At 61.6% G+C, this 112159-nt stretch carries 121 protein-coding genes and 1 tRNA gene (1 of these 122 cut by a window edge); 45 read left to right on the top strand and 77 right to left on the bottom strand.

Going from position 1 to position 112159, the window contains the following annotated elements:
- A protein-coding gene (locus PHAMO_RS12740; RefSeq protein WP_002729905.1) for an acetate/propionate family kinase crosses the window boundary here: on the bottom strand, positions 1–315 show its start. It extends 894 nt beyond the left edge of the window; only the first 315 of its 1209 coding nucleotides appear in the window; the start codon lies at positions 313–315; the stop codon falls past the left edge of the window.
- Between the two features lie 33 nt (positions 316–348).
- Positions 349–1761 (bottom strand): bifunctional enoyl-CoA hydratase/phosphate acetyltransferase, encoded by a 1413-nt coding sequence (locus tag PHAMO_RS12735; protein WP_002729904.1) that lies wholly within the window; start codon positions 1759–1761, stop codon positions 349–351.
- Positions 1762–1955: 194 nt separating this feature from the next.
- Between PHAMO_RS12735 and PHAMO_RS12730 the strand changes: the two genes are divergently transcribed.
- Entirely contained in the window at positions 1956–4667 is a 2712-nt protein-coding gene (locus PHAMO_RS12730) for a bifunctional acetate--CoA ligase family protein/GNAT family N-acetyltransferase (RefSeq protein ID WP_002729903.1), read from the top strand.
- A gap of 43 nt (positions 4668–4710) precedes the next feature.
- On the opposite strand, the gene PHAMO_RS12725 is transcribed toward PHAMO_RS12730, so the two are convergent.
- From PHAMO_RS12725 to cobB, 3 genes are all read right to left on the bottom strand, one after another.
- Entirely contained in the window at positions 4711–6618 is a 1908-nt protein-coding gene (locus tag PHAMO_RS12725) for a potassium transporter Kup (protein WP_002729902.1), read from the bottom strand.
- A 17-nt stretch (positions 6619–6635) separates the two neighbouring features.
- Positions 6636–8525 carry a potassium transporter Kup gene (locus PHAMO_RS12720; RefSeq protein ID WP_002729901.1) on the bottom strand — a complete coding sequence of 630 codons (1890 nt, stop codon included), beginning with the start codon at positions 8523–8525 and terminating at the stop codon, positions 6636–6638.
- Positions 8526–8700: 175 nt separating this feature from the next.
- Positions 8701–9441, bottom strand: coding sequence for a Sir2 family NAD+-dependent deacetylase (cobB, locus tag PHAMO_RS12715; RefSeq protein ID WP_002729900.1), 741 nt, complete (start codon positions 9439–9441; stop codon positions 8701–8703).
- A 59-nt stretch (positions 9442–9500) separates the two neighbouring features.
- Between cobB and PHAMO_RS12710 the strand changes: the two genes are divergently transcribed.
- Entirely contained in the window at positions 9501–9974 is a 474-nt protein-coding gene (locus PHAMO_RS12710) for a low molecular weight protein-tyrosine-phosphatase (RefSeq protein WP_002729899.1), read from the top strand.
- 14 nt (positions 9975–9988) lie between these two features.
- Here the strand turns inward: PHAMO_RS12710 and PHAMO_RS12705 are convergent, their stop codons facing one another.
- The 3 genes from PHAMO_RS12705 to PHAMO_RS19510 all read right to left on the bottom strand — a co-directional run bounded on the left by PHAMO_RS12705 (position 9989) and on the right by PHAMO_RS19510 (position 17055).
- Positions 9989–11152 (bottom strand): sensor histidine kinase, encoded by a 1164-nt coding sequence (locus PHAMO_RS12705; RefSeq protein ID WP_002729898.1) that lies wholly within the window; start codon positions 11150–11152, stop codon positions 9989–9991.
- Complete coding sequence (locus PHAMO_RS18585) at positions 11152–16749, bottom strand: PAS domain S-box protein (protein WP_002729897.1); 5598 nt, start codon at positions 16747–16749, stop codon at positions 11152–11154. The genes PHAMO_RS12705 and PHAMO_RS18585 overlap by 1 nt, the downstream gene beginning before the upstream one ends.
- 147 nt (positions 16750–16896) lie before the next feature.
- Positions 16897–17055, bottom strand: coding sequence for a hypothetical protein (locus PHAMO_RS19510; RefSeq protein WP_155801787.1), 159 nt, complete (start codon positions 17053–17055; stop codon positions 16897–16899).
- A 175-nt stretch (positions 17056–17230) separates the two neighbouring features.
- On the opposite strand from PHAMO_RS19510, the gene PHAMO_RS12695 reads away from it, so the two are divergent.
- The 16 genes from PHAMO_RS12695 to PHAMO_RS12620 all read left to right on the top strand — a co-directional run bounded on the left by PHAMO_RS12695 (position 17231) and on the right by PHAMO_RS12620 (position 34018).
- A complete protein-coding gene (locus tag PHAMO_RS12695) occupies positions 17231–18859 on the top strand; it encodes an alpha-D-glucose phosphate-specific phosphoglucomutase (RefSeq protein ID WP_002729896.1) in 1629 nt (542 codons plus the stop codon).
- A 185-nt stretch (positions 18860–19044) separates the two neighbouring features.
- Entirely contained in the window at positions 19045–19752 is a 708-nt protein-coding gene (locus PHAMO_RS12690) for a 4'-phosphopantetheinyl transferase family protein (RefSeq protein ID WP_051002424.1), read from the top strand.
- A gap of 77 nt (positions 19753–19829) precedes the next feature.
- Positions 19830–21473 carry a cyclic peptide export ABC transporter gene (locus PHAMO_RS12685; RefSeq protein WP_002729893.1) on the top strand — a complete coding sequence of 548 codons (1644 nt, stop codon included), beginning with the start codon at positions 19830–19832 and terminating at the stop codon, positions 21471–21473.
- Positions 21474–21477: 4 nt separating this feature from the next.
- Complete coding sequence (locus PHAMO_RS12680) at positions 21478–23097, top strand: cyclic peptide export ABC transporter (RefSeq protein ID WP_002729891.1); 1620 nt, start codon at positions 21478–21480, stop codon at positions 23095–23097.
- Complete coding sequence (locus PHAMO_RS12675) at positions 23094–23873, top strand: thioesterase II family protein (RefSeq protein ID WP_002729890.1); 780 nt, start codon at positions 23094–23096, stop codon at positions 23871–23873. Before PHAMO_RS12680 ends, PHAMO_RS12675 begins: the two co-directional genes overlap by 4 nt.
- The gene (locus PHAMO_RS12670; protein ID WP_002729888.1) at positions 23870–24964 is read left to right on the top strand and encodes a TAXI family TRAP transporter solute-binding subunit; all 1095 of its coding nucleotides are present in this window, start codon (positions 23870–23872) and stop codon (positions 24962–24964) included. Before PHAMO_RS12675 ends, PHAMO_RS12670 begins: the two co-directional genes overlap by 4 nt.
- A gap of 233 nt (positions 24965–25197) precedes the next feature.
- Complete coding sequence (locus PHAMO_RS12665) at positions 25198–25764, top strand: YcjF family protein (protein ID WP_002729885.1); 567 nt, start codon at positions 25198–25200, stop codon at positions 25762–25764.
- A 102-nt stretch (positions 25765–25866) separates the two neighbouring features.
- Positions 25867–26064: a hypothetical protein gene (locus PHAMO_RS12660; protein ID WP_002729884.1), complete on the top strand. Its 198-nt coding sequence runs from the start codon at positions 25867–25869 to the stop codon at positions 26062–26064.
- A gap of 105 nt (positions 26065–26169) precedes the next feature.
- Positions 26170–27381 (top strand): prohibitin family protein, encoded by a 1212-nt coding sequence (locus PHAMO_RS12655; protein ID WP_002729882.1) that lies wholly within the window; start codon positions 26170–26172, stop codon positions 27379–27381.
- A 111-nt stretch (positions 27382–27492) separates the two neighbouring features.
- Positions 27493–29553 carry a carbon starvation CstA family protein gene (locus tag PHAMO_RS12650; protein ID WP_002729881.1) on the top strand — a complete coding sequence of 687 codons (2061 nt, stop codon included), beginning with the start codon at positions 27493–27495 and terminating at the stop codon, positions 29551–29553.
- Complete coding sequence (locus tag PHAMO_RS12645; RefSeq protein WP_002729880.1) at positions 29546–29740, top strand: YbdD/YjiX family protein; 195 nt, start codon at positions 29546–29548, stop codon at positions 29738–29740. The genes PHAMO_RS12650 and PHAMO_RS12645 overlap by 8 nt, the downstream gene beginning before the upstream one ends.
- 134 nt (positions 29741–29874) lie before the next feature.
- A complete protein-coding gene (gene slyA / locus PHAMO_RS12640) occupies positions 29875–30336 on the top strand; it encodes a transcriptional regulator SlyA (protein ID WP_002729879.1) in 462 nt (153 codons plus the stop codon).
- Positions 30333–31475 carry an HlyD family secretion protein gene (locus PHAMO_RS12635; RefSeq protein WP_002729877.1) on the top strand — a complete coding sequence of 381 codons (1143 nt, stop codon included), beginning with the start codon at positions 30333–30335 and terminating at the stop codon, positions 31473–31475. The genes slyA and PHAMO_RS12635 overlap by 4 nt, the downstream gene beginning before the upstream one ends.
- Complete coding sequence (locus tag PHAMO_RS12630; protein ID WP_002729875.1) at positions 31456–33012, top strand: DHA2 family efflux MFS transporter permease subunit; 1557 nt, start codon at positions 31456–31458, stop codon at positions 33010–33012. The genes PHAMO_RS12635 and PHAMO_RS12630 overlap by 20 nt, the downstream gene beginning before the upstream one ends.
- A gap of 17 nt (positions 33013–33029) precedes the next feature.
- The gene (locus PHAMO_RS12625) at positions 33030–33479 is read left to right on the top strand and encodes a universal stress protein (protein WP_040567145.1); all 450 of its coding nucleotides are present in this window, start codon (positions 33030–33032) and stop codon (positions 33477–33479) included.
- 98 nt (positions 33480–33577) lie between these two features.
- Positions 33578–34018 (top strand): response regulator, encoded by a 441-nt coding sequence (locus tag PHAMO_RS12620; RefSeq protein WP_002729873.1) that lies wholly within the window; start codon positions 33578–33580, stop codon positions 34016–34018.
- Positions 34019–34021: 3 nt separating this feature from the next.
- Here the strand turns inward: PHAMO_RS12620 and PHAMO_RS12615 are convergent, their stop codons facing one another.
- Positions 34022–34957 carry a DnaJ C-terminal domain-containing protein gene (locus PHAMO_RS12615; protein WP_002729872.1) on the bottom strand — a complete coding sequence of 312 codons (936 nt, stop codon included), beginning with the start codon at positions 34955–34957 and terminating at the stop codon, positions 34022–34024.
- 284 nt (positions 34958–35241) lie between these two features.
- On the opposite strand from PHAMO_RS12615, the gene pdxH reads away from it, so the two are divergent.
- Both pdxH and PHAMO_RS12605 read left to right on the top strand, forming a co-directional pair.
- On the top strand, positions 35242–35844 hold the full coding sequence (gene pdxH, locus PHAMO_RS12610) for a pyridoxamine 5'-phosphate oxidase (RefSeq protein ID WP_002729871.1): 603 nt from the start codon (positions 35242–35244) through the stop codon (positions 35842–35844).
- Positions 35817–36761, top strand: a complete 945-nt coding sequence (locus PHAMO_RS12605; RefSeq protein ID WP_002729870.1) for a cation diffusion facilitator family transporter — start codon at positions 35817–35819, stop codon at positions 36759–36761. The genes pdxH and PHAMO_RS12605 overlap by 28 nt, the downstream gene beginning before the upstream one ends.
- Here the strand turns inward: PHAMO_RS12605 and PHAMO_RS12600 are convergent.
- From PHAMO_RS12600 to PHAMO_RS12590, 3 genes are all read right to left on the bottom strand, one after another.
- Complete coding sequence (locus PHAMO_RS12600; protein ID WP_002729869.1) at positions 36709–37233, bottom strand: helix-turn-helix domain-containing protein; 525 nt, start codon at positions 37231–37233, stop codon at positions 36709–36711. The genes PHAMO_RS12605 and PHAMO_RS12600 overlap by 53 nt on opposite strands.
- A gap of 165 nt (positions 37234–37398) precedes the next feature.
- Positions 37399–39132: an assimilatory sulfite reductase (NADPH) hemoprotein subunit gene (gene cysI / locus PHAMO_RS12595; protein WP_002729868.1), complete on the bottom strand. Its 1734-nt coding sequence runs from the start codon at positions 39130–39132 to the stop codon at positions 37399–37401.
- A gap of 2 nt (positions 39133–39134) precedes the next feature.
- Positions 39135–40934 carry an assimilatory sulfite reductase (NADPH) flavoprotein subunit gene (locus PHAMO_RS12590; RefSeq protein WP_002729867.1) on the bottom strand — a complete coding sequence of 600 codons (1800 nt, stop codon included), beginning with the start codon at positions 40932–40934 and terminating at the stop codon, positions 39135–39137.
- Positions 40935–41089: 155 nt separating this feature from the next.
- Between PHAMO_RS12590 and PHAMO_RS12585 the strand changes: the two genes are divergently transcribed.
- The 3 genes from PHAMO_RS12585 to cowN all read left to right on the top strand — a co-directional run bounded on the left by PHAMO_RS12585 (position 41090) and on the right by cowN (position 42885).
- Positions 41090–41632: an FUSC family protein gene (locus PHAMO_RS12585; protein WP_162136959.1), complete on the top strand. Its 543-nt coding sequence runs from the start codon at positions 41090–41092 to the stop codon at positions 41630–41632.
- Positions 41629–42411: a LytTR family DNA-binding domain-containing protein gene (locus PHAMO_RS12580; protein WP_002729863.1), complete on the top strand. Its 783-nt coding sequence runs from the start codon at positions 41629–41631 to the stop codon at positions 42409–42411. The genes PHAMO_RS12585 and PHAMO_RS12580 overlap by 4 nt, the downstream gene beginning before the upstream one ends.
- 141 nt (positions 42412–42552) lie before the next feature.
- Positions 42553–42885 carry a N(2)-fixation sustaining protein CowN gene (cowN, locus tag PHAMO_RS12575; protein ID WP_002729862.1) on the top strand — a complete coding sequence of 111 codons (333 nt, stop codon included), beginning with the start codon at positions 42553–42555 and terminating at the stop codon, positions 42883–42885.
- A gap of 7 nt (positions 42886–42892) precedes the next feature.
- On the opposite strand, the gene PHAMO_RS18580 is transcribed toward cowN, so the two are convergent.
- Entirely contained in the window at positions 42893–44857 is a 1965-nt protein-coding gene (locus PHAMO_RS18580; protein ID WP_002729860.1) for a sensor histidine kinase, read from the bottom strand.
- A 128-nt stretch (positions 44858–44985) separates the two neighbouring features.
- A complete protein-coding gene (locus PHAMO_RS12565) occupies positions 44986–45768 on the bottom strand; it encodes an ABC transporter substrate-binding protein (protein WP_155801785.1) in 783 nt (260 codons plus the stop codon).
- Positions 45769–45990: 222 nt separating this feature from the next.
- On the opposite strand from PHAMO_RS12565, the gene PHAMO_RS12560 reads away from it, so the two are divergent.
- Positions 45991–47244, top strand: a complete 1254-nt coding sequence (locus PHAMO_RS12560; protein ID WP_002729858.1) for an MFS transporter — start codon at positions 45991–45993, stop codon at positions 47242–47244.
- Positions 47245–47256: 12 nt separating this feature from the next.
- Here PHAMO_RS12560 and PHAMO_RS12555 read toward each other — a convergent pair whose 3' ends face one another.
- Genes PHAMO_RS12555 through PHAMO_RS12545 form a run of 3 tightly spaced genes read right to left on the bottom strand, consistent with a single transcriptional unit; the run spans position 47257 to position 49491 of the window.
- Positions 47257–47868: an SCO family protein gene (locus PHAMO_RS12555; RefSeq protein ID WP_002729857.1), complete on the bottom strand. Its 612-nt coding sequence runs from the start codon at positions 47866–47868 to the stop codon at positions 47257–47259.
- Positions 47858–48325 (bottom strand): copper chaperone PCu(A)C, encoded by a 468-nt coding sequence (locus PHAMO_RS12550; RefSeq protein WP_002729856.1) that lies wholly within the window; start codon positions 48323–48325, stop codon positions 47858–47860. Before PHAMO_RS12550 ends, PHAMO_RS12555 begins: the two co-directional genes overlap by 11 nt.
- The gene (locus tag PHAMO_RS12545; protein ID WP_002729855.1) at positions 48322–49491 is read right to left on the bottom strand and encodes an aminotransferase; all 1170 of its coding nucleotides are present in this window, start codon (positions 49489–49491) and stop codon (positions 48322–48324) included. Before PHAMO_RS12545 ends, PHAMO_RS12550 begins: the two co-directional genes overlap by 4 nt.
- Positions 49492–49764: 273 nt before the next feature.
- Here PHAMO_RS12545 and PHAMO_RS12540 point away from each other — a divergent pair, with 273 nt between their 5' ends.
- From PHAMO_RS12540 to PHAMO_RS12510, 8 genes are all read left to right on the top strand, one after another.
- Positions 49765–50370 (top strand): TetR/AcrR family transcriptional regulator, encoded by a 606-nt coding sequence (locus PHAMO_RS12540; RefSeq protein WP_002729853.1) that lies wholly within the window; start codon positions 49765–49767, stop codon positions 50368–50370.
- Positions 50371–50458: 88 nt separating this feature from the next.
- The gene (locus PHAMO_RS12535; RefSeq protein WP_081504517.1) at positions 50459–52150 is read left to right on the top strand and encodes a methyl-accepting chemotaxis protein; all 1692 of its coding nucleotides are present in this window, start codon (positions 50459–50461) and stop codon (positions 52148–52150) included.
- 129 nt (positions 52151–52279) lie between these two features.
- Entirely contained in the window at positions 52280–53686 is a 1407-nt protein-coding gene (hydG, locus tag PHAMO_RS12530; protein WP_002729851.1) for a [FeFe] hydrogenase H-cluster radical SAM maturase HydG, read from the top strand.
- Positions 53687–53688: 2 nt separating this feature from the next.
- Positions 53689–54003 carry a lyase family protein gene (locus tag PHAMO_RS20075; RefSeq protein WP_235720840.1) on the top strand — a complete coding sequence of 105 codons (315 nt, stop codon included), beginning with the start codon at positions 53689–53691 and terminating at the stop codon, positions 54001–54003.
- Complete coding sequence (locus PHAMO_RS12525) at positions 53993–55081, top strand: lyase family protein (RefSeq protein WP_235720839.1); 1089 nt, start codon at positions 53993–53995, stop codon at positions 55079–55081. Before PHAMO_RS20075 ends, PHAMO_RS12525 begins: the two co-directional genes overlap by 11 nt.
- A 16-nt stretch (positions 55082–55097) precedes the next feature.
- The gene (gene hydF, locus PHAMO_RS12520; RefSeq protein ID WP_002729850.1) at positions 55098–56336 is read left to right on the top strand and encodes a [FeFe] hydrogenase H-cluster maturation GTPase HydF; all 1239 of its coding nucleotides are present in this window, start codon (positions 55098–55100) and stop codon (positions 56334–56336) included.
- A complete protein-coding gene (gene hydE, locus PHAMO_RS12515; protein ID WP_002729849.1) occupies positions 56333–57415 on the top strand; it encodes a [FeFe] hydrogenase H-cluster radical SAM maturase HydE in 1083 nt (360 codons plus the stop codon). Before hydF ends, hydE begins: the two co-directional genes overlap by 4 nt.
- Positions 57416–58133: 718 nt before the next feature.
- The gene (locus PHAMO_RS12510; RefSeq protein ID WP_002729847.1) at positions 58134–58592 is read left to right on the top strand and encodes a hypothetical protein; all 459 of its coding nucleotides are present in this window, start codon (positions 58134–58136) and stop codon (positions 58590–58592) included.
- A gap of 247 nt (positions 58593–58839) precedes the next feature.
- Here PHAMO_RS12510 and PHAMO_RS12505 read toward each other — a convergent pair whose 3' ends face one another.
- Entirely contained in the window at positions 58840–59589 is a 750-nt protein-coding gene (locus tag PHAMO_RS12505; protein ID WP_002729843.1) for a hypothetical protein, read from the bottom strand.
- A gap of 162 nt (positions 59590–59751) precedes the next feature.
- Here PHAMO_RS12505 and PHAMO_RS20410 point away from each other — a divergent pair, with 162 nt between their 5' ends.
- Positions 59752–60264 (top strand): DUF2441 domain-containing protein, encoded by a 513-nt coding sequence (locus PHAMO_RS20410; protein WP_002729842.1) that lies wholly within the window; start codon positions 59752–59754, stop codon positions 60262–60264.
- Positions 60265–60322: 58 nt separating this feature from the next.
- Here the strand turns inward: PHAMO_RS20410 and PHAMO_RS12500 are convergent, their stop codons facing one another.
- From PHAMO_RS12500 to PHAMO_RS19865, 30 genes are all read right to left on the bottom strand, one after another.
- Positions 60323–60739 (bottom strand): glycoside hydrolase family protein, encoded by a 417-nt coding sequence (locus PHAMO_RS12500; protein ID WP_002729841.1) that lies wholly within the window; start codon positions 60737–60739, stop codon positions 60323–60325.
- Positions 60726–60914, bottom strand: a complete 189-nt coding sequence (locus PHAMO_RS12495; protein ID WP_002729840.1) for a hypothetical protein — start codon at positions 60912–60914, stop codon at positions 60726–60728. Before PHAMO_RS12495 ends, PHAMO_RS12500 begins: the two co-directional genes overlap by 14 nt.
- Entirely contained in the window at positions 60911–61264 is a 354-nt protein-coding gene (locus PHAMO_RS18575; RefSeq protein WP_002729839.1) for a phage holin family protein, read from the bottom strand. The genes PHAMO_RS12495 and PHAMO_RS18575 overlap by 4 nt, the downstream gene beginning before the upstream one ends.
- On the bottom strand, positions 61264–63684 hold the full coding sequence (locus PHAMO_RS20070) for a phage tail protein (RefSeq protein ID WP_002729838.1): 2421 nt from the start codon (positions 63682–63684) through the stop codon (positions 61264–61266). The genes PHAMO_RS18575 and PHAMO_RS20070 overlap by 1 nt, the downstream gene beginning before the upstream one ends.
- Before the next feature lie 2 nt (positions 63685–63686).
- Positions 63687–64286, bottom strand: coding sequence for a YmfQ family protein (locus tag PHAMO_RS12480; RefSeq protein WP_002729837.1), 600 nt, complete (start codon positions 64284–64286; stop codon positions 63687–63689).
- Positions 64274–65332: a baseplate J/gp47 family protein gene (locus PHAMO_RS12475; protein ID WP_002729836.1), complete on the bottom strand. Its 1059-nt coding sequence runs from the start codon at positions 65330–65332 to the stop codon at positions 64274–64276. The genes PHAMO_RS12480 and PHAMO_RS12475 overlap by 13 nt, the downstream gene beginning before the upstream one ends.
- Entirely contained in the window at positions 65325–65768 is a 444-nt protein-coding gene (locus PHAMO_RS12470) for a phage GP46 family protein (protein WP_002729835.1), read from the bottom strand. Before PHAMO_RS12470 ends, PHAMO_RS12475 begins: the two co-directional genes overlap by 8 nt.
- Positions 65768–66292 (bottom strand): phage baseplate assembly protein, encoded by a 525-nt coding sequence (locus PHAMO_RS18570; protein WP_002729834.1) that lies wholly within the window; start codon positions 66290–66292, stop codon positions 65768–65770. The genes PHAMO_RS12470 and PHAMO_RS18570 overlap by 1 nt, the downstream gene beginning before the upstream one ends.
- Before the next feature lie 9 nt (positions 66293–66301).
- Positions 66302–67447: a phage baseplate assembly protein gene (locus PHAMO_RS12460; protein ID WP_002729833.1), complete on the bottom strand. Its 1146-nt coding sequence runs from the start codon at positions 67445–67447 to the stop codon at positions 66302–66304.
- A gap of 12 nt (positions 67448–67459) precedes the next feature.
- Positions 67460–68650: a DNA circularization protein gene (locus PHAMO_RS12455; protein ID WP_002729832.1), complete on the bottom strand. Its 1191-nt coding sequence runs from the start codon at positions 68648–68650 to the stop codon at positions 67460–67462.
- Positions 68650–70476, bottom strand: coding sequence for a tape measure protein (locus PHAMO_RS12450; RefSeq protein WP_002729831.1), 1827 nt, complete (start codon positions 70474–70476; stop codon positions 68650–68652). Before PHAMO_RS12450 ends, PHAMO_RS12455 begins: the two co-directional genes overlap by 1 nt.
- A 142-nt stretch (positions 70477–70618) precedes the next feature.
- The gene (locus PHAMO_RS12445) at positions 70619–70924 is read right to left on the bottom strand and encodes a phage tail assembly protein (protein WP_002729829.1); all 306 of its coding nucleotides are present in this window, start codon (positions 70922–70924) and stop codon (positions 70619–70621) included.
- Positions 70921–71274, bottom strand: a complete 354-nt coding sequence (locus PHAMO_RS12440; protein WP_002729828.1) for a phage tail tube protein — start codon at positions 71272–71274, stop codon at positions 70921–70923. Before PHAMO_RS12440 ends, PHAMO_RS12445 begins: the two co-directional genes overlap by 4 nt.
- A 14-nt stretch (positions 71275–71288) precedes the next feature.
- Complete coding sequence (locus PHAMO_RS12435) at positions 71289–72770, bottom strand: phage tail sheath subtilisin-like domain-containing protein (protein WP_002729827.1); 1482 nt, start codon at positions 72768–72770, stop codon at positions 71289–71291.
- Positions 72770–72955 (bottom strand): DUF2635 domain-containing protein, encoded by a 186-nt coding sequence (locus PHAMO_RS12430; RefSeq protein WP_002729826.1) that lies wholly within the window; start codon positions 72953–72955, stop codon positions 72770–72772. The genes PHAMO_RS12435 and PHAMO_RS12430 overlap by 1 nt, the downstream gene beginning before the upstream one ends.
- 12 nt (positions 72956–72967) lie before the next feature.
- Entirely contained in the window at positions 72968–73543 is a 576-nt protein-coding gene (locus PHAMO_RS12425; RefSeq protein ID WP_002729825.1) for a phage tail terminator protein, read from the bottom strand.
- Positions 73540–73986 carry an HK97-gp10 family putative phage morphogenesis protein gene (locus PHAMO_RS12420; protein ID WP_002729824.1) on the bottom strand — a complete coding sequence of 149 codons (447 nt, stop codon included), beginning with the start codon at positions 73984–73986 and terminating at the stop codon, positions 73540–73542. The genes PHAMO_RS12425 and PHAMO_RS12420 overlap by 4 nt, the downstream gene beginning before the upstream one ends.
- The gene (locus tag PHAMO_RS12415; RefSeq protein WP_002729823.1) at positions 73983–74321 is read right to left on the bottom strand and encodes a head-tail adaptor protein; all 339 of its coding nucleotides are present in this window, start codon (positions 74319–74321) and stop codon (positions 73983–73985) included. The genes PHAMO_RS12420 and PHAMO_RS12415 overlap by 4 nt, the downstream gene beginning before the upstream one ends.
- A complete protein-coding gene (locus PHAMO_RS12410; protein WP_002729822.1) occupies positions 74318–74902 on the bottom strand; it encodes a head-tail connector protein in 585 nt (194 codons plus the stop codon). The genes PHAMO_RS12415 and PHAMO_RS12410 overlap by 4 nt, the downstream gene beginning before the upstream one ends.
- A 27-nt stretch (positions 74903–74929) precedes the next feature.
- On the bottom strand, positions 74930–75400 hold the full coding sequence (locus PHAMO_RS12405; RefSeq protein WP_002729821.1) for a hypothetical protein: 471 nt from the start codon (positions 75398–75400) through the stop codon (positions 74930–74932).
- A 36-nt stretch (positions 75401–75436) separates the two neighbouring features.
- Positions 75437–76753, bottom strand: coding sequence for a phage major capsid protein (locus PHAMO_RS12400; protein WP_002729820.1), 1317 nt, complete (start codon positions 76751–76753; stop codon positions 75437–75439).
- 1 nt (position 76754) lies between these two features.
- The gene (locus PHAMO_RS12395) at positions 76755–77786 is read right to left on the bottom strand and encodes a S49 family peptidase (protein ID WP_002729814.1); all 1032 of its coding nucleotides are present in this window, start codon (positions 77784–77786) and stop codon (positions 76755–76757) included.
- A complete protein-coding gene (locus PHAMO_RS12390; protein WP_002729813.1) occupies positions 77786–79054 on the bottom strand; it encodes a phage portal protein in 1269 nt (422 codons plus the stop codon). The genes PHAMO_RS12395 and PHAMO_RS12390 overlap by 1 nt, the downstream gene beginning before the upstream one ends.
- A gap of 2 nt (positions 79055–79056) precedes the next feature.
- A complete protein-coding gene (locus PHAMO_RS12385; RefSeq protein WP_081504516.1) occupies positions 79057–80766 on the bottom strand; it encodes a terminase large subunit in 1710 nt (569 codons plus the stop codon).
- Positions 80687–81244, bottom strand: a complete 558-nt coding sequence (locus PHAMO_RS18565; RefSeq protein WP_002729809.1) for a phage terminase small subunit P27 family — start codon at positions 81242–81244, stop codon at positions 80687–80689. The genes PHAMO_RS12385 and PHAMO_RS18565 overlap by 80 nt, the downstream gene beginning before the upstream one ends.
- A gap of 114 nt (positions 81245–81358) precedes the next feature.
- Positions 81359–81730: an HNH endonuclease gene (locus tag PHAMO_RS19045; protein WP_002729808.1), complete on the bottom strand. Its 372-nt coding sequence runs from the start codon at positions 81728–81730 to the stop codon at positions 81359–81361.
- A 4-nt stretch (positions 81731–81734) separates the two neighbouring features.
- Positions 81735–82256: a hypothetical protein gene (locus PHAMO_RS12370; RefSeq protein WP_002729807.1), complete on the bottom strand. Its 522-nt coding sequence runs from the start codon at positions 82254–82256 to the stop codon at positions 81735–81737.
- 248 nt (positions 82257–82504) lie between these two features.
- Positions 82505–84073, bottom strand: a complete 1569-nt coding sequence (locus tag PHAMO_RS12365; protein WP_002729806.1) for a hypothetical protein — start codon at positions 84071–84073, stop codon at positions 82505–82507.
- Positions 84073–84228 carry a hypothetical protein gene (locus PHAMO_RS19500; protein ID WP_002729805.1) on the bottom strand — a complete coding sequence of 52 codons (156 nt, stop codon included), beginning with the start codon at positions 84226–84228 and terminating at the stop codon, positions 84073–84075. The genes PHAMO_RS12365 and PHAMO_RS19500 overlap by 1 nt, the downstream gene beginning before the upstream one ends.
- Positions 84215–85402 carry a CHC2 zinc finger domain-containing protein gene (locus tag PHAMO_RS19865; protein ID WP_002729804.1) on the bottom strand — a complete coding sequence of 396 codons (1188 nt, stop codon included), beginning with the start codon at positions 85400–85402 and terminating at the stop codon, positions 84215–84217. The genes PHAMO_RS19500 and PHAMO_RS19865 overlap by 14 nt, the downstream gene beginning before the upstream one ends.
- 170 nt (positions 85403–85572) lie before the next feature.
- Here PHAMO_RS19865 and PHAMO_RS12355 point away from each other — a divergent pair, with 170 nt between their 5' ends.
- A complete protein-coding gene (locus tag PHAMO_RS12355) occupies positions 85573–85968 on the top strand; it encodes a type II toxin-antitoxin system HicB family antitoxin (RefSeq protein WP_002729803.1) in 396 nt (131 codons plus the stop codon).
- Between the two features lie 44 nt (positions 85969–86012).
- Here the strand turns inward: PHAMO_RS12355 and PHAMO_RS12350 are convergent, their stop codons facing one another.
- The 3 genes from PHAMO_RS12350 to PHAMO_RS12345 form a co-directional block, all read right to left on the bottom strand.
- The gene (locus tag PHAMO_RS12350; protein ID WP_002729802.1) at positions 86013–86243 is read right to left on the bottom strand and encodes a hypothetical protein; all 231 of its coding nucleotides are present in this window, start codon (positions 86241–86243) and stop codon (positions 86013–86015) included.
- Positions 86244–86364: 121 nt separating this feature from the next.
- Positions 86365–86496, bottom strand: a complete 132-nt coding sequence (locus tag PHAMO_RS20205) for a hypothetical protein (protein ID WP_268869801.1) — start codon at positions 86494–86496, stop codon at positions 86365–86367.
- Positions 86496–86966: a hypothetical protein gene (locus PHAMO_RS12345; protein ID WP_002729800.1), complete on the bottom strand. Its 471-nt coding sequence runs from the start codon at positions 86964–86966 to the stop codon at positions 86496–86498. Before PHAMO_RS12345 ends, PHAMO_RS20205 begins: the two co-directional genes overlap by 1 nt.
- Before the next feature lie 55 nt (positions 86967–87021).
- On the opposite strand from PHAMO_RS12345, the gene PHAMO_RS12340 reads away from it, so the two are divergent.
- A complete protein-coding gene (locus PHAMO_RS12340) occupies positions 87022–87255 on the top strand; it encodes a hypothetical protein (protein ID WP_002729798.1) in 234 nt (77 codons plus the stop codon).
- A gap of 14 nt (positions 87256–87269) precedes the next feature.
- Here PHAMO_RS12340 and PHAMO_RS19730 read toward each other — a convergent pair whose 3' ends face one another.
- A complete protein-coding gene (locus PHAMO_RS19730; protein WP_002729796.1) occupies positions 87270–87506 on the bottom strand; it encodes a hypothetical protein in 237 nt (78 codons plus the stop codon).
- 84 nt (positions 87507–87590) lie between these two features.
- On the opposite strand from PHAMO_RS19730, the gene PHAMO_RS19725 reads away from it, so the two are divergent.
- Positions 87591–88181: an XRE family transcriptional regulator gene (locus PHAMO_RS19725; RefSeq protein ID WP_051002423.1), complete on the top strand. Its 591-nt coding sequence runs from the start codon at positions 87591–87593 to the stop codon at positions 88179–88181.
- A gap of 145 nt (positions 88182–88326) precedes the next feature.
- Here PHAMO_RS19725 and PHAMO_RS19490 read toward each other — a convergent pair whose 3' ends face one another.
- The 4 genes from PHAMO_RS19490 to PHAMO_RS12315 form a co-directional block, all read right to left on the bottom strand.
- Positions 88327–88620 carry a hypothetical protein gene (locus tag PHAMO_RS19490; RefSeq protein WP_155801782.1) on the bottom strand — a complete coding sequence of 98 codons (294 nt, stop codon included), beginning with the start codon at positions 88618–88620 and terminating at the stop codon, positions 88327–88329.
- A gap of 129 nt (positions 88621–88749) precedes the next feature.
- A complete protein-coding gene (locus PHAMO_RS12325; RefSeq protein ID WP_155801780.1) occupies positions 88750–89136 on the bottom strand; it encodes a hypothetical protein in 387 nt (128 codons plus the stop codon).
- Between the two features lie 38 nt (positions 89137–89174).
- Complete coding sequence (locus PHAMO_RS12320; protein WP_002729790.1) at positions 89175–90020, bottom strand: hypothetical protein; 846 nt, start codon at positions 90018–90020, stop codon at positions 89175–89177.
- Entirely contained in the window at positions 90017–90487 is a 471-nt protein-coding gene (locus PHAMO_RS12315) for a hypothetical protein (RefSeq protein WP_155801778.1), read from the bottom strand. The genes PHAMO_RS12320 and PHAMO_RS12315 overlap by 4 nt, the downstream gene beginning before the upstream one ends.
- 146 nt (positions 90488–90633) lie before the next feature.
- On the opposite strand from PHAMO_RS12315, the gene PHAMO_RS12310 reads away from it, so the two are divergent.
- Genes PHAMO_RS12310 through PHAMO_RS20400 form a run of 6 tightly spaced genes read left to right on the top strand, consistent with a single transcriptional unit; the run spans position 90634 to position 93789 of the window.
- Positions 90634–90843: a hypothetical protein gene (locus tag PHAMO_RS12310; protein ID WP_002729786.1), complete on the top strand. Its 210-nt coding sequence runs from the start codon at positions 90634–90636 to the stop codon at positions 90841–90843.
- 1 nt (position 90844) lies between these two features.
- Complete coding sequence (locus PHAMO_RS12305) at positions 90845–91150, top strand: hypothetical protein (protein WP_002729785.1); 306 nt, start codon at positions 90845–90847, stop codon at positions 91148–91150.
- Between the two features lies 1 nt (position 91151).
- The gene (locus PHAMO_RS18555) at positions 91152–91877 is read left to right on the top strand and encodes a hypothetical protein (RefSeq protein ID WP_002729784.1); all 726 of its coding nucleotides are present in this window, start codon (positions 91152–91154) and stop codon (positions 91875–91877) included.
- 13 nt (positions 91878–91890) lie between these two features.
- Positions 91891–92019 (top strand): hypothetical protein, encoded by a 129-nt coding sequence (locus tag PHAMO_RS20200; RefSeq protein WP_268869800.1) that lies wholly within the window; start codon positions 91891–91893, stop codon positions 92017–92019.
- Between the two features lie 5 nt (positions 92020–92024).
- Positions 92025–92381: a helix-turn-helix domain-containing protein gene (locus PHAMO_RS20405; RefSeq protein WP_081504514.1), complete on the top strand. Its 357-nt coding sequence runs from the start codon at positions 92025–92027 to the stop codon at positions 92379–92381.
- Positions 92382–92406: 25 nt separating this feature from the next.
- Positions 92407–93789: a tyrosine-type recombinase/integrase gene (locus tag PHAMO_RS20400; RefSeq protein WP_002729781.1), complete on the top strand. Its 1383-nt coding sequence runs from the start codon at positions 92407–92409 to the stop codon at positions 93787–93789.
- Here the strand turns inward: PHAMO_RS20400 and PHAMO_RS12290 are convergent.
- From PHAMO_RS12290 to PHAMO_RS12255, 8 genes are all read right to left on the bottom strand, one after another.
- Positions 93740–93816: transfer RNA gene (locus PHAMO_RS12290), tRNA-Pro, on the bottom strand. The two genes, PHAMO_RS20400 and PHAMO_RS12290, sit on opposite strands and share 50 nt — an antisense overlap.
- A gap of 163 nt (positions 93817–93979) precedes the next feature.
- Positions 93980–94603 (bottom strand): MerR family transcriptional regulator, encoded by a 624-nt coding sequence (locus tag PHAMO_RS12285; RefSeq protein ID WP_002729780.1) that lies wholly within the window; start codon positions 94601–94603, stop codon positions 93980–93982.
- Positions 94603–94920 carry an integration host factor subunit alpha gene (locus PHAMO_RS12280; RefSeq protein WP_002729778.1) on the bottom strand — a complete coding sequence of 106 codons (318 nt, stop codon included), beginning with the start codon at positions 94918–94920 and terminating at the stop codon, positions 94603–94605. Before PHAMO_RS12280 ends, PHAMO_RS12285 begins: the two co-directional genes overlap by 1 nt.
- 123 nt (positions 94921–95043) lie before the next feature.
- Positions 95044–96015 carry a beta-ketoacyl-ACP synthase III gene (locus PHAMO_RS12275; protein ID WP_193372222.1) on the bottom strand — a complete coding sequence of 324 codons (972 nt, stop codon included), beginning with the start codon at positions 96013–96015 and terminating at the stop codon, positions 95044–95046.
- 7 nt (positions 96016–96022) lie between these two features.
- Positions 96023–97078, bottom strand: coding sequence for a phosphate acyltransferase PlsX (gene plsX, locus PHAMO_RS12270; RefSeq protein ID WP_002729774.1), 1056 nt, complete (start codon positions 97076–97078; stop codon positions 96023–96025).
- A gap of 36 nt (positions 97079–97114) precedes the next feature.
- Positions 97115–97297, bottom strand: a complete 183-nt coding sequence (rpmF, locus tag PHAMO_RS12265) for a 50S ribosomal protein L32 (RefSeq protein ID WP_002729772.1) — start codon at positions 97295–97297, stop codon at positions 97115–97117.
- Between the two features lie 83 nt (positions 97298–97380).
- Positions 97381–97920 carry a YceD family protein gene (locus PHAMO_RS12260; protein WP_002729771.1) on the bottom strand — a complete coding sequence of 180 codons (540 nt, stop codon included), beginning with the start codon at positions 97918–97920 and terminating at the stop codon, positions 97381–97383.
- On the bottom strand, positions 97917–98477 hold the full coding sequence (locus PHAMO_RS12255; protein ID WP_002729769.1) for a ubiquinol-cytochrome C chaperone family protein: 561 nt from the start codon (positions 98475–98477) through the stop codon (positions 97917–97919). Before PHAMO_RS12255 ends, PHAMO_RS12260 begins: the two co-directional genes overlap by 4 nt.
- A gap of 123 nt (positions 98478–98600) precedes the next feature.
- Here PHAMO_RS12255 and PHAMO_RS12250 point away from each other — a divergent pair, with 123 nt between their 5' ends.
- A complete protein-coding gene (locus PHAMO_RS12250; RefSeq protein WP_002729768.1) occupies positions 98601–99077 on the top strand; it encodes an outer membrane protein assembly factor BamE in 477 nt (158 codons plus the stop codon).
- Between the two features lie 101 nt (positions 99078–99178).
- Here the strand turns inward: PHAMO_RS12250 and PHAMO_RS12245 are convergent, their stop codons facing one another.
- From PHAMO_RS12245 to rpiB, 11 genes are all read right to left on the bottom strand, one after another.
- On the bottom strand, positions 99179–101263 hold the full coding sequence (locus PHAMO_RS12245; RefSeq protein ID WP_002729767.1) for a sodium-translocating pyrophosphatase: 2085 nt from the start codon (positions 101261–101263) through the stop codon (positions 99179–99181).
- Between the two features lie 161 nt (positions 101264–101424).
- Positions 101425–101892, bottom strand: coding sequence for a hypothetical protein (locus tag PHAMO_RS12240; protein ID WP_002729765.1), 468 nt, complete (start codon positions 101890–101892; stop codon positions 101425–101427).
- A 30-nt stretch (positions 101893–101922) separates the two neighbouring features.
- A complete protein-coding gene (gene thiL, locus PHAMO_RS12235; protein WP_002729764.1) occupies positions 101923–102984 on the bottom strand; it encodes a thiamine-phosphate kinase in 1062 nt (353 codons plus the stop codon).
- Positions 102985–103071: 87 nt separating this feature from the next.
- The gene (gene nusB / locus PHAMO_RS12230) at positions 103072–103539 is read right to left on the bottom strand and encodes a transcription antitermination factor NusB (RefSeq protein ID WP_002729762.1); all 468 of its coding nucleotides are present in this window, start codon (positions 103537–103539) and stop codon (positions 103072–103074) included.
- Positions 103536–103988, bottom strand: a complete 453-nt coding sequence (ribH, locus tag PHAMO_RS12225; RefSeq protein ID WP_002729761.1) for a 6,7-dimethyl-8-ribityllumazine synthase — start codon at positions 103986–103988, stop codon at positions 103536–103538. The genes nusB and ribH overlap by 4 nt, the downstream gene beginning before the upstream one ends.
- 36 nt (positions 103989–104024) lie before the next feature.
- Positions 104025–105173 (bottom strand): 3,4-dihydroxy-2-butanone-4-phosphate synthase, encoded by a 1149-nt coding sequence (ribB, locus tag PHAMO_RS12220; protein WP_002729760.1) that lies wholly within the window; start codon positions 105171–105173, stop codon positions 104025–104027.
- Positions 105145–105738: a riboflavin synthase gene (locus PHAMO_RS12215; RefSeq protein WP_002729759.1), complete on the bottom strand. Its 594-nt coding sequence runs from the start codon at positions 105736–105738 to the stop codon at positions 105145–105147. The genes ribB and PHAMO_RS12215 overlap by 29 nt, the downstream gene beginning before the upstream one ends.
- A gap of 14 nt (positions 105739–105752) precedes the next feature.
- Entirely contained in the window at positions 105753–106883 is a 1131-nt protein-coding gene (ribD, locus tag PHAMO_RS12210; protein WP_002729753.1) for a bifunctional diaminohydroxyphosphoribosylaminopyrimidine deaminase/5-amino-6-(5-phosphoribosylamino)uracil reductase RibD, read from the bottom strand.
- Positions 106864–107325 carry a transcriptional regulator NrdR gene (nrdR, locus tag PHAMO_RS12205; RefSeq protein WP_002729752.1) on the bottom strand — a complete coding sequence of 154 codons (462 nt, stop codon included), beginning with the start codon at positions 107323–107325 and terminating at the stop codon, positions 106864–106866. The genes ribD and nrdR overlap by 20 nt, the downstream gene beginning before the upstream one ends.
- Before the next feature lie 60 nt (positions 107326–107385).
- Positions 107386–108669: a serine hydroxymethyltransferase gene (gene glyA, locus PHAMO_RS12200; protein WP_002729750.1), complete on the bottom strand. Its 1284-nt coding sequence runs from the start codon at positions 108667–108669 to the stop codon at positions 107386–107388.
- Between the two features lie 56 nt (positions 108670–108725).
- Positions 108726–109175, bottom strand: a complete 450-nt coding sequence (rpiB, locus tag PHAMO_RS12195; protein ID WP_002729749.1) for a ribose 5-phosphate isomerase B — start codon at positions 109173–109175, stop codon at positions 108726–108728.
- Between the two features lie 333 nt (positions 109176–109508).
- On the opposite strand from rpiB, the gene PHAMO_RS12190 reads away from it, so the two are divergent.
- Positions 109509–109970 carry a MucR family transcriptional regulator gene (locus PHAMO_RS12190; RefSeq protein WP_002729746.1) on the top strand — a complete coding sequence of 154 codons (462 nt, stop codon included), beginning with the start codon at positions 109509–109511 and terminating at the stop codon, positions 109968–109970.
- A 56-nt stretch (positions 109971–110026) separates the two neighbouring features.
- Here PHAMO_RS12190 and PHAMO_RS12185 read toward each other — a convergent pair whose 3' ends face one another.
- Together PHAMO_RS12185 and PHAMO_RS19485 are read right to left on the bottom strand one after the other, a co-directional pair.
- On the bottom strand, positions 110027–110221 hold the full coding sequence (locus tag PHAMO_RS12185; RefSeq protein WP_002729745.1) for a DUF6898 family protein: 195 nt from the start codon (positions 110219–110221) through the stop codon (positions 110027–110029).
- Between the two features lie 100 nt (positions 110222–110321).
- Positions 110322–110951 carry a hypothetical protein gene (locus PHAMO_RS19485; RefSeq protein WP_155801776.1) on the bottom strand — a complete coding sequence of 210 codons (630 nt, stop codon included), beginning with the start codon at positions 110949–110951 and terminating at the stop codon, positions 110322–110324.
- Between the two features lie 7 nt (positions 110952–110958).
- Here PHAMO_RS19485 and tnpC point away from each other — a divergent pair.
- Positions 110959–112159 (top strand): IS66 family transposase (tnpC, locus tag PHAMO_RS12170; protein WP_040567069.1); only part of this gene is annotated, 1201 nt, incomplete at its 3' end.

Below are 112159 nucleotides of genomic sequence, written 5' to 3'. Positions count from 1 at the left end.
CGGCTGCGAATAGAGGGCACCACCATGCACCACTCGATGACCGGCAGCGCGCAGATGAACATCACCCAGATGGTCTTCAACCCACTCGATCAGATGCTTGAACAGCTCCTCGTGCCTCATGTCGGGCTGATCGCTCCACCGCCGCTCGTTTAAAACTAACCCAAGTGGCGATTTGACGACAAAATGCGGCGCGGTATCGATCCCCTCGACCAGTCCTTTACAGGATAGAGTCGGCTTTATTCCTTCCTGCGACAGAAACAGGGAAAACTTGATACTGGAAGAGCCTGCATTGATGACCAGGATGCCGTCTTGCATGACAAAGACCCTTCAACTATTTCGTTGTTTGGCTTATTCGGCGGCAATAGCTTTGTTTTTTACACGGCGGGCATGGGCGAAGCGTACCGCTACCGCGCACGAAGCCAGACGAGCCTTCGCGCTGTCGGCTCGGCTGGTCAACACGATCGGTACCCGTGCGCCCAGAACAATCCCGGCGGCTTCGGCATCGGCCAGATAGGATAATTGCTTGGCCAGCATGTTCCCGGCTTCGAGATCAGGCACGATCAGGATGTCGGCACGACCCGCCACTGGCGACACGATTTTCTTAATCTTCGCCGCCTCGATATTGATGGCGTTGTCGAACGCCAGCGGCCCGTCGAGCAGCGCACCCGTGATCTGGCCGCGATCCGCCATTTTGCACAGCGCTGCCGCCTCGATGGTCGAGGTAATTTTGGGATAAACGGTCTCGACCGCCGATAGAATCGCCACTTTGGGCTGCTCGATCCCCAGGACATGCGCCAGCGAGATTGCGTTCTGGACGATATCGACCTTGTCCTCCAGCGACGGGTAAATGTTGATCGCCGCATCCGAGATCATCAGAGTGCGGGGATAGGTCGGCACGTCCATGATGAAAACGTGACTGATCCTCCGCGACGTGCGCAGTCCTTTCTCGCGCGAAGCGACTTCGTGCATCATCTCGTCGGTATGAAGCGAGCCTTTCATCAGCGCCTCGGCTTCGCCCGACCGGCACAGAGCTACCGCTTTTTCCGCAGAATCATGGCTATGAGCGGAATCGACGATCCGCAGACCAGAGATATCGATCGAAAAATCAGCGGCGATTTGGCGGATTTTAGCTTCAGGTCCGACCAGAATCGGTTCGATCAATCCCAGTCGGGCTGCCTCGACCGGACCTTCCAGCGAAACCTGATCGCAAGGGTGGCAAACCGCCACCGAAACCGGCGTCAGCCCGCTGCAACTGGTGATGATATCCTCGAAGACATGATGGCGCCGCCGCAGACTGGCTTCCTGCAACTGTATCCTCGGCTGTACCGACTTGACCGTCGGCGCGGCAACGCGGGCACGCCCGGTGTAAACCCTCTCGCCGGTCTGTTTCGTCGCCAGGCAATCGAACACCACATCGTGGGGCGGAAGAGTTTCGACCACCGTCACCGTCACCGTCACTGTGTCACCGACGTCAATCGGCGCGGTAAAGGTAATATCCTGGCTGCGATACGACGTTCCTGGCCCAGGTAGTTCGTTACCGAACAGCGCGGAAAGCAACGAGCATCCCCACATGCTGTGAGCCTTGATCTTGCCCCCACGGGTAAAAATCTCTGCGCTTTCAAGACTGTAATGGGTGGGGTTCAGTCCCCCGATGGCAACGCCGAACAGTTCAACGTCGTCCATTGAGCAGGTCCGCGTCAGAGTGGCGCTGTCGCCAATCCGAATCTCGTCGAACGTCTTGTTTTCCATCATTTCGGGCATGGTTAGCTCCGGGCGTGGCGTTCGTGGATTTTTTATTTTGCAGCGCACAATATAATCTAACCGCTGGCCGAGGCACAATGACCGGATCACGACAGCAAGCGGCCCGGACACTCCGCTCGGAGATTGCGGTGCAGCAGGATCGAAGGCTATCCTAATTTGTTTATTTCAAAGGTTCGCACTTGGGGGGGGGAACGATGAGCATCCGCAACCTGAAGCCGTTGTTCAGACCACAATCGATCGCGGTCGTAGGCGCTTCGAACAAGCCCAAGAGCATCGGCTGGGTGGTCATGCGCAATCTTTTACAAGAGGAATTCGCTGGCCCCGTGATGCCAGTTACTCCCGATCACCCCTCAGTCGCCGGAGTGCTGGCTTATCCCGACGTCGCTTGCCTTCCCCAAGCGCCCGATCTGGCCCTGATCTGTACTCCACCTGAAACCATTCCAGGCATTCTCGAAACCCTGGGACAGCGAGGAACCCGCGCCGCCTGTATTATGACTCACGGCCTGCATCACGCCGTCACCCCTGACGGAGCCAGCGTGATCGAACGGACCCTGGCGGTGACCCGTGCCCACGACATGAGAATTCTTGGCCCTAGCAGCATGGGGATTCTGGTGCCGGGGATCGGACTGAACGCCAGCTTCGCCCATCGCGGCGCGAGACCGGGCAAGCTGGCCTTCGTATCGCAATCGGGCGCGCTCTGTACGGCGGTGCTGGATTGGGCCCGCCCGCGCGAGATCGGCTTTTCCCACTTCATCCATCTGGGCGACACGGAGGGGGTCGATTTCGGCGACGTGCTGGATTATCTCGGCAGCGATCCTTCGACTCGCGCGATCCTGCTCTATATCGAAACAATTCAGCAGAGGCGGAACTTTATGTCGGCAGCGCGCGCCGCCGCCCGCAACAAACCAATTCTCGCCATCAAGGCCGGGCGCAGCATGGAGGGCGCTCGTGCCGCCGCGTCGCATACCGGGGTTCTGGCCGGGTCTGATCTGGTTTTCGACGCCGCGATGCGACGCGCCGGTATGTTGCGGGTGCGCGATATCGATGAAATCTTCGGCGCGGTCGAGACGCTGGCCCGCTCGCGTCCGGTCAAGGGCCGCCGCCTTGCGATCCTCACCAATGGCGGCGGAATTGGCGTACTGGCCGCTGACGATCTGGCCGAGCGAAATGGCGAACTGGCGTCGCTGCCCGATGACGTGATTGCCAAGCTTGATGCTGTGCTACCGCCGAACTGGTCGCGTGGCAATCCAGTTGATATCGCAGGCGATGCCGACGGCGACCGCTATGTCAAGGCGCTGATGATCCTGACCGAGTGCAAAGCCGTGGATGCCGTTCTGGTCATGCACGCCCCCAGTGCGATTTCGGACCCGACCGAGGTGGCTACGGCGGTGATCCGCAGCAGCAAGGACCGCCCCCGCGCCAACATCATGACATGCTGGGTCGGCAACGAAGCCGTTGCCCATGCTCGCCACATGTTCAGTGGGGCCGGAATCCCGGCCTATGACACCCCGCGCGCGGCGATCCAGGCGTTCATGCATCTGATCGAATACCGTCGCAATCAAACCCTGCTGATGGAAGTCCCGGCCTCGGCCCCACTCGATTACCGCCCCGACACCGCCCGCGCCCGCGCTCTGATCGACACCGCCCTGGCCCATGGTGGCGGCACTCTGAACGAGCCAGAGGCCAAGGCGGTTCTCGAAGCCTATGGCATTCCAGCCGTCGAAACCCATGTCGCCGACTCTCCGTCCGAGGCTGGACGAATCGCCGCGAGAATGACCGGACGGATCGCACTAAAAATCCTATCCCCCGATATCGTCCACAAATCCGATGTCGGTGGCGTGGTGCTGAACCTCACTGGTGCCGCCGAAGTCGAAAAAGCCGCCAGGGATATGCTGGACCGCGTTGTTCAGTTCTATCCCGAAGCGCGGATCAACGGCTTTACCGTCCAGACCATGGCGCGCCGCGCCGGAGCACAGGAATTAATTGTCGGTGTTGCCACCGATCCAGTGTTCGGTCCCGTCATCATGTTCGGCCAGGGCGGCATCGCCGTCGAAGTAATCGCCGACCGCGCGATGGCTCTGCCTCCGCTCAACACCACGCTGGCCTACGAACTGATCTCGCGCACACGAGTCTCCCGCCTGCTCGAAGGCTATCGCGGACGCCCGCCCGCCGACCGCGAAGCGATCGCCCGCACTCTGGTACACCTCTCCCAGCTTGTGGTCGATTTCCCCGAAATCGTCGAACTGGACATCAATCCGCTATTCGCCGATTCGAAAGGAGTCCTGGCTCTGGACGCCCATATCACGGTCGCTCCGGCGAAACCCGGAACCGAACATCTGGCAATCCGCCCATACCCTAAGGAATTGGAAGAGTTTTTCGCCCTTCCAGACGGACAGCGCGCTCTGCTGCGGCCAATCCGACCCGAAGACGAGCCCAACCATCACGTCTTCATCTCGAAGCTGACACCCGAGGACATCCGCTTCCGTTTCTTCGGTCTGGTGCACGAACTGCCACACAGCGAGATGGCTCGGCTTACCCAGATCGATTACGACCGCGAGATGGCCTTTATCGCCGAAACTGACCTTGCCGATGGTAAGGAAACGGTAGGGGTGGTCCGCACCGTTACCGATCCCGACAACGACAAAGCAGAATTCGCCATCGTCGTCCGCTCGGATATCAAAGGAACCGGACTGGGCAAACGTCTGCTGGTCAAGATGATCGATTACTGCCGCTCACGCGGAACCCGTTCGATCGCCGGACAAGTGCTGAAAGACAATCCTCGGATGCTGGCTTTCGTCCAGCATCTCGGCTTCGTGCCGACCCGCACCGTCGATGGCGACATCCTTGAGGTCGAACTGGACCTACGGAACCCGGCCCAGACCGCGCCAGATCCCGATCCCGGTTAACCAGGATCGGGATCGGACCCCATCGACTTTCCACCGGAAACCGTTACAGCCGGATTTGGCTGCCCAATTCGACCACTCGGCCGGGCGGAATGTGGAAGAACTCGGTGGCGGGAACGGCGTTTCGGCTCATCACCACGAACAGGCGCTCGCGCCATTCCGGCATGTCGTGATGGGCCGACGGCACCAGCGTCTCGTGCCCGAGGAAGAACGTCGTATCCATCATGTCGAACTCGATCCCGAACAGAGCCTTGCACAGCCGGAGGGCTTTGGGGATATCGGGTTCCTGAACAAATCCATAGCGAACGGTAATGCGGTAGAACCCATCGGACAGGTCTTCGACCGTCAGACGCTCGCGCCCATGGACACGCGGAATATCGTCGATCGCGACGGTCATGAAGACGACACGACGGTGCAGCACCTTGTTATGCTTCAAATTATGCAGCAGGGCGAGCGGCACTGTCTGGGAACTTCCGGTCATATAGATCGCGGTTCCATCGACCCGCACGACGCAAGGATTAACCTTCTGCTGTTCCAGAAAGTGCGGCAGAGGCATCGCCCCTTCGGCGAGGCGACGGTCAAGAATTGCCCTGCCCTTGCGCCAGGTTCCCATCAACAGCAGCATCGCCGCTCCCACCAGCAGCGGGAACCAACCGCCATGGCCGAACTTCACCAGATTGGCGGCGAAGAAAGCAAGATCGACCGCCAGCATCACCCCGCCCAGTCCCAGACAGAGCCAGAGCGGCCAGCGCCAGAGCGCCCGCGCCACCACCATCACCAGAACCGAGGTCGCCGCCATCGTTCCGGTAACGGCGATACCATAAGCGGTCGCCAGACCGGACGAGCTTTGAAAGCCGATAACAAGGGCAATCACCCCCAACATCAGCCCCCAATTGGCTCGGGGCACGTAGATCTGCCCCTCCTCCTCGTCCGAAGTGTGGTGGACCGCAAGACGAGGGGAATAGCCCAGTTGCATTGCCTGACGCGACAACGAGAAGACGCCGGAAATCACCGCCTGACTGGCGATCACCGCAGCGGCGGTAGAAAGCACCACCATCGGCATCACGGCCCAACCGGGCACCAGCATATAGAACGGATTGCTCGCCGCCTCAGGCATTTCCAGCACCAAGGCGGCTTGTCCTAAATAATTCAGCAGCAGCGCCGGAAGCACCAACACGCCCCAGACCAGCCGAATCGATACTTTGCCGAAATGTCCCATATCGGCATACAGCGCCTCGGCCCCGGTGACGGCGAGAACCACCGACCCAAGCATCAGGAACGCGATCCAGCCATGGTCGAAGAGAAACGAAAGTGCGTAACGCGGATTCAGCGCGTCCAGAATACCGGGACGCTCAAGGATCTGAATGAACCCGAGAAGGCCCAGGGTGATGAACCACACCACCATCACCGGACCAAACAGCCGCCCCACCCGCTCGCTGCCCCGGCTCTGCATCAGGAACAGCCCGACCAGAACCACCAGGGACAACGGGACAACGACAGGACGAAGCGCCGGGGTCAGCACCTCGATTCCTTCAATCGCCGACAGAACCGAGACGGCTGGCGTGATCATGCCATCGCCAAAAAACAATCCGGCCCCGATCAGCCCCAGCGCCAGCACCGGCCCCGCCGCCGCCCGATTGGGACCGACCGAACGCAAGGCCAGGGCCAACAGGGCCAGAATGCCGCCCTCGCCGCGATTGTCGGCCCGCATCAGCAGGACGACATATTTCAGGGTGACGATCAGCAGAAGAGCCCACACCACCAGCGAGGCGATACCAAGGACATTGTCGGTCGTCGGCTGCATCCCATGATTGGGATTGAAGCATTCTTTCAGGGTGTAAAGCGGGCTGGTGCCGATATCGCCATAGACGACTCCGGCAGCGGCAAGCGACAGCGCGCCGAGGCGGGCCTTCATTCCCGGCGCGGCCGGAGGGCAGGTTGAAACCGTCGTCATCTGTTATCCCCCGTCACTCAAATTTCCACTTGGCTGCCAAGTTCCACGACCCGATCGCTGGGCAGATGGAAAAAGTCTGTGGCGCTGGTGGAGGTACGGGACAAGGTGGCGAACAATTGCTCGCGCCAACCGGAAAAGCCCGGACGCTTAAGCGGAATCACCGTCTCGCGCGAAACAAAATAGGACACCGACATCGGCTCGTAGAAGAAGCCGAGCTGGTCGCTGCGGGCCTGGGCCAACGCTTTGGGGATGTTGGGACTCTCCATGAAACCATAGCGCAGATACACCCGATGGACATTGGGAGCGATCAATCGGTTTTCCAGCCTGCGCTCCTCGGGAACGAACGGAGTTTCTTCGACCAGGACGGTCAGCAGAACCACCCGTTCGTGAATGATCCGGTTGTGTTTCAAATTATGCAGCAAGGCGATCGGCACGCCTTCGGACGTCCCGGTCAGGAACACCGCCGTTCCGGGGACGCGAGGCACCCGATCAGACAGGCTGGCCAGGAAATCGACCACCGGAAAAGAATGCGCTTTCAGCCGTTCCATCAGTTGGCGACGTCCGCGCTTCCAGGTGGTCAGAATCGTGAATACCAACAAGCCAACAGCCAGCGGGAACCAGCCGCCATAAGGAATCTTCGTCGCATTGGCCAAGAAGAACGACAAATCGACTAGCATGAAGCAACCAACGAAAATCCCGACCTTGCGCGGGGACCACTTCCAGATCAGCAGCATCACCGATCCGATCAGCAGCGAATCGATCACCATCGTCCCCGTTACCGCGACACCATAGGCGGCAGCGAGATTGCTTGATGTCTGAAAGCCGATGACCAGCGCAAAAACCGCGATCATCAGCATCCAATTGATAAAGGGGAGGTAAATCTGGCCGATTTCTTCTTTCGAGGTATGGATGATTTCCATCCGCGGCAAATAGCCAAGCTGAATCGCCTGCCTGGTTACCGAGAACGCGCCCGAAATCACCGCCTGACTGGCGATCACCGTCGCTGCCGTCGCCAACAAAACCATCGGCATCGTCGCCCAGGCGGGCGCAAGGCGGAAGAATGGATTGGCCAGCGCCGATGGATCGGTCAGCAACAGCGCGCCTTGACCGAAATAGTTCAGAACCAGGGCGGGAAGCACCAGGAGATACCACGCCAACCGGATTGGCAGACGGCCGAAATGGCCCATATCGGTATACAACGCCTCAGCCCCAGTTACCGCCAGCACCACCGATCCCAGCGCCAGGAAAGCGTGCCAATCCTCTCGGACCAGGAACATCAGGGCGTGATGCGGACTTAACGCGGCCAGAACCCACGGGGCATGAACGATATTGCGCAGACCGAGAATCGCCAGAATAGCGAACCAGCTCAACATCACCGGCCCGAACAACCGCCCAACCACGGTTGTTCCCTGGCGCTGGATCAAGAACAGGGCGGCCAGCACCGTGAGAGTCAGCGGCACCACCCAGCGTTCGAGACTTGGCGCGGCGACTCCCAGCCCCTCGACCGCCGACAAAACCGAAATCGCCGGGGTGATCATGCTGTCGCCATAGAACAAAGCCGCAGCGAAGATACCGAGCGCGCTCACCAGCAGCGACAGACGCTTATTCCCTTCGGCGGCATGACTGACCAGAGCCAGCAGAGCCAGCGAACCGCCCTCGCCTCGATTATCGGCGCGCATGATCACGATCACATACTTGATCGAGACGATCATGGTAATGGACCAAAATACCAGAGAAAGAATTCCCAGGACGTTGGCACGGTCCATCGCCAAAGCGTGCGGTCCCGCGAAAATTTCTTTCATCGTATAGAGTGGACTGGTGCCGATGTCGCCGAATACCACGCCGATTGCGGCAATCATCAGAACAGGCACGTTCCGGGACGTCCCCTCGGCCTGGGTGGCGGTCATGTCGGGGTCCCCCGTAGAATCAATCGGCACATGCCTACCCGGATTGAGTCAGGAGTCAAGCATCGTAAGCTAAATTCCCTTAATGAGGGATATAGCAGGACGGAAAATGACGCGTAGCCCGGTCCTAAAACAAAATCAGGACGCGGAAACGGGCAGAAGCCGACGCCAATGCCGTTCATCGGGAGAACGCGGCACCGGAGGTCAGCACCTCCTCAACAAAGGCAGGGACCAGAACCGATGCCGGTCCGGTTCGGACTTCGTGGAACAGACTTGCGCCATGCGATGGCTCCAGATTCAGTTCGACCGCCCGCGCCCGACCGGCATCGCGTACCGCCGCGACAAAGCCAGCCGCCGGATAGACGTGACCAGACGTGCCGATCGACACGAACAGAAAGCAGCGCTCCAGTGCCGACAGGATACGGTCCATCTCAAGCGGAACCTCGCCGAACCATACGACGTGAGGCCGTAACACATCCGCCCGTCCGCATTCGGGACACAGGCTGGTGGCCTCGATATCGGCGGCCCAGGGCAACGGACGCGCACAACGCACGCAGCGGACCTTCAGCAACTCACCATGCATGTGGATCAGACGGGACGATCCGGCACGTTCGTGCAGATCGTCGATGTTCTGGGTGACCACCAGCACCTCTCCCGGCCACTCGCGTTCGAGTCGCGCCAGGGCCAGGTGCGCGGGATTAGGCTCGACCCCGCCTTCTGACAATTCGCGCCGGCGGGCGTTGTAGAACGCCTGAACCCGCTGCGGATCACGACGATACCCTTCCGGCGTAGCGACGTCCTCAATCCTCACCCGCGCCCACAGGCCATCGCGGTCGCGAAAGGTGTCAAGACCGGATTCTTTCGAAATTCCGGCTCCGGTCAGCACAACGATACTGCCGGGCTGGGAAACCTGATGCATGGCAGGGTCCGTTCTCTACGGCTATAATGTGGGTTGTGATCGAAAACCGGAAAGCAGCAATGGTCAAGGTTCTGTTCGTCTGTACGGGTAATATCTGCCGTTCTCCCTCCGCCGAGGGGGTTTTCCGTGATCTGGTCGAACGCAGGGGGCTGTCGGGTGACATCCAGACCGACTCAGCTGGCACACATGCCTACCATGTCGGCGCGCGCCCCGACGAGCGCTCGGTCGCGGCGGCGGCACGCCGGGGAATCGACCTTGAACCGCTACGCGCCCGAGTGGTCTGCGCCGAGGATTTCGACCGCTTCGACCTGATCCTGGCGATGGATCGCGGCCATCTTGATCTGCTGCGGCAATGCTGTCCACCAGACCGCCATAACCGTCTAAGACTGTTTCTCTCTTTCGCCCCTGGCCTCGGTGTCCATGATGTTCCCGACCCTTACTACGGCGGAACTCACGACTTCGAACGTGTGCTCGACCTGATCGAAACCGGAGCCGCGGGATTGCTCGACCACCTCGTTCCCGATACGGTTTAGAGAGAACGGATGCCCTACTCTGGCTGTTCCGGCGATGGCAGGGTAAATGTGAACACGCTTCCCTTGCCGGATCTGGACTCGACCGCGATTCGTCCGCCTAGGGTCTGAACAATGCGCTTGCAGATCGCCAGTCCGACCCCACTACCGCCAGGGCCGTCGTGGGGTCGGACGCGACGGAACAACTCGAACACGTCCTGTTCGGCCGGATCGAAACCGATCCCATTATCAGCCACAGAAAATTCCCACTCCCCCACGCCGCGTCGAGCGGATATCTCGACCCGCAAGGGGCGGCCTGCGGAACGGAACTTGACGGCATTGCCGATCAGATTCTGGAACAACTGCAACAACGGCAGCTCATCGGCGCGCACCATCGGCAAATCGGCAATGACGATCTCGGCCCGGCTTTCGCGGATGATCAGGTCGAGGTTTTCGATGGCGGCCCGGCAAGCGGCATCAGACGACACCCAGGTGGGCGGGCCAACATTCGACGAAATATAGGAATAGGCCAGTAATCCGCCGATCAGATCGTGCATCCGACGGGCACCATCGACGACGAAGCGGAGATAATCCCGCCCGGTCTGATCAAGCTCGTCGCCAAGATGACGTTCAAGCAATTGGGCAAAGCTGGTTACCGAGCGCAACGGCTCGCGCAAATCGTGCGCGGCCACAAAAGCATAGCGTTCGAGTTCGGTATTCATCACCGTCAGGCGGTCGATCACGGCCTGCATCGCGGCCGCGTTGGATTCTTGCTCGGCCAGACGGGCTTCGATCACGGCGATCTGACGTTCTCGGATCGCCGATTCCCTTCTTCCGATGACGTTGCGTACCCGAGCCAGCACCAGAGGAGCCACAAACGGCTTATGAATGAAATCGTCAGCCCCAAGCGACAGACCACGTTCCTCGGCGCGGGTGGATTCGAGACCGCTCAGAAAGATCAGCGGCAGATCGCGGGTGGTTGGCTGCTCGCGCAAACGCCGGCACACCTCAAATCCGTCGAGCCCCGGCATGACCACATCGAGTAGAACCAGATCGGGAAGCGAAGCCCGCTCCATCACGGTCAGGGCGGCCAGACCATCGGAGACGATCTCGACCTCATAGGATCCCGACAACAAGTCTTCCAGCACCAGACAATTGTCGAGTTGGTCATCAACGACCAGAATTCTCGGGCGGGCTCTCATCACAACACCGCTCTATCGGGTCTGCTCGGATCATGGGCTTCGATCTCAGCCAACAGAGCCTCAACCGCCTGAGCCAGCGGCTCCGCCAGCGCCATCGGATCGGAAGCCTCATCGGACAATGCCGCCCGCTCGGTCTCCGACGCTCGGCAGCGCAGCGATTCAGAGAACACGTTTCCGGCGGTGCCCTTGACGGCATGCGCGATCCGCGAGATCTCGGCCAATTGTCCAGCCCGACCGGCCTGGCGCAGTGCTTCTGGTGTTCCAGCATGAGAATGAAGAACCGCAGCCATCAGCCGCGCCACAAAGCTTTCACGGCCCGGATATTGACGCGACAGCGCGTCCCAATCGATCCCCGACATCATTTCGTCTGAACTGAGCGGGACGACGGGGCTTGGCTGACGGGCTTGGCGCAGAATAACCGAGACCAGCTTATCCATATGAATCGGCTTGGTGACGTGGGCGACCATCCCCGCCGCCAGACAACGCCCCTCTTCCTCCGGCATGGCATGAGCCGTCACCCCGATCACCGGCAAGCCGGGAGCCAGGGCCGACAGACGCCGGGCCAATTCATACCCGTCCATCTCCGGCATCTGGATGTCGGTCAGCACCACGTCGAAAGCGGCCTCCCCTTTCTGTTCAAGGATCGCCAGTGCCTCGCGCCCATCGACGGCCAGAGTTAAAACCGCTCCGGTGAGGGTGAGCATTTCGTCCAGGACCAGCCGGTTGACCTCGTTATCCTCGGCTGCAAGCACGGTATAACCATTCAGAGGCCGATCGGCCGAGGATGAGCAACTGAGCGAGACCGTTTCGCCCGCCAGAACGTGGCGGGCTCGCAACGGCCAGTCGAGTCCCACAGCCAGATCGGACAGGCCAGATGGCACCCTCCCATTGCCGGGATCGACTGCCACCACCAGACGTCGCCCCAATTGGGCGAGCTTGCGCAGGATCAGGTGGTTGGCGGCATCGACGGCGAAGTCATGACCGAGCACAAGAATCTCACCCTCCGGCAGCCCTTCGGCAAGATCGGCGGCAAGTGTCACAGAACATCCCTGCGCCCGTAGGGACAGGTCCAGAGCCTCGGCCTCATCGCCGTCCAGACCGATGAGAGCCACCGAAGTCGGAACAGAATTGGTGGATGTTTCATCGGGAACCGCTTCGAGCGGCAAGCGAACCGTGAAAAGGCTCCCTGCGCCCAGAGTGCTCTCTATGGAGATATCTCCATCCATAAGATCAACCAGATGACGACATATCGACAATCCGAGACCGCTGCCGCCGTAATGTCGGGTGGTCGAGCCATCGGCCTGCTCGAACGGCTGGAATAGCCGTCCGATCTGTTCCTCTGTCATGCCGATACCGGTATCGGAAACCCGTATCACCAGCTTGCCGCCGATGCTATCGACCGACAGCACCACGATCCCACCGGCCGGGGTGAATTTCACCGCATTGGAAAGTAAGTTTCCCAAAACCTGGGTCTGACGCAGTGAATCGCCCAAAATGGAAACGGGCAGACCTGCGGCTTCCTCGACACGGAAACGTAATCCTTTCTCATAGGCACGGTGTGAAACCAGGGCAACGGCACGGTCTACCATCGCTCCCAACAGCAGCGGTGCCCGCTCGGCTTGAACCTTGCCCGCTTCGATTTTCGAAAAATCGAGGATATCATCGACCACCTCCAGCAATGCCTGCCCCGAGTCCAGAATACGGGTGAACAGCCCTTGGGCCCGCTCGACTTGCCGTTCGACCCGCCCGATCTGGGCCAGCCCCAGAACAGCATTAAGCGGCGTGCGAATCTCGTGGCTCATATTGGCGAGGAAGTCACGGCGCAGCCGGGCCAGACGCTGGGCCTCGGCCAAAGCAGCCTCGCGCGCCTGATCGGCTTCGATTCGTGACGTGATGTCGGAAAAACTGACCACCACACCGACGATCATATCCTCCTGCATCATCGGGTGAACGGCATAGGCGACGGGGAACGAAGTGCCGTCAGCCCTCCAGAAAACCTCATCAATAGTGCGGCGGACCACCCCATCGTGCGCGGTGTGGAAGGCCGGGCAAAGATCGTTGGGATAGGTGCTGCCGTCGATATAACTGTGGTGGAAGGTCGCGTGAGAACTTCGTCCCAGCAATTCCGATGGGGTATAGCCCAGCATCTGGCACGCGGCGGAATTAATGAAGGTCAGGCACCCATCGATATCCATGCCATACAATCCATCGGCACTGGATTCGAGAATCAGCCGCAACTTGCTTTCCGCCGTGCGTAATTCAGCGGTGCGCATCGTCACCACCTCTTCGAGATGATGACGATACAGATCGAGTTCCTGGCCTATTCTCTTCCGTTCAGTGATGTCGTCCTTGATCGCCAGATAATGGCTGATCGCGCCGTCCTCGTTGCGCACCGGCGAGATTCGGGCGAATTCGATAAAAATTTCCCCGTTCTTACGGCGATTGATGAATTCACCTTGCCAAGGACGGCCATCGGATAGCGTTCGCCACAAATCGGCATAGGTGGTCGCCGGGGTAAGCCCCGACGCGACAATGTTCGGATTATGGCCGATCAGTTCATCGCGTGCATAACCAGTCATGTTTAGGAAGGCTTCGTTGACATATTCGATCATGCCGCCAACGGCATTCGTGATCTGAATACCGTTCGGACTCTGCTCGACCGCCAGGGACAGTTTACGGAGCTGCTCGCGCGACACGACCCGTTCGGTAACGTTCTCGGACATGATCAGGATGCCACCGATCTGGCCGTCATCTTCCATCCACGGCCGGATTTCCCAATGCATCCATTCCATTTTGCCATCGGCGCGCGGGAAAGGATCTTCGTCGCATTTTTCGGTTGCCCCATTCAGGCAACGCCGGTGAATTTCATGCCACCGTTCGGGAATATCCGGGAACACATCGTAATGGCTGTTGCCAATCACGTCCTGTAGATTGAGGCGGTAATCCGTCAGCCAGCGGCGACTGACAAAAAGATAGCGCATCTGGCGATCAAGCATTGCCAGCGCAGCCGGAGCGTTGTCGATGAACAATCGCAGCTTGGCCTCGGCCGCCCCCAGACGCAATGCCGCCTGCTTGCGTTCGGTGATGTTGGAGACCACGCCGGAAACCATATCGACCGTACCATCGATCCGACGCAACGGATACGCTCGGGAATTAACCCAGCACAGAGTGCCGTCACGGCGAAGAATACGGAATTCAATGTCGCAGATGACACCTTCGCTCACCTGCTGAAATGCCGCCTGAACCATTTCTCTGTCGTCGGGATGAACCTGGGTCATCCAGGCCAGCCCGTCATCATACAATTCCTGGCACCGCATTCCCCAGATCGGCTCGAAGGCGGGACTGAGATAGTCGAATCGCGAGAAATCGGGAGTCGCGAGCCAGAAAACCTCACCGACAGTTTCTGCCATACGGCGGAAGCGTTCCTCGGCATATAGCCGCCCCTGCTCGGCCTGCTTGCGATCGCTGATATCTTGGAGAGTGCCACGCACAGCGATAACCTTCCCGCCCGAAATGACGGGAAACCCGATGGTTCGCACCCACTTATGGGTACCTTTGGCCGTCCGCATTTCAAGTTCAAGGTCGTAGGGCTGCCCCTGCTCTACCGCGCAGGCCAGAGCGCTTTCCAGCTTGTGACGGTAATCGTCGTGGAACAGGCTCAACCCTTGATCAACCGAGGCTTCGTCCTCCGGCTCCAATTCGTGGATGCGGGCGACTTCATCGGTCAGAGCAACCCGACCGCTGGCAACATCGAAGCTCCAGGCACCGATATGAGCGATGTTGCTCATCTCGTGCAGTAATGCATCCTTTTCGCGGAGAGACGCTTCGGCGACCTTGCGCTCAGTAATATCGAGGGCAAGACCGCTCCGCAGGCGCAACACATCCTCCAGGTCGGAATGGGCCGGACGGGAAATGAACTGGACCCATTTGCGCCGCCCGGACGGAGTGGTAATCCGCACCTCGCAGGCAAACAATTCCTCGCCCTCTGCGGCAGCCCGATGACCGTTCCACATCAACTCGCCATCTTCGGCCTCGACCATCCTTCGCAGCACGCCAATGTCGGCAACCGCAGCCTCTGGCTCCACCTCGAAGATCTCACGGCAAAAATCGCTGACGTACAGCAAACGTGGCGTTTCGTCTTTGTCCTCACAGTAATCGTAAAGCATTCCAGGAACAGTTGAGGCGAGCCGCGCCAGCTTTTCGCTGCTGCGTCGAAGGTCGCTTTCCGCCTGCCACCGGGCAGAAATATCGCGGCCGATCCCTAAAACTCCCGTCACGTTTCCATTCGCGTCGCGCAACGGATTTTTTATCGTTTCCAGCAAAACGCGACGACCGTCCTCGGCAAAACTAATCCATTCCTCGTTGACGACAGGGCGTCCAACCTCCATTGCACGGCGGTCGTTGCTGCGAAACAGATCGGCCATTTCAGTTGGAACAAGATCGTAGTCGGTACGGCCGACGATCTCGGCTTCTGGATAGCCGACAAATCGCTCGAACATCGTGTTGCAGATAATGAAGCGCCCCTCGGTATCTTTCAGCCACACCAGATCAGGCAAGCTGTCGATCAAGGCTCGCAGCAATCTTCGCTCGGCGGCAAGCTCGCGCTCGGCGGCTCGGCGGGCGGCATTATCCTCGAACACCATCACCACGCCCAACAACCGCCCGTCCTGGGCACGGATCGGTGCGGCACGGTCATGAATCGGAATCTCGCGGCCATCGCGTGCCAGAAGCAGGGTGTGATTAGCCAACCCCACGATCTCGCCGGTCGCAATCACCCGCGCCACCGGATCGACGACTGACTGTCGATCATCCTCGGAAATAACACGGAACACTTCGGACAGATTGAGTCCAACCGCCTCGTCATGCCGCCAGCCGGTCAGCTCTTCCGCTGCCGGGTTAAGAAAGGTAATGACACCGTCCATATTGGTTGAAATGACAGCATCGCCAATGCTGTTAAGCGTCACCACCTGCATTTGGCGTCGGATCTCGGCATGAAGACGCAAGCGGTGCAGCGCCTCACTCAACACGCTGACCAGAACGCCCGATGCCACCAGAACCAAAAATTGGAACCTGTCGAAGGGATGGGCGATGTTCAGGTTGCCGAGAGGTACAATCGCCAGAATATCGACCGTCAGGGCCGAAAGGCAGGTCGCCACTAATCCTGGTCCCAGCCCTCCCAGCAAGGCCGACAGGACAATCGGCGGGACGAACAGGATAAGTAGAGGACGATCTTGAAACCAAGGAGCAATCGAGGCGCGCAGAACGATGGTGGCTAGGCAGGACAGCACGGCAAACGAATAGGCCGCCCATTTCGGCCAAGGCCCCCCTCCCCCTATCCTCATTGAGAGAAGAATCGGTGCCCCAGGTGCAAGGGAGGCGGCCGGGGTGCGATCGGGAATACGATGCATCAGAAAGAACAGCGCAACGGCGGTCAGAAGGACAAAGCCGCCGCCTTTGAGCAGCTCAAGCCAAGCGAATTGATCGCTTGGGACCAGCCAGAGCAGCAGAGTATCAGACGATAAAATCCACCCGCAGCCAAATACCCCGTAAACTAGGGTGGCGACAGCGATGAACCGGTCGCGGGAAGGCGCGGGCATCCCGGTCTTCTCTCCCCACCATTAGGATTCCGAAGGGCTGTCGCCCGTCTAAGGGCGACAGCGTGGATATGACTTATACTATAGTCATGAATCCGGCCCGGAACAACCTTACGGCTTATCGGGGATAAGAACCTACGACCGAAAGATTCAGATGCCGGACTGCCGCAGCAGGTACAACAGAGCAACGGCACCACCCGCCACCAGCAGGAACGGCTTCACCATTCCCCAGATGAACCGGTTCATCGCCACGGCGCTGGAAACCCGCCTGGTCGGCGGCGCGGATTGGGTCTCGGTTTCTTCGGTCATGGGGTCGGTTCCGATTGGTGATTGCGTCAAGAGGGGCAGTTTACGACGAGGCGTCCCGCGCTCCAAGGGGGTTCAAGAGCAACCCAACTTCTGTTTCAGGGCATAGGTTTGTTGACACCCGCCCGATCATCGGCCATGACCCATCGGGTGCGATATCGCCGAAAAGGATGCTAAAATGGCCCTCGTCAAAACCGTCGCCACGACCCCCTTCGCCGGACAAAAACCCGGTACATCGGGCCTGCGCAAAAAGGTCGCGGTCTTCGTCCAGCCGCATTACCTCGAAAATTTTGTCCAGTCGGTGTTCGACAGCATCGGCGACACCACGGGTAAAACCCTGGCGCTGGGTGGCGACGGCCGCTATTTCAACCGAACGGCAATCCAGATCATCCTTCGGATGGCCGCTGCCGCCGGATTTTCCCGCGTAATGGTTGGTCGCGGCGGCATTCTGTCAACTCCGGCAGCATCCTGCGTGATCCGTAAATACAAGACGTTCGGCGGCATCATCCTGTCGGCCAGCCACAATCCCGGCGGGCCGAACGAAGATTTCGGGATAAAGTATAATATTCCGGCGGGCGGACCAGCCCCCGAGGCGATTACCGAGGCGATCTATGCCCGGTCGCTGGCGATCGATTCCTATCGCACGGTTGAAAGCGAAGATATCGACCTTGACCGCCTGGGCATCGTCCGGATCGGTGAGATGGAAGTCGAAGTTTTCGATCCGGTCGTCGATTATGCCGATCTGATGGAGACCCTGGTCGATTTCGACGCGATCCGGGCACTCTTCGCTTCGGGCTTCCGGATGCGCTTCGACGCGATGAATGCGGTCACCGGTCCCTATGCGCATGAAATTCTCGAACGCCGCCTGGGAGCCGCCGTCGGCACGGTGATGAACGGTATCCCGCTCGAAGATTTCGGTGGCGGGCACCCCGATCCCAATCTGGTTCACGCCCACGATCTCGTTGCCGCGCTGGCCGGTCCCGACGCCCCCGATTTCGGGGCCGCTTCGGATGGCGACGGCGACCGCAACATGATCCTCGGCCGCGACTTTTATGTCACGCCATCGGATTCCCTGGCGGTTCTGGCCGCCAACGCGCCGCTCTGCCCCGGCTACAAACGGGGGCTGGCCGGAATTGCCCGTTCGATGCCGACCAGTGCCGCCGCCGACCGCGTTGCGGCAAAGCTGGGAATTCCCTGTTTCGAGACTCCGACCGGTTGGAAGTTCTTCGGCACCTTGCTCGATTCCGGCAAGGCGACCCTGTGCGGCGAGGAGAGCTTCGGCACCGGATCGGATCACGTCCGGGAAAAAGACGGGCTGTGGGCCGTGCTGATGTGGCTCAATGTTCTGGCTTGTCGTCGCGAGAGCGTCGCCGACATCGTGACCGCCCATTGGCGTGAATTCGGTCGCAATGTCTATTCCCGTCACGATTACGAAGGGATCGAGAGCGCCGCAGCCGAAGGTCTGATGGACCGTTTGCGGGGGCTTTCTCTGGCCGGAACGGTGTTGGACGGCCGCACGGTCGCGGTCTTCGATGATTTCGCTTATACCGATCCGGTCGATGGCAGCGTCAGCACCAAACAGGGCATCCGCGTCCTGTTCAGCGATGGCGCGCGCATTGTCTATCGCCTATCCGGCACCGGCACCCAGGGCGCGACCCTGCGGGTCTACATCGAACGGTACGAGGACGATCCGACCCGCCATGCCCTCGATCCCCAAGTGGCATTGGCGGACCTGATTACCACCGCTCGCACGCTGGCCGAAATCGAGGCCAGGACCGGCCGGACCGAACCGACTGTGATCACCTAAACTCCTCGCATAGAAGATCAGAGCCTTGTTTATATAGCTTTTCCCTCTCTCCTGCCCTGGAGAGAGGGAAAAGCGATTTCAGATCACAGAATGGCGGATGAGCGAGTCGTGAAGACGGGGGAAGACGATGCCGGTACCCATGCTTCCATTTCGATTAACCGCCCTCGATGGAGCCGACTAATCCAGTGCGCACAGTCCGGCTCTACAGTCTGTCGCTGAACGGCGACACGGATATCGATTCTCTTTGGCGCGACGTGCTGTCACCCGAGGAGCGGAACCGCGCCGACCGTTTCCGCCGTATCGAAGACCGACACTCGTTCACCGCCGCCCACGCTTTGACCCGAATGGCGCTCGCCCACGATCTCGATCTTTGCCCCCAAAGCCTGACCTTTGCCGCCGCACCGGGAGGTAAGCCGGTTCTATCCTCGATATCCGCCAAGATCGGCTTCAGCCTAAGCCACACCGATCGTCACGTCGCTGTGGCAGTGGCGACGGGGGATGTCGGTGTCGATATCGAGAATATCCGACGCCCCCGGCTTGACGCGGCCCTGGCCAAAACCGCTTTCGGTGCAGCCAAGACAGCAGCACTAGGCCCCGATCCCGCCTCGGATTCCTGGCGACTCTCCTTCTTCGCCACCTGGACCGCCTGCGAGGCGGTGCTGAAAGCCGACGGAGCCGGCTTGGCCGTGCCGATGGAGCGGATCGACATCGATGGAGCACAGGCGATACTGAACGGGCGACGCTGGAATCTGTGGCAACGCCCCCTTCTCCCCGATCATTATCTTGCCCTGGCTTGGGAAGTCGCCTCCGAGGTCGAACACACCATGCTAGACCATGCCAGCTTCTCGCATTGGTGCACCGAAGCCCGGATCGAAGATGGCCGCAATCGATAGACGGGTTGGCGCGGTTACAGCTAGAGTAGAAAACTTCCCCCAACGGGAGGTAATGTTCCGGGGGTATCGATCCGCAGATGAGAATCATCGACCTCTTGACCGTCCAAGGGGGAACACCTCGGTTACGGCTGCTTGGCAGTGCCGTGGCATCCAGTATCGGTGGCGTCCTTTTATTGGCGACGGTCAATCTTGCCGCCGAAAAAATGGCGCGCACGGGGTTCGATCAGGTCGATTGGGGGCTGGCTGCTGTCTTTATCGCTGCCGCCGCCATCTATTATTACGCCGAGGTGTTTTTGGTCGGCCGGGTCGGAGCCGACCTGGAAACGGCAATCGATTTCATGCGCGTCCGCATTCTTGGCCGGATTCGCCGCGCCGATTTCGTCCAATTGGAACGGGTCGGACAGCAGACCCTGTTTGAAAGCGTCACTCAGGCAACGCAGACGATTTCCCAGAACAGCCAATTTATCGCCCTGGCGCTACGCTCGGGCATTCTGTCGGCGGCAGTTCTGCTTTACATCCTCTATCTTTCCCCGTTGGCCTTCGTCGTCGTAGCGGTAGGAGTATCGGTCGGCGGCTGGATTTATGCCCGATTGGGGGCACGGCTGCATCGACGTCATCAAGAGATGATGAAGGAAGAGGCCGGTCTGTTCGAAAGCCTGTCCGATCTGTTCGACGGCTTCAAAGAAATACGACTATCGAGCCGACGGAGCGCCGATTTCGGGCTCGCCATCGCCGAACAGTTCCGACATGTCGGCACAGTCCGGCTTGACGTCCAGACCCATATCTTCAACCAATTCATTATTGGTCAGGTGATATTCTATTTTTTGCTGGCCGTCGTCGTCTTCGCAATCCCCGCCTATGGCCTGGGCGCGCATATCGACATCGTTAAAGTGGCTACTGCGGTGATCTTCATCATCGGTCCACTGAGTGGATTGATCCATTCACTGGGGATATTGGCCGCCTCGAATGCCGCCGCCGAGAAAATCCTGCGCCTCGACGCCGATCTGGCGGGGATAGAAGATGTGATCGAACAGGTCGAGCCTCGTTCCCTGCCCTCCGATTTCTCGGAAATTCATCTGAGCGGAATCCGTTACGCTTATGACGGAGCCGGTGACGATTCCAGTTTCGCCATCGGTCCGATTGATCTGACGATCAAACGGGGCGAAATCATCTTCATCACCGGCGGTAACGGTTCGGGCAAATCGACCCTGATGAAGGTTCTGTGTGGATTCTACCGGCCGCAGAATGGGCGAATCGATGTCGATGGTACCGCCATCGGATCGGCAACGATGCGGTCCTATCGGGAGATGATCGCGGCGGTCTATTCCGATTTCCATCTGTTTCCACGCCTGTACGGAATTTCTCCCGACCGAATCGCCGAGGCCGAGCCGTTGCTGCGCATGTTGGAAATGGACAAGATCAGCAACCTTCACGGCAACCGTTTCAATCGGATCGACCTGTCAACCGGACAAAAAAAGCGACTGGCCTTAGTCGTAGCGTTGCTGGAGCAGCGCCCTGTTCTGGTTCTGGACGAATGGGCCGCAGATCAGGACCCGCACTTTCGCCGCCGCTTTTACCGCGAAATCCTGCCCGAACTACGCCGTCGCGGGCTGACCGTTATCGCGGTCACTCACGATGACGTCTATTTTGACGCCGCCGATCGCCGCTATCATCTCGACGAAGGACGCCTGAACATTGTCCCGTCGGCCGCAGGAGCCTGAGCCGATGTCGTCGCTTCATCTCTTGCGTTCCGAACTCTCCGTCAATCCAAAGACGTTGCTGTGGCTGACGATTGTGTCGGCAACCTCGACAACCCTGGTTCTGGCGGTGGTCAATATCGCGGCGGAGCAAGCCCAGGCAGGAGGTGCCGGGCTACGCCTCGCCCTGCTCTTCGTGGTCGCCACGGCCCTCTACGCCGCGGCTCAGACAGCGGTGACGCGGATCTGCGCCACCGAAGTCGAAGGGCTGGTCGATCGCCTGCGGGGCGATGTGGTCGAAGCGATCCGTCATTCCGACATGCAGAGTCTTGATGCGATTGGGCAGGCGAAATCCTTCGCGGCCTTGACCCGCGACTGCCAAACCGTTTCGCGCTGCGTGCCGATGCTGGCAGTGGGGGCGCAAGATGCGGTGACGCTGTTGTTCGTCTCCGTTTACGTGGCGTGGCTGTCCCTGGCCGCCTTTGGCGCGGTAACCGTCTTCCTGGTGCTGGCGGTGTGGCTGCACTGGCGACGGATGGCTGAGTTGCGTCAGGAGACCCGACAGGCGGAAACCGCCGAAATGGAGCTGTTCGACGGATTGAGGGGGATGCTGCACGGGCAAAAAGAAATCCGTCTGAACGAGCGGCGGGGACAGGACGTTATTGGTGATCTGGCCCGCATTTCACGACGGACAAAAACGGCGAAGACCGCGATCAAGCAACGCTGGGCCCGCGAATTCGCCGCGATTCAACTGGCGTTCTACCTCTTGGTCGGAGTGATGGTGTTCGTTGTGCCGATGGTCACCACCACCTTTCACACCGAAGCGATCCAGGCCACCACTGCCGCGATGTTCATGATTGGACCGATCGGCACAGTGGTCCAGGCCGTCCCCATTATCGGCGATGCCGAACACGCATTGACCGGACTTTACGCCCTGAAAGACAGCTTACGCGGTGGACGCAAAGTTGAATCCACGACGCTTGCGCCCATGGCACCACCTCAGGAAATCGTTCTGTCGCAACTGAGCTACCGTTATCCCGACGACAAGGGAGATTACGGCTTCTCGGTGGGACCGCTGAACGCCCGCTTCCGCGCCGGAGAGATCACCTTCATCACCGGCGGCAACGGTTCGGGCAAATCGACTTTTCTGCGTCTTTTGGTTGGGTTAATTCCGGCCAGTGGCGGCACCTTGTCGGTCGATGGCGAGATTGTCACCGAGAACCGGATGCAGAGTTATCGCGACACCATTTCGGCGGTGTTTGCCGATTACCATCTGTTTCGTAGGCTTTACGGAATTCCGCCCGAGGCATGGCAAGCTGCCAAACCTTTGCTGGTCCGACTGGGACTCGACACCAAAGTCCGAATCGAAGACGCAACGTTCTCGACCCTGGCCCTGTCCGCGGGACAGCGCAAACGGCTGGCCCTGGTGGTCGCCGATATGGAAAACAAGCCGGTGCTGATCCTCGACGAATGGGCGGCCGACCAGGATCCGCATTTCCGCAGGTTGTTCTATGAAGAGATCCTCCCCGCGTATCGCGCCCAAGGCAAAATAGTGATCTGCGTTACCCATGACGACCGTTGGTTTGGCGTCGCCGACCGGATTCTGGCGATGCGCGACGGTACTTTTGTCGAGGAGGGCACCGGATGAGCGGAGACTGGCTGGTCCGGATCGGTAAACCGGCCGAACGCCCTGTCCTGCGCCTGCTCTGCCTGCCCCATGCTGGCGGTGGACCGTCACTGTTCCGCTCTTGGGCAAATGCCCTGCCGCCGGGGGTAGAGTTGGTCGCCGCGCAATTACCGGGCCGCGACCGCCGTCTGGCTGAAACGCCGTGCCGCGACTCCGACACTATCATTAAGGGGATCGTCCGAGCGGCCCTGGCACTGCCGTCGGTGCCGCTGGCTCTATACGGACATAGCCTGGGAGCGGCCCTCGCGCTTGATCTTGCCGTCAGTCTGACCCAAGCCAAGGTTCCCCTGGCACTGGTGACCGTGGCGGCACGCGCTGCACCGCACCTTCCTCCTCGCCGTGCGCCATTATCGCCACTCGCCGACCACGCTTTTCTACAAGCGGTCGGCGCGATGGGCGGAACCCCGCGCGAGGCGCTGGAGCATGAGGAACTGATGGCGCTGCTTCTGCCGGTCCTCCGGGCTGACTTCTTTCTGTCCGAAGGCTTTGTCCGTCCGCCTGCTCCGGCGATCAAATGCCCATTGCTGGCCGTGACCGGATGCAACGACCCCTTCGTCGCCGAAGCCGATATGCGGGCCTGGAGCCTCTTTGCCGCCAATCGGTTCCGCTTCGAGACACTGGAAGCCGGTCACTTCTTCGCGCAAAGTCATCGGGATGATATTCTGCGGCTGATTTTTGAAGAAACCGGATGCACGTCGTTCCCTGTCAGATCAGCACTTTGTCAGGAGGCGTCATGACCCCAATCGCGCACCTGTCGCTGTACCGAATTCTTATGGTCGCGGCCATTCTCCTGCTAATGTCGGTTGCGGGGACACAGGCCACTGAGAAACAGACAAAACTCCCTTACAACCCGGATTTCATCCCGCTAAACCAATATAAAGACTGGACTGACATTAATTTTATTTCTGTTCTGACCTCATCAGCATGGAAGCCGAATAAGGATCTCTATCTAGCGATCTATTCTGGTACCACCAACGGTGTTTATTTCACAGTCGCGAGTGCCCTATGCGATACTCTCCGCCTCCATTTCGAGCAGCACCGGATTCATTGTGTCGCCTTGCGATCACAAGGCAGCGCCGATAACCGCAGACTGATGCGGCAAGGCCGGGCTCAGATGGCCATCATGCAATCCGATGTCACCATTCAGGCCGCTTCGGGCAAGGAGCCGATCCCCGGAGCGCAATCGGTGATGTCGCTATATAGTGAGATGGGGGTGTTGGTGACCCGGCCCGAGGCGGCAATCAATATGCCCGAGGATCTGCGCGGCAAGCGAATCAACCTCGGCCCGGACAATACAATCGGGCACAAACTGATTCTCGATTATCTGTCTGCCAGTGGTATTCGTCCAACGGATATGATCCGACAAGACAAATTCCCGATCGAGTCCAGCCCCCAGGGGTTATGCAGCGGCTATATCGACGCTTTCGCAGTATGGAGCGGCCACCCTTCGCATCTAGTCTCCGACGCAATTTCCCTCTGCAATGCCCATGTCATCGGCCTATCTGGTCATGGAATGGAAGAAATACTGAGAATTCACCCTGAATATTCGAGGATATCCCTTCCGCCCAACACCTACCCTGGACAGAAGGAACAGCTTGAGACTTATGGCATTCAGGCCACGCTGGTCGCCTACGAACCGCTCGACCCGAACATCGTCTACTGGCTTACGCGCTCTTCGATTGAGAATATCGATGTGCTGCGGGCTTTGCATCCCGTCCTGAAAAAGCTTACCGCCCATGACATGGTTCAGACGGGCAATTTCCTCCCCTTCCATGCCGGCGCCGCCCGCTACTGGCGGGAAGCCGGCCCGCTACCGCCACAACCATAGAATTAATAATAGCGTTTACATGAAGATTCCAGGTTGACGACACAACCAATCATCTCTATTCTCCAAACGATTACTGGTGACAGAACGACACAAACCTTAACAGCTAGAGAATCCGCACCTTCACGCCCCAAAAGGATGGTTTCGGACAAGACCGACCCCCCTTGACGGTCGGATCTATGCTATTCTTGCGTTGTCGATCCTTACCAATTTGGATTCACCTCACGGGGGAGATCATGACCAGCGAGGCTAAAGCCAAGACCCGGGCCGCTGTTTCAGACGAGCCTGCTGAAGATAAAGACACGTCGGCAACCGAAGTCGATCGCCACTCGCAACGGGCCGACACGATCATCCGAAACAACGTCTATTGGTCGATGGGAGCGGGAGTAATTCCGTTTCGCTTCATTGATACCGCAGCGCTGATCGCCGTTCAGTTCAAACTGCTGAAGGATCTTGGCGATCTTTACGGCGTGCCGTTCAAAGCCAATGCCGTCAAATCCTCGGTTACCGCCCTACTGGCTGGCATTGGCACGACAGCCATCAGCGGCAGCGTCCTCTCCTCTGGCGCAATCTATGGTCTTTTGCGCCATGCGCCGATCTTCGGCACAGTATTCTCGTTGGCGACGCAGCCTGCTTTCGCGGCGGCTTTCACCTATGCCGTGGGCAAGACCTTCAAGCGACATTTCGCATCCGGCGGAACGTTCCTGTCCTTTAACGCCAATGAAGCCAAGAAAGAGTTCGCCGCCGATTTCGCCGAGGCCAAGGACAAAGGGCTTGATGCAGCGAGCACGGCAGCGGCATAGCGCCGTCGTCACCCGCCGCCGATAAAACATGACGTGGTGTCAAACGCGGTGAGCGGAAGCTCACCGCGGTGGTTTTCGTCGCAACGGGCAAAAGGACGCGGCATGCCAATCATTGTCCTGGTTCTCTATGTGATTGCCTGCGCGATTTGCGGCCTGCTGGGCCGAGCCACTGCGTTTGGTTTTCTGGGGCATTTTCTGCTGGCGCTGATGTTCTCCCCGATCTTCGACGTACTTATTTTGATCGCCTGCCGCCCCTCCCGCGAAATTCGTAAACGGATTGAAAAAGTTACGCTAGATTAACCCTATCTTCGGTGGAGCCGGAACGGACGTTGCGTTGGATAATCACGAATGTTTCGAGAAAATCCAACAGATCCGGGATAAGCCCGACCAGCGAGAAGGGTAAAGATGACAAAGGTGAACAATGCGGCCACACCTGCGGCGGCGGAGCCACCGTCATCGCCCTTACGTCATCTTCTGAACCGAACCGGCTTTGACACGCTGCAACGGCGACTGCGCCAGAACGCCAGTTCCATTTACATCTTCTCGCTCCTGCTGATACTGCTCGTCATCCTCCTTGCCCCCAATATCTTCATCAACGTCCCTGCTGGCCATGCCGGGGTGCTGTGGCTACGTTTTTTCGGCGGCACGGTAATCGACCGCTCCTTTGGCGAAGGAGTTCACGCAATTTTCCCGTGGGACGAGATGTATGTCTATGATGCCCGGCTTCAGAATAACGTCCGCACCTACGACACGATTTCCTCGAACGGCCTCACCATGCAGGTCGAGATCGCGGTGCGTTACCGCGTAAACAAAGAGGCGCTGGGACTGCTGCACTCTCTGGTCGGACCGGATTATCCCGAAATCCTGGTCTACCCGGAAATCGGCTCGCATGTCCGCGAGTTGATTTCACGCTATACCCCTGAACAGCTTTATTCCGATGCACGCGGCTTCATCCAAGCTGAATTATTGGAGCGGATGGTGCGGGAACTGGGTTCGTCCCTGGTCAATCAAAGCTTTCGCGGCAAACTGGTGACGGTCGAGGACGTGCTGATCCGCTCGGTCAAGCTACCCGACAAGGTTTCCGATGCGATCGAGCGCAAGGCAGAGCAATATCAGGCGATGCTGGAATACGATTTCCGCATCGCCCGCGAGGAAAAGGAACGCGAGCGCAAGAAGATCGAGGCCGAGGGCATCCGCACCTTCCAAGATATCGTTGCCCGCACCATCACGCCGGAATATCTGCGCCTGCGCGGAATCGAGGCGACAATCGCACTATCGACCTCGCCAAACGGCAAGATCATCATCATCGGGGGAGGCAAAGATGGTCTGCCGGTGATTCTCAATACCGCAGACAATGCCCCGCCGTCCGGTCCCCGTATCGACGACTCAGCCCGCAATTCTCCTCCGGCGACCGACGCCAAAACGCACAACGCCCGTTCGGCCGATATCCCACCCTCGAATGCCGCTCCGTCCGAGAAGGACTATCTCCGGCGCAAGATCGAGCCGCTGATTCCGCCTCCGATGATGGGCCAGACCATTCTGACTCCCGAAGGCAGACTGCCACCCACAAATCAGACCGAAACCAAACCAGCTCGCGCCCCGGTGCTCAAACCCTGATGCGGGAGATATTGCGTCGGAATATTTGTGGTGTAACCCTGACGGAAATAGACTTGGCACCACGCCAATAATATAACTTTTGCCTTAGCTCCCAGAGCGGAGGATAGGTCAATGGATAAGCCTGTATCTAAATTGATGTGGCTGGCAACGGCCCTAATCGGCGCTTTTGCGCTCGGGGTGGTGGCGTTAGAACGCGGCGAGAGCGTCAACGCCATCTGGCTCGTGATCGCCGCCGTTTGTACCTATTTTATCGCCTATCGCTTTTATGGCCTGTTCATCGGCTACAAAGTGATGGGACTTGATCCGGCCCGCGTAACGCCTGCTGTCCGTTACAATGACGGATTGGATTACGTTCCAACCAATCGGTATGTCCTGTTCGGTCACCATTTTGCCGCCATCGCCGGCGCTGGTCCGCTGGTCGGTCCGGTTCTGGCCGCACAAATGGGCTATCTGCCCGGCACCCTGTGGATTCTCGGCGGCGTCGTCTTCGCCGGAGCCGTTCAGGATTCGATGGTGCTGTTTCTATCGACCCGCCGCGACGGACGATCGCTGGGCGACATGATCCGATCGGAAATGGGACCATTTGCCGGGTCGCTGGCTCTTGTCGGCGTGCTGATGATCATGATCATCATCCTGGCGGTATTGGCCCTAGTCGTGGTCAAGGCTTTGGCTGGCAGCCCGTGGGGCACCTTCACCGTCATAGCCACCATTCCAATCGCCATCCTGATGGGAATCTACACCCGCTTCCTGCGACCGGGACGAATCGGCGAGATGAGCCTGATCGGGTTCGGTCTGTTGATGGCTGCCCTTCTTTATGGTCAAACCGTCGCAGAAAGCCCCGATCTGGCCCCGTTGTTCACCTTCAAGGGCGAGCAACTGGCTCTGATGATCATCGGTTATGGCTTTGTCGCCTCGGTATTGCCGGTCTGGCTGCTGCTGGCACCGCGCGACTATCTCTCGACCTTCCTCAAAATCGGCACCATCATCGGCCTTGCTCTGGGCATTCTGGTCGTCATGCCGACGCTGAAGATGCCGGCAGTGACTCAGTTCATCGACGGAACCGGGCCGGTCTTCTCTGGCAATCTGTTTCCATTCCTGTTCATCACGATTGCCTGCGGCGCGGTCTCGGGATTTCACGCCCTGATCTCGTCGGGTACCACGCCAAAGATGCTGGAGACCGAGGCGCAGATTCCGCTGATCGGCTACGGCGGAATGCTGATGGAAAGCTTTGTCGCAATCATGGCGATGGTCGCCGCTACCGTGATCGAGCCAGGCGTCTATTTCGCAATGAACAGTCCGGCGGCGCGGATCGGCTCCGATGTCGTCAACGCCGCAGCGGTGATCAGTTCGTGGGGGTTCGTGATCACCCCGGAAATGCTGCTTGAAACAGCCAAGGATGTCGGTGAAACCTCGATCCTGTCGCGAGCGGGCGGCGCGCCCACCCTGGCCGTCGGCATGGCCCAAATCTTTTCCAGCGTCATTGGCGGCAAGGCGATGATGGCCTTCTGGTACCATTTCGCGATCCTGTTCGAGGCGCTGTTCATCCTTACCGCCGTCGATGCTGGCACCCGCGCCTGTCGCTTCATGGTCCAGGACATGGTTGGCGCGGCACTGCCGAGCTTCCGCCAGACCAAATCCTGGAGCAACAACCTCATCGCCACGGGTATCGCCGTCACGTTGTGGGGATACATTCTTTATACCGGCGTGATCGACCCGCTGGGCGGTATCAACACCCTGTGGCCGCTGTTCGGCATTGCGAATCAGATGCTGGCCGGAGTCGCGTTGGTGCTGTGCACGGTGGTGCTGTTCAAGATGAAGCGGCAGCGCTACGCCTGGGTTACCGTGCTTCCGGCGATCTGGCTGCTGATCTGCACCCTGACCGCCGGAATACAGAAGGTGTTCGACTCCACCCCATCGATCGGTTTCCTGGCCCAGGCCGATAAGTTCGCGACCGCCTTGAACGATGGAAAAGTCATCGCCCCAGCCAAGAGCGTCGCGCAGATGAACCAGATCGTCTTCAACGCCTATGTCGATGCTGGAATCGCGATCTTCCTGTTGGTCCTGGTGGTGTCGATGGTGGGCTTTGGCATCGTTTCAATCCGCCGGGCAATCGCCTCCGACCATCCGACCGCGATCGAAACTGGCGGCACCAAGGAGGCCAAGCATGCTTGATCTGAAGGCCGCCTACCGCATCCTCAGCCAAGCCAGTCGCTTGATGGTGGGCGTTCCCGATTATGACGGGTACGTCATTCACCAGATGACCCGCCACCCCGACGACCCGGTGATGAGCTACGAGGAATTCTTCCGCAACCGCCAGGATGCACGTTACGGCGGCGGAGGAGCAACTCGCTGCTGCTGACCGCAAGACGGAGTGCTTGATAAACGAAGGCCGACATCGCTGTCGGCCTTCGCCATTTTTAGGCTTGCGCCAAATTCGATAGCTACCTACTTAATAGGCTCATATCTATCTGTCGCGGACGATGGGAGAGTCTCATGGTACCCCCCAGGGGCAAGGAGCAATTCGGTTTCGATCTGGCTCGACTGGCCCGATTGTGGCGAGCACGACTGGATGAACGGCTGGCTCCGCTGGGGCTAACCCAGGCGAAATGGACGATCCTGCTCCATCTGTCGAAGGCCGATGGACATCTGCCACAACGCGAACTGGTCGATCGGGTCGGCGTCGAAGGCCCAACCTTGGTCCGAGTTCTGGACGGGCTGGAACGGCTCGGCCTTTTGGAACGGCGCGATTGCCCGACCGACCGACGCAGTAAAATCGTTCATCTCACCCCTGCGGCAACACCATTGATCGTCGAGATCGCTGCCATTGCCGCCGCCCTGCGCACCGAGGTGATGACCGGACTGGACGATGCCGATCTGGATTTGTGCCAACGGATCATCGCCCGGATGACGAGCAACCTTGGTGGCAACCGGGCGGAAGACGGAGATGCGCAATGAAGCCTCTGTTTTCTTCGGGACACCCCTCGTTGTGGCTTCGTCTACGAGCAATGTCCCGCCTGCCACGGCTACGTAGCCACGCCATGATTGCAGCCGGAATCGCCACTATGGTCGCTTTGGGGTGGGGGTATTATATCCGCCTCGATCACATCACCGAAACCGACGCACGGGTGATGGCCGACATGGTGACGATCAGCAGCCGGATCGATGGTTGGATCGTCCAACGTCCGGTTACCGATGGGCAGAGGATCAAGGCCGGAGACGTTCTGGTGGTCATTGATCAGCGCGAAGCGGCCCAACAACTTGAAGAATTAAAGGCCCGCGCCGACTCGATACGGCTTGACCGGGAACGGGCAGAGGCACGGATGCGGATCGTCTCCGGCACCTCGATCAGCGCCGTCACCGCCGCTGAAGCACACCGAACCGCAGCCATCGCCGATCTGGCCGCCGCCCATTCGGAAATGGAACGCGCCGCCGAGGATTTCCGCCGCACCGATGCCCTGCTCGCGGCGCAATATGCTTCGCGTCAGACGTGGGATCTTCACCGCTCGCAATTCCGCCGGGCCGAGGAAACGCAGCGCGCCGCCCAGGCCAAGCTGGTCGAAGCCGAAGCTGCCCTGACCGACGCTCGCACTCATCTTGGCGATGTCGGCGTACTGCAAAAGGAGATCGAGCGGCTGACCCACGATGCCGAGCAAGTCGATGCGCAGCGCCGCCAGCATGAGATCTCGATCTCTGACCGGATTGTCCGCAGCCCGGTTGACGGCATCGTCGATCAAAAGTTCGTCGAGCCGGGAGAATACGTGATCCCAGGCCAACGCCTGCTACTTCTGCACGATCCCAAGGTAGTTTGGGTCGAGGCCAACATCAAGGAAACCAAGCTGGAGCGGCTACGTTCCGGCCAGACCGTTTCTATCGAAGTCGATGCCTATCCCGACCGCATCTTCAACGGCAAAATCGAACGGATCGGCAACACCACCACCAGCCAGTTCGCCTTATTGCCCAGCCCCAACCCCTCGGGCAACTTCACCAAGATCACCCAGCGGGTACCGCTTCGGATCGCAGTCGCCCAGCCCGACGATGCTCCCTTGCGCCCCGGCATGATGGTGGAGGTGGACATTGACACCAGTCAGCGCTGAGGATCTGGCTGAACATTATGGCCCGCGCTACAAATGGTACGTCACCGGCACCGTAATGTTGGGGACCAGCGCAATGGTCCTGTCAGCAACCATCGTCAATGTTGCCCTGCCCGACATCATGGGCGAGTTCGGGATGGGCCAGGACAAAGCGCAATGGCTATCCACCGCTTTTCTGGCGGCGATGACCGCGACGATGCTGGTAACCGCCTGGGCGATCGGCCGCTTTGGCACCCGCTCGACCTATATCGCAGCCCTGGTTGTTTTCAGTGCCAGTTCGATCTTGGGGGGCCTCAGCCCTAACGGAGATGTACTGATCCTTGCCCGCACCCTTCAGGGTGCCGCCGCTGGTCTGGTCCAGCCCCTGGCAATGGTGGTGATCTTCCGCGCTTTTCCTCCATCCGAACGCGGTACCGCGATGGGAATTTATGGCGTCGGAGTGATCCTTGCCCCGGCATTGGGACCAACCCTAGGGGGAATGCTGATCGACAACTACACTTGGCGTGATGTTTTTTACCTGGGTCCACCTTTCTGTTTCGCCGGAATCTTATTGGCACCGACCTTTCTGGCGACACGCCCGGCAGGCCGCCCGGTCGCCTTCGACATCGTTGGCTTCGCCCTGCTTTCTGTCGCGATCGCCGCCCTGCTGACCTCGATGGCCAACGGCCAGCGCCAGGGATGGGATTCCCCATTGGTCACCGGCGGATTTGTCGTGACCGCTCTGGGCACACTTGGTTTCATCTGGCACGAAAACCGGACCCAAACGCCGATCCTGTCCCTTGGCGTTTATCTCAATCCCCGTTTTGCCGCCGCCTCGGCGGTCGCATTCATCCTGGGGCTGGGATTGTATGGCTCGACGTATCTGGTTCCATTGTTCGTCCAGACCGTTCAGGGCTATACCCCCACCGAATCCGGGTTGCTGCTGATGCCTGCCGGATTGGCGTTAGGGGTTGTCTTCCCCCTGGCTGGACGATTGAGCGACCGACTGCCGCCCTATGTGCTGATCCTGTCCGGTTTGGCGCTGTTTGGCGTCTCAAGCGCCCTGATGTCAGCCGCCGACACTTCGACCGATTTCTGGGTCTTCGCGGGCTGGGTCGTGGTGGGACGGATCGGACTTGGCCTGATCCTACCGTCGCTGAATGTCGGCGCCCTGCGAGTTCTGGACCCGGCATTGGTCAGCCAGGGAGCCGGAGCGATCAATTTCATGCGCCAGTTGGGTGGTGCGGTCGGGGTCGGAGCCTTGTCGGTCGCTTTGGAACGCCAGACCGCGCTGCATGCCGACGCCTTCAACGCCCTCCAGACTGGTGGACCAGCCGCGACCGAGACGCTGAACCGGCTAGCGGTACTGATGGCCCGCGCCGGGATACCCGATAGCCCACTGTTGTCTCTCCACAGCCTCGAAGCCTATCGCTTCCTGTCGAGCATGATCGCGGCACAAGCCAGCGTAATGGGCTTTCGCGACAGCTTCCTGCTGGTCGGCGTCATTTTTTTTGTTGCCCTCGTTCCTGCTTGGCTGATGCGGCCACGCCGGAACGGATGAAATCCGGAGACAATCCGATGCCCAAGGTCGTTCTGATCGCCGTCGATTCCTCGCCGCAGCAGCAGGCTGTGATCGCAGCCGCGGCAGAGTTTGCTACCGAATGCTCTTCGGACTTGCATGTGGTGTCTGTCAACGATCCTGCCCGTCATTGGGAACTGGGGATCGCTGACCCGACGACCGCGCCGTTCGATGTTCTCGATCACGACGTCATAGCCACCCTGGAGGCGGCAGTGCGGCAGCTCGCTGAACGCGGCCTGCCCTGCCACACCCACGCCCGGACAGGACTGCCTGCCGAGGAAATCGCCCGCCTTGCCGTTGAGATTTCCGCGGATCTTATCGTTATCGGCCACCGCCACCTATCGTGGGTGGGGCGGCTGATCGATCGCTCGGTCGGCCGCGATTTGCTCGACCGCGCCCCATGCAATGTTCTGATTGTATCCGAAAGAGAAAATACCTATCCCGAATAAACCCCCTCAACCAGCGGATACACCAAACTTTATCCCCCGAGAGAGAGGGAAGAGAGGTACACTTACACCTATTCATAAGCAGAAGGACGCGCGCCTATATGTCGTCCCAGTATGTCGTTCTGATCGTAGATGACGATCCCGGAGATGCCGGTCTGGTCAAAGCCGCCTTTTCCATAGGCCGCTATCCCTGTCGATTGGATCATGTTACCGATGGAATGGCGGCAATGGAATTCCTCCGCGACGGAACCAGCGGAAAAAACGGCACCCTGCGCCCCGACCTGATCCTGCTCGACATCAATATGCCGCGCAAAGACGGCCATGCCGTTCTAACCGAAGTGAAAGCCGACGCCCGGCTGCGCGACATCCCGGTGGTGATGCTCACCACCTCGGATGCCGAGCGCGACATCGCCACAGCCTACCGGGCCGGGGCTTCGGGCTATGTCACCAAGCCGGTCGATGTCGATGCCCTGTTCTCCGCTGTCCAGGGCATCCAGGAATATTGGTTCGGGGTGATGCGGCTCCCCGGTCACAGACCCTGACGCTTACGCCATTCCGGCACGGGTACGGGGATCGTAGCCGTTGCGCGGCCCCCATTTCTCGACCAGCTTTTTGAATTCAGCATCGTTCTCGGGCAACATGATCCGCAGGGTAACCAGTTGATCGCCCCGCGCGCCATCGGAACCGGCAATTCCCTTGCCCTTCAGCCGCAGCACCCCGCCGCCATTGGAATCGGGGGGAATGCTGAGGGTAACCTTGCCATCGATCGTCGGCACGGTAACCTTGCCACCCAGCACAGCCTCCTGCACCGAGATCGGCAGATCGACCAGGATGTCGAGATCGCGGCGGACGAAATAGGGATGGCTTTCGACATGAAGGTCGATAAAGGCATCCGGGACAATCGCGGCGGTCGGACCGGCGGGCTGGCCCTGCCCCTTCAGCCGCAACGTCTGCCCATCGGTCGCGCCAGAGGGGATTTTGACCTCGACAGTCCGACCGGTGATGAGAGTCACCCGCTTTGTCGCACCCAGCGCAGCATCGGTGAAAGAAACCGTCAGTGAATGGCGAACCTCGCCGCCGCGATTGGAATCGGAACGGGCGCGACCTTGCGCCTTGCGCCGCATCATCTCGGCGAGAATATCGTCGGCATCGTCGCCAAAAGAAAAGCCGCTGCGCGATCCCCAAGCCGAACCGGCCGATCCCCAATCGGTACCGCCGCCGCCCGTCCCCGGACGCCAGGATGAACGGGTCCGCCGGGGCGCGCCAGACGCGTCGATCTCGCCCGAATCGTACTGGCTCCGCCGGGTTGAATCCGACAGGAAGTCATAAGCGGCCGAAATGTCCTTAAACCGTTCCTCGGCCTTTTTGTCGCCAGGATTGAGGTCGGGATGCAGCTCGCGCGCCAGAGCGCGATAGGCCTTCTTGATTTCGTCATCGGTGGCGGTCTTGGCCACGCCCAGTATCTGATAAGGGTCTTTCACTGTATCGGCGTCCGCATGATCGAGAAAAAAGCGAGGGCCAGATCAGTCCGGCTCCCGTCGGGCGGCATGTTACGGAAACTCGGCCGACTCCACCACCGGGGATTACGCTTTCATGGCGGAGAGCCGGCTCGACCTCGATAAAAAGAGGGAAAGGAATGGCCAAATTGCGGCTGCATCTCAGTCTCTTATCATCAAGATCAGGAACAAGGAACGACTACCATATGGGATTAAATTGGGGCATTTTGAGGAGCCCTCGCCAAAGGGCGAATAATCTGTAGGATCCCATGTCCCAGACCTCGATACCAGTTGACGAGAACGACCCACTGCCCCAATTCCACGCGTGGATGGAGGACGCAGCCCGCCACGAGCCCAACGACCCGAACGCCATGGCGCTGGCCACCGCAGATTCTGCTGGCCACCCCAGCGTGCGGATGGTGCTGTTGAAAGGTGCCGATGAACGCGGCTTCGTCTTCTACACCAATCTCGAAAGCCGCAAGGGCCACGAACTGGCTGAAAATCCCCATGCGGCCCTATGCTTTCACTGGAAAAGCCTAAGGCGTCAGATCCGCGTCGAAGGCGGAATCGAGCCGGTCTCGGACGAAGAAGCGGATTCTTATTACGCCAGCCGCCCCCGAGCCAGCCAGATCGGGGCCTGGGCTTCGCGCCAATCACAGATTTTAAGCAACCGGTTCGAATTGGAACGGAGAATTGCCGAATTCGCCGCACGCTTCGGCCTCGGCACGGTACCACGCCCGTCGCATTGGTCGGGCTTTCGTCTCGTTCCGCAAAGGATTGAATTTTGGCAGGACCGCCAGTTCCGTCTACACGACCGGCAGGTTCATATTCGGGAAAATGGGCAATGGAAGACGGTAAGTCTGTTTCCTTAGCATCTGGATCGTCGCGGGAAAGCGGAGACGCAGAAGCCCGGCTGATGCGGCTGGCGACCTATGCCTCGACCTTAACCGCAACCCTGCTGATCGCCGCCAAGCTCGCCGCCTGGATCGCCACCGGCTCGGTCTCGCTGCTATCGACTTTAATCGATTCGGCGCTCGACCTTGCTGCCTCGGCGCTGAACCTGATGGCCGTGCGCCAAGCGCTGCAACCAGCCGATCACGAACACCGCTTTGGACACGGCAAGGCCGAGGCTCTGGCCGGTTTGGGACAGGCGGCGTTTATCGTCGGCTCGGGCGGCCTGCTGATGGTCGAGGCTAGCGGACGTCTGGTTCACCCCGAACCTGTCACTCACGGCGAGTGGGGCATCGCCGTGATGGTGTTCTCGATCCTGGCCACTTTTGCTCTGGTCGCGTTTCAGCGCCGGGTGGTGGCACGGACCAAATCTCTGGCGATTTCGGCGGATTCACTGCATTACGCTGGCGATGTCGCGATCAATGCCAGCGTCATCATATCGCTGCTGCTGGCGATGGGACCGGGTTGGACCATTGCCGATCCCATTTTTGCCATCGCCATCGGTATTTGGCTGATGATCAACGCGGTACAGATCGCCCGTGGCGCCCTCGACACGCTGATGGACCGCGAATTGCCTGATTCCGACCGTGGCCGTATCCGGGCTCTGGTTCTGGCGCACCCCGAAGTGGCGAGCATGCACGATTTGCGGACGCGAACCTCGGGTCGGCAAGGCTTCATCCAACTTCATCTTGAACTGCCGGCGACCCTGCCGTTAGCCGAGGCCCACCGCATCGCCGATGAGGTCGAAGCGACGATCCTGGCGGAGTATCCCCGCTTTGAAATCATCATTCACCAGGATCCGGCTGGGTCGTCCGAAACACATCCGCTTCCTGACTGATCTGCCCCTGGTCGATCTTCTGACGCTCAAGCTGTAGCCCCAGAGCGCGGGCCAACTCGTGCACCCGGCGACGCACCGAAGGATCGTTGATCCGGTAATAGGCGCGGATCAGGTCGAGGGTCTCGCGGCTGTTGACTGCCAGAACCGGCGGCATTTCCGGTTCTGAATCCAGCCTTGCCATGTGGCGGGGACTGGCCTGCTTCACCTGTTCGTTCATCTCGTCATAGAAATAATCGACCGACACATCAAGTGCGCGGGCAAGATCGTACAACCGCGAGGCACCGACGCGATTGGCACCGCTTTCATATTTTTGAATCTGCTGAAAAGTCAGCCCCAGCGATCCCGCCAACGCCTCCTGACTGAGGCCCATCAGCATACGCCGCAGGCGTAAACGCTCTCCAACGTGAATATCAACGGGGTTGGGGCGTCCGGATGGGGTACGCCCACGGCTTGATGAACGGGTATTCGACACGATGACTTCCGCCTAGGTTGCAATTACCCAGTTTTGCCCAGATTGACAAAACCTTGACGCCGTATCCTTGCACAGGCGGCAACCTAAGAAAACATCTCAAAACATCTAACGACCTTAAGATGTATCAAATAGACTGAACACTACGGCACGCATCGATCATCCCGTTTAACGGGCAAAGCACCGCCCAGACGTCACCGGCTCCACGATCCCGACTCGGATAAGGAAATCGCCAAAATGCTCGGCCGCACCGCGTTCAGTCGCGAAACGACGGAAGATCGGTGTCAGAGTGGCCACGATGGTCTCTTCATCTGCATTTTCGAGAAACAGACGGTTGAGGCGCTGACCGTGGAAACCGCCGCCGAGATAAAGGTTGTAGGTTCCCGGCCCTCGTCCTGAAAAGCCGATCTCGGCGACATAGGGACGGGCGCACCCATTGGGGCAACCAGTCATCCGCAAAATTATCGGAACCTCGCCAAGACCGTATTCGGCCAAAATTCCGTCCAGCCGGGTAATAAACTCAGGCAGATAGCGTTCGCTTTCCGCCATCGCCAGGGAGCAGGTCGGTAGCGCCACACAGGCCATCGCATTACGGCGCAACAGACTGGGGCCGTCATCGTTCCCGTAGAGTCCGTACTCGGCCAGCAGAGCTTCGATCCTGGGCCGCTCGGCAGCGGGGATATTGGCGACAATCAGATTTTGATTGGCGGTCAGGCGGAAGTCGCCCTGATGAATCGCAGCGATGGCGCGCAAGCCCTCCATCATCCGCCCTTTCACCCGACCGTTCTCGATAAACAACGTCAGGTGCAAACGCCCGTCCTCTCCCTCGGTCCAACCGAACGGATCGGTGTTGGCGGTAAAAACGAAGGGACGTGGTGCCTCCAATGTCCGCCCCAGGCGACGCTCCAACTCGCCCTTGAACCAATCCACACCACGGTCGTCGATGGTGTATTTCATCCGCGCGTGCTTACGGGTGACGCGATCACCGTAATCACGCTGGATCGAGACCACCGCTTCGGCGAGCGCAATCACTTCGTCGGGACGGCAAAAGCCGATCAGATCGGCCAGACGGGGAAACGTCGAGGGATCGTTATCGGCCCGCCCCATCCCTCCGCCAACAACGATATCGAAACCGGCCAGCCGGTCCCCCTCGGCAATGGCGATGAAGCCAAGATCGTGAGTGTAGATATCGACATCGTTGGAAGGCGGCGCGGCAAAAGCGATCTTGAACTTACGCGGCAGATAGGTCCGGCCGAGCAACGGCTCTTCCTCCGCCGGGGAACCGGCAACCCTCGTCTCGTTCAACCATATCTCGTGATAAGCGCGGGTCTTCGGCAGCAGGTGCTCGCTGGTCCTCTTCGCCAGCTCATACATCTCGGCATGAAGGCGCGACCGTTCGGGCAGAGATGCACACAACACCCCGCGCACGACGTCACCGCAAGCCCCGATGGAATCAATCAGAGCCTGATCGATTCCCTGAATGGTGCGTTTCAGGTCTTTCTTCAGAATGCCGTGGAACTGGAAAGTCTGGCGCGTCGTCAGCCTTAGCGTGCCGTTGGCATAGGTGCGGGCCAGGTCATCCAGCACCAGCCATTGCGACGGGCGGCAAATCCCGCCCGGCAGGCGCAACCGAACCAGAAATTCATAGGCCGGCTCCAACTTCTGGCGCCGCCGTTCGTCGCGAAGGTCGCGGTCGTCTTCCTGATAAATGCCGTGGAACTTCAGTAGGCTTTGGTCGTCAGCGGAGATCCCGCCACTCAATGGCTCAATCAGGCTTTCGGCCAGGGTACCACGCAAATAATCGCTGGTGGCCTTCAGGCTTTCGGTGGGGCTAAGAGCCGACAGGGGCTGCGACAGGTCGCGCGAGCGATCTTCAGGCGAGCGGGTGGGCTGGTCATCCATGATCAGTAGACGTCCCTCTGATAGCGGCCTTCGCGCTGAAGACGCTTGAGATAGTCGGCGGCCTGCTCCGAGCCAAAACCGCCATGGTCGGAAACGATGCGGATCAAGGCCGCTTCGACCGCAGGAGCCAGGGTAGAGGCATCGCCACAGACATAGACATGGCCACCATCTTCGATCCAGGCGAAGACATCGCGCCCCTGCTCCAACAGACGGTGCTGGACATAAACTTTTTCTGCCTGATCACGCGAGAAAGCGACATCCATCCGCGACAACAGCCCAGTCTTGACCAGCCGCTGCCACTCTGTTTGATAGAGAAAATCAGTACGGAAACGCCGGTCGCCAAAGAACAGCCAGTTGCGGCCGTTCGCTCCGGTCGCCTCGCGCTGCTGCATGAAGGCGCGAAACGGTGCCACTCCAGTTCCGGCCCCAATCATCAGGATTGGACGGCTTGAATCGGTAGGTAAGCGGAAATGCTCGTTGGCGGCGACGAAGACCGGAACAGTATCCTCTGGACCCAGCCGCTCGGCCAGCCAGCCCGAGGTCACCCCCCGACGCGGGCGCTCGGGCGGGCCAAACGCGACCAGACCAACAGTCAGATGGGCTTCGTCGGGAAAAACGAGCGGGCTGGAAGCAAGAGAATAGAGACGAGGGCGCAGCTTGCGCAGCATTGCGACAAAGGCGTGTGGCTCGATCCCCTTGGCCGGACTCTCGCGCACGATATCGGCAATCTGGCGGTCTTTCAGATATGCATCCAGTTCGTCACGCTTGTCTGGCCGGGTCAGCGTCTTCAGCTTTCTTGATTTCGCCGCCTCACCATACAGTTCGACAAAGCGGGATGTCGCCAGGGTGATCTCGCGCGAGCTTTCAAGAATCGCGGCCAGCTTCTCCTGCCGTCCACCATCGGAGATAATCGTATCGCGATCCAGACGCAGCGATTCGATCAGTTCGGTCACCAGCGCCGGATCGTTGCGGGACTGCACCCCCAGCGCATCACCGGGCTGATAGGCCAAGCCCGACCCTTCCAGCGACAATTCGATATGACGGACGACTTTGTCCGAGCCGCGCCCGGTGAGCGGGATCGTATCGAGGACCGAGGCGGGAAACGGATTGGCCTCGTCATAGCCGCTGGAAGACGGAGACGAAGCGGCGACAGAGACAACCGGAACCTTGGTCAGATGCGGCGCGATGGCGGCCAGGGTCGCTTCGATCCAAACATCGGCCGGGTCTTCGTAATCGACATCGCAATCCAGCCGCGGCATCAGGCGATGCGCCCCCAATTCCTCCAACCGAGCGTCGAATTCGCGCGCGGTCTTGCAGAAATGACGGAAACTTGAATCGCCCAGACCAAGAACGGCAAATTCGGCTCCGGACAAACGCGGCGCCCGCCGCCCCATCAGGAATTCGTGAAATCCTCGCGCCGAATCCGGCGGCTCGCCCTCACCATAGGTGCTGACCACCAGCAGAAGATGACGGAGGGTCTTCACCTCCTGAAGCGGATAGGCCGCCATGTCGATGGCGCGGGCCGCCAGCCCCCGCCCGATCGCCCGCCGCTCGATATGGCGGGCCAGATCAGCCGAATGACCAGTCTGCGACCCGTAGAGGATAACCAGTGGCTCGGTCGCCACCGCCTCGGGCCGGGACGGGGCCGACCCGGCCGCCTGCCCTACTCTCGCGGCAAATCCGGCCAGATAGCCGCTGGTCCAGAGAGCTTCGTCCACCGACAAGAGTCCGATAAGTTCGTCGAGTTTCCGTGCTGCCTCGGGACCGAGGGGCGACGCGCGAAAAGGGGATTCGGCTGTCATGAAACCTCGGATGTTCGCTGTTTAAAACAGGTCTTCGGGCATTTATGCAGCCGGGCTGGGTTTCTCAATGGCACGACATCATTTTTTCCGAACGACGGCGGCCCAGACTTGGCGGACTTGTCTCGGGCCAACTCCGGCCTTATCTTCCGAAGCAAATGAAGAGCGTTCTAAATCTCGATGCGATCCGTCGGTCCCTCGCCCTCAGTCGGGCAACGAAGGCCATTATCGTCGTGCTTCTATCTTATAGTGGCGGGTTGTATTTCACCGGATTGCTCCATCCCGAATCCGCCTTGTTCGGTGCGATGTGGGCGGCGGTTTCGGGTCTCGCCTCGATGCAGGACGACCTTCCCGGCACCAGGGACGCCGCCGCCCTGCGGGTGTGGGGCACGCTGGTCGGTGCCTTGGTCGCCGCTTCTTATCTGTCCGTCCTTCCCTTCAGCATGATCGGCCTCGCCCTGGCGGCGGGACTCGCCGCCGGAATCGGCGCCTTGTTCAAACTAACTGACGGAGGACGTCTGTCCGCGATCACGGTCACGGTGATTTCGATCCTGACGGTGATCAATCCAGACCTGCACCCCATCAGTAACGCCAGCCTGCGCTTCCTTGAATCCTGCTTTGGCTCGGCAATGGCGCTGGTGGTGGCGCTGACCTGGACCGGCATCGGACGCCTGTGGCGGTACGGAAAAAAATCCAGATGACGGGGGGGAGCACCAAGTCCCCATCGCACCGCGCTCCCTCTTTCATGGCAGCAGGACCAGTCGATGGCGGGTCTTTCGAATACCGACTGCAACGCACTCCGGTCGGTGTGGTGGTCCTTGATGCCGCACGAAAAATCCGCGCCGCCAATCCCCTAGCGCGGCATCTGTTGGCCCGCGACGAGTCAACGCCACTGTTCGGTGTCGATATTCTTTCTCTCCATCCTGAAGGCGCACGGGCAAAGGTCGGTTGGCTGATCGATTGCGCCCGAGATTCGGCCGATGGAGTTGCGTCATTGCTGGTGACCACCCCGATGGGAAGTCTGGTCGCGAAAGTGACGCGGCTTCATACCGGCCCAGCCCCGGCCAATATCGGCTATTGCATGATGTTTCATGCCCAAGGCGAAATTCAGATGGGAGAAAATCCCGAGGATGGCCTCGGCCCACTGCTCAAGCTACCGCTGATGCGGGGCAAGGGCGGAGTCACCACCCTGATCGAGGTCGATCAGGTGGCCTGTCTGACCGCCCAGGGCCATTATGCCGAAGCGAAGACTCTGAGCTTCACCGCATTCTGCCCGCGCTCGCTGGCTGACCTGGAACGAAGGCTGGACCCGACGACCTTCGTGCGGGTCCATCGCCGTCACCTTGTCAACATCCGCCACGTCCTTGCCGCTGAACGCGACCATGGACGCCTTCATCTCAGGCTGGCCGACCCCGACGCCACCTTGATCCCGGTCAGCCGCGACAAGGTAGACCTGATGCGCCGCCTTCTGGCGGTATAAAACAGACCACCCGTGCAGCTTCCATGCTGTTCATGCAGATATCGAACGGTTCACGCGCAAGCGCTTGTTCGTTCGGGCAATCCAATGTCACCCTGGCTTCAGCCTAAAGATTCGGCTTCTCCTGGCATGAGAGTATCGTCCATGACGTCTACCCCAGCTCCTGTTTCCCTGTCTGCGGACGAGTCCACCTCCTCCCCCGACCGCTATATCAGCTTCCGCGGCATCGATTTCGACGGCAACATGGAGGTCGTTCTGAGGCATCTCTACCGCCATATCGACGACCCAGCCAAGAACAACGCCTTGTGGGACCGCTTCCGCCAGCGGCTGGCTCTGGCCGAAAGCGGCTCGAACGCGACCACCGACAAGCTTTTACTCCTCCACTCCCATGTTTATTACATGGTCGAGCTGTTCGAGGATCATGACGACGAAGAGGCGATGGACGCGCTGAAGAAGCTTGAGGAAGAGTGCTTCTGACTAGAGGTCAGCAGCCTGCGGGAGGGAAGACCAGGGTAAAGGTCGAGCCAATTCCAGGGGTACTTTCCAGCGTAACAGCCCCCCCGTGCTGATCCATCATCGTCCGCACCAAGGCAAGGCCCAGACCGCTGCCCTCGATCTTACGGACAACCGTGTTGGGCACCCGCTCATAAGCGTGAAACACGACCTCGTGCAGTTCTGGAGCGATACCGATTCCGGTGTCGCTGACGATCAGGCGGACGGTTCCATCAGGATCGCGGACACAGGAAACAGTAACCCGCCCCCCCGTCGAGGTAAATTTGATCGCGTTCGACAACAGATTGAACAGCATTTGACGCACAGCTCGCTGATCGGCGAACAACACCGGCTGTAACGGGCTCTCCACCACCGAAAGGACTAATCCGTGATGGCTGGCGCGCTCGCGCACCAGCCGGGCGCACGTAGCGATCTCTGCATTGATATCGATAGGCTGCGGGACAAGGTTATGCTTACCAGCCTCGATCCGGGCGAGATCAAGCAGGTCATTGATGATGTCGCGCAGATGTGAGCCGCTGTTATAGATGTCGGTCACGTATTCGTGACAGACGGCGGGATCGATCGGCCCGCCCAATTCGTCGCGGATGATCTCGGAAAACCCCAGGATCGCGTTCAAAGGAGTCCGCAATTCGTGGCTCATCGCCGCCAGGAACTCACTCTTGGCCCGATTGGCAAACTCGGCCTGACGCAACGCATCCTGGAGCCGTCTTTCGTTGTCGATACGGTCGGTGATGTCGTTCAGGGTCATAATGACGGTATCGCTACCCAGCGGCGCGCGCGTGACGGTAACGGCGCGGGACGCGCCTGATAACGACCGCAGACGCCAATGCGAAGGGCCGTCGTTGCCTGCTGCCTCGACTGTCTCCGGCCCGAGGAAATCGGCGGGAAAACGCCCGACCAACGCGGCTTCCTCCTCGCCGGTCAGAGTCGCAAAGACCGGATTGGCTGCCAGAATACGTCCGTCCTCGCCAAGAATCAGCATCGCCTCGGCTGAATGGGCGAACACCGTCTGAGTCAGCCCCAACAGCCGTACCTCATCCTGCAATCCGATCCGACGGAACATCTCACGCAGTAGCAAACCTCCGCCGACCAGCAGACCGCCCAGCGACACCGCCCCCCAGAACAGCAGGGTTCCGCTGCTGCGTAACCAGGTTTCGATTCCATCCCGACGCGAGACCACCGCCACCACCGCTAGCGGGTAATGAGATGACAGACGGAACGCCACCACCCCGGACTTTCCTGGATCGGACAGGGGCAATACCCCAGACTGAAGCCCCTCATCGACAGCACTCATCAAGGACACGCCCCGACCATCCGCCAGGATCGAGCGATTGGGATCCTCGGCAACCAGGATCGGAAGTCCATCCAGCCGTGTCAGCCGGACAGAACTAGACGGACCCAGCCCGACCAGGGACAGCAGACGGAGGAGATGGGTGGGATTGAGCGCGCCGATCACAATGAGATCGGGACCAGCGGCCAGCGCCACCGGAACAATACTGCGGGGCGAAAGATCAGGTGGCATGTTGAGAAGGGGCAAGTAACGTCCGATGACTTCGCCTCCCAAATCAAGCTGGGTCAGGTCGGACACGTTCTCCCGGCTTATTCCGTTATGAAGACCCAATCGGGCCAGATCGACCGTCTGTCCCACCGAGCGGCTGGCGCTATCGGCGACGACCCGACCGTCGGGACGGACCACCACAACCTGCCGCAGATGCGGAGCAAAACGCAGCGATTGCTCGAACGCGAGACGCAATGCGCCATCATCGTTGGATTTCTGCGCGACCGCACCGATCACGGCCAGGGTGCTTTCCGTCGATTCCAGGCTTCGGGTTAGACTTTCCTCGGCCAACGACGCGACGAGGCGGGCTCGCTCTCCCTGATAGTCGATGGCATCGCGCAGCGAAACCGCCACCGCCACGACAAACAACCCCGCCACGGAAACCCCCAGAAATCCAGCAATCCAAAGAGGTCTGAGGGCACGTGGCCGCGAACCACCGGCAACAGGAACCGGTGGCGGTGATGAGACGGGCGGCGGTAAAGGCTGGCCCATCCACCGCTCCTTGGCTATTCGGCCAGTATGGGTAACAGGTGGTGACGCTGGGCGGCGGCGCGTAGACGACCATCGGTCTTGACCGTCGCAACGAAGCGATTGACCCGCTCCAACCACTCCGGTTCCCCCTTGGGCAGAGCGTAGGCATAGGCGGTCGGCGCGACCGGAACCGGCGGTTCCAGCAGAAGCGCCCAATCGGTCAGATCGGCCATCCGCCGCCCATACGGGTAATCGGTCATGAACACATCGGCGCGACCACTTTGGACCTCGCGCTCACGTTCCAAAATAGCGTTGACCACCCGCAATTCAGCATTGACCAGACGGCGGCGCATTTCTGGCTCCATGTAGGTGCCTTTTTGCACCACCACGACCGTGCCAGGGTGATCGATATCCGCCCAGGAATGGATGGTCGGATGGTCGCGGGTGGTAACAGCATAGATTCCACTGATCAGCGTAGGCTGGCTGAAAGCGACGTGCGTGGCGCGGTCTGGCCGTACCCCAACGGCATGCATCGCGATATCACAGGCATCGTCGGACAGGTTCTCGATCAGTCGGGCGAACGAGCTTTCGATGAAGGCCACGGTCACCCCCAGATCGGCGGCCAAAGCCCGCGCCATATCGATATCGATTCCCTCCAGCGTTCCTGTGCGCGGATTGCGGTAGGTGATGGAATAGTAATCGGGCCAGATACAGACGCGGAGAACGCCATGCTGCCGGATCGTCGCCTCGCGATTATCGGCGGCCAGGGCAGAGGTTCCGGCAGCCCCGACGATCTGAGTGAATGTGACGGCAATCATGGCCGCCCACCACCGGCAGCAAACCGACATTTGCCTTCCCTTTCCGATCATGGGTCGGCCCCCAAGACAAGAACGCCGAATATCACCCATTTCTTGATCTTGAGTTATTTTTAGACATCGTACCAGTCAAGACAAGAGATGCGAGCAGAACGCCCTTGTCCTGGTGGTTCCGTCACGGGACACTTGACCTCCCGACCAGCTTCTGGCGCTGATGGATATGCCATGACCATTCCACGTCCCAAGCTCGCCAACCTTGCCCGCGCCCTGCACCATCGCAATTACAGGCTGTTCTTCGCAGGACAGCTAATCTCTTTGATTGGCACATGGATGCAGACCGTGGCGCAGTCATGGCTGGTCTACCGCCTGACCGGCTCCGCCGAGTTATTGGGACTGATGGGATTTGCCGCCCAGGGACCGGTCTTCCTGCTCACCACCCTGGGCGGTGTCGTCGCCGACCGCTTCGACCGCCACCGTATCATGCTGATAACCCAAACCTGCGCGATGGTGCTCGCGGCAATCCTGGCCACCCTGACCTTAACCGAGCGGGTTCAGGTGTGGGAATTGTTCGCGCTGGCCACGCTGCTGGGAATCTCGAACGCATTCGACATCCCTGCCCGCCAGGCGTTCGTGGTCGAAATGGTCGGGCGGGACGACCTGCCGAACGCCATCGCCCTTAATTCCTCGCTCTTTAACGGTGCCCGCTTGTTCGGCCCGGCCATCGCCGGGCTGCTGGTGGCCGCTGGAGGCGAAGGATGGTGTTTTGCCGTCAATGCGGTCAGCTATCTCGCGGTAATCTCAGGCCTATTGGCGATGCGCCGCCATCCAGAGCCGATTTTGCCGAGCCAAGCCAGCGTCCTGGCCCATGTCCGCGAAGGGTTCGCCTTCGTCGCCAGCCATATCCCGATCCGTGCGCTGATGCTATTGCTCGGCATCTCAAGCCTGATGGGGATTTCCTACACCGTATTGATGCCGATCTTCGCCGACCGCATTTTAGGCGGAGGACCGGCTGGACTGGGCATTCTGATGAGCGCCTCAGGCCTGGGGGCCTTGAGCGCCGCCATTATTCTGGCGGCGCGTGGCAAACTCCAGGGACTGGAAACCTGGGTCGCCCATGGCTCAATCGCCTTCGGCTTGGCACTGGTTCTATTCAGCCTATCGCCCTGGTTCTGGCTCTCCGCCGCGATTCTGGTCGGCGCCGGATTTTCCTTCATGGTTCAGATGGCAGCCTCGAACACTCTTATCCAGATGATGGTCCCCGACCGATACCGGGGCCGCACCATGGCGCTTTACTCGATGATGTTCATCGGGATGGCCCCGTTCGGCGCGTTGCTGGCCGGATTGTTGGCGGGACGGATCGGCGCGCCACCAACGGTAGCGCTGGGCGGATTGATCTGCGCTGCCGCCGGGATCGTGTTCCACCGCCATCTGCCGGGGCTACGCGCAGAACGGCAACGCCGCAGCAACGATCCGCTGTAGGGTTTTGTCCATCTACTGCACGGAGCGGGTCAGCGCCAACGCCAACCCCTCGGCGGAATGGCCAGGATCGAGGGTGGCGCGGAACCGTCCGTCAGGACCGATCAGGTATAACAGCGCAGAGTGATCGATCGTGTACAGATCCGGGGCACTGCCTTCGACCTTGACCGAATAAACCCGATAATTCTTCTTCACTTTGGCGATGTCGTCGGAACTACCCGTCAGGCCGACAATCGCGGGACTGAAGGCGGAGACATACTGGCGCATCACCGCAGGAGTGTCGCGCTCGGGATCGAGGGTCACGAAGATCGGCACGATCTTGGCGGCTGTCGCGGGATCGAGGCGATCCAGCGCCCCCGCCAGGACGGTCAAGGTGGTTGGGCAAACGTCGGGACAGAACGTATAGCCGAAAAAAACCAACATGAAGCGACCGCGGTAATCGCGGTCGTTCACAGGCTTTCCCGTTTGATCGGTCAGAGCGAAGCCGCCTTCGAACGGAGAAGACGCCACCAACGCCACGCCCTGACCGATCCGCTCGGACAAGCCCGGACTGAGCGCCACGACCAGAATCAGCGCGATGGCCAGCGCCGCGACCAGCCCGGCAGCCTTTACAGTGTTATTGATCACCGTGAGCCCCCGGTTTGGAGATGGGACCGGGCAAGGTAGCAACCGGAACCTCGATCTGAATCGCACCCGCTTGCTCAAAGGTAAGAGTCAACGGTAACCGGGCACCGGGAACAACCGCCGCCGGATCCAGTCCAAACAGCATCACATGGTCGCCGCCCGGTTTTAGCTCGACCCGCCCCTGCTCCGGTACGGCGATCGAATCGACCTTGCGCATCCGCATCACATCGCCATCGCGCAGATGGGTATGCAGTTCGACCGCCCGAGCGGCGGGAGCCGCGGCGGCGATCAGGCGGTCGGCGGGGCCGTGGTTTGTGATGGTAAAGAAGGCGGCACCGTTACCTCCATCAACAACTGGGGGCCGCAAGAAAGACCCGCTGATCTCGATATCGGCAGCGAGGGCGGGCAAAGCAGCCAGGCCCAGGGCCAAAGCACCAACGGCAACGGCGAAACGCTTCATATCGCTCTCCTTTTTCGTGGGCCAAGCCAGGATTCGATCCGCGAAACGGCCCGCTCTAACTCATCGGTTTCCTTCGCGAAGCAAAACCGAAGATGGGAGCGAACTGCGCCGCCTTCATAAAAGCTGCTGAGGGGGATCGTGGCGACTCCAGCCTCGACGGTCAAACGTCGGCACAGATCGTGATCGTCACCCCCTCCCCCTAAACTGGCGATACCGACACACAGGAAATAGGTGCCGTCACAGGTTAATACCTCGGCCCCCAGCCGCTGCAACCCGGTCGCCAATACATCGCGGCGGCGGCGAAGGGTTGCCTTCAATCCATCGAAATAATCGTCGCCCAGCCGAAGGCCGAAGGCGACCGCGCTTTGCAGCATGGGGGGCGTGGTGAACGTCAGGAACTGATGGGCACGAGCCACCGGCCCGAGCAAAGCGGATGCGGCGGTGACATAACCGACTTTCCACCCGGTGACGGAAAAAGTCTTCCCTGCCGAACCGATGCGCAGGCAACGCTCGCGCGCCTGGGGAAATGTCATCAACGGGACGTGAACCACATCGTCGAAGGTAATGTGCTCGTAGACCTCATCACACACCGCGATCAGGTCGTGACGGTCGAGCAGGTCGGCGAGGAAGCCAAGTTCGTCGCGATCAAAGACCTTTCCAATCGGATTCATCGGGCTGTTGACGACGATCAGGCGGGTACGAGGTGTGATCGCGTCGAGAATCTGCTGACGCGGCAAATCCCAATTCGGCGGATCGAGTCGTATCGGCACCGGCACGCCACCCGCGCGGCGGATTGCGACGCCATAACTGTCGTAGGCAGGCTGGAACACAATCACCTCGTCCCCCGGATTGATCAGGGCGAGGAAACAATCGGCCAAAGCCTCGGTTGCGCCCGAGGTGATCAGCACCTCGGTCTCGCCATCGACCTCCAGCCCCCAAAAACGGCGGTTAGCCTCGGCCACTGCCTGACGCAAGGCCGGCACCCCCATCATCGGCGGGTATTGATGGGAGACCTCGCCCAGAGCGCGAACAGCGGCCTCAACCACTCCCGGCGGCTCCATCCCCACCGGAAAGCCCTGGCCAAGATTGATCGCGCCATGAGTGGCGGAAAGACGGGACATCTCTTCGAAGACCGAAGTTCCGCAGGTTGCAAAAACGGGATGCACGGCGACTGAGGCTCCGAAATCAAGACGTCAAAATAACAGAATAGCTGATTTATACGCCCCTCGCACCCGTCGATGAAGACCATCTCGATCCGACAAAATTTAATTTAAAATCAAATTATTAGACGTAATCTCCCTACCCACTGCATGAAGAATTCGGAGCGGGCCTCGGAATCGGCGTAGAGACCAACGCAGGATAAGGCAGAACGGTCTACACCTTGCACCGTTACACAGGGGTCCATATCATTGTCAGTCGATGACGCGACCGGAACCAAGATGAACACCACAAAATCGCAAACATCCGACTGTCCCGGCAAAATGTGCGCCCGCGACCGCATCCTGGCCGCGGCGGCAGATTTGTTTTATCGGGAAGGAATTCGCGCCGTCGGCATCGAGGCCGTAATCGAAAAAGCGGGCGTGGCAAAGATGAGCCTCTACCGCTCGTTTCCATCAAAGGACGATTTGGTGGCGGCATTTCTGGCCGACCGTAACCGGCGTTATTGGCTGTGGTGGGACGAGATTGTTGCCGCCGGCGATGCTTCGCCCCGAGTACAATTGTCCAACCTATTCAAGGCCTTGTCGCAACGCGTTTCCAGCCCGGATTACCGTGGCTGCGCTTTCGTTAACACCGCGATCGAATTCCCCGATCCCAGCCATCCCGGCCATGCCGTCGCCCTGGCCAACAAACGCGAATTACGCCACCGCCTCACCCTGCTGACCTCGGCTCTAGGGGTTGCCTCTGCTCAGAGCTTGGCCGATCAATTGATGCTACTGATGGAGGGGGCCTACAGCCTGGGCAACACCCTAGGCCGAGACGACAGCCCTGTAACGTCTGTCACCGCAGCCGCCGAGGCCCTGATCGACGCCGCCGTCCGAAATTAGACACACCAATTATAACCATTTGCATATGGCTTACGGTGTGATAAAATCTCAAATGTAATTTGCGGCTCCTGCGATAGGGAAGACGGGAATGCTGGCGGCGCTCCACAACCTAAAGATAAAAGTCAAGATCACCCTGGCATTCTCCGCAGTGATGCTTGTCATGATAATTAACGCTGGCATCAATCTGATCGAAATGGCGGATATGAACCGGGCTGGCGTTGATCTCAACGAAAACTGGCTTCCCAGCGTCGATGTCCTTGCCCGCCTGGAAACAATGATGGTCGAGCATCGGGTGCGCGAATTGGCTCACATTACCGCCACAACCCCGGCCGCCATCGCAGAGCAAGATCAGAAAATAGCCCAGCAACGCGAACGGATCGTTGGAGCACAAAAAGAATATGAAGCTCTAATCGTATCGAGTGAAGAACGCGCGATTTACGACAGATTTATAAAAAATTGGGAACTTTACCTTCAGGAAACGGAGAAAGTTATCAGCCTGTCACGACAAGGATTAAAAGCTGAAGCAAGAGAGCTTCAGCTAGGGAACGGATATGTTCTTTACACCAATTCACGAAACGTTCTCTTAGAGGATGTGAAATTAAATAAGGCCGGTGCGGCTCAGGCCGCAAAAAATCTGGCTATCGGATACGATAACGCGCGACTGACTATGTTCATCGCTCTGGCTGTGATGGGGACGATGATCGTTTTCATGGCGGGAACCCTGCGCGGTGCAATCGCCCAGCCGATCAACACGATGACCGAGGCAATGCGTCGCTTGGCCGAAGGGGACCACGACATCGAAATCCCTGCGCGTGAACGGCGAGATGAAATCGGCCTGATGGCCAAAGCGGTCCAGGTTTTCAAAGACAATGCAATTCGCACCGAACGGTTGGCAGCCGAGCGCCAGTCAGAACAACTGGCACGCGATGAACGCACTCGGAGGATTGAGAATCTAACCGGCGATTTTGATCGTGCCATCGGCAATGTTCTCGACATGGTGTCGCAGGCAGCCGCGCAGATGGAAAACACGGCCCAGGTGATGACATCGAATGCCGACCGTTCAAATCAACAGGCGTCCAACGTAGCCGCCGCCACCGAACAGGCTTCGGCTAGTGTCCAGACCGTCGCCAGCGCCGCCGAGCAATTGTCAGCTTCAATCTCGGAAATCGGGCGTCAGGTCGAGCAATCCTCCCGCGTATCGCGGACCGCAAGCGAGGAGGCCAGCCGCACCAATGAGACCGTGCAGGGATTAGCCGACAGTTCGGCGCGGATTGGCGCGGTGGTCAATTTGATCAACGACATCGCATCGCAAACCAACCTTCTCGCGCTCAACGCGACGATCGAGGCGGCACGGGCAGGCGATGCCGGCAAGGGCTTTGCTGTCGTTGCGGGCGAGGTCAAGCACCTCGCCAATCAGACTGCCAAAGCGACCGAAGAAATCGGCGCCCAAATCAGCGCGGTTCAGTCTTCGACCGAAGCGGCAGTTACCGCGATCGGCGCCATCGTCAACCGTATTCAGGAAATCAACGGCATCGCCGGAGCCATTGCTGCGGCGGTTGAAGAACAATCGGCAGCCACCGCCGAAATCGCCCGCAATGTCCAGCAGGCGGCGCAAGGAACAAACGAGGTCGCATCGAACATCGGCGGCGTGTCGCAATCGGCGGCGGAAACCGGCGAAGCGGCGGCGCAGGTGTTGATCTCCGCCCGCTCACTATCGCAGGATGCCACCGAAATGAAGTCGGTGGTGGTCCGTTTCCTTGAGAATGTCCGCGCTGCCTGAGTGAGCGCGACGCTTCGGTTTTGGACATGTTCCACTGGACTTCGTTGCGACCGGCGCGGAAGAATGAGGGCAATCAAAAAGCGGGCGGGTCAAAGCCCGCTCCCCCTCACGTCAGGAAGACCGCAGATCATGACCCTGCCCGCTCCCCAAGCCCCCGACTGGCTCGATGCTGGCCGCATTCGCTCTGCCCTGGCCCGGAATGCGGCCGAGGATAACAAACGGGTTGCCGAGGTTTTAACCAAAGCACGCGAGTTGAAAGGGCTAGATCTTGACGATGTTGCGGTGTTGGCCGCACTGACCCGCCCCGATCTGATTGAGGAAATGTATGCTACGGCCAAGCAGATCAAGGAGGCGATCTATGGCCGCAGGATGGTATTCTTCGCGCCGCTTTACATCAGCAACCGATGCAGCAACGAATGCCTGTACTGCGCTTTCCGCGCCAGTAATAAGGCTCTGGTCCGCCACACCCTGAGCCAAAAAGAGATTGCCCGCGAAACCGAGATCCTGATCAGTCAGGGACACAAACGGGTGCTGATGGTCGCGGGCGAATCCTATGCCGCCGCTGGCGGCTTCGGTTATGTGCTGGACTCCATCGCCACCATCTACTCGGTGCAAAAGGGTGCCGGGGCCATTCGCCGGGTCAATGCCAATCTTGCCCCCCTGACCATTGAGGAATTCCGTGCCTTGCACGGCGCGGGAATCGGCACCTATCAGCTGTTTCAGGAAACCTATGACCGCGAGGTCTATGCCGCGACCCATCCCAAGGGGCGCAAGGCCGATTTCGATTGGCGGGTAACCGCGTTCGACCGCGCCATGACAGCCGGGATCGATGATGTCGGAATGGGAATTCTGTTCGGACTGGCCGACTGGCGCTTTGAGATTCTGGCGCTCATCAGTCACATCGCACATCTGGAGGAACGGTTCGGCGTCGGCTGTCACACCATCAGCGTTCCCAGAATGGAACCGGCCAGCGGGTCCGATATGGCGACCTGCCCCCCTCAACCTGTTTCGGATGAGGACTTCAAGAAGCTGGTGGCGATCCTGCGCCTTGCCGTTCCTTATACCGGGTTGATCATGTCAACACGGGAAAACGCGGAGATGCGGCGCGAGACCTACGCCCTGGGCGTGTCCCAGATTTCGGCGGGATCGCGGACCAATCCGGGCGGCTATGCCGACGAACAGCGGTTCGAGTCGGGCCAGTTCCAGCTTGGCGATCACCGCAGCCTGGAAGAGGTGGTCCAGGACATCGCTCAGATGGGCTACATCCCGTCTTTCTGCACCGCTTGCTACCGGGTCGGACGGACCGGCGGGGACTTCATGGATCTGGCGAAGACCGGCGAGATCAAGGAAAAGTGCGGTCCCAATGCCGTTGGAACCTTCCTTGAATATCTGCTCGATTACAGCGGCCCAGCCACGCTGGCCGCCGGTGAGAAAGCCATTGCCGCCGAAATCGCGGCAATGGACACCAAGGACGGACGGGTAGCGCAACGGCTGGCTGACATGGTTCGGGCTGGCAAACGCGACGTATTCTGCTGACGATGGCGCGTCACGAACGCGACCTGTTGGGTGAGCGCGAGGTTCCCGACGACGTTCTGTGGGGGATTCACACCCTGCGGGCGGTTGAAAATTTCCCGATCAGCGGACGACCGCCCGCCCCTGCCCTGATCCGGGCGATGGCCCAGGTCAAGGCTGCGGCGGCGCGGACCAACCGCGATCTTGGCTTCCTGCCTCGCCCCATCGCCGATGCGATCCTGGACGCCTGCGCCGAACTGGCCGATGGAAGCCTGAACGGATCGATCGTCGTCGATGCGCTTCAGGGGGGGGGCGGGAACCTCGCTCAACATGAACGTTAACGAGGTTCTCGCGAACCGCGCCGAGGAAAAGCTGGGCGGGCAACGCGGAACTTATGCTCAGGTTGACCCGCTCGACCACGTTAACCTGCATCAATCGACCAACGACGTCTTTCCTACCGCGATCAAGGTGGCGGCCATCGCCCTGCTGAAGCGGTTGGAACCGTCGATCGCGGCGCTTCAAACCGCGTTCCAGTCGCGTGAGGCCGCCTTTGCCGACGTGATCAAGATCGGCCGCACCCAACTTCAGGACGCCGCGCCGATGAGTCTCGGAGCAGAAGTCTCTGCCTGGGCTGAAGCGTTGTCGCGAGACCGCTGGCGGGTTTTCAAATGCGAGGAACGACTTCGGGTGGTTAATCTGGGCGGCACCGCGATCGGCACCGGGCTGAACGCACCGCGCGATTATATCTTCGCCGTAATCGATTCCTTGCGCGCGGAGACCGGCTTCAACCTTTCTCGCGCCGAGAATTTGGTCGATTGCACCCAGAATGCCGACCCGTTCGTCGAGGTCTCCGGCATTCTGAAGGCACATGCCACCACTCTGTTCAAGATTTCATCCGATTTGCGCCTGCTCGCCTCTGGTCCACGGGCCGGGCTGGGGGAGTTGATCCTGCCCGCCGTTCAGGCTGGGTCCAGCCTGATGCCGGGTAAGGTCAATCCGGTGATCGCCGAGGCCGTTGGCCAAACCGCGCTCTACGTTATCGGCAACGATGCGATGGTAACGGCGGCGGCAATGTCGGGCCAGTTGGAACTCAATGCGTTTCTACCGCTACTGGCCGAGGCGCTGTTGTCGAGCCTATCAGCACTGGAGGCGGTCAACCGACTGTTTACCGCCCGCTGCGTCGAGGGGATCGAGGTCGATCGTACCGTCTGCGCCGGGCATGTCGCTGCGTCGTGGACGACGGTGACCGCCCTGGTGCCGCTGATCGGACACGAACGTGCCGCCACCCTGGCCGCCACGGCGCGGGCCACCGGCCGGCCGGTAGTTGAACTGGCGATTGAAGCTGGACTGGCCGATGCGGCGACGCTGAAGCGGCTGCTGTCGCCCCAGGCGATGGTAGCGCTAGGATATCGTGGATAGGGAGAGAAGACCGAATATGCAAGACACACCCCGCGGATTACGCCTGCATATCGGTCTGTTCGGTCGGCGCAATGTTGGCAAGTCCAGCCTGATCAACGCCCTGACCGGACAGAACGTTTCGATCGTCTCCGACATACCCGGCACCACCACTGACCCGGTAGAGAAGCCGATCGAAATGGCTCCGATCGGCCCGGTTCTGTTTGTCGATACCGCTGGCATCGACGATGACGGCGCGCTGGGGGGAGAGCGGGTCCGCCGTACCGAAACAATTCTTGAGCGGGTGGACCTCGCCTTGCTGGTGGTTGGGCCGGATGGATTCGGTCCGTTCGAAGCCAGACTGACCGAGACTCTGCGCGCTCGCTCTACGACCACTTTGGTCGTAATCAACAAAAGCGATCTGGGGGCACCCACTCCCGCCCTGTTGGAGGCGGCAAAAGCCGCCGGTCGCGAGACCTTGACCGTTTCCGCCCAGACAGGAGCCGGTCTCGACGTCCTGAAACAGACCATCGCCCGGCTGGCTCCCGAAGCTCGGCTGGAAGAGCCACGTCTGGTCGGCGATCTGGTTCCTGCTGGGGAATTAGCGGTTCTCGTCGTTCCCATCGACCTCGGGGCACCGAAGGGACGACTGATCTTGCCGCAAATCCAGGTGATCCGCGAGATTCTCGACAGCGATGCGATGTGCATGGTGGTCAAGGAACGCGAACTCCCGGACGCGTTGCTCCGGTTAGGCCGCCCGCCAAAGCTAGTGATTTGCGATTCTCAGGTGGTCCTGAAAGCCGCCGCCGACACGCCGCCGCAAATTCCGCTGACAACCTTCTCGATCCTGATGGCTCGATTTAAGGGTGACCTGAACCGACTGGCCGCCGGTGCGGCGGCGATTGAGCGATTACGACCCGGCGACCGTGTGTTGATCGGCGAGACATGCGGGCATCATCCCCTTGCCGACGATATCGGCCGGGTCAAGATACCGCGCTGGCTCAATCAATATGTCGGTGGCGGACTGATAACCGATGTGGCGGCGGGAAAGGACTTCCCCGACGATCTATCGCCTTATTCCCTGATCATTCAATGCGGCGGATGCACCGTGACACGGCGGCACATGCTGGCCCGACTTGACCGCGCCGGATCTCAGGGGGTGCCGATGACCAATTACGGGGTCGCGATTTCATTGCTCCAGGGGGTTTTACCCCGTGCCCTGGGCTGTTTTCCTGCCGCGCTGACGGCGTTCGAGCGGGCGAGAGGTGTCGGACAATGACGATAGCCCTATCCCACGCCGAGATCGTCCGGTTGCTGGGCCTGACCGACCCGGCCGCCATCGAGGAATTGCGCCGCTCGGCTTACGATCTCACCACGGAAACGGTTGGAAACGCGGTCCATTACCGGGGGATCGTCGAGCTGTCGAATCGCTGCGCGCTCGACTGCTACTATTGCGGGATACGCCGTAGCAACCGCGAGGTCGAACGCTATGGCCTCGACCGCGATGAGGTCATTGAAGCGGCTTTGTTCTGTGCGGAGGCCGGATACGGTTCGTGCGTACTCCAGGCCGGGGAACGGCGGGATGAGGCATTCATCGCCTTCGTCGAGGAGTGCGTCGCGGAAATCCGTGCCCGGTCCCTGAGCGAACGATTGCCGCAGGGGTTGGGGATTACCCTGTCGCTGGGCGAACAGAGCCTGGAAACCTATCGCCGCTGGCGCGATGCCGGGGCCCACCGCTATCTGCTGCGGATTGAAACGAGTAATCCGGCGCTGTTCGCCACTCTCCATCCTCCCGCCCAACATTTTGAGACACGGGTTCGAGCGGTTGACGATCTGCGCACTGCCGGGTTCCAGGTTGGGACCGGAGTCATGATCGGCCTGCCCGGCCAGACCCTCGACGATCTCGCCGCAGACATCGCTTTTTACGGCCAGCGTGATATCGACATGATTGGGATGGGGCCTTACCTCCATTCACAGGGCGGTTCGATGCCCGCCTCGGCGATGATGGCGCGCGAACCGCTGCTTGCTCTGGGCCTCAAAATGATCGCGGTCACCCGACTCGCCCTGCCGACCCTCAACATTGCCGCAACCACCGCATTGCAGGCTCTGGTCGAGGATGGACGTGAGCGTGGCATCACCTATGGTGCCAACGTCACCATGCCCAATGTCACCCCACGCGGTGTCCGTCGCAACTACCAGCTTTACGACGGCAAGCCCTGTCTGGACGAAGGCAGCCTGGAATGCCGGGGCTGCCTGGAACGTCGGGTGATCGCCTCCGGACGCCGAGTCGGCTGGGACGAATGGGGCGATTCTCCCCATGCCCGACGCCGGTTGCCGATTACCGTCACAGCCAAATAACCCTCTCCGGGGACTACCCGCCGTCGTCGGCGCGCATGATCACCAGCCACTTGGCGATGCAGCGCATTGACCTCAGCCCGCAGGGTATCGCGTACCCGCAGCATCGCTTCGGTGAGGTGCTGGTGATTGAGGAAGAAAACGGAGCAGAATGAACGTGTTCACCGCGTCCAAAATCAGCCGCTGCGCTACACCGGGCCTGTCGTAGAGTTACAGTTGACCAAAACGCAGAGAGCGGCCTGTTGGGCCGCTCTTCTAAGTCGTCGAATTCTTTGAAAAATTTGGTCGGAGCGACAGGATTCGAACCTGCGACCCCCAGTCCCCCAGATACATGCACCGAAGAAAATGTATTTATTTTCAATTAGTTGAAAGTAGATAAATAGGCTGATTTTCGTTCAATTCGGACGTCCAGTCCCTCACAAATTCCCTCACACGGGGGATCGCTGAAATCATCCCCCTCCCCGCTAGCCTATCCTGACCGGATTGCGCCTCATTTCGGTCGTCAGTTTGATCTTAGCAACGTCTCCATAGCGGACGCGCCCGGTCAGCCCTTGCTTACCGGATGCTGGGGAGGCTACGCTTACGTTGCACAGGCGGAGTGGCGCTTTTGGCGGCGGCCTCGTATAACGAGGTGCAGACTGCACGCACTTATTCAGCGTTTATGTTCGTTGCGATAAACATCCTTGGTTGTAATATCTGGGCGAACTTTTCGGAGAGGACTATGCTTGAACATTTCCTGATTGCAATGGCCGCGCATGCCACAGTGGACATCTCGAAGGAAGCGCTTAAGTTCGCGTTCGACTATGTGGCGGCCCGTCGCCCCGATCTTGCTAAAGCCGCTGCGCAAGCGGAGGCCTCCGGCAACCTTCAAGATATCGAGAAGGTTTTCCGGGACGCCGTGGGCGTGATCGTCGCCGAGGCGTCCAACGGATCGATCAAGATCGATGCGGGAGTGCTGGAAGCTCTCAACGGGATCAAATTTGACCACCAGCACGGTGAAGTCCAAATCGCAGGAGCACGGATTTCCTCCAAGCTGCTTGTGACTGGCGGTGGCGCCGGTGCCTCTGGCAAAACGGTGATTGGAGGGAATACCTCGTTGCGCAGCCAGGGAACCTCTATTGAGGTTGGAGCCGGGTGTTCCATCGTCATGACCGGCGGCGCGACCATCAAGCAGACCTGAAACTCCGCCGCAGCTAGGCGCTTGGTTCGCTGGGGTGTAACCCAGCACTTGATATCGATGTTATGGCCACCGGAGGACCGACCGAACTCAGGAGAGGGGGCTTGGCATACCTGCCCGGCTCAAAGTCCAATTTCATCGATACGCGGCAGAAACCCGCCCTCCCGGACTCGGCCCAATGTCGCCATCTCCAGAATCAAAAAAGCCGCCGACCCCGTGAGGGATCGGCGGCAGACGTATTTGATATCGCTCAGAGCGCCCCGACGCTATCGGCCACCGTCGCCAGTTCGGCCAGGGCGGCGGCGAGCGCCTCGGGCGGGGGATCGTACCCGCCATTGACCGCGACCACCGCGCCGATCACCGCAGGCAGGGATTGCAGCGCTCCGCCCCCCGCCGCGATCAGCGCCACCTCAGGCTCGACATCCGAGCCGTGCGCGGCATCGAGCAGAGGGACGATCTGGCTGATCAGATTGGACACCGCCGCAATCGCCGCCGATTTGGCCTGATCGCCAACATCACCCCCGGCTGTCAGCACCTCGATCTGGGATCGTACACCGCTGGCCAGCGCCAGGGCACCGGCCCGGATATCGGCCCGTACCGCCTCCGATAGACCGGGGGTGGCTGCGGTCTTGGCCACCACCCGCTCGACCGCGATCACGGTCTTGATCTCGACATAGGCAGTCTGGGCCGCGCTCCACTCGGTGCCGCCGGTCTGTCCGGTCCCGGCGCAGGCCGACAGGCTACCCGCCGCAAGCACCGTCAGCACCAGGGCAACGGCTCCACCCCGCCCTGCCCTGGTGGCCGCATTGCGGGCGTGACCGACATTGATTGCCAGCCACGACAGCAGGCGGCGCGGCCAGATCCACAGCGACCCAGTCGCGGGCTGGGGGATCGCCGCATCGAGAGCCGACGCGACCGCGATCACTCCGGGCACGGCCAGCGCCGCGACCTGGGGCGAGACACCCAGCGCGGTCAGGATTGTCACCAAATCAATATCCATGGATCAAAGCCCCTCCATTGGGCACAAAAAAACCGCCTCCGGGATCGGGGCGGCGAGACAATCGGGGTGAGTCAGTCGGGAGAGCAGCGGCACCGGAGTGCAGGTAGACTCCCCGCAAGCAACCTCATATGCTTTGACTTACTCAACTAATGGATAGCACTCATGCAGAGCTTCTTTCACTGTGCCCCTATACCCCTTCGTGCGGGTAGCATCATCGAGCCCGGAAATTGGGGACGGATCGTTCGTCTGTATCAACCAAACTTTGGAAATTACGCAGTTGCCTTCAGGGAGAAGGTTCTTGAGGAAATTCGTCTGAAAGAATTTCCACACAAACCAAGTCGGCTTGAATGTTGCTACATGGTTCCGAGCTATGAAATTGCCAAAACATATCAAAACAGGGCTGACAGCAGAACATTGCTGATATATGAAGTTGAATTATTATACACTGACACACCTAATCACATCGGCGACTGGACGTATTGCTATCCAGTTGACGACAGCTACTATTTCGATGAGATGGAGGAATGCGCACGTCAATACTGGCGTGGGGAAGGAGTTGGGAATACGGAGATTTTGGTGAATTCGCCCATCCGCATCCTCCGGTGCGTGGATGCCTCGTCTCCACGATGCCCAGATCCTGCATACCCCCCCAAACCAGATGCGAGAAAGAAGTGATGTCGTCCATTTATTTGTGCCTCATGAATATTGGAATGGTGGAGCGAGCGGTGGGGATTTACCCCCGGCGAATCATGTCGGCGAGACGGATCGCGCGGTCACCGACCTGACCCGCCCATTTGCTGTTGAGCGCCTCGGCCGCAGCGCCGGGATAGTCCCCGATCGACAGGGCGTAGAGCATCCGCTTAAACCCCAGCAACCGGGGGACACCCATCATCGCCATATTGATTAAGGCCCGCTGACGAGCGTCGGACAGCTTGCGCCAAAACGGAATCGCGCGGTCCAGTTCGGCGGCGATCACAACGATATCATTGTCAAGAAGGACCATTGCCTCATCGGCAGTGATGCCCCGGTCCTCGATATTCCGGCCGACACCAATGGTCAGCTTCCCGGCCGTGCAGCGGTAGGGCTTGAGCTTGAGACCTTCGTCGCGGATCAGCTCGCGCCGCAGCGCCAGCACGTCATACGTCGTCATGCTTAGGTGTCTCCGGATGGGTCGTGGCGTGGCGGACATAGGCCACCAGCACCTCGATCAGATTGAGAGCGGCGGGCAGTCTGATAGGACGCCCGTCGCTATGGATGCGGCACCCGTCTTCGGGATGCCATGTGGCATAGGCGTCGATTCGTGGCGGCGGGACATCATCCATCATCCCGCCCCCGTCCCGGCTCCAGGCGCTGGCGGCACGGCGCTTGTGCGCGAGCGCCAGACCCGGACCACGACGATCTCCAGCCCGCGCGGGCCGAGCCAGCCCAGGACCACCCCGGCCCCCGCCGCTTGACCGGGCGACAGGGTGAGATAATCGACCAGCGCCCACGTCAACAGGGCCATCGCCCCGATGGTCGGCAGTTCGAGCAGTACTTCCCGCGACCATAGCCGCCGATGCCCCCGGCGGACTTGATCGGCATGCCACGCGAGCCGCCCGGCAAAGACACTGGCGATGATAAGACCGAGTGCAGCCCCGGCTGCACGCGCCCAATCGGGGATGAGAGACAGCGGCATCACGACACCAGCCGCAGCCGCAGGGCGGCGGCCTGGGAATCGAGTTCGGTCAGCCGCGCCACGTCATCGACGGCGGGAGCCGTCCCGGCGGCTTGGGCGGCCAGCACCGCCCGGAGCGGCCGCACCGTCGCCGCGTCGATGGCATCCAGCGCCGCCAAGAGCGGGGCATTGACCCGCGCCTTGCGCTCCGAGTCGGTCTCGGGCCGGGTGTCCCAGACCTGAACAATCCGACCGTCGATCACCGCCGGATGCCAGCCGGTGACGATCCGGGACGGATCGGTCGGGGCATCGACCGCCACCGCCAGGGCGCGCAACTCATCATCGGGGAGCGGGTGCAGTGCCCATGCTCCCGCCTCCCACACCGCCATCTGCCCCACCAGGATTTCGGGCGGGGCGCTCTCGACGCACCCGCCGGGAATCAGATACGCCCCCGGCTCCAGCGGGGACGGGTCAGCGGTGACGGCTCCAGCATATCGGCCCGCGCGATCGGTCTGATAGACAATCCGAGCGGGCGTAGGCTCGACAATGCGCCCCATATCACTATATGGCGTCATGATATTCCCATAGTATTTGATGCAGTAGAGGAGCGCGATATTACGCGGACGGCTCTCATTTCCGCCTGTATACTCGGTGTAATTGACCCTTAATCCAGTACCGACGATTGGCGATATTTGCTCGCTGCCCCGCCCACCGATGACCTGACCCACGAGATGGTTGTGATATCTCAACTCGTCAGCCTGCCACGACCCGATCACCCGTCCGCTATCCACGCCGCGCCCATCGTCCACGCCGCGCACAAACTCCCCACGAAGATCGGGCAAATTGAATGTTGTCGATCCATCGCCAGCGCCAAATGTCGCACCGATGGCCGCAAAAAGGTCGGCATAGGTGGTGCGGCTGACCGCCGCGCCGTTGCATTTGAGCCAGCCGTCCGGGGCGGCAGACCGGGCAAAGGCCGCGACCTCACCGATTGCCGCCGTCGCTCCACCGCTACCGCCAGCGAGGTCTGCATCGACCGTCAGGACGCTGGCCGATTTGGCGATCCCGACCCTGACCGATCCGGCAACCGGCGATGCCACCAGCGCCCCCGATGGGGACGTGTAATAAGTAGCGCCGGGCACCAGACCGCCGAGCAGACCGGGGCGGGTGTCACCGGAGAGGACAATCTCACTATTGGCGACATCGGCAATACCCACCACCGGAGCCGCCAGAGGGCCGGGAATAAGCACGGCATCGGCAATAAACAGACCACTAGCCCCATCTCCAGGGTAGTCAGCATTCGCCAACACGCCAGAGGCAGAATAAGCCGAGGTGAGGTGAAGAATAAACCGGGCTTGGTTACCCGCAATGGCGGTTGGACGACCTGTCAGAGTCAATACCCACCCGCCCCTTGGGTGAGGCACCATACTAACTTTAGCGCCAGACGCTAGACCGATTTCTTGCGCATAACACTCTCCAGTATTTAAATTAAATGCCCCGAATGCCCCGTTTTTAAATGTAGAATCGTCCAATACCAAAGTAACGGATGCCCTACCAGCCGGGGCAACCCAAATACTCGCCGTTAGTATTTGGGCGCTATCGCTGCTGATCTGCTGGAACAAGCTCCGAGGGCTTGTGGCATTATTCTCATATATTTTATAAGCGGCGGTCGCCCCGTAAGGCGAAACACTCGCATTCCGACCTACATATATATTATAGGCACTCCAACCAGGGCCATCGAAGTATTCTGGATTTAACAACAGGTTTTTTGGCACTTGAATATTACTTGCGGACCTCGCCCAAAGACCTGCCGACCCACCCCACCGCACCGGGCAGCCGGAAACAACATCCGGCGCAAAGGCGGCACCCTTGATCGTCACCGCGCTGGATGCCTGCTGCCCCGGATCGATATCGATAAACAGGGTGTCCGCCGACAGGGCGATACCCGCGTAGACGCCATCCGCTGCGGGGGCGGTCGAGAGTGTGCCGCTCGCCGACAGATAATAGCGGCTGCCCGGAGTCAGCCCCGCGAACAGTCCGGCCCGGCTGCGACCAAAGCAATAGACGGCACCCTGGCTGACATCCGCAAAGCCCACCGCCAAATCGGCGGCCGTGCCATCGGCCCGTGCCAGGGCAAACTGCCCACTGCCTGCGTCCCAACGCACCGGAGCGCCGTTGACAATACCGGGGGCGAAGGCGGCACGCTGGATCACGACCGCACTGGCCCCCGCCGCGATCATCCGCTGAATCGCCTGCGCCACCTGAGTCAGGTCGGCGGCATTAGGACTCAGCCCCGCCGCCGCGATCAGGTAATGCAGTTCGCGCTGTGGCCACTCGATCGCGGCGGCGGGAACCGGCGAGCCGTCGCGCCCCAGCTCCGGCGACTCGTCAACATAGGGCGCGCCCTCGGCCTCACCCACTGGCGGCGCGTATTTACCCATGATCACACTCCCTTATATGCAAAGATCAAAACGACATGGGCGGGAGCAACACGCCGCAAGCGGCACTCCAGATCTTCGGCCCGCGTGAATTTTCCCAGCCGCTCACCGCACCGGCTCACACCCGCCCTGAAATCGGTGAGGCGCGGCCCTAAAACCGTGATTCGCAGGTAATGGCGATTGCGGTGAGGCCCGCCCAGGACATCGCCGCAGCGGGATTTGCCGCAGATAAATGGCCTAAACTCTTTGATGGCCACGGCATATCCGAGGCGGATGGCAATCGCCTGCAAATACGCGACCGACGCCCCGCCCCGAGCGGTGATGGCATCGACCACCGCCGCCCGGCGCTCCTGCACCGTGGTGGCGATCCCGGCCGAGCAGGCATCGGGCAGACCGGCCTGCCTCTCCCAGGCAGACAGCATCTCGCGCGTCGAGCGCGGATCGGCCTCATCGAGCAGCGAGACCAGCCGGGTGTGAGCCCTGGCGCACTCCGCCGCCAGCCCCCGCAGAATCGGATCGTCCACCGGCCAAGCCGGGCCGGGCGGGCGCAGCGCCAGCAATTGACGGTAATAATCCGTGGCATCGGCGGCGATCAGGTCAGCCACGTCACCCTCCCCAGGCTCGACATCTGCCCGGCGGGCAAGATCACGTCAGCCGCCGGGGCCGCCAGTTCGTGCCAGACCTCCCCGGCGGCAGTGCTGATCGCCTCATCCAGCCGCGAGCGGCGGATATGATTAGCTGGTGCGGCCTCGCGCCGCAAAAAGTCGGACAGCTCGGCATTGATCGCGGCCCGAATCTCGGGCGTATCCGGGCTGATCCTGATGTGCGGATTAATCGGCACGCTGATCGAGGCGAAGACCGTCACGTCGGCGGTAGCGGGCTTACGCCCCGGAGCATCGATATAGGCCTGGACGCGGGCGACGTCGGCAGCGGTCGGGATAATGTCGTCCCGACCATCCATCACAAAGGTGACATCGACCGTCCCCGCCCCACGTAACCGGGGATAGCACCAGGCACGGGTGACGCCCGGCACCTCCTTGGCCCAGGTCTCGTAATCGGCCGGACACCCCCCATGGGGCGGAGTCTGGACCCGGTCGCGCAACCGGCTGCGCCACGCCTCGACCGCCTCGACCTCCGTGCCGCCGCTGATCTCGCCCGAGACCGCCTTTGCCTGGACCCCAGGCAGCGGGCGGACCAGACTCAAGCTGGCCCCGGCGGGCGCGTTGCCCGCGATCCCCGCGGTGACCGCCTCGATATCGACGGTGACAGAGGGGCCAGTCGCAGTCGCCGAGCTGGTGGTAACGTAATCGACCCCGCCGCGCTGGAGCACGACACCACGGCCGACCTGTGCGCCGATTGCGCATTGCAAGGTGACTGACCCGGTGGCGCGGGATGCCCCCTTACGCGGCACCCCCCACCATGCGGCATGACGGGCTAATGCCGTCTCATTGGCGCTGTCGGGCAAGATCTGATCGCCGATAGCGAGGGCAAAACTGTAAAGCGAGTGCAGGGCATAGCCCGCGACTCGCGCCGTCACAACCGCATCGGCGCGGCGCAACACCTCATCCTCGCCCATCCGGGCCAGCATGTCGGCCAAGGTGCGGTCGAGCAGATCGCCCAGCGTCGGGCGGGTCAATCCGAGATCAGCCATGATCAGTCCCCCAGGCAGACGCAAATGACAGGGCGAGCTGGCTGCCGTCTTTGCGGATAATCACGACATCGAGGACCAGGGTGGACAGGCCGGAGCGCGAGGCATCGACATCGAGCCGGGCCGCCACATCGTCGTCCACCATCCACGCCAGCGCCTCGATTGCATAATCGCGGGCACGGCGGATCACCGACGGGATCAGCGGCTCGCGGGCGAGCTGCCACAGCCGCGACCCCCACTGGTCCGACCCCGCCGCATAGGTATCGGCCCACCACCCCATTCGGGTTGCCCCATCGGGTAGCACATCGTCTGGGGCCGCCCGCCGCCAAGAAAACAGCGACGACACCACCGCACGGATCAGCCGATCCTCGATTGCCACGATCAGCGGGGTCTCGATCCCGTCGATCAGGATCGACAAATCCTGGGCATAGACCAGCATCAGGGTATCTCCGGCGGCGTGATCGGGTGGGGCGTCCCCGCCGCCGCCCCAATCGTCCAGCTATTGACGCGATCGGGCAGCCACTCCTCCCCGTGCCCATTGGTCGAGTGGACAAATCGCTCGGTCACGGCGACTCGCAGCACCTTGCCTTCGATCCGCACCTCGCCGCCCGGCAGCAGCAGGATGCGGGCGATCCCATCGGCCGGGCAGTAGACACAGGCAGCGCCCTCGGGCAGATCGCCGGGCCGGGTCCGGCGGTCGGCGACCACCACCGCGATCCCGTGCGAGCGGTCACCGCCGGGAAACAGCACCAGCGGCTCGGCCCCGGCCAGTGGGTGCGAGGTAAAGCCCGCAGGCTCGAAATGCTCGACATCCCCCTTGATCTCGCCCGCCGTCAGGCTGGCCTGGATCGCCTGCATCTTGCCGCCGCCGATGGCGGTCAGTTCGCCCCGTGCCACCACCGCCCGGATACGGGCGAGCAGGCGCGATTCGAGGGCGGCGAGCGCCCGATCGAGCATCGACATCGGATGATCCTAAAATTTGACGATTGTCGGCTTGGACGCGGACGACGCTTGATGGCTCGGAGCCGCGAACGTCACCATCTCCGCCCCCTTGGCCTGACCGGACAGCCCCGCCTCCGGCACCTGGGGAGCCAACTCCCACGCCGCCTTGGGGGCAACCAGCAGCGTTGCCCGCGTGCCGTCAGCCTCGGTCAGGCTGTAAATCACCTCGCCGATCAGCAGATCCAGATCAAAGCCGATGATCGGGTCTTTGACCCGGACCATTTGCCCCGGCTGCCACAAGCGCCCGTCGGCGGCGCGCCAGCCCTGGACGGTGTAGCTGGTCTCGTAGGATTTGGCGGCGCGGTGTGCCGCCTCCCATAACGCCGTCTGGCGGCAGGATTGGGTATCGCCATTGCCGTCGGCGGACAGCACCATGACCCGGTTGCGGCCCACCGCCTTGTCGGTTGCCGACCCTTCCAGCCCCGCCACCGCCGCGCCAAAGGACAGGTCTGACCCCGCCGACTGACCCCGAACGATGTAATGTTTAAAGCGGTCGGTCCAGTCGAGATCGGCCGAGCCGGTCAGGATATTGTCGCCAACCACCAGCGCCCCCCCGGCGCGGGCCGATCCTGCCCGGCACAGCACCAGCCGCCCTTGAGCATCGTCGGTCGCCAGCAATTGTCGCAGGGTCAGCAGACGATCAATGCTGCCCATCACCGTCTCACCGGGCTGGATCTGGTGATCGGACACCACCGCCCCGGTATCGACCGCCGTCACCACCGAGACGCCATAGACCTTGGCGAGATCGGCGGCGATCTGCTCGACCCGGCGATTGGTCCACTGCCCCGGACTGGAGAGCGCGGCGCAATCGACCAGATCGGCGGTTTTGGACCGCCCCCGCACCGATAACGTGATCTCTTTATCGTCGTACTCGATCGGGGTGGCATCGACAAAGCCGGTCAGCACCAGATCGTCGCCGATCCACAGGCGGCACAGATCGCCCGCCTTGACTCGCCGGGACACCAGCGCCACCCCCTCACCCGGCCAGCGGTCGGTGACGCCGAGGCTGAAATCCCGCGCCGCCCGGTCCAGCCCGGCCGAAATCCCGACCGACAGCCAGCCGCCAAACAGCTCACCGCCGACCTCCAATCTAACGGTATCGGAGGGAGCGGGCATGGCAGCAGACCTTTATCGAGAGCGCAACGTCAGGGGGACGGGCGGTATAAACAGCGGGTGAGCAACACCATTACGAGCGAGGATATCGCCCTCACGATCGGCATCGTCATAGCGGTCATAGGCCAGCACCGCCGCCGGGATCGGCTCGGGCGGGGTGACGGTCACCAGCCCCGACGAATCATTTGTCCGGGTCGAGATATCCCGCACCCCAGCAATCCGCAGATCGGTCAAAGCGGCAAAGACCGCCGGATCATCGGTCGCGGCCTGAGCGGCATCGACCCGATTGGCCCAAGCCACCCGCACCTCCCGCGCATCGCCCCGCGATGACCAGTCGGTTTCGGCAATCACCCGCCCGGTCTGGGCCAAAGCCCCCCGCTGAATCAGATCGTTGATGGCCGTCCGATTGGTCGATTGACGCCGACGAGACGCCGTTACCACCGGCACATCAAGCGGCGATGTCACCCGCCCCGCCAGGATACCGAGACCGCCCAGGCTGCCCCCGGTACGGCCCCCCTGGCCGTCACCAAAGCCGCCAAAGAGCCTAAACAGCGCCAGAATACCGCTCGCCAACGACAATGGCGTCGAGATCAAACCGGACAGATTGCCCCGCACCGCCGACAGCGCGTCCACCCCTCCAGACAAGAGCGATCCGCCCACCGCACCGGCAATATCGTCAAGCCCGAGTCCCAGGTCCGACAGCGCCCCCGCCGCCACGAAATCGGGGACCGAGGCAACCGAGAAGCGCGAGGCGAAATCGTCGGCGCTGGCGCTATCGAGCATATCAGCCGCCCCCAGCGTGGCCTGACGGGTCGAGACCGTCGCCGTCGGAGACGACAGCCCATCGTCACGGACGACGGCAAAGCTGATACGGTACAGCCCGCGCTGCTGATGGTCCGAGGAGCACGAAACCTCGCCCTCGACCGCAACTTGCATCGTCGGCCAGCCGGGCAACACCAAATCGGCGGAACCGCCCGCCTCCAACGCGGCGAGCAGCTTATCCCGCGCCGCCTGGGTCTCGGCCCAGAGCTTGCCACCGATCAGCGCGGTAACCGCCAACCGGCGCGGGGCCATCCCCATATCCTCGACGGTGACCTTGTCCCGCTGGGGATAGACATGGACGACGGCGCGCCGCCCACCCTTGGCCTCCTCGGTCTCGACCCTAAACGGTACGCCGCGAAAGCTGCCCATCGACAGATCGGACATTATCTCACTCCGGTCGCTACGGTCCGGTATCCGACATCGGGATTGAGCGACAGACCGGGATGATTGGTCGGCCCGGCATCGACCCGTAGACCGGGCGGAGCATCCGCAAATCGGACGTCGATCCGGCCCATCACCTCGACCTTGACCAGAGTCGCCGCCAAAGCGGGCGACGGAGCCGAGGCCGGGGTGGCGGGACCACCCGATGCGGCAGGGACCGGCGGCGGAGCCACATTACTGTTGGCCGCCACCGCCCCAGATACCGCCTGAGACACATTACCCTTTGTCGCCCCGGACACCGCCTGAGAGACATTATCGTTTGCCGCGCCCACCACCGCCTTGGACACAGCACCGGCAGACACCGCCGATACTGTCTGAGACACCGTCTCCGGCACTTTGATCGACGGGATGGAAATCCCCATAAGATCAAGGATCGGGGCAAACAGGGTTTTCAGCGCCCCCAACACGCTTTTGCCCAAATCGATCAGACCGACAATCGCACCCGCGATATCGCCCGAGATCAGCGAGGTGACAAACGACACCCCCGCCTGCCAGATCGCCTTAATCTGCTCCCACAGCGAGGAGGCCCAGGACACCACCTTGTCCCAATTTTGATAGAGCAGATAGGCCGACCCCGCCAGCGCGCCGATTGCGGCAATGACGATCCCGATCGGGCCGGTGGCGATCAGCAGACCAACCCCCATCCGCACCCCGGCAGCAACGACTTTTGCCGCCGTCGCCGCCATCACCAGCGCCACTCGACCCAGCGCGGCGACGATTTGCGCCGCCGCCACCATCACTCCGGTATTGAGCAGGACAAACAGGCCGATCACCGCGTTTTTCCAGCCGCCAACCGCCTCAACGATGCGCGACAGTTCGGCCCAGCTCCGTTTCGCCCCATCGGCCAGACCGCGCCAATCGATCGCGACCAGATTGTCTTTAAGGCCTTTCAGTGCCCCGACCAAGGCACCGCTGATCTCGGTCGCAACCGCTTTGAGGGTGCCGTCCGCCTCCCACTGATTGATCAGATCGCCCAGCGCCTTCAATTCGCCTTTGATCGCGTCAAAAAACCCGGCATCGCCGATCGCGACCATAAAGCGAGAGACGGTGTCTTGCAGGTTTGACCACATGCCATCCCATGTCTTGGATAGCTTATCCATCGCACCCTGATACTTACGATTCCAAATACCAGTAACGACAGCCTGCAACTGCGCTTTATTATTTTTATTGGCCGATGCCGTCATTTGCTTGCCGTTCTCGACCCATGAATAGGTGATCTTGTTTCCTTCTGTGTTAGCGACGATCCCGAATTCCTTAAGTCGCTCATTTTCGCCGGTCATCGCGTCGGCCAGGGCCTCGACCGCATCGTTAAGTTGTTTACCCAACGCGGCGGCGGCATCACCCGCCGAGCGTAGCGCGCCCTTTTGCGGGTCGATCCCATAGGCCTTGAGCTTGACAAAACTGTCGGTGACCTCAGCCAATTGGTAGGGCGTTTTGGCGGCAAAATCGGATACCCAAGCCATCCCGGCCTTGGCTTTTGCAGCAGACCCCTCGACCGTTTCGAGGATTGCCGAGAATTTTTCGAACTGGGCGCTGGTCTCGACGATCTTTCCGACTCCAAATCCGCTCCCAGCCAGCCCCAAAGCGCCAGCCGCCGCACTCAACGGCCCCAAGGCCTGGGCGACCGAGCCGCCCAGGCCAGCGGTAGCCCGGCCGACATCCCCCCAGGCCTTGATGTGCTGGCCAATCACCTTGTTGATCTTGGACAGCGGACCCGTGACGCGGTCAACCGCGCTAATCACCGCCCGCAGCGCCGCGCTCGTCGCCATGACCTCTATCTCCCCTGCTGTGCCCGCCGGATTTCCTCGCCGATCCGGGCCGCATTGGCCTCATAGATCGCGATTTGATCCAGCGGCAGATCCATCACCACGTCGGCCCCCCAGAAATGGGCGACGTCGAACAGCCGCTCGATCAGCCCGGAGCCTTCGCTTCCGTCTGATCCGACTGCCCGAAAAAACCGACGATCACCCCGAGGGCCTCATTGAAATCCTCCGGTGCGATCTGATCGACCGACGACGGCGGGATACCGCCCAGCCGGGCGATATATTTCGCGATTGCCCCGGCCTGGGGCACCGCCGCCCCCTCGCCCAATTGCAGCGGATAGCCGCAGGCGACGATATCCTTGCCCTTGGGACGGCGCAGCGTCACCGACTCGATCTCGCTTCCATGGGCGGTAATCGGGGCGCTCAAACGGATGGTCACGCTATCGTCGCTCATGATGTCCACTTCCCTGATTTACCGGCGAACAACAGTTTCATGGTCCCCGCGCCGCCGGAAACCTCCTGCTTACCCGACAGATGGGCCTCGGACAGCACCGCGACCTTGCCCGACTTCAATTCGGCGGTGATCGACATCGACAGATTCTTCTTGATCGTTGCCATAGGGAAGTCTTTGGGGACAAAGGCTTCGCACTCAATCGTCGGGATATTGTCTTTCTCGGTAAAATAACCGGGCGCGACGTCTTCGCGCTCGGTTTCGTCGATATTGACGGTCACATCGTCGCTCGACAGTTCAAGCTGGGTCCCATCCACCGAGATATAGACGGTACCGCCAATCGGCTTACCCATGATTGGGGTCTCCTTTAGGTGTATTGCAGCCGGAACTGCGCCAGGACCGCAAAAATCCTGAGCTGATTGACCAAATCGGGCGGATAGAGCACGTCCAGCCGATTGGGATTGGTCGCATTGCGCTCGACGATCAGATTGGCCGCGAATGCCTCGGGGTTTTCGGCGATCCCGTCTCGCTCCAACTCATCGTAGGAGGCGACCAGCTCGCCCCGGACGATATTGGGCGTCACCACGCCGGGACCGATTCGCTTGCCGTCATTGGCGAGCGCATGGCGGCCGTATTTCTGGGTCACCCGCCCCCGCAAAAACTGGAGAATGTAGGACAACTGGACCAAGGTGTTGACGTCGAGATAGGACGGATCATTGACCCCCCAATCGTTGACGCGATAGGTGGTCACCGCCCGCTCGACCCGCAGCACCCCGCCCGCGACATAGGTGGTGGCAACGCCGTGCATCAGCAGCGATTGCCGCTCGCCCATCGTGCGGCGCGATCCCGCCGGAGCCGGATCGATCCCGACCAGCGCCAGAGTCTGAGTCGGACGATGCGGGGCCACCCCCAGCGCCGCCGCATTTTGCGCGCCATAGGCGGCAGCGACCTCCCACACCGGCTGCGGCACCAGCGGCTCGATATCGGCGACCGTGACATGCGGGTCATTGCGGCTATCGCCCCAGGCCACTTGCTGCCCCAGGGTACCGCGCCGCGCCGACCAGACATGGCCGTAGAGCTGGCGGGCATAGGACCACCGCCCCGAAATATCCCCCATCTCGGTACGGATCGCGTCGAGATTGGCGCTGTCGGTATAGGGCTGGATGATATGGGCGTAGGCCTCGTCCCCCATCGCGGCAATCGCCCCGGTCAGGGCCGGATCGCCGCTACCGCCGCTCATCGCGGCAATCGTCAGCGACAGACCGGACGGATAGGCCTCGCCCCCCAGCACACCCCGGCGATTGGGGATCAAGGTGACATCGTTGCCGAGCGTCCCCTTGTGCCGCGCCGTCAGGCTGACGATTGCCGCCGCCGCCGTTGCCGTCACCGGCAGATCGGTTGCGGCATTGATCGCGGCGGCCAGCGCGGTTGCGACCTGCGCCACACTGTCGGCGGTCGCCACCGCGATCTGCACCTTTTGCCCGGCGACATACAGGGTCAGCGTCCCGGCGGCACTGGCCGGGCCGACCACAGTGACCGTCCCGGTCGCGGCGACACCGGCAGCGGCATCGGACAGCGGGATGCACCAGATTTCGCCGACCGGATCCTGAGCCCGCGCCACCGCATGCATCCGCGCCAGCATCGAGCCACGCCCGAATTGCGCAATCGCCTCATCGGTGCGGCTGACCAGGATCGGGGTGTCGGCCAATGCCGACCCCGCCGCCAGCTTCTGGCCGATCAGCAGGACTTTATTGTCCTGCTCGAAATAGCTGGCCTGGGAATTATCGATTTCGGCATAAAACAGCGGGACGCGTAGATTGGACGGGATGCGGTTAAAGGGGACGGACATCACTTGGTCTCCTTAACCGAGGCGGATTTGGCCGCCTGCACATCTGGATCGGCTGCGATCACGTCATTATCGCCAAGGCGGCGCAGCCAATATTGAGTGTCGGGCACAATCGCGCCCTGGGGCGGCAGCAAGCCGCCCCGCTCGGGGTCCGGCACCGACCGGCCCGCCTGGGGTTTGACGTACATCGTGATGCTCCTCTAGGTCAGGTCGATATCGGCCCGCCCCTCGATCCGCCCATCCGGGCCGGGGCTTTGGCGGGCTGGGTCGGCGGGGTCGATCGCGTCAAGCGCGAGGTCGATCCCGGTCAAGGCGGGCAGCGCCGCCAGGTCACGAGCATGACGGGTATCGGCCAGGGCGATCTCGGTCGTGGCCACGAAATCCAGGCGATAATAAAGGCGAGCGCGATCGACATATTCGATCCCGCCGCCGCGATACTCGATCGGGTCGTAATCGGGGTCCGGCTCCCACCCCAGCAACGCCGCCCACACCTCGGCCCGCAGCGTATGCACCGCATCTGCTGCGACCGGGTCGTACTCGCCCGCCCGATTGTCGATCACCAGCACCACCGAAAATCCGTCGATCACTGTCTGGCGATAGCCGCCCGCCGAGCGGTTGGCCCCGTCTGCGTCGTCCTGCCACGGCAGGACATAGGCGGCGGGCACCGGCAGATGCTGCGCCTCCGGGATCGGCTTAAAATCCTTGGCGACCAGCACCCGGCGGGCAAAGGTCGGAGCCCAGGCCCGCAACGCCGCGACGATCAGGCTTAATTTCATAACGGCCTCGGGATCAGGGCGTCGGACAAGGCATCCTCGAGCAGACGACGGATCGCACTCCGGTGCCGATCAAGGGCGGTATCGACAAAGGGACGCGGCTGCATCGCCCCTGTCCCCGCCGCCAGGAATCGGGCGTAAAACGCCTTGCTCAGATTGGGACCGACAAAGGCGGCAAAGCCGCTGGGGGCCATCCTGGTATCAAGCGAGCGTTGCAGCGCCCCCGACACCTTGGCCGGAGGCGACCCCGCCGCCGAGGCCCGGTGCAGCATGTCGCCCCAGACCCGATAAGAGCGCCCCGTCCCGGCCCGCACATTAACCATGCGGCGAGCCTCGCGCTGGACCAACCGCGCCCCGATCCGGATCGCACGCCGCACCTTGCGCCGGTCAAAATCGATCCGGCCAAATCCGGCCAGACCGACATTGACCTCAATCGATCCGCTCATAATGCATCCCTCACTTGCTCGGCCTCGATCACGGTCCAGACGCCCAGCCCGTCCAGATCGGTCGGGCGGCGGACGGCATAGCGACGGCCCCGCCCGTCCTCTAGGACATGGGACGTGGTCAGGCCTGCGAAATGACGGATCGTGATCCGATGGGTGATCGTCGCCGCGATCTGGACCGAGCCGACATAGACCCCACTGCCGACCGGCTCGATCTTGGCCCGGCGCTGGGCAATCTCGGTGTAGCCCTCGACCACCCCGGCATCGCCATCCGGCAGATCGGCCCGGAGCAGGATGCGCAGCGGGTGGCGCAACTCTCCAGTCGTCGGCGGTCTCATGCCACGCTCCACACCCGATAGGGACCGAGCAGCGCCTCGACCGCAAACGGCAAGACATTGACGATATTGCCGATACTGACTGGCTCCCGCACCGCGTACCACTGCGCCACCAACAGCAGGATGGCGTGGCGGATTGCCTCGGGCACCGCGTCGGCGGTCGCGCCGTAGCCCGCCCGATACTCGATGCTGACTGCATCGAGCTGGCGGCGGGTGGCAGGCCAGGATTGACCGGGAGACGGGGCCAGGATCGCCGGTTCGCGGCGGCTGACCTGATAGGCCAGCGGCGGGGTTACCACCTGCTCGGCCCCGTCGGGATCGATCCAGGCCACCCGCTCGACCGCGATCAGCGGCGGGCGGGGCAGCACCACCGGCCCCGACGGCCAGTGATCCAGCACCAGTCGCAAGGTCCGCTCGATCAGCGCCCGCTCGGTAAAGCCCTCGACCAGATCGACGGCGGCACGGACATAACCGGAGATCAAGCCGTCGTCCGCGTCCTCACCCTCCATCAACTGGAGGTGGGATTTCACCACCTCCAGCGGGACCGCCAGGGCGACGGGACCAGTCACGAGGATCAAGCTCATCAGTTAATCCTCACTCTCTGGGCGGGGCTATCCGCCGATCTGAGTCGGGCTGGACAGGACATAGCTGACACCAACCTTGGCGGTGTCGGTATTGGCCGCCGACAAGTCGGGCGTATATTTGACCCGGACAAAGCGCTCGGCCTCGAGCAGATTGCAGCCGAGCTTGCCCGCGCCGGTCACCGTGCCGCCGCCGGTCGGGCCGGTCAGCGTCAGGATCACCTTGTCGGTGCCAATCTCGGTATAGACCCCGCCGTCGGCCGAGTGCTCCCAGATCGCCGAGACGGTCAAGGTCGCCCCGGCGGCCAAGGTCGCGGTCGCCGCGATCACCGCGATCGCCGTCCCGAACCGGGTGGTGTCAAACTGGTCGCGCAGATCGAGCGCGGCGGCGGTCTTTTCGACATTGTCGGTTCCCGCCCCCGCCGTCAGGCTGTATTCGGCGACGGCAAAAGCGGGGACGATCAGGGCCGCGTCATCGCGGCCCAGTCCAAAATGAGACATGGCATCTCTCCCGTGTGAGGATAGGACGGCCGGGGCTTACTGGCCCCACTTGACCCCGGACAACATCGCGAAAGCGGCGGCATGGCGAAGCGCGAAATCGTGGCTCATCACCAGCTTGACCCCCAGCATGTCCTGCGCCCACAGATTCACGAGACTGCCCGACTGGTCCTTAAATGAGGCGGTGTCCGAGGTCTCGAGCCGCATCGACACCGTCTCGCCGATCATCGCGAAGGCGTGCGCGCCGAAGAAGACATCGCCGCCCGTCCCCGCCGGACCGGCGATCAGGGTGGTGGTCTCGACTGGATAGCCCATCAGGGTCGGGTTCGGCCCCTCCAAAGTCGGGAACGCCTTGAGGTCGCCCTGATAGAGGTCTTCAAGGTACATCTTCACCAGCGGACTCATCAGCCACGCCGGGCTGTTCTGGTCGAGCGGGATATCTGCCTCGGCCAGCGCCTTCAGCACCTTGCGCAGATCGGCCCGGACCTCTTGATTGGTGGGAGCCACCTTGTCGGCAGCGGCGATCTTGTGCGGTTTCGGGATCGCGAACTTATAGCCCTGCACCTGCTTTCCCGTCCCGGTGCCGTAGAGGAATTTGCGATCCTCAAACACCGCCGCCGCTTTAACCAACTCGGTCGAGCAATAGGCCTCGACCCCGAAAGAGGTGTTGCGCAGCAGCTTTTTCGAAATCGGCAGGATCGCGCCGAAATCCTTTTCGGACATCGTGATGGTCCCGAAGGTCGTGCCGGTCGTGTCGGGCTGCTCGTTTTCGCCGATGTAATCGACCGAGCAGACCGACAGCCCCCGCAGATAGATCGCATTGCCGGGCACGACGGTCGCGCGCTTGCGCACCACCGTCCGGGGCGTAAACCGATCGATGATCCCCGGTGCCAGGGTCGGCGGGATCAAAAAGCCACCCCCGGCATTGTCCGACGCCGTCTGCGCCGCCGAGATCGACTCGGTGACAGGTGCCCGTTCGCCATACAATTCGGCGGCGACCCTGGCCGCGCTGGTCGCCACGCCGTTGCGCATCGCCAATTGCGCCTGGGCATAGGAGCGGATAAACGCACCGACCTCGAAATTCTGATCGCGCGGCGCGGAGGCGGTCGCGGGAACCGTGGTGGCGGCGGCAGGGATCGGGGCCGATGCGGTCGCGGTCGCGGCGCGGCGGCGCTCCAGATCCTCCAACGTCGCGATCTGCGCCGCCAAGCCGTCGTCTTCGGCCCGCGCCACGTCAAGCGCCGCCCGTTCCTCGGCGGTCAGATCGCGATTGGCGGCGGTGGCGGTCGCGACAATGCCGTCCATCCGATCCAACACGGCGGCCCGCGCCGCCTTGAGTTTGGTGATCTTGTCCATATCAGCTCCTTGCGCGGCGACGCCGCAGATCGAGGTCGTAATCCGCCAGCACCCTGGCCAGCGGCCCAGCCATGACGGGAGGGACCGACGCCACCGGCTCCGGCGGATCGGCGAGAGTTTCCGGCGGCGGCAAATCCTCCGCCGTCGGACGAATCGAGGCGGCGGACGGCTTGCCCCGACCCAGGCGAGCCAGGGTGTTGTCCAAACTGTCGATCCGGTCGGCCATCCCGGCCTTGACCGCCGCCCGGCCCACCAGCACCCCGCCCCGGCCAAAATCGGACAGCACGGCCGAGGCTGTCGTCTTGCGACCCTTGGCGACATCGGCGACAAATTCGCGCTCGATCACGTCGAGCACCGTCGCCCTGACCTCCGCCTGCGCCTCCTCGGTCGATAGGTCGGGACGCTTGGACGGCGCGCCGCTCGAGGTGATCTCGATCGACCGCCGCCCCGACTGGTCCGGGGCCTCCTGCACCGAGGTGGACAGCGCAACGCCGATCGAGCCGACCAGCGCGGTTGGGGCCACCACGATCTCGGACGCCTGCGAGGCGATCCAGTATGCCGCCGAGCACCCTTGCCCCGAGACATAGGCGGTCACCGGCTTGGGCGACGACGCCACCAGGGCGGCAAAGGCCGCGACATCGGTGGTGACGCCGCCCGGACTGTCGATCACCAGCAAAATCCGCTCGACCCCGGTCGATGCCTGGGCCGCGCGCAGATCGGCGGCGGCGACGTCAAGCGAGCAGCCGCCCGAAATCTCGCTCATCAGCGTGGCGCGAGGCAGGATCGGCCCCAGGATCGGGATCGCCGCCACCCCCGCCCGCCACGTCGCGGTGCGGGTGCCCTCCAACCGCTGGCCCATATTGGCAATCGCCCCCAGCGCTCCGGCATAGCGGTCGGCGTGGCCGTCGGCGAGGCGGGCCGCGACCGCCGGGGCGTCGAGCGCCCGAAGCGCAATTGCCTCGATCGTCGGCAACCACTCGGGCAGGATCGCCCATGGCATCGAGCGGATTGCCCGCAAGACAGCGGTCGGCATCAGGGTGTCTCCTGTGGCTGGCCTGCGACCGCCATATTGGACGGGCGCAGATAATCGGTCCCGGCAGCACCGGAAATCGGGTTGAGGTTTTCCCGCGCCCGAATCTCGTTGGCATTGAGAGCCCCGGTCTCGCGGGCGGCGCGATAAGCCTCCCACCGCGCCTTGACGTCGCCGCGCAGCAGCGCGTCCGGCAAAAACTCGTAAAAGCAGCCAGGGGCAGCAAAAGCCTTGGTCGCCGCCTCCGCCACCCGCACGTAATGCGGCATCATGTGGTAGAGGACAAATTCCAGAGATTGATGCTCGATATTGCCGAAGGTTGCCTTCGACAATTCGAACAGCAAATGCGGCGGGACGCCAAAGCAACGGGCGACATCGAGAACGCTAAACGTCCGCGTTTCGATTAATTGGTTCTTTTCATTGTCGAATACGAGGAATTTCGGCTCTAATTCCTGGTCAAGAACCGTCACGCCATTCGAATTATTGCCGCCGTTCGCCTCGATCCAGTCCGCCTTGATCTGGCGCTTAACCGGCGCATCGATCTTGAGCTTGCTGGTCAGGGTCACCCCCGGCCGGGCATTGTTGGCAAAAAACCGATTGGCGAAATCCTGCGCCGCCAGTCCGCCGCCCAGCGCATCCCGCATGTAATGGAGCGGGCTGAGGCCCACCAGACCGGTGCGGCTAAAGCCCTGGACGTGCCAGATCGACCGAGCCGGGAATCGCTCGCGGGTGTGGTCGGGCAAGGTCGCGTCGTAAAACTGCTCGTAGCCGCGCTCGCGAGTAAAGGCCTTGACCGGCTGGACATATCCAGTTTCCAGCCGGGTCAGCGCCACCGGGTCCTGCCGATAATCGCGGCTGATCCAGGCGTAATGATTGCCCGCCAACAACACGTCGGCGAGCAGCATCTCCTTATAGCCATAGGGAGTCTGTACCAGATTGGGATCGTCGTGCAGCAGCCGGTATTGCGCCGTATCGTCGGCTCTGGCTTTCCCCCCGCCGTCCCTGCGGTAATAGACCAGGGGCGTCATCGCAAACACGCCGCACAGGATGCGCAACGCCTGCATCACCGCCGGCAGAGTCAGGATGGTCTGATCCGTCACCCGCTGGCCCGAGCTGCTGGTGCCGCCGATCATCGTCACCAGCCACTGATTCGGCGCATCGACCGGGCTGGTCTGAGTCGAATCGGCGGCGGCCGGAACGGACGTGGCGCTGGACGGAGTCGGGGCGGACGCCGCCGCAACAGCATCCGTGCCCCGTCCGAACCAGCGCATTTTCACATTCCCGTATATTCGTAGGTTTCGGGCTCGTCCTCGTCCGGCGGCGCGATGGCACGGCCCAGGGCCATGATCGCCGCAACGATGCCGTCGATCCGCTTGATCGATTTGCGCCGGTCGGGTTTGACCGGCTTGATATTGTCGGCGGTGTCGGCCTGGATGCGGGTGCACCCCGCCATCCACCGCGCTACCGGGTTGCCGCCGTGGTTAAACAGGCGGCCGGTAATCAGCCGCTCAAGCTCTTTGGTCGGGGCCGACATCGAGGCAAAACCCTGCCCAAACGGCACCACGACCACCCCGTCGGTCGTCAATTGGGTGGTGATCTGGGTCGCGTTCCAGCGGTCGATTGCCAACTCGACCAGATCGACGATTTCGATTAGCGCCGGGCTGGGGGCCTGATCGTGCTCAACCGCTCCCGTGATCGTGGCGCGGACAACGTCATAATCGACGATGTTGCCTTCGGTTGCGGTCACCCAGCCCGCGTCGATCCAGCGATCAAACGGGACGCGGTCGCGCTTGCACCGCTCCTCCAGCCCGTCCGCCGGTATCCAAAAATGCCACCAAGCGTCATAGCCGCCCGGCACCGTCAGCGATTCGGCCACCAGGGACAGGGCGGTAATGTCCGTCGTCGATGACAGATCGAGACCACCCCAGCACCGCCGCCCGCGCAATGACTCGAGCGTCACCAGTTGGACCGGCGTTTCGGCCCATGCCTCCATCGGCAGGCCGCCCGTCGCCTGGTCATTCCAGATATTCAGGTGGTAGCGCTTAAAATCGCCTATTTTCCTGGTGTTTCCTTGGGCCTTGGCAACTTCGGAGGCCAGATAGTCCGGCTTGACCGATATCCCGTAATTGGGATTTGCCTTAGCCCAGGTCGCGGGTGACGTCCAATCATCGGACGGGTCGGCGGCGAAAATCCGCGCCAGGAAGGTCGGGTCGATGATCGCCCCGGCCAATACCTGCTCGGCGTATTCGTGCAGCTCCCAGCCATAGCCGACGCCGGGGCTCCCGGCGGTGGTGATCAAAATTTCCAGCGGCTGGCGGCGCGCCGCCGTGCCCTTGTGCACCACATCGTGCAGGGCACCGTCGGGCCATTCGTGCAGCTCGTCGGCAATCGCAAAATTTGGCGAAAAACCGTGCTTGCTCCCGGCCGACCGCGACAGCGGCTGAAAAGACGAGATCAATTCGGGGCAGTAAATCGAGGTGGTGTAGACCTCCAGCACCTTGGACAACGCCGGAGATAACGCCGCCATCACCCCAGCTTTTTTAAAAACGATCCCGGCCTGTTCCTTGTTGACGGCCATCGAATAGCCCTGGCCGCCAAATTCGCTATCGGCGACCAGGACGAGCAGGCTAAGGCCCGCAGCAAACTCGGTTTTACCGTTCTTGCGCGGCACCTCCAGATAGACCTGACGGATCAGCCGGGTCTTATCCCCCCGCTTCCATCCGAAAATCTGGCGGACCAACTCGGTCTGCCAGGGCGTCAGTACAAACGGACGGTTGTACCACTCGGCCTCGGTATGGCGCAGGTAGGTCGTAAAGAACGCGACCGCCGCGTCCGCCGCCTTGTGGTCAAACCACGCCCCAAACTGCTCGCCGCCCAAGGGCATCGGCGGCGCGGGGCGAACCTCAGTTGAGGAGGTGACTGCCGAGCAGCCCGATTGGGGACGGCGCGGGCTGCGGCGCTTGCTCGCTGCTGCTGGCTCCATCCTGACCCCGATCAAACAATCCGCCCGGCGGCGGCGGCGGAGTGATCCCCGCCATCCGCTGCAAAATCTGCTGACGTGACGCCGGGTTCAGCCCAAACCGATCCTCCAGCGCTTCAAGCCGATTCTCGATCCGCTCCCGCACCGCGAATTTCGGATTGATCCGCTGCATGGTGCCGTGAGCCGACACCGTCTCGTAGGTCTCGCCCAGCTCGGCGATCGAGGTGGTCAGATCCCACCATTGCGCGGTGTAGACGCAGTATCGGGCAAACGCGGCCCGATCCGTCTCGCGCAAAAACTTCATTCGCGCCAATTCGGGGGCCAGGGCATCCCAGATTTTCCGAGCCCCAGGCGACAATTCCGGCGGAGCGCCGGTGTGCAGATCCGCCGACACGTCGGCGACGGCGGCGGTTTTGCGCCGCCCCGGATTGCCTTTGGCCTCTTTCACCGCCGCCGGATCAGCCTTGCGACCACGAGCCATGTCATTGATCCAAAAAAAGTTTTCGGAATTTCGCGCACACAAAAAATGAGGGGGGACCTCGGTCTGGGATCAGGAAGGGTGGAGAGATTTGCCCCCCCTCCCCCTCCCGGCCCGTCATCGGCAACCCCTGGTGCAGTGACCAGCCCCAGAGCGGCGAGGGTTGCCGAAGCCTCCGTCTTCGCGAGCCGTCTTCGATCGGTGACAGTCCTCGTGCATCGCTTGGTGATTCTTGGGGTCCCAGAACAGCGTTTGGTCGCCCCGATGCGGCTTGACGTGATCGACCACCGAGGCGGCACGGACCCGCAGCCGCCCGGCCTGACAGTCGGGGCACTCGCACAGCGGATGCTCGCGGAGGTATGCGGCGCGGTACTTTTGCCAGCGGGCGTCATAGCCCCGACTGGCGGCGGTGCCGCGATCCCGGTCGATCTGGCGCTTTCGCTCCGCCGCAACTGCCGCGCAATGCGGGCAGGGCTGACCGGCTGGCACCCGCCTACCGCAGCGGCAGGCACGCGGAGACGACGTCCATATCCCACCCGACCATCACGACCCCGTCGCCCAGCTCGACCGCCGCCCGGACGACATGGCCGATTACATGACGGTTGGCATCGTACAGGCGGCGGGGATTGCCGCGCCCATCGACCAGCGCCGCCATCACCGGACGAGCGCCAGGGAGCCAGTCGGGGCGGGTGCCCATCTTGCCGTGATGGATCACCAGGGCGGATTGCAGCCGGGACAGCCGCAGCACGGCGGCATGGACCCAATCGGCGTCAGGATGGCAGACATGGGGGACTGGCCCACTGCACTCGGCCTCGGCCTGGAGCAGAGCGAGCGACGACACCTTGGCGGGCCGAACCCACGATCCCCGCGCCGCCAGATCGGCTTGCTGATAGCGATAGGCCCAGATCAGCACATCCTCGATATCGACGACATCGGTGTCACGCCACCCCGGCATAGAGCGTGCCGGGGTCGTGCCGGGGGGTGTGCCAGCCTTAACCGATTGATTTGCTGCCATTATCTTATCCTATCTTATCTTTTAGGAGAGGAGAGAGAGGGAGAGAGACGCGCACGACCGCGCATACGCGCGCGAGCATCCGCCCCGCATCCGTGCCACCCCTGGCCGATCCCCGGATATCCTCAAGGCAATCAAGCGCTTGACCCCGGCACGACCCCGGCACAGACCCCGACACACCCCGGCACGCGAGCACGGATCATCCGGCCCTGCCAGGGGGGTGCGGGGGGAAAGGACGGCGGACGGCATCGCTACACGCTCCCGTGAACGCTGGAGGCCATCGCGGCGACCTCGGCGACGGCGATATACTCGACACCGCCGACCACCGAGACGGTGACGCCAAAGCGCTTGATCGGGCGGAGCGCATCGTCACGGGCATAGCCGGGGTCTTTGCGCAGCCCCTCGGCCAGATGCTCGCCGACCGTCCGCTTGCCACCGCCTGCCCACTCATCAACCCGATAGGTCATCAGGTGGATCAGCGCAGTCTCGGGGATCGACAACGGCTTGTCCAGCACCTCGGGTGCCAGCCGCCGCCCCCACCACGCCGCCCGGCGCTCGTCGAGATCGTCATAGCGGATCAAATCCCACCCGGAAAGCAAGGTCGCCCAGGTGTCGATACCGCGTGAGTCAAACCCGGCGTCGGCCAGGGCGATCTGATAGGCCTCGAGCGTCTGGGGCCAGCGGCCCCACGCCCACAGCATCCGGCGATAGAGGCGCGGCCCCAGCGTTGCCGCCTCGCGGGCGCGCCGCGAAAACAGCACCTTGTCCCGCGCGCTGGCCGTAAGCGGCAGCAGCCGCAGCACGACGCGGCGATTGGCGTCTTGCTCATCGACCGGCGGCGGGATGATCCCGCCCAAGATCGTAAAAAGCTGGGTCGGCACGCTGGCGCGGCCATGCAGCGCCGCGCGGCCTTCGCCAGCGGTGTAATTGTAGCGGATCAGCTCGGTGACCCCGTCCGACCGCTGGTTGTCGGCCTTGCTCTCGGTCTCGTTGAGGATCAGCAGCCGGGCACCACGGTCCAGGTCACACAGGTCCCGGATGCCGGGGGCTGACTTGACCTCAAGCTGCAAGGCCCGGCCATTGGTCAGCGCGGTCGCGGTCAGCAGAGCCGACTTGCCGCAGCCTGACCCAGCCTGGACAAACACCACCGGACGGCGCTCGAGCAGAGCGGGCAGCCATGCCAGCGCCACCGCACCGAGATACAGCCGCGCCCCGGCTCGGCCCCGTGCCCAAGTCCAGGTGCACAAAAACTGCTCGAACCGCGCCACCTCGGCCTGAGTGGCCCGCTCCAACGCCGGAGCCATTTCCGGGGGTGCGGCGGGATAGACATAGCGACCGATCCGCCGCCCCGCCTTGGTCGGAGAGGCCAGCATCAAGGCCCCGTCGTCCCAGCGCGCTTGCACCAGACGGTCGCCCAGATGGATCACCGCCGGGCCGGGGGTGCCGTCATCGGCGGGGCCGGTCTCGTACCACACGCCCGGCCCGCGCACCGCGTCGGGATCGTACCAACCGGCGGCGACGGCGGCGGCAATCAGCGCGGCCGAAGCCTCGGTGATCGCCCAGCCCTTGTTGCCCTTGCGCTCGGCAAAATTGGTGGCAAGCCAGCCGCAGCGGCCGCAAAACAGCGAGACCTGCTCGGCCTCGCCCAGGCGGCGGTACTCGCGGATTTGCCCCTCGGGATCGGAAAACCAATAGGTCCCCGCCTTGTGCCCCAGCGGACGCACCGGACAATCGGGCGGCAGATCGTCGCCCGCCATGCCCCCGCTGGACAGCAGACCGTCGAGATCGCCCGCAATCCGCCGCTCGCCGACCGCGCCCATTACGCCACCTCGCGGGGGGTACGGGGGGACTCGGACCCGGCGGCAATCACCGCCGCGATCTGCGACAGCGGCAGCATATCGCGCCACATCCGCGCCACCAGAGCGGCCAAGGCGGGATCACGCCGCCCCAGATCACCAAGATCAGACCGGACCATTGCCACCCCCCATCACTAAATCGTTAAAATCGCACCCGACCTGGGCGCGCAGCCGCAGCGGAGCCATCCCCAGCGCCGACCAGCGCGCCAGCGCCCGCGATCCCTCCGCCTCCGCCGCCGCCAGATCGGCGCTGTCGCCATCCTCGAGCAGGATCGGGTGACGAACATCGGGGGGCGGGATCACGCCGGGCCGCTTGGGATCGGGGACGATTGAGGGCAGACGCTTGCCGGGCCGGTCGGGATGATCGGCACCGACCGATCCCGGCAGCGGTGCGCCCCCCAGATTGCCGAGCGAGGTTGCCGCCCACACCGGCAGACGGTGGAGCGGATGGCCTTCGGGCAACAGCCGCGAGGATTGCAGCACTGACAGCGCCGTCTCCCACCCCTCGGCAATGCCGAGATAGAGGCCGGGACGGCGCAGCATGATCGCGCCGCCGTCGCGCCGACCCCGGATTTTGCGGGCGTCAAGACTCTCGCCGGTGACCGGATCGTGCGCCGACAGCTTGGCCCCGGTGTCGGGGTCAAGGTGGGTCAGATGGACCCCGACCGGCTGGCGGGTGCGGCACTCCTGGATCAGGCCGACGATAGCCGGGAAAAAGCCGAGCAGGCGATAACCGCCCTCGATTTGATCATCCTCGACCCAATATTTAAGCGCGGGGGTAAAGCGCAGCACAGCGCCAAAGGCCCGCACCGGCAGGGTCAACCCCCGCGAGGCGAAATAGGCCTCGACCAGCGTGCCCGCCGGATCGATGGTCCGCTCCCAGATCGCACGGGCCGCCGCTTGCTGTTCGGCCTGACGCTGACGCTCTGCCGCCGCCAATCGGGCCTCCAGCGCCTGACGCTCCGCCGCCGCCTTTCGGCAGGCCTCGGAATCGGCAACAAGCCCGGCCTCATCCATCAAGCGGCGCATCGCGACCGGAAAGGCCTCGTGCTGGATGCGCATGACAAAATCGACGACATCGCCGCCGCCGCACCCGGCATAGCAGCGCCAGGTGCCCCGCTCGGGATCGACGGCAAAGCTGGCGGTCTTCTCGGCATGGAACGGGCAGCACGCCCAGAACTTGCGCCCACGTTTGCGCAAGGCGGCATGACGCCCCACCACCACCTCGATCGGGTGGCGCGCCCTCACCGCAAGGCGATCGTCGGAACTGAATCGGTCGGAACGGCGGGTCATGCCGCCCCCTTAATACACATCAATGTGTATTTATCGTTTGCCACAATACACACCAATGTGTATTGTACAAGCACAAGGGGGAGGGAACGATGTCGATCAGCAGCATCGAGAAACAGACAGGCGTAAGCCTCCGCTAGGAGGCCCCCAACGCACGCCAAGGGGAGCAAATCATGAAGCGGTACTATCCGGCGATCATCGACAAAGATGACGGCAGCGACTACGGAATTACCTTTCCCGACTTTCCTGGATGCATCAGCGCCGGAAAAAACCCAGAAGAAGCTATTGCGATGGGGACCGAGGCTTTGAACGGCCACATCGCCCTCATGGCAGAGGATGACGACGCCATTCCCGCCCCTACTCCGGTTGAGGCGGTAACCTGGGAAGAGGACGAGCATGTCGTCTGCGTCACCCTGATCCCGGTTGTTGTCCCCGGCAAGGTCAAGCGTATCAACGTCACCCTGGATGAAAGCCTGATCGAGGAGATCGACGCGATCGCCCCCAACCGCTCCGGCTTCCTGGCCGACGCCGCCCGCGCCGAACTGATCCGCCGCCGCTCGGCAGCGTGACGAAAAGGCAGAGCGGCACGGACCGCGATTAGTACGGCGGCGGGTCATTCAGCGGCCTTCGGGAACAGCACCAACCGCCCTTGTCTCTGATCCTTGACCGGCGGGACCGGGACGGGATCGGGGTGGATGTCGCTGGCGACCGGACGATGCGCGGCGCAATGCCACACATAGCCCTTGCGCCAGTCGTGCTTGTTGATCCGGGTGCCAAAGGCCCCGAACGCGCCGCAGACGCGGCAAGCGTGATCGTCCGGCTTGGCGGTGGGGGCGGTCGCCATCACCACCCCCGCAGGATCGCGGCGGCGGACAGCGCCGACCAGACCAGCGCCAAAGCGTGGCCGAGATCGTCGAGCGTACCGCACAACATCATGATCTGATCCATCGTCCCGTCCTCCTCTCTCAGCAGCAGGCCCCGCCGATGGCGACGGCGGTGGCGAGCAGACCGACCAGACGGCGCGACCAGCGCCAGCGACGGCAGCGACGGATGCGGCGCGGGACAGACGGGCGATAGCAGGGGCGGCGAATCATCATCACTTGGCCCTCCCGGTGCGGAGCGCGGCATCCGCGCTCTCAAGCTGTGCGATCAGGGATTCCTGGGCGGCGACCGCCTCGCGCAATTCGCGGAGCAGGCGGGGCCGCTCGGTGTGGTCGATCCGACCGTCGGCCAGGGCCTCGGCCAGCACCGCGACTCCCTCGGCCATTTCGGCCAGCGCCGAGCCGGGGGCGATGACATAATCGTCTTTGCGCAAACCCGTGATCCCGGCCATGGCCAGGATGTGACGGGCAAAGGCTCCCGGCAGGATGCGGCAATAGGTCAGCAGTGCCGGAGACGACGGCGCGCACTCGCCCAGCACATGGGCCTTGACGGTGCGGACATCCTGGCCGGTAGCGCTGGCCAGCAAATCGCGGGAGTACCGACGCCCATCGCCACAATAAAGCGCGAGAGCGTCCGAGGTGACGCGCCGGACCAAATCGGTGGAGATCAGACCAGACTCAGACATGGTTTTGCCCCTCTACCTGCCCCACCGTGACGCAATCAGGACGCGGAGGGAGTGCATGACCGAGGATATCGACGCCCTTTTGGCCGAGGCTCCGGGCTGGGGCGATCCCGCCCGCGCCGAGTGGTGCCGCCGCCTGGATGAGGCGATGGCTGCCAGTGCCCGCCGGGTGGCGGTGGCGTCGGGAGTGGCCCGCGCCGCCGCGATCGAGGCCAAGGACCACCGCGCCGTCACCCGCGCCGAACAGATCGCCGCCGACGCGTTGCGTCTGGCCGATCTGGCGGAGGGATGATGAGAGGCGCGGACTCATGCGGCGGCTCCGTTGGCACCGGCCCCGCCACGAGTCCGCTCGTTGGCACGGTAGAGATCGTCGGGACCAAAGGCACCGCCGGACAGTGCGATCAAGACACGCCAATGCCGGTCCTGGATGCCGTTGCGGCGCATCTTGGATACCGCGCCATCGGTGAGATTGAGCGCGACGGAGACGGCAACGGTCCCGCCGCAGGCCTCAATGATCGTGTCTATGGTCCATGTCGTATCCATGGCCCAAACTTATCTGAATTTAATTCAGATCGTCCAGCTTATTTTTCCCTGCCCTCGCCGGGGGGGCNGAGCCACGGTAACGCCATGGACAATGGACAGTGGCATGTGAGGCTGGTCAGAGCGCTCACCCGCAAGGGTTGGACGCAATCCGAGCTGTCGGCACGGACCGGGATCGACGCCAACAACATCTACAAATACACCTCGGGCGTGGTGGCGCAGCCGCGCGGCGATACGTTGCGCCGGATGGCCGACGCCTTGGGCGTCAATCTGATCTGGTTGCGGGATGGGAGCGGACCTGAGCTGTCGGCGGTGCCGGTGGTCGGCTATGTCGGTGCGGGTGAGATGTTTATGCCCGCCGCCGAGGCCGAGCTAGGCGAGCTGTCCCTCGACTTTGCCGCCGCCGACCCGATCGCGGTGGTGGTGCGCGGCGCATCGATGGCCCCGGTCTATCGCCCCGGCGATTATCTGATCTGCTCGCGGGTCAGCAATGGCGACCTCGCCGCTTGCCTAGGTAAGGATTGCGTCGTCCAGACAAGCGACGGACTGGGCTATATCAAGCGGGTGGTCAAGGGCGCGGCGCTCGGGACGTTTACCTTGCTGTCCTACGCCGCCGATCCAATCCCCGACGTCACCTTGTCCTGGTGTGCGCCGGTGGTGTGGATCAAGCGGGCCTGACCGAGACCGCCCGATTCCGCGACCGGATATCACGCAAGCGACGAATCAGACGGTGACGGCGGATGCCCCGAAGCACGACCCGTACAAAAAGCGGGATACGGCATTAGCGCCCAGTTCAAATGAAAAGCTTTACCAGAACAAACATTCATTCAACATTCTTCTGTAAAAATTCGCATCCTCTTTTGATAAAAATGTCTCGCGCCGCCTGAGCAGTATAAGAATCTAACACCTTCACCTCTTGTATTACCCTATTCCCAAGAGAGGCGCACTCTTTAGTTTTTTCAAGTTCAATTTCACCAATTTTTCTATATTCTGATAAAGCAAGATTTATTTTCTGAATATCATCTTTTAAAGATAAAACTTGTGAAAATAGAAATATTGCAAAGGCCGTTACAGCTGGAAGACCCCACCTAAGAATTACCTCAACGATCTTTTCCATAATTTTTCCGTTCATATCAACGCTTAAAAACATACATACATACATAATGTGTATTCAGTAATTATCTAACCGCAAAGTGACGGTCAGATTTCAAACCGAGATACTACCCACGATCGACCGACAAAACCCTCACCGTCCGGCCGGGGACTTGCCCACCCCACCGGATTGCGGCGATGCCTGACAAAAGGCGATCTCATCGACGGTCAGATTAGGCCGGGCGCAATCGATCGGGGGCGGACCTCCCACGGTGCCACGCGCCTGATTGGCCCGGGCCGACGACTTTGCCGATGCCGATTTTGACTTGGCCGCCCGGGGGACGTGGATATGGACATGCGTCGTCCGCGCCTTGTGATAAGACCGATGCGACCCGCCGCCCCGATGCCCACCACCACCCCGGGCCTCCGCCTCGGGGATCGTCAAAGCCAGCACGACCAGGGCCGCCAGCGCCACCGTCAAACCCCGCCTCATCGCCTTGACATAGATCATCCCTACCGTCCCACCTCTACCCGGATTCATCCCAATCCCCCGCATCGCCTCCGGCCCGGTGATAGGGATCAAGCGGACCTGACCCGATCGCCGAGATCGAGCAACAACGCGAACTCTTCCGGAGACTGGACGCCATCGGCCTCGACCAGACGAATCGCCGCCCGCGTGAACAATCGCCGCGCCTCCGCTGCCTCGGCATCAAGGCGGGTCAGGCACTCATCCATCACCGTCGATTGCGGATACATCCGCCGCAAATAGGGCGTCAGGGCGACACGATCCGCCTCGGTGGTGGCGATCCCGTCAAGATCGGCCCGCGCCGCGATGTAATCGAGGATAACCTCAACCTCTTCCGGGGCCATCCAACCATCCGACCGCGACAACCCGACCAGGACCCGGATACCGTCTCGTGCCACCCGCCTCTGCGCGTGGCCCGGCGGCTCGGCCCGATGCGGTGCGGGCTGGTCGATGACGGGGGCCGGGACCGGCGGCAAATGCCCATCCCAAGCGGGGACAGGGGCCGCCGCCACGACACCGGCCAGCAGATCAGCAAAAAACCGGGCCGGAAGATGGACCTCTCCATCAAGATCAATCACCCGGACCACCCGGTCACTACGAAACGAACGAAAGGCGTTGCGCTCGTGACACCAGCAGCGGAGACAAACCGCGGCATCACCCGCCGCATCGGCAATGCCGCGCAGGGTGACGCGCCGGGTACTCTCCTCGCCTTTGGCATTGCGATAGACCAGCACAAACGTGCTGCCGATCAGATCCTCAGCATCATGAAACTCACGCCCCGATACGGACTCTTCGGGGGCATCCGTCGGGGGCACCGACAGCGCAACACTCTCGGCAACCAGGGGCGAGCACTGATCGCTCCGACGGATCAGCTGCCGCAAGAAGGACAGCGCACTCACCGCGTCACCGCCTTGACATAGATCATCCCCACCGTCCCGCCTCCGCCCGGATTGATCGTGATCTCCCGCAGCGGCACGGTCACCGTCGCCCCGCTTTGCTGGGTCAATGTTTCGCGCAGACCCGCATCCCACCGCATCGCCTGCGGCCCGGTAAAATCAGGCGCGACCGACGCCAGACCAATCGCCTCCAGCGCCGCCGGGCTATAGAGGACGCCCTGAGGCAGGATCGTGATCCAATCCGCCGCGCCGCCGATAAAAATCACCTCGGTCCCGCCGCGATAGGCGCAACGCTCGCCATATTTTGACTGCTCGCACTTGGCGGGCTTGCCCAGCACCTGGGCGACGGTGGCCTTGGACTGGCCGACGATCGCGGGGAGATCGATCGCCACGGCGGCGGCGGCCGGGGGCGAGGCCAAACCAGTAACTGCTACCAAAGCGAGACACCCAAAGACCACCGACCGCAGCATTCCCGCCCCCGAGTTGATTGCGCCGATCAACCGTAACCCGTGCTCCGCGAGTCGCTTCCTGAAAAAAATTCAGATTAAGCTTGCACGCCCTCCGATATCTGAATTAATTTCAGACATCGCCATCCGGCAGAGGGAAGGACCAAGCCATGGCCCGCAAACCGCTCAGAGAGATTCCCCGCAGCCAACAGCCGCTGTCGTTTGATTCTTACGCCCTCCTCTACGGCAGACTTGACGCCGCCGCCGACCGCTTTGCCGACATAGGCCTCAACGATCTCGCCACGGAAATGGAAGCGGTGCGCGACCGCCTGGCCCGCGCCTGGGCCGCGATCACCACCGCCGAACGGGAGGGCCGCTGACATGCCCCTCCGCACGACCGCCCAAATCGAGCACGACCGGATGGTGACCGAGGCCAGGGAAAAGGGCGGTGCTCCGGGTCGGGTGCTGGCCGCCTATGCCGGAGCCACCGCCGCCAAGGCCGGGCTCGACATCGACAACCCTTTTACGGCGCACGAGGCCGCCCTGTCCGAGGGCTGGCGGCGCGGCCGCGCCCTGGGGCTGTCCGCCCCGATTCCTGCCGCCTCAATCCACCCCCTGCCGCCGCGCCGGTGGATGCCGCGCCCCGGCACCACCCACGCCGCCCGCACCGCGCAAGAGGAGTTTTGACATGCCGCCCGCCGCCACCAGCGCCCCGCCCCGGCCCGTGATCCTGAAACACATGGTCAGCGGGGCCGCCGTGCCGCTGCTGTCCCCCACCGCCGCCGACATCCGCTGGCGCGATATCGCCGAGGCTCTGGGCAAGCTCTGCCGCTTCACCGGCGCGGTGATGGTCCCGCACTACTCGGTGGCCCAGCATTGCCGACTGGTCGAGACGCTGATCGGCGGCGCGATCATCTCCAACCGCTACGCCGACCTGCTGATTCAGGCCGCACGGGGCTGCATCTATCTCCAGGATGGCCCCGACCACGCCGCATCGCGGATCATCACCGCGCTGGACAATGCCCGCCGCGACCACACCATCGCCCGCCGCCTGAGCCTCGCCGCCCTGATCCACGACGCGCACGAGGCCCATATCGGCGATATCGCCACCCCGGTGGCCGAGGCCCTGGCCGAATTGGGCGTTCCCCATGCGGTCGATCAGCTCAAGGGACTGCATGACCGGGCGATCTACGATGCCGCAGGCCTGCCCTGGCCGGTCCCGGAGGGCTGGCGGACGGTGATCAACACTGCCGACAAGATCGCTCTGGCGACCGAGCGCCGCGACCTGCTCGCTACCCCCCTTACCCCGTGGGTCCACCCCCTGCCCGCCCCCGCGCCCTGGCCGATCAAGGCCGAACGCGGGGATATCGCCGCCTGCCGCTGGCTCGAGCAGCTCACTGATTTGATGCTCTAACGGAGACGCCACCATGTCCGCGATCACGATCCGCCAGCCAGACACGCCTGTCGCTCCACCTATATCGCCCGAGGCCAAGGCCAGGATTATCAAGGCTTGGCACTCCGCCCGCACTGCCACCCACGACACCCTGCCCGTCTGAATAGAATGCGACACCTCCGCCTCGCCTCCGACCCGGCAGATACAGACAGCCAACCGCTTGACCGGTCTATTACGGTCAAGGATGCCGCTGCCCTGCTTGGCTGCGACGATTCAACGGTTCGCCGCCTTCTTGAGGCGGGCGAATTCGAGGGACACCGCATCGGCGTGAAAAAACGTGGCGTGAGGATTTATCTCTCATCGGTCCAGATGTACCGGGAGCGTAACGCCCTGGCAAAGCAGCCCAAAAACCGCTCCAGCGAATCAACTAGGTCCCCCCCTCACCGAAGCCCCGCCACGACCGCCGAACATAAAGAGGCTATGGCATTTTTAAAGAGCATTGGAGTACGGTTTTCCCCTCGCTGAGGGTGGCACGGAAGGTCATCAATTCATGAGCGTTTGCTACAATAAAGCGCGCGGTAAGTGGCGCTTTGATTTCCGGTTAGACGGGACACGCCATCAAGGCTATTGCGACGACCCAGGCACCGGCAAACACGCGACCACGAAAACCGAAGCGAAGCGGATTGAGGCCATGGTTCGCGGGGCTCTGATTCGTCAAGGAGCCAACAAGCCGGTCGAAATCACATCGCCAGCCACTTTCACCCTCAGTCAGGCCGTTGCCGCGTTTAGCGCCCGAAAGATGGGCGGCAGCAATTGGGCGAATCAGAAGGTCTATATTCAGGACTTGATGACCTATTTTGGCCCGGCATGCCCTACCGCGACCATCGCGGAAGATTCAGCCGATCCGAATTCCCCCTCCATTTGGGGATACATCAGATGGGCTCGCCAACAGCCAGTCATGATCTATGTTGGAAAAGGCCGCCCATTGGCGGAAATGCTCGAACTTGGAACACCAATCGAGAGGCTGTACCGGCCAACAGCCGATGGACGGACACGATCCGACTCAACGATCAACCGCTATCTGGACTGCCTGAGGGCCGTTCTCAGAATTGCCTACAGCCTCCGTGATCCCAATACCGGCGAAATGCTGTTCAAGGGACAAATGCCCAAGGTCCCCGATCTCGCCGAACCCGAATACATGCCCCGACCGTTTTCGGATGCTGAAATCTGGGAGGCCGCAGAACGGGCACCGGCTCACCTCGCCTGGGGGATCCTTCTCGCTCGCCTTATGGGGTTTCGTAAGGCTGAGATGTTTGACATCACCATTTCCCAGGTTGATTTCAACCTGCGGGGAATCTGGTTAGCCGCCGCCGATACCAAGGCCAATCGAGACGAGTTCGTCCCGGCCAATACCGAGGCGATGGAGCTTCTGGAATATCTCGTGGCCGAGGCCCGCGCCAGGAAGGTTCAACACATCATCACCTATCGTCGGGTCCGCACCACCTGGAACATCAAAGACGGCACCGAAGCGTCAGAGCACACCCCGATCAGGTTCGGCCCGGCGGTTCCGGTCAAAAATCCCAAGAAGGCATTCTCACGGGTGCTGAAGGAGATGGGGCTTGAAGGGGTTCACACCTTCCATAATACGAAGGCGAGTTTCGTGACGGCCATCGCTCATGTCGCCCCAGCCGCAGTTACTCAGGATTTGGCTCGACACAGGGATTATCGGACCACTCAACGCTACCTGAAGGTGGCCGACCACGCGAAGAGAGCAGCGGTCGAGGCGACGACGATTCAGGAAAAGCCCCACCCGAGTCACTCACAAGAATTCCTCACAGGGCAAAAAGAAAGCCGCCCGGAGGCGGCTAAATCTTTGAAAAATTTGGTCGGAGCGACAGGATTCGAACCTGCGACCCCCAGTCCCCCAGACTGATGCGCTACCGGGCTGCGCTACGCTCCGACCGTGGCAGATAAACTCTGCCGAACACTTCTTTCAAAGATTCAACAAACTTTGAAAGTCTTCCTTGGTGATGGGTCACCGTGGAGAGGGACGAACTATAGTCACCCCTTCGGATGGATGCAAGGCCGTTCTTCATGCCTTTTGACAAAAACCTCAATTTTTCTCATCGACGATGCAGGAGTCCACGAAGAACCTCGAGTTCAGCCAGGATATCCAGCAACGCAACGCGCACATCCGAGTCTAATCCCCGCACAGCCGGCTCGACGGGAGCCGAAGGACGAACGGCCACCTGAGATGTCGTCACACTGGACACCACGGCAGGAGCAGACACGGGGCCACTGATCGGCGTGCGCGGAGCTACGCTCGATACAACTGGCACAGGACGGCGTTCTGGCACACCGGAAACAGCAATATCCTCATCCACCTCCTCCCCCACGTCCTCCTCGTCAGAGGTAAAGGAGAGTGGGCGGACGGCATCGGGAAACGGGTCGATACCCGCCTGTGCGGAGCCGCTTTCCTTCAGGAGCTTCTGCACCCCCTTGATGGTGTAGCCTTCGCGATACAGTAAATCGCGGATGCGCCGTAAAAGAGCAACATCCTCGGGCCGATAATAGCGCCGACCACCGCCTCGTTTCAGCGGACGAACCTGAGGGAACCGCCCCTCCCAGAAGCGCAGAACGTGCTGAGGCACTTCCAGTTCATCAGCGACCTCGCTGATGGTCCGGAAGGCCGTTTCCGACTTCCCGGACCTGCGGCCTTGAGACAGATCGCCCTCGTCCTCGATCATCACTTGGCGCCATGTCCGCCAGTACGACCGTCATTGATCTGCTTTTTCAAAAGCTGAGACGGGCGAAACACCAGAACCCTGCGAGGCAGGATCGGCACTTCTTCGCCAGTCTTGGGGTTTCGTCCTATGCGCTGTCCTTTGGACCGCACCGAAAAGCTGCCGAACGAAGAAATTTTAACGGTTTCGCCCCGACCGAGCGCCTCCGCAATCTCGTCCAAAACCGCTTCGAGAAGATCTGCGGACTCGTTGCGCGACAGGCCGACTTCCTGATAGACGGCCTCGCCTAGCTGTGCCCGCGTGATGGTCTTTTCCGTCATGCCGCCCCACGCCCATCCCAGAGCCAAAGATGCGTCAGACCCTAGACCCTTACGATAAATCCGTCAATATCAGAGGGATGCGCCGCTTGCTTGCGGTCATGGAACAAGAGGATGAAGACGAGTCTACATCCGCACCAGAGCAGAGCCCCAAGTGAAGCCGCCCCCCATCGCCTCCAGCAGAACCAGCTGACCGGGACGAATACGCCCATCGGCAACGGCCTGGGCCAGAGCCAGCGGCACCGATGCGGCCGAGGTGTTGGCGTGCTGACCAACCGTCACCACCATCCGCTCCATCGGGAAGCCTAGCTTGCGCGCGGTACCTTCAATGATGCGGCGATTGGCCTGATGCGGCACGACCCAATCGATATCGGCGGCAGTCAGATTGTTGGCCGCCAACGCTTCCTGAACCACAGCCGCCAAATTGACGACGGCATGACGGAAGACCTCGCGACCTTCCATCCGAACATGGCCGACCAGGGATGAACTGGACGCGCCCCCATCGACATACAGCAAATCGTGGTGACGTCCATCAGAATGGAGATGGGTCGAAAGAATACCGCGATCCGCAGTCGTCCCCTCGCCGTCCACGGCACGCAGCACCACGGCACCAGCACCATCACCGAACAGAACGCACGTGGTGCGATCGTTCCAATCGAGGATGCGGGAGAACGTCTCCGCCCCAATCACCAGAGCGGTCTTGACCTGCCCCGAGCGAATAAAATTATCGGCTACGGTCAGCGCGTAAAGGAAGCCGGAGCACACCGCCTGGACGTCGAAGGCAAATCCCTTATGCAGACCCAAAGCAGCCTGGACCCGCGTCGCGGTGGCCGGGAACGTGCGGTCGGGAGTCGCCGTAGCGAGAACGATCAAGTCGATCTCTTCAGCGTCGATCCCGGCATGGGCAATGGCAGAACGCGCGGCGGCAGTCGCCAGATCGGACGTCAGCTCACCTTCGGCGGCGACGTGGCGCTGGTGAATGCCGCTTCGTTCGACGATCCACTCGTCAGACGTATCGACCCGAGTCGCCAATTCGGCGTTGGTGACGACCCGCGCGGGCAGATACGCCCCGCAGCCGACGATCTGGGAGCGGCGCAGCATCAGTTTAGCGAGTTCCGGCGGCAAGTTGGGGAGAAGGGACATTGGCCGGCTTCAAACGGTCGAATTCCTTGCGAATCCTCTCGTTATAACCATGGGCAACAAGCTCCACGGCAACACCGATGGCATTGGCGAAACCGAAAGCATCCGTGCCACCGTGGCTTTTGACCGCGATACCATTGAGACCAAGGAACATCGCCCCGTTATAGCGGCGGGGATCGGTGCGAACCTTGACCTTGTTGAGGGCGCGACGGGCAAACAAGAAGCCGATTTTGGACATCAGCGAGCTTTTGAACGCTTCCTTCAGGAAGGTCGAATAAAGCTTCACCGTTCCCTCGGCGGTCTTCAAGGAAATGTTGCCGCTAAACCCATCGGTCACCACGACATCGACGGTTCCCGCACAGATATCGTTGCCTTCGACGAAACCGTAGAAATTGATCGGCAGATGACTTTCGCGCAGCGTTGCCGCTGCGGTCTTGACGACATCGCTGCCTTTCATGTCCTCGGAGCCGACATTCAGCAACCCGATGGCGGGTGTTTCCAGCCCCAACACGGCGCGGGCGTAGACCTCGCCCATCACGGCGAACTCAACCAGATTGTTGGCGTTACAATCTATGTTGGCTCCCAAATCGAGCATCAGGGTCTCGCCCCGAATGGTCGGGAACAGAGCCGCGATCGCCGGACGATCAATCCCAGGCAGAGTCCGCAGAACGAACTTTGAGACTGCCATCAACGCACCAGTGTTGCCGGCGGAAACAATTCCGGCGGCTTCACCTTTTTTTACGGCGTCGATAGCCAGCCACATGCTCGACCGCCGCCCCGTCCGCAACACCTGCCCCGGCTTGGCATCATTACTGATAGCCTCGTCGGTGTGGCGGACCGTGCAGACTCCCGCCATCCCCGGATACGGGGCCAGAAGGGGAGCCAGACGGGCTTCATCGCCAAACAGCAGATAGCGGACGTGGGGCAGACGCTCGTGAGCCATTCGCACCCCTTCCACGACGATTTCGGGGGCAGAGTCGCCCCCCATGGCATCAATGGAAATGGTGACCGGGACACTCACTGGCCGATGCTCCGCTGCTTAAAGGCTATAGACGGATCAGGCTTCGGCCTGGACGACCACCTCGCGGCCATCATAATGACCACAGGCGCTGCAAACATGATGCGGAAGCTTGGGCTCGCCGCAGTTCGGGCACTCGGCACCGACCACGTTGGTCAGAGCGTGATGGGACCGGCGCATGTCGCGGCGGGACTTGGAGGTCTTCTTCTTCGGTACAGCCATTTCAATTGCTCACTTCGACCCACGATGGGAAAGGGAGGTTTCTTATCCAAAAACACCGACAAGAGCAAGGGATTGCTTTCCCTTTAGCCTTTTTTTTGCCGCAAGGCAGCCAACGCCGAGAATGGGCTTGCCTTTAGCGTGGGAGCTTCATCAGTGTCTGGCGGCGCTTCGAAGGCCGCACCGGGGGCGCGCGGGAACGGATCGAGCGCCAGCGCCAGTTGCTCCGCGACCACTTCGCCCAGATCGATTTTGCCGTCCTCAATCGGATCGGGCGGATCTTCCCCGCCCCAAATCAGGTCGATCTCGTCGTCCTCATCCTCGGGGGGGCCGAAGATCATGGCGAACGGCGCCTCCACGGCGGCCGCCAACGGCACCAGCGTCACCACGCAGGTCTGCACCACCTGGGCATGGAGACGCCCCTGTAACCGCACCAAACCGCGCCGGGTGGGGGGATTGATCTCGATCTCGGCCGTCAGACTCTCCAGTGCCACGAGGCCGAAGCGGTCGGCCAGGGCGACACGCTCGACCGGATCGGCCTCCAGCCGATGACGACTGAGCTTGGAAGGCAATTGATCGATTCGAATCGGACGAGAAAATTCGGGAACGTCACCGGGGGGAATCATTGCGCAGCCTCCACGAGCGGAGCAAATCTCACCCGCCCCTCAACCAACCCAGCCCTCGTTTCGGCCAACCAGCCATCCTGCTGGCGCAGATAGGCGGCCATCTCCGCCACCACCCCATCGGGGGGAACGGGATCGGCGACACCGTACAGATTACGCAGCAAAGCCGCAGCCAACAATTCGTCCCCCTCGGCCAGACCCTTTTCATAGGCGGCGACGCGACCATAAAAAGCCTGCGCCATCTGCTTGACCCGCTTGCCGACCGCCATGTCACTGACGCCCAACTCACGCAGATTTTGTTCCATGTCGGCGAACATCAGATCGAACAGCGCCTGGGACACCCCCCTCGCCTCATCGCGCCCGGCACCATCAACCCGGCCCAGGCCACGCATCACCAGAAACGCGTGCAGAACGATGAGATCGAAGCGACCGTCCAGACTGTCCGGCACATGCTGACGGAGGTAAAAATCCGGCTGCCGAGCTTGCTCGATGATGGCGATGTAAAGATCGTGGGCGGCGCGACGGTGGCGACGGCCACCGAGGAAACGACGAAGCGGCATGATTTGGAGTTCCTGGCATCTGGACATCACTCCGCCGGCGCGACGTTGGCGACGTCGTTGACAAGGCCAGGAGACGGAGTGCACTCTTCCCTCCCACATTGGCCTCGGAGGCCGTTTCCGTCAATGCTCCGCCGACCTCTGCGCATGAAAAAGCCCAGCCCCACCCGGTTTGTCCTGGCCACCCTTGCCGTTGCCCTGGCAGCGGGGGCCTGTACCCCGATTGTAGAATTGCGTGGCAACCTGCCGCCACCCGAGCAATTGGCAGAGGTCGTGGTTGGAAAAAGCTCGCGCGACGACGTTCAATCGCTGTTGGGCACGCCCTCCAACGTCAGCCCCTTCGACGACGATGCGTGGTACTACGTTTCGACCGTCACCGAACGGGTCTCGTTCTTCGAACCCGATGTCAAGGAGCGCAAAGTGATCGCCGTCCTGTTCGACCGCAGCGGAACAGTCCGTGCGATCGATACCAAAGGGCTGGCCGATGGTCACGACGTCATTCCGGTCGGACGCGAGACACCGACGGCAGGCCAGGAAATGACGATCCTAAAGCAATTGCTCGGCAATATGGGTCGCTTCTCGAAGCCGGCCCAGGGACAATAGAGCGCCCGACGCAGGCGGAATCATCCACCGTTGTGGCCAGACAAACAAAACCCCCGATCGCCGCAGCGACCGGGGGTCTTTCTTGATCAGCTCAATCTCGATCAGCCTGCAACGATCGCCAGCAACAGAATGGCAACGATGTTGATGATCTTGATCATCGGATTGACCGCCGGACCGGCGGTGTCTTTGTAGGGATCGCCAACGGTGTCGCCGGTAACCGCCGCCTTGTGGGCGTCGGACCCTTTGCCGCCATGATGACCGTCTTCGATGTACTTCTTGGCGTTATCCCAGGCACCGCCGCCCGAGGTCATCGAAATGGCCACGAACAGGCCGGTGACGATGGTGCCGAGCAGCATCGCGCCGAGAGCGGTGAACGCAGCCTTCTGATTGGCAGCGAACAGGATAACGAAGTACAGCACCACCGGCGACAGCACCGGAAGCATACTGGGGACGATCATTTCCTTGATCGCGGCCTTGGTCAGCAGATCGACAGCACGGCCATAATCCGGCTTGCCCGTGCCTTCCATGATGCCTGGGATTTCCTTGAACTGACGACGGACCTCGATCACCACCGAACCGGCGGCGCGACCAACCGCCTGCATGCCGAGCGCCCCGAACAGATAGGGCAGCATGCCGCCAAGGAACAACCCGATCACCACATAGGGGTCTTCAAGGCTGAACTGGACGTTGAGGTTAGGGAAATAATGCTTCAGATCCTCGGTATAGGCCGAGAACAGCACCAGCGAGGCCAGACCGGCCGAACCGATGGCGTAGCCCTTGGTCACCGCCTTGGTGGTGTTGCCAACGGCGTCCAGGGCATCGGTGATCTTGCGAACGTCCTTGGGCAGGTTCGCCATCTCGGCGATACCACCGGCATTGTCGGTGACCGGGCCATAGGCGTCGAGCGCAACGACCATACCGGCCAGAGCCAGCATCGTGGTCGCCGCGATCGAAATGCCGAACAGGCCAGCGACCGAATACGCAGCGATAATGGCGACCGAAATCACCAGCACCGGAAGCGCAGTGGCTTCCATCGACACGGCCAGCCCCTGGATCACGTTGGTGCCATGCCCCGTCACCGAAGCCTTGGCAACCGACTGCACCGGACGGAAATCGGTACCAGTATAGTATTCGGTAATCCAAACCAGCAGGCCGGTGACGACCAGACCGATAATGGCGCACAGATAGAGCTTGGTCCCGGTGATAACACCCCCGGTCGAGGCATAGGTGGCGTCGAAACCGCCAAAGCCATAGACCAGAACCGCGGCGATCAGCGCCGCCGACAGCACGCCGGTTACAATCAGGCCCTTGTAAAGAGCCTTCATGATCTTGCCAGAGGCGTCGAGCTTCACGAAGAAGGTCCCGATCACCGAGGCGAAAATGCAAACGCCACAGATCACCAGCGGAAGCTGCATCATCAAAAGCTTCTCGACCGGATCGGCAAAGAAGATCGAGCCCAGAAGCATGGTGCCCACCACGGTCACCGCATAGGTCTCGAACAGATCGGCGGCCATGCCCGCGCAATCGCCAACATTGTCGCCGACATTATCGGCGATCACGGCGGGATTACGGGGATCGTCTTCGGGAATACCGGCCTCGACTTTTCCCACCAGATCGGCACCGACATCGGCACCCTTGGTGAAAATGCCCCCCCCCAGACGGGCGAAAATCGAGATCAGCGAGGCACCGAAGGACAGCGCCACCAACGCCTCAAGCAACTTGCGCGACTCGATCCCGGCGTGTTGCAGAATAGTGTAATAACCGGCAACGCCGATCAGACCCAGACCGACCACCAGCAGGCCTGTGATGGCACCCGATTTGAAGGCGACATCCAGAGCCTGCTGCATGCCGCCGGAACGGGCGGCCTCGGCGGTCCGCACATTGGCGCGCACGGAAACATTCATGCCAACATAGCCAGCGGCACCCGACAGCACGGCACCGATGACGAAACCAACCGCCTGATAGGTGCCCAGGTAGTAGCCGAGAACGACGGCAACGACCAGACCGACCATGGCGATGGTAGTGTATTGGCGGTTGAGATAAGCGGCGGCACCCTCCTGCACCGCTGCGGCGATCTGCTGCATACGGTCGGTCCCGGCCGATGCTGCCAATACGGAGCGTACAGCGTACCCCCCGTAAAGCAGCGCCAGGACGCCGCATGCGATCACGAATAGGTTGATGTTCATTTGGCTTGAATCCCCCTGATGAAGCCGGCGGCGCCGAATTTCCCAGTCACGGGCGATCGGGGGCCAGTGCGTCAGGAGAGCCGCGCCGCAGGCGACAAAGACCCTGCCAGAAGACCCTCAGTGATGCAATAAGTTGCTGAAATCGGCTGCGCTAAGACAGACTATTTCAGGTTGGGATTCTCAATGACGATGTTGCGCAAATAGCCAGGTCCGAGGGTCCGGTCGGCGACAATCATCAACCTCCGGCTGATCGCACGGGTATCGAGAGGCTGTCCCGGCTGCACTGTGCTGCCCAGGAAATTGATCATGTCCTCAAGGAATGCGTTCTGCAACCGGGGCAGATTGCGGGCAACAATTTCCTTATTCTTGGGATCGACTTCCAACCGGACGATCATTTCGGCCTGTTTGCGCACCTCATGATTCTGGATCACCGGAACCATCAGAAGCCCGAAATCGACATAGGACGGCGGAGGTGGAGGCGGTGGGGCTGGAGGCGGCGCATCGCTACGGGACAACGGATTATCGATCCCCAGCTTGGCCAGCGGATCAATCCCCCAAAAATACAAACCGCCGACGACACCTGCGAGGATCAGCAGCAGAGAGATCACGATGAAAATCACTCTGATCACACGAAAAATCCTCCATATTCCAAATTAGCGTCACACATCGCGCCTCTGGCCAGCGCGAAAATGCCGCCAGCCCCCCTCGACAGGAACGAGCGGACTCCCGGCGGGATCGATTACCGTCACAGCATCGGCGTGAGCGACAATCGCGCCGATCCGGGTCAGAGGCAGGCCCAGCGAACCCCCCAGCGCCGCAACCGCCTCAGCAAATCGGGGCGAGGCGGTAAACAAAACCTCGTAATCATCGCCTCCACTCAGCAGGCTGGCAAGCGTTACGAGACCAAAATCGACAGCACGGCTTGCGGAATCCGACAGAGGAACCAGCGCCATCTCGATCCTTGCCCCCACCCCCGAGGCGCGGCAGAGGTGGCCCAGATCCTGAATCAACCCGTCCGAAACATCCATCGATGCCCCGGCCAGCCCGATCAGACGCGGCCCCAATTCAATGCGAGGACGTGGCAAACGATAGCGGTCGGCGAGAAAAGCCACATCTGCGGCCGACAGGCCGTTCAGTTCTCCCCGCGCCGCCCGCAACCCCAGCGATCCATCGCCGATTGTACCGGACACCCAAATATCGTCGCCCACCGACGCCCCCGACCGCGGCAGCCCTTGCCCCGCCGCCACCCGCCCGATCGCTGTCAGCGACAAGGTTAGCGGTCCCGGCGTTGCCACGGTGTCACCGCCGATCAGAACCGTGTCATAGGTCGTCAGATCCTGACGCAATCCTTCGGCAAAGGCGCGCAGCCAATCGGCAGTAACGTCATGGGGAAAAGCGGCAGCCAGCAGCAACGCAACTGGCTCCGCTCCCTTGGCGGCAAGGTCGGAAAGATTGACCCGAATCAGCTTGCGCGCGATCAGGTCCGGCGGGTCGTCGGGCAGGAAATGCACCCCGGCGACCATCGCATCGACGGTCAGGACAGTCTCCGTCCCAGGTTCGGCAACCAGGAAGGCGGCATCGTCGGCCAGCCCGCGCGCGGCCGGATGCCCTCCGGTCAACGGCACGAACAGATCGGCGATCAGAGCGAACTCGTCAACCGCCTCCGGTTCCGCCAGATGTCCAGAGCCAGATCCGACGGAATCGGACGGCACTGGACTCATGACATCTCTCGCCGGGTGCAGACGGTGCCTGCTTGGCCACCGTCCCAAGGGCAGTCGGGCACGATCCGGTAGAATCGGATCATGCCTCTAGTTCCCCCGCCCCATCTCCCCCGGACGGATCGCCTGACCCAACCGATCGAGAACCGCATTCACCAGCCCCGGCTCTGGACCCGAATAAAAGGCATGAGCGACATCGACCCATTCCGAAATGCACACCCGAGCCGGGGTCTGCGGGCGAGCTTCCAGTTCCCAAGCGCCAGCGCGCAGAATAGCACGCAAGACCGCCTCCAGCCGCTCGACCGTCCAGTCGCCGGACAAAGCGTCACCAATCCGCAGATCCAATGGCTTGGTGTCGGCGGAAACGCCACGCACAATCCGCCCCAGCAGAGACGAATCCGGCTCGGCGATCGGACCACGCTTTGCCTCGGAACGGCGGTCGCGATCATCGACCAGAGCCTGCTCGGCAGAAGTCGCCGTCATCTCCATCTGGTACAACACCTGCACCGCAACAAGGCGGGCCGCGCTGCGGCGGGCAACCGAGGGATTGACCGTCATACTGCTAACCCCAACGCGCGCTTGATCGCCAACATACGCAGGCAAGCCCGCCCGGCCTGTCCACCCAGGTTCTTTCGCTTGGGATCGGCGCGGTTAAGAGCCTGGGCCTCGTCGTGACAGGTCAGCACGCCGTTACCAAACGCCAATTGATGGGCGACCGACAGATCGGCCAACCCGCGCATGCATTCGGTTCCGACATGATGATAGTGATCGGTCTCGCCACGGATGGCGCAGCCCAGAGCAACAAAGCCATCATAGCGGGCGGTTTCGTTGCCGTGAGCGGCAGCGGCCAGAACCAGATTAAGAGCTCCGGGCAGTTCGAAGATGCCGGGAACGGTCAGCAACTCGTGGCTGGCACCGGCTGCGTCAAGCGCCTCACGCGCGCCGGCCAGCAAGCCGTCGGCAATATGGTCGTAGAAACGGGCCTCGATAATCAAAATGCGGGCCATGCGGTCCTCCTTGTCTTTAGCCTCGGTCGGCTAGCCTTAGCCGATCGAGATCGGCCGCTGTTCGACCACCTTCAGGCCATACCCGTCCAAACCGACAATGCAGCGCCGGGTATTGGACAACAGGATCATTTCGTGGACACCAAGATCGAGCAGGATCTGAGCCCCGACACCATAATCGCGCAATTCCGGCTCGGGCTGGCGGCCTTCAAGCTGGGCGCGGATTTGCTCGGACAGGCTGTTTGGACGCGGTTCGCGCACCAGGACAACAGCGCCGCAGCCATGTTCAGCGATCATTTCCATTGCAGAATGAAGCTCACCGGCTTTGCCCGATCCCTGGTCGCCCAGAACGTCGTCGAGCACGTTGACGGCATGGACCCGGATCATCACCGGGCGATCGGGAACGATCTCCCCCTTCACCAGGGCAATATGCTCGGCGTAATCGACGGTATTGACGTAGACCAGCATCCGCCAATCTCCACCCCAGGTGGAGTGAAACGCCGTTTCCAGCGAGCGCTCGACGGTCCGCTCGTTACGACGACGATATGAAATCAGGTCGGCGATGGTGCCGATCCGCACCCCATGATACTGGGCAAACTGGACCAGATCGGGCAACCGCGCCATGGTGCCGTCGTCGTTCATGATCTCACAGATAACGCCTGACGGATTCAACCCGGCCAACCGAGAGATATCGACCGCCGCTTCGGTATGACCGGCACGAACCAAAACGCCGCCTTCCCGCGCCACCAGCGGAAAGATATGACCGGGCGACACGATGTCGGCGGCACCCAATGCCGGATCGATCGCCACCTCGATGGTGCGGGCGCGGTCGGCGGCGGAAATGCCGGTGGTAACCCCTTCACGCGCTTCGATCGAGACGGTGAAGGCGGTCTGGAGACGCGAGCGGTTATCCGAATTCATCAGCTTGAGGCCAAGATGCTCGATTCGCTCGCGGTTCATGGCCAGACAGACCAGTCCGCGACAATGCTTCACCATGAAATTGATCGTATCGGCGGTGGCGAATTGCCCCGGAATGATCAGATCGCCTTCATTCTCGCGATCTTCATCATCGATCAGAATGAACATCCGGCCTTGCCGAGCATCCTCGACAATATCCTCGATGTTCGACAGATAATCACGATATGCCGAAACCACGGAGTTAATCCCTTTGCAGCAGGCGCGCAACATAGCGCGCAAGCATGTCGATTTCCAGATTGACCACATCCCCGACCCGGTACAGGCCAAAGGTGGTCACGGATTGAGTATGGGGAATGATGTTGACCCCAAAGCGGTCGTTTTCAACCTCGTTGACGGTCAGAGAAACACCGTCCAGCGCGACTGACCCCTTCGACGCGACAAAGTGCGACAGAGCGGCGGGTGTCTCGAACACAAACCGCATCGACTGGCCGTCGGGACGGATCTCCGCGACACGGGCAACGCCATCGATATGACCGGAAACGATATGACCGCCCATTTCGTCGCCCATCCGCAACGAGCGTTCAAGATTGACCCGGCTGCCGGTGACCCACCCGCCCAGGGTTGTCTTCGACAGAGTCTCGCCCGAGACCTCGACGGCATGCCAGCCGGGACCGGTTTCGACCACGGTCAAACAGACACCGTTATGAGCGATCGAGGCGCCAATGGCGATGCCAGCCGGATCAAAGCCGCTGGAAATCTCAAAACGGGTCTCGCGGCCCTCGCCGCGAACCACCCGCTTCACCTCGCCAAGCGCGGTGACGATGCCGGTGAACATAGGCCTGTCCTCTGTTAGATGCGGGAATAGGTTTCCATCACGTCATCGCCGACTGCCCGGACGTCAATCCGGCCGAAACGCGGAGTCTGCGACAGACGATCAACTCCAAAGCCAACCAGCGCCGCCAGTCCGTCGCCGCCGATCAGCCGGGCGGCACGGAACCAGATCAGCCGATCGACCAGATCGGCCCGCAGCAGCGCGGCAGCGAGATGCGCCCCCCCCTCGACGAGAATCCGGGTTAGCCCCGCCGCGCCAAGCGCCGTCAGTGCTGCCCCCGGATCGACCGTTCCATCAGGGCCAGCGGGGCATTCGAACAACTCAACCCCCGCATCCGCGAAGGCGCGGGCACGGGTGCGGTCGCCTCCGGCCAGGGTGACCACCCAGGTCGGCACATCGTCGGCTGTGGCCGCCAGACAGTGGGTCAGCGGCATCCGCAGACGACCGTCGAACACGATCCGTACCGGCGAGCGGGACGCTAGGCCGGGTAAACGACAGGTCAGTTCGGGATCATCAGCCAGCGCGGTGCCACTGCCGATCATCACCGCATCGTTCTCGGCGCGCAGCAGGTGGGCGTGAGCACGGGCAGCGGAGCCGGTAATCCAGCGGCTTTCGCCGGTACGAGTGGCGATACGCCCATCGAGCGTGCTGGCCAGCTTCAGCGTTACCAGCGGCCGGCCGTGCTCGATCCGTGACAAGAAACCGGCATTCAGTTCACGGGCTTCGGCCTCTTTCACCCCTTCGACGACGGCAAGTCCGGCGCGGCGCAGCAGATCGACCCCTCTCCCGGAAACGCGGGGATCGGGATCGCGCAGAGCCGACACCACCCGGACAATTCCGGCCGCGATCAACGCTTCGGCGCAAGGCGGGGTCTTGCCGTGATGGGCGCAAGGTTCGAGGGTGACATAGGCGGTGGCTCCGCGTGCCGCCTCGCCCGCCATCGCCAGCGCCTCGGTCTCGGCGTGGGGACGACCTCCGGCGGCGGTGCAGCCCCGGCCAACGACGCGGCCGCCATCCGCGACGATGATGCAGCCGACGGCAGGGTTGGGCCACACCTCACCAAGGCCGCGCCGGGCCATGGCCAGGGCGGCTCGCATATGGGCGCGATCGGTCTCGGCCCGGTCGGGCTCAGTCGGCGGGTGGGCCAATCATCTTCCCCAGGAATTCCTCGAAGTCCTTGGCTTCTCGGAAATTACGATATACCGAGGCGTAGCGGACATAGGCGACCTTGTCGAGGTCCATCAGCGTCTCCATCACCAGTTCGCCGATGAATTTAGACGACACCTCGTTCTCACCGAGACTTTCCAGCCGACGGTGAATGCCGTTGACGATCCGCTCGATCTGATCCTCTTCGACCGGACGCTTGCGGAGAGCGATCCCAATCGAGCGGAGTAGCTTCTCGCGGTCGAAGGGAACGCGGCCACCGCCCTTTTTTACCACAACCAGATCGCGGATCTGAACCCGTTCAAACGTCGTAAAACGAGAGCCGCAGGCCGGACAGGAGCGGCGGCGGCGAATTGCGGAATTATCCTCGGTTGGGCGGGAATCCTTTACTTGAGTGTCGTCGTGTCCACAAAACGGGCAACGCATGGGATTCTCCGCGCAAGGCGGGACGGGAACCGAATGGCCCCCGTCCCAAATCTAGACAGATCAGCTATAGATCGGGAAACGACTGCACAGAGCCGTCACTTCGGCCCGAGCCCGAGCCTCGGCCGCCGAATTATCCTCGGGGTTGAGGGCCAGACCGTCCAACACGTCCCCGATCAGCTCGCCGACCTGACGGAACTCATCGGTGCCAAAGCCGCGCGTGGTCGCCGCCGGAGTGCCAAGACGCACGCCCGAGGTGATCGTCGGCTTTTCCGGGTCGAAGGGAATGCCGTTCTTGTTGCAGGTCATCCCTGCCCGCTCCAGGCTGGCTTCTGCCGCCTTGCCGGTCAGCTTCTTCGGACGCAGATCGACCAGCATCAGGTGCGAATCGGTGCCGCCCGACACGATATCAAGGCCACGACGAACCAATGTATCGGCCAGAACGCGAGCATTATCAACGACCTGACGGGCATAGACCTTGAACTCGGGCGACAAAGCTTCGCCGAACGCCACGGCCTTACCCGCGATCACATGCATCAGTGGGCCACCCTGGATGCCGGGGAAGATCGCCGAATTGATCTTCTTACCCAGTTCGGGATCGTTGGACAGGATCATGCCGCCACGCGGGCCGCGCAGGGTCTTGTGCGTCGTGGTGGTGACGACATGAGCATGGGGCAGCGGGTTGGGATAGACACCACCGGCAACCAGACCGGCGAAGTGAGCCATATCGACCATGAAATAGGCCCCCACCTCATCGGCGATGGCACGGAAGCGGGCAAAGTCGATCTCACGCGGGTAAGCCGAACCACCGGCAATAATCAGCTTCGGGCGGTGGGTGCGGGCCAAAGCCTCAACTTCGGAATAATCAATCAGGGCGTCCTGCTGGCGCACGCCATATTGCACCGCCTTGAACCATTTGCCGGACTGGTTGGGGGCGGCACCATGGGTCAGGTGGCCGCCTGCGGCCAGCGACATCCCAAGGATGGTATCGCCGGGCTGGACCAGAGCCATGAACACGCCCTGGTTGGCCTGCGAACCGGAATTGGGCTGGACGTTGGCATAGGTGCAGCCGAACAAAGCACAGGCGCGTTCGATCGCCAGCCGTTCAACGACGTCAACGAACTCACAGCCGCCGTAATACCGCTTGCCCGGATAGCCTTCGGCGTACTTGTTGGTCAAGACGGTGCCCTGAGCTTCAAGCACGGCGCGGGAAACGATATTTTCCGAGGCAATCAGTTCGATCTGTCCCTGCTGGCGCTCCAATTCATGGGCGACGGCGGCGGCGATATCGGGATCGCTGCTGGCCAGGGAAGCGGTAAAGAAAGCGGAGGGGGAAAGGCTGGACATCGGATCTCTTTCGGACAGAAGGAGTTTTAGAAGCGGGAACGAAAGTGACGCGGAGACTATTTCTCGCCGTATTCAGATAGCATCGCCACCCGGCGGGCATGACGGCCGCCTTCGAACGGAGTCTCCAGAAAAACGCGCAGACAGTCGCGGGCAACCTCGGGGCCGATCGTGCGCCCCCCCAGTACCAGGACGTTGGCGTCATTATGCAGACGGCACATCCGGGCGCCGTATCCGTCATGAACCAGAGCGGCACGGATATGAGCATGGCGGTTCGCGGCGATCGAGATACCGATACCCGAGCCACAGATCAGCAGCCCCAGATCGGCCTCGCCCGCCTTCAACGCGCGGGCCAATTTCAGCGCGAAATCGGGGTAATCAACCGAAGCGGGGCCATCGGTGCCGAGGTCAAGCCCCCGCCAGCCAAGACCGGATAGATCGGCCGCCAGCAGCGTCTTCAACTCTATGCCGCCATGGTCCGAAGCGAGAGCGAGGGTACGCTGGGTCATGGAATCGATCCTGACAATCCTATGGATTGGGCTAGATACCATATGTCGCAACGTTTTGCCAATGCGCCACAAGCCGCAGGGGAATGCGCGACGATGGGAGCTGCCGGGCGCAGGGAGCGGCAGCCAGGGACTCCGCCATACTTCCGCCTTAATAGAAATATCTAAACGGGCGAAGAGTCCAACCAATTCGCAGTTAGAGCCCCTCTCGATTACTGAATGAGGGGCATGTTACAAGAATTCGTTACTCGGACCCAACAGTTTCGAATTGACATAGATGGTGTAGCATGCATTCAATGAATCCATCGTACCAATGATATTTGGTTGGATAAAAAGATGAGCGACACAAGCCAGGAAAAGACCAATCGCGATGATCTGCTGCGCATGGCCGTCGACGTGGTCGCGGCCTATGTCGGCAAGAATCCAGTGCCGGCGGGACAATTACCTGACCTCATCAATACCGTTTATGGCTCGCTATCCTCTCTCGACGGTGGACAGCCCGAAGCAAAGCCAGAAACGCCGAAGCCCGCCATCGCAATCAAACGGTCGGTGACCCCCGATTACATCATCTGCCTTGAGGATGGTAAGAAGCTGAAGATGCTGAAACGGCATCTGCGCACTACCTACAACATCACACCGGATGAATATCGTGCGAAATGGGGGCTCCCCCCCGATTATCCGATGGTTGCCCCAAATTATGCCGCCCAACGGTCAGATTTCGCCAAGAAGATCGGTCTGGGCCGCAAGGCTGCCGAGCCGGTCGATGAGACCCCGCCGTCCCGCCGCGGACGCCGCTAGAGCGAACTCTTCCCGCCACGGAAAAACCCGGAGCCTCGACAGGCTCCGGGTTCTTTTCATGACTTCTCCGCCGCCCGTTTGGCCATAACGTATTCCAGCCGCCGCAGCGCCTGAGTACGCAATATCGCCTCACCTGCGCTGGCCGGGCCTGAGATCGAAACCTCGGTCATTGAGGAAACGTGGAAGGCCGTAACCTTCACAAGGGCACCGACCCGGCGGAATTCAAATAGCACCTCACCGGAGACTGTCATGGATGGCGCTCCTTTTGCGTCATCCTAGCCAAATCGTCGGCGAGGCGCAATCGACGCCCCCCCCTGGAAGCAGAGCCGCCAAACGACCGGGATGCCGAAATCATAAAGGCAAGAGCGTGTCGTCTCTCAGCTTGTGAACCACAATATCGAGCCAGCCGCCATTCAGCTTAAACAATGGGCCAGGACCATCATCCAGCCGCTCCCACGATACTTCCGGCATGGAAGGGGACTTATCCAGCCAGTCCCGCCAATCTGAAAGCTCCCACCCCGCTTCCGGCGTCGTGAAAACAACCATCATCAACCGCGTCCGACCGGGAGCCGACGGAATACGGCTCAATTTGGCGATATCTTGCGGAATACTCCCCCCATTGGAGGTGCGGTCTCGCCATGCATTCCCGGTTCGATCATGGACTTGCTTGACCTCGATCAGCACCTCGCGGCGCTTGTCGGGGGTGAGGACATAAAGATCAAGGGACTCGGGTCTAGCCACGTCAAGCTGAGCCAAATCTCCAGTAAAATCAGGATAAGGAGTTTCACGAACGCAGATCAGTTCATTCCCGTCAAAACCGCGGGCGAAAGCATGGCAAAGCAATGCTTCACATGATAATTTTTGTGCCATCCGGCTAATAATAGCCGCAGCACTACGTTCGAGACCCGCCGCACCAATGGCAAGGTAATTGCTCACGGGGTTGGCAAAAGGGCTTGCGCCGAGGCGTGGAATATGGGTCAACCGATGAATGAAGTCTCCGATCCGCTACCGCCTGAGTGACGCCGATAAGGACGCCTTGCTGTTAGAGCAGGCGGCGTTGATCGAACGTCAGGCCGCCCGAATTGCCGAACTTGAAGCGGCGCTGGGCAAGCCGAAAAAGACCTCGTCGAATTCGCATTTTCCGCCGTCCAAGGACGGCCCCGGCCGGAAGAAAAGTTCGCCGCACGAGGACCGGTCCCGGAAACCGCGTCCGTCACGCCCCGGGGTATCGCGGCCATTGGCCGAGGACCCGGACAAAACCGAGCGCCGCCTGGTCGAGGTCTGCCCCCATTGCGGGATGCCGCTGTCGGCGGATCGGCAGCGGTGCCGTCACCGCTACGACCACATCGACCTCCCGGCGATCCGTCCGGTGGTGACCCGAATCGAACTGTTCGGCGGGCGCTGTGGCGGCTGTGGACGTCGTGCCCGGGCCGAGGCTCCGGAGGGGATGGCGCCAGGAACGCCGTTCGGACCGGGCGTCCGTTCCCTGCTTTTGTATCTCCACCACAGCCACCATGTCGGCTTCGAGCGGCTGTCGCGGATGATGAAGGATCTCTTCGGATTGGCGGTCTCGGAAGGTGCCATCGCCAATGCTTTCCGTCGGGTCCGGACCGGGCTGGACGAGGCGCGCGCGGCCATCAAGGCCAAATTGCTGACCGCCCGGGTGATCGCCTCGGATGAAACCACCACCCGGGTCGATGGCGTCACCCACTGGCAGTGGGTGTTTGTCTCGGATCGGGCGGTGCTGCACGACATTGCGCCGCGCCGGGCCAAAAGCGTCGCCGAGACCGTGTTGGGCGACTACCGCCCCGGGGTCTGGGTGTCCGACCGCTACGCCGGACAGCAGGATCTCGCCCTGGCCCATCAGGTCTGTCTCGCCCATGTCCTGCGCGACGTCCAATACGCCATCGATTGCGGCGACACCGTCTTCGCCCCGAAAATTCGTGATCATCTCCGTTGGGCAATCCGTGTCGGCAAACGACGAACAGAGCTCAAGGACTCTACGCTGGTCGCTTATGCCGCCAAGGCAGAGCGCCGCCTCGACACCCTGCTCGCCATCCCCGCCGCTCATCCGGCCGGGAAAATCCTCCAGCGCCAGATCAAGGCGTGGCGAACGAAGTTCTTCGTCTTCCTTACCGATCGCGAGGTCCCGCCCACCAACAATGTGTCCGAGCGCGAGATCCGGCCCT

This window comes from Magnetospirillum molischianum DSM 120 (assembly GCF_000294655.1).
GTDB classification, from domain to species: Bacteria; Pseudomonadota; Alphaproteobacteria; order Rhodospirillales; family Magnetospirillaceae; genus Phaeospirillum; species Phaeospirillum molischianum.
Note: the sequence above shows the minus strand (reverse complement) of the source record. Positions and strands in the feature narration are given on the sequence as shown.

Coding starts and splice junctions, on each gene's coding strand:
- PHAMO_RS12665 (WP_002729885.1), top strand. CDS start 25,198: ATGACCAGCGAGGCTAAAGCCAAGACCCGGGCCGCTGTTTCAGACGAG.
- PHAMO_RS20400 (WP_002729781.1), top strand. CDS start 92,407: ATGAGCGTTTGCTACAATAAAGCGCGCGGTAAGTGGCGCTTTGATTTC.
- cysI (WP_002729868.1), bottom strand. CDS start 39,132: ATGGATGACCAGCCCACCCGCTCGCCTGAAGATCGCTCGCGCGACCTG.
- PHAMO_RS12605 (WP_002729870.1), top strand. CDS start 35,817: ATGGAAGACGGTAAGTCTGTTTCCTTAGCATCTGGATCGTCGCGGGAA.
- PHAMO_RS12430 (WP_002729826.1), bottom strand. CDS start 72,955: ATGTACGTCAAACCCCAGGCGGGCCGGTCGGTGCCGGACCCCGAGCGG.
- PHAMO_RS12620 (WP_002729873.1), top strand. CDS start 33,578: ATGTCGTCCCAGTATGTCGTTCTGATCGTAGATGACGATCCCGGAGAT.
- rpiB (WP_002729749.1), bottom strand. CDS start 109,175: ATGACCCAGCGTACCCTCGCTCTCGCTTCGGACCATGGCGGCATAGAG.
- PHAMO_RS12535 (WP_081504517.1), top strand. CDS start 50,459: ATGCTGGCGGCGCTCCACAACCTAAAGATAAAAGTCAAGATCACCCTG.
- PHAMO_RS19725 (WP_051002423.1), top strand. CDS start 87,591: ATGGACAATGGACAGTGGCATGTGAGGCTGGTCAGAGCGCTCACCCGC.
- PHAMO_RS18565 (WP_002729809.1), bottom strand. CDS start 81,244: ATGGCTCGTGGTCGCAAGGCTGATCCGGCGGCGGTGAAAGAGGCCAAA.
- PHAMO_RS20075 (WP_235720840.1), top strand. CDS start 53,689: ATGGCGCGTCACGAACGCGACCTGTTGGGTGAGCGCGAGGTTCCCGAC.
- PHAMO_RS12305 (WP_002729785.1), top strand. CDS start 90,845: ATGCCCCTCCGCACGACCGCCCAAATCGAGCACGACCGGATGGTGACC.
- PHAMO_RS12525 (WP_235720839.1), top strand. CDS start 53,993: ATGAACGTTAACGAGGTTCTCGCGAACCGCGCCGAGGAAAAGCTGGGC.
- PHAMO_RS12185 (WP_002729745.1), bottom strand. CDS start 110,221: ATGACAGTCTCCGGTGAGGTGCTATTTGAATTCCGCCGGGTCGGTGCC.
- PHAMO_RS12680 (WP_002729891.1), top strand. CDS start 21,478: ATGTCGTCGCTTCATCTCTTGCGTTCCGAACTCTCCGTCAATCCAAAG.
- PHAMO_RS12415 (WP_002729823.1), bottom strand. CDS start 74,321: ATGAGACCGCCGACGACTGGAGAGTTGCGCCACCCGCTGCGCATCCTG.
- PHAMO_RS12285 (WP_002729780.1), bottom strand. CDS start 94,603: ATGATCGAGGACGAGGGCGATCTGTCTCAAGGCCGCAGGTCCGGGAAG.
- PHAMO_RS12385 (WP_081504516.1), bottom strand. CDS start 80,766: ATGGAGCCAGCAGCAGCGAGCAAGCGCCGCAGCCCGCGCCGTCCCCAA.
- PHAMO_RS12355 (WP_002729803.1), top strand. CDS start 85,573: ATGAAGCGGTACTATCCGGCGATCATCGACAAAGATGACGGCAGCGAC.
- PHAMO_RS12370 (WP_002729807.1), bottom strand. CDS start 82,256: ATGGCAGCAAATCAATCGGTTAAGGCTGGCACACCCCCCGGCACGACC.
- PHAMO_RS12645 (WP_002729880.1), top strand. CDS start 29,546: ATGCTTGATCTGAAGGCCGCCTACCGCATCCTCAGCCAAGCCAGTCGC.
- PHAMO_RS12510 (WP_002729847.1), top strand. CDS start 58,134: ATGCTTGAACATTTCCTGATTGCAATGGCCGCGCATGCCACAGTGGAC.
- PHAMO_RS12675 (WP_002729890.1), top strand. CDS start 23,094: ATGAGCGGAGACTGGCTGGTCCGGATCGGTAAACCGGCCGAACGCCCT.
- PHAMO_RS12475 (WP_002729836.1), bottom strand. CDS start 65,332: ATGGCTGATCTCGGATTGACCCGCCCGACGCTGGGCGATCTGCTCGAC.
- PHAMO_RS12505 (WP_002729843.1), bottom strand. CDS start 59,589: ATGGATATTGATTTGGTGACAATCCTGACCGCGCTGGGTGTCTCGCCC.
- PHAMO_RS12670 (WP_002729888.1), top strand. CDS start 23,870: ATGACCCCAATCGCGCACCTGTCGCTGTACCGAATTCTTATGGTCGCG.
- PHAMO_RS20205 (WP_268869801.1), bottom strand. CDS start 86,496: ATGATGATTCGCCGCCCCTGCTATCGCCCGTCTGTCCCGCGCCGCATC.
- PHAMO_RS12550 (WP_002729856.1), bottom strand. CDS start 48,325: ATGAAGCGTTTCGCCGTTGCCGTTGGTGCTTTGGCCCTGGGCCTGGCT.
- PHAMO_RS12390 (WP_002729813.1), bottom strand. CDS start 79,054: ATGCGCTGGTTCGGACGGGGCACGGATGCTGTTGCGGCGGCGTCCGCC.
- nrdR (WP_002729752.1), bottom strand. CDS start 107,325: ATGCGTTGCCCGTTTTGTGGACACGACGACACTCAAGTAAAGGATTCC.
- hydG (WP_002729851.1), top strand. CDS start 52,280: ATGACCCTGCCCGCTCCCCAAGCCCCCGACTGGCTCGATGCTGGCCGC.
- PHAMO_RS12255 (WP_002729769.1), bottom strand. CDS start 98,477: ATGCCGCTTCGTCGTTTCCTCGGTGGCCGTCGCCACCGTCGCGCCGCC.
- PHAMO_RS12635 (WP_002729877.1), top strand. CDS start 30,333: ATGAAGCCTCTGTTTTCTTCGGGACACCCCTCGTTGTGGCTTCGTCTA.
- PHAMO_RS12440 (WP_002729828.1), bottom strand. CDS start 71,274: ATGGGTAAGCCGATTGGCGGTACCGTCTATATCTCGGTGGATGGGACC.
- PHAMO_RS12540 (WP_002729853.1), top strand. CDS start 49,765: ATGAACACCACAAAATCGCAAACATCCGACTGTCCCGGCAAAATGTGC.
- PHAMO_RS20070 (WP_002729838.1), bottom strand. CDS start 63,684: ATGGGTAAATACGCGCCGCCAGTGGGTGAGGCCGAGGGCGCGCCCTAT.
- PHAMO_RS12735 (WP_002729904.1), bottom strand. CDS start 1,761: ATGCCCGAAATGATGGAAAACAAGACGTTCGACGAGATTCGGATTGGC.
- PHAMO_RS12660 (WP_002729884.1), top strand. CDS start 25,867: ATGCCAATCATTGTCCTGGTTCTCTATGTGATTGCCTGCGCGATTTGC.
- PHAMO_RS12190 (WP_002729746.1), top strand. CDS start 109,509: ATGAGCGACACAAGCCAGGAAAAGACCAATCGCGATGATCTGCTGCGC.
- PHAMO_RS12445 (WP_002729829.1), bottom strand. CDS start 70,924: ATGAGCGACGATAGCGTGACCATCCGTTTGAGCGCCCCGATTACCGCC.
- PHAMO_RS12685 (WP_002729893.1), top strand. CDS start 19,830: ATGAGAATCATCGACCTCTTGACCGTCCAAGGGGGAACACCTCGGTTA.
- PHAMO_RS12705 (WP_002729898.1), bottom strand. CDS start 11,152: ATGAGAGCCCGCCCGAGAATTCTGGTCGTTGATGACCAACTCGACAAT.
- PHAMO_RS12580 (WP_002729863.1), top strand. CDS start 41,629: ATGACGGGGGGGAGCACCAAGTCCCCATCGCACCGCGCTCCCTCTTTC.
- PHAMO_RS12350 (WP_002729802.1), bottom strand. CDS start 86,243: ATGGCGACCGCCCCCACCGCCAAGCCGGACGATCACGCTTGCCGCGTC.
- PHAMO_RS19730 (WP_002729796.1), bottom strand. CDS start 87,506: ATGGATACGACATGGACCATAGACACGATCATTGAGGCCTGCGGCGGG.
- PHAMO_RS20410 (WP_002729842.1), top strand. CDS start 59,752: ATGCAGAGCTTCTTTCACTGTGCCCCTATACCCCTTCGTGCGGGTAGC.
- PHAMO_RS12260 (WP_002729771.1), bottom strand. CDS start 97,920: ATGATTCCCCCCGGTGACGTTCCCGAATTTTCTCGTCCGATTCGAATC.
- thiL (WP_002729764.1), bottom strand. CDS start 102,984: ATGAGTCCAGTGCCGTCCGATTCCGTCGGATCTGGCTCTGGACATCTG.
- PHAMO_RS18570 (WP_002729834.1), bottom strand. CDS start 66,292: ATGTCGATGCTCGATCGGGCGCTCGCCGCCCTCGAATCGCGCCTGCTC.
- PHAMO_RS12565 (WP_155801785.1), bottom strand. CDS start 45,768: ATGATTGCCGTCACATTCACTCAGATCGTCGGGGCTGCCGGAACCTCT.
- PHAMO_RS12400 (WP_002729820.1), bottom strand. CDS start 76,753: ATGGACAAGATCACCAAACTCAAGGCGGCGCGGGCCGCCGTGTTGGAT.
- PHAMO_RS12455 (WP_002729832.1), bottom strand. CDS start 68,650: ATGTCCGATCTGTCGATGGGCAGCTTTCGCGGCGTACCGTTTAGGGTC.
- PHAMO_RS19500 (WP_002729805.1), bottom strand. CDS start 84,228: ATGGTCCGGTCTGATCTTGGTGATCTGGGGCGGCGTGATCCCGCCTTG.
- PHAMO_RS12280 (WP_002729778.1), bottom strand. CDS start 94,920: ATGACGGAAAAGACCATCACGCGGGCACAGCTAGGCGAGGCCGTCTAT.
- PHAMO_RS12720 (WP_002729901.1), bottom strand. CDS start 8,525: ATGACCGCCACCCAGGCCGAGGGGACGTCCCGGAACGTGCCTGTTCTG.
- PHAMO_RS18575 (WP_002729839.1), bottom strand. CDS start 61,264: ATGCCGCTGTCTCTCATCCCCGATTGGGCGCGTGCAGCCGGGGCTGCA.
- ribH (WP_002729761.1), bottom strand. CDS start 103,988: ATGGCCCGCATTTTGATTATCGAGGCCCGTTTCTACGACCATATTGCC.
- PHAMO_RS12405 (WP_002729821.1), bottom strand. CDS start 75,400: ATGTCTCATTTTGGACTGGGCCGCGATGACGCGGCCCTGATCGTCCCC.
- PHAMO_RS12495 (WP_002729840.1), bottom strand. CDS start 60,914: ATGATGGATGATGTCCCGCCGCCACGAATCGACGCCTATGCCACATGG.
- hydF (WP_002729850.1), top strand. CDS start 55,098: ATGCAAGACACACCCCGCGGATTACGCCTGCATATCGGTCTGTTCGGT.
- PHAMO_RS12245 (WP_002729767.1), bottom strand. CDS start 101,263: ATGAACATCAACCTATTCGTGATCGCATGCGGCGTCCTGGCGCTGCTT.
- PHAMO_RS12410 (WP_002729822.1), bottom strand. CDS start 74,902: ATGAGCTTGATCCTCGTGACTGGTCCCGTCGCCCTGGCGGTCCCGCTG.
- PHAMO_RS12340 (WP_002729798.1), top strand. CDS start 87,022: ATGACCGAGGATATCGACGCCCTTTTGGCCGAGGCTCCGGGCTGGGGC.
- pdxH (WP_002729871.1), top strand. CDS start 35,242: ATGTCCCAGACCTCGATACCAGTTGACGAGAACGACCCACTGCCCCAA.
- nusB (WP_002729762.1), bottom strand. CDS start 103,539: ATGACGGTCAATCCCTCGGTTGCCCGCCGCAGCGCGGCCCGCCTTGTT.
- PHAMO_RS19490 (WP_155801782.1), bottom strand. CDS start 88,620: ATGGAAAAGATCGTTGAGGTAATTCTTAGGTGGGGTCTTCCAGCTGTA.
- PHAMO_RS12395 (WP_002729814.1), bottom strand. CDS start 77,786: ATGCCGACCGCTGTCTTGCGGGCAATCCGCTCGATGCCATGGGCGATC.
- PHAMO_RS12425 (WP_002729825.1), bottom strand. CDS start 73,543: ATGAAATTAAGCCTGATCGTCGCGGCGTTGCGGGCCTGGGCTCCGACC.
- PHAMO_RS12310 (WP_002729786.1), top strand. CDS start 90,634: ATGGCCCGCAAACCGCTCAGAGAGATTCCCCGCAGCCAACAGCCGCTG.
- PHAMO_RS19510 (WP_155801787.1), bottom strand. CDS start 17,055: ATGACCGAAGAAACCGAGACCCAATCCGCGCCGCCGACCAGGCGGGTT.
- PHAMO_RS12725 (WP_002729902.1), bottom strand. CDS start 6,618: ATGACGACGGTTTCAACCTGCCCTCCGGCCGCGCCGGGAATGAAGGCC.
- PHAMO_RS12315 (WP_155801778.1), bottom strand. CDS start 90,487: ATGCTGCGGTCGGTGGTCTTTGGGTGTCTCGCTTTGGTAGCAGTTACT.
- PHAMO_RS12655 (WP_002729882.1), top strand. CDS start 26,170: ATGACAAAGGTGAACAATGCGGCCACACCTGCGGCGGCGGAGCCACCG.
- PHAMO_RS12710 (WP_002729899.1), top strand. CDS start 9,501: ATGGTCAAGGTTCTGTTCGTCTGTACGGGTAATATCTGCCGTTCTCCC.
- PHAMO_RS12435 (WP_002729827.1), bottom strand. CDS start 72,770: ATGTCCGTCCCCTTTAACCGCATCCCGTCCAATCTACGCGTCCCGCTG.
- PHAMO_RS12625 (WP_040567145.1), top strand. CDS start 33,030: ATGCCCAAGGTCGTTCTGATCGCCGTCGATTCCTCGCCGCAGCAGCAG.
- PHAMO_RS12560 (WP_002729858.1), top strand. CDS start 45,991: ATGACCATTCCACGTCCCAAGCTCGCCAACCTTGCCCGCGCCCTGCAC.
- PHAMO_RS12345 (WP_002729800.1), bottom strand. CDS start 86,966: ATGTCTGAGTCTGGTCTGATCTCCACCGATTTGGTCCGGCGCGTCACC.
- PHAMO_RS12460 (WP_002729833.1), bottom strand. CDS start 67,447: ATGCCCGCTCCCTCCGATACCGTTAGATTGGAGGTCGGCGGTGAGCTG.
- PHAMO_RS12250 (WP_002729768.1), top strand. CDS start 98,601: ATGCTCCGCCGACCTCTGCGCATGAAAAAGCCCAGCCCCACCCGGTTT.
- slyA (WP_002729879.1), top strand. CDS start 29,875: ATGGTACCCCCCAGGGGCAAGGAGCAATTCGGTTTCGATCTGGCTCGA.
- PHAMO_RS12650 (WP_002729881.1), top strand. CDS start 27,493: ATGGATAAGCCTGTATCTAAATTGATGTGGCTGGCAACGGCCCTAATC.
- glyA (WP_002729750.1), bottom strand. CDS start 108,669: ATGTCCAGCCTTTCCCCCTCCGCTTTCTTTACCGCTTCCCTGGCCAGC.
- PHAMO_RS12585 (WP_162136959.1), top strand. CDS start 41,090: ATGAAGAGCGTTCTAAATCTCGATGCGATCCGTCGGTCCCTCGCCCTC.
- PHAMO_RS20200 (WP_268869800.1), top strand. CDS start 91,891: ATGTCCGCGATCACGATCCGCCAGCCAGACACGCCTGTCGCTCCACCT.
- cowN (WP_002729862.1), top strand. CDS start 42,553: ATGACGTCTACCCCAGCTCCTGTTTCCCTGTCTGCGGACGAGTCCACC.
- PHAMO_RS18585 (WP_002729897.1), bottom strand. CDS start 16,749: ATGCCCGCGCCTTCCCGCGACCGGTTCATCGCTGTCGCCACCCTAGTT.
- PHAMO_RS12500 (WP_002729841.1), bottom strand. CDS start 60,739: ATGACGACGTATGACGTGCTGGCGCTGCGGCGCGAGCTGATCCGCGAC.
- PHAMO_RS20405 (WP_081504514.1), top strand. CDS start 92,025: ATGCGACACCTCCGCCTCGCCTCCGACCCGGCAGATACAGACAGCCAA.
- hydE (WP_002729849.1), top strand. CDS start 56,333: ATGACGATAGCCCTATCCCACGCCGAGATCGTCCGGTTGCTGGGCCTG.
- PHAMO_RS12470 (WP_002729835.1), bottom strand. CDS start 65,768: ATGCTGGTCTATGCCCAGGATTTGTCGATCCTGATCGACGGGATCGAG.
- PHAMO_RS12420 (WP_002729824.1), bottom strand. CDS start 73,986: ATGAGCGGATCGATTGAGGTCAATGTCGGTCTGGCCGGATTTGGCCGG.
- PHAMO_RS12450 (WP_002729831.1), bottom strand. CDS start 70,476: ATGGCGACGAGCGCGGCGCTGCGGGCGGTGATTAGCGCGGTTGACCGC.
- PHAMO_RS12215 (WP_002729759.1), bottom strand. CDS start 105,738: ATGTTCACCGGCATCGTCACCGCGCTTGGCGAGGTGAAGCGGGTGGTT.
- PHAMO_RS12590 (WP_002729867.1), bottom strand. CDS start 40,934: ATGACAGCCGAATCCCCTTTTCGCGCGTCGCCCCTCGGTCCCGAGGCA.
- PHAMO_RS18555 (WP_002729784.1), top strand. CDS start 91,152: ATGCCGCCCGCCGCCACCAGCGCCCCGCCCCGGCCCGTGATCCTGAAA.
- PHAMO_RS12325 (WP_155801780.1), bottom strand. CDS start 89,136: ATGAATCCGGGTAGAGGTGGGACGGTAGGGATGATCTATGTCAAGGCG.
- PHAMO_RS12365 (WP_002729806.1), bottom strand. CDS start 84,073: ATGGGCGCGGTCGGCGAGCGGCGGATTGCGGGCGATCTCGACGGTCTG.
- cobB (WP_002729900.1), bottom strand. CDS start 9,441: ATGCATCAGGTTTCCCAGCCCGGCAGTATCGTTGTGCTGACCGGAGCC.
- rpmF (WP_002729772.1), bottom strand. CDS start 97,297: ATGGCTGTACCGAAGAAGAAGACCTCCAAGTCCCGCCGCGACATGCGC.
- PHAMO_RS12695 (WP_002729896.1), top strand. CDS start 17,231: ATGGCCCTCGTCAAAACCGTCGCCACGACCCCCTTCGCCGGACAAAAA.
- PHAMO_RS12730 (WP_002729903.1), top strand. CDS start 1,956: ATGAGCATCCGCAACCTGAAGCCGTTGTTCAGACCACAATCGATCGCG.
- PHAMO_RS19865 (WP_002729804.1), bottom strand. CDS start 85,402: ATGACCCGCCGTTCCGACCGATTCAGTTCCGACGATCGCCTTGCGGTG.
- ribB (WP_002729760.1), bottom strand. CDS start 105,173: ATGTTGCGCGCCTGCTGCAAAGGGATTAACTCCGTGGTTTCGGCATAT.